Source organism: Streptomyces sp. NPDC026673 (assembly GCF_040638135.1).
Classification (GTDB): Bacteria; Actinomycetota; Actinomycetes; order Streptomycetales; family Streptomycetaceae; genus Actinacidiphila.
In genome coordinates, this window is the sequence record NZ_JBEZXR010000023.1 from 1 (window position 1) to 110,038 (window position 110,038).

Below are 110,038 nucleotides of genomic sequence, written 5' to 3' on the forward strand. Positions count from 1 at the left end.
ATACGTGTGCTATTCCGTTCGGGGGCCGCCGCCCGGCTAACGGGCGGCGGCCGCATGCCCTTTTTGCGGGTGGGTATGACGGATGCGGCATTCGTCACATACGCGCACGGCTGCCACGGCTCCGGACGTGGTCGCGCGGCCCGTCCCGGGAGCACGGAAGCCCGTGGGGGCGGTCCCCTCCTCCGGGCGTCCGCACCGTACCGCGCGGTGGCGGGGCCGCGGTGCCGGCGGGGCCGTTCCGGCGCGCCCGTGCGGCGGCCAAGGGCGGCTCGGCGCAACGGACTTGGGCGGCGGGATGCCCCGCGGCGGGACCGCGGTTGGGCAACGGTTTCGGACGCTCACCGGCCGGCTCCCCGGCGCCGCCGGACCCGCGCCCCGCGGAGCGCCGGGCGCCGGTCGCGAGCCGCTCCGGCGGGCCCGGAGGGCTCCCGCCTGCCGTGCCGGGTGTAGCCGACGTCACATCCCGCCCCGTGCAACCCGTCGCCCACACTGGGCAGTCGGCCCGGCCATCACCCGACAGGACGGACGAACAAATGGGGCACACGCGAATATCCCGGCGCGCCATGGCCGCCGCAGTCGTCGCCGGCTTGGCGGTTCCCGTGGTCGTGGGGGCCGGGGCGGCGGACGCCGTCGCGGCGACGCCGCAGGTGACCTGCACCTCGGCGAAGCCCGGGCTGGGTGCGAAGCTCCAGCGGGACATCACGAAGGCCCTGAAGGGCAGGAGCGCCCTCACCGCGGTGTCCCTGCACGACCGCACGACGCGAACAATCTGCACCCTGCGGGCGGGGCAGCACTTCGACTCCGCCAGCACCGTCAAGGTCACCGTCCTCGCGACGCTCCTCCGCGACGTGCAGCAGCACAACCGCCACCTCACCTCGCGTGAGGCCGGGCTCGCCACCGCGATGATCACCAAGTCGGACAACGACGCGACGACCGCGCTGTGGAAGCAGCTCGGAGTCGCCAAGGTCGGGGACTTCCTGGCCGCCGCCGGCATGACCCATACGGTGCCGGGCAGCGGCGGCTCCTGGGGTCTCACCCAGATCACGGCCGGTGACGAGCAGAAGCTGATGGACCTGATCACGGCCCCGAACAAGGTGCTCGGCGACAAGTCGCGGGCCTACGCGCTCACGCTCATGAACCACGTCATACCGTCGCAGCGCTGGGGGACCCCGGCGGGCGCACCCGGCTCCGAAGTGGTCCACGTCAAGAACGGCTGGCTGCCGCGCGCCACGCACGGCTGGCGGGTGCACAGCCTGGGAGCCTTCACCGGCGGCGGGCACGACTACACGATCACCGTGCTCACCGAGGACAACGCGACGATGGCCTCCGGCGTCTCCACCATCGAGGCGGCGGCCCGCGCGATCCACAAGGACCTGGCCCCGGCGTGACGTCGGCCTGTCCGCCGGCGGACGCGCCGTGACGTCGGCCTGTCCGCCGGCGGACGCGTGACGGCACGGCTTGCCCGGGCCGTCCCCGGCGGGTCGTTCGCGCCATGACTCCGCGCCTCTTCACCGGCCCGCGTTCCGAGGCGTCGCCTCGTCGTGGACGGAGCGCGTGTGCGGCCCCGCCGGTGAAGCGGGGCGCCTGAACCCCGCGGCGTCCGACGCCTCCGTGCCCGCCGGGCCCCGGTCTCGTGGCGTCCGCCGGACCCCGCGCCGAGACGGGTCGCGCGCCGGGCCCCGATCCGTGTCGGGCCGAGGTGAACCGAGTCGCCGGGCGGGCCCGGGCTCGGGGCTGTACTTTTCGTCCAGCCTGGACGTACAGTCCAGCCATGGAGAAGGCGCGCATGGACGAGGACGACCCCCGGGTGCGGCAGTGGGGCCCGGTGTGCCAGGCCGTGGCCCTGCTGCTCAGCCCGTACGCCGAGGTCGTGCTGCACGACGTCGCGGACGACCGCGTGCTGGGCATCTGGAACCCGATGACGCGCCGCGCCGCCGGCGACCCCTCGCTGCTGGGCGAGCTGGACCGGCTGGACCCGGCGGCCCAGGACGTCTACGGCCCCTACGAGAAGCTGCTCGCCGACGGGCGCCGGCTCTCCTCCGTCAGCGCGGTCCTGCGGGACGCCGACGGCGGGCCCTCGGCCGTGCTGTGCGTCAACCTCGACCGGACGCCTCTGGAGCAGGCGGCCTCGGTGCTCGCCGCCTTCGCCGCGCCCACCGCCCCGCGCCCCGAGCCGCTCTTCGAGCAGGACTGGACCGAGCACGTGCAGCGGATCGTCGGCACCCACACCCGCGATCGCGGCTGCCCGGTGGACCGCCTCGGCCGTGAGGACCGCCTCGCCGTCCTCGACGAGCTCGACCGGGCCGGGGTGTTCGCGATGCGCCGCGCCGTGCCGGTGGTCGCCGGGGCACTGCAGACCTCGCGCTCCACCGTCTACGCCCTGCTCGCCGACCTCAAGGCGCAGAGGAGGCACCCGTGAGCCGACTCCCCGACTTCCGGCTGGAAACGTACTTCTCCCGCTGGGAGTTCACCGCCCGGCACCATCTGACCGCCTCCGACGCGCAGACCATGACCCTCTCCGAACTCCTGGAGCTCGCCGACGACCAGGACCGGCACGCCTGGGAGGCGCTGCCCCTCGGCTACACGCGGACCTTCGGCGATCCGGGACTGCTGCAGGCCATCGCCGCGACATACGAGCACGCCGGCGCCGACGACGTGGTCTGCTTCGCCGGCGCGGAGGAAGCGCTCTACCTGGCGATGCACGTGCTCCTCGGCCCGGGCGACCACGCGGTCGTCGTCACCCCCGGCTACCAGGCCGCCGAGACCGTTCCGCTCTCCCTGTGCGAGGTGACGGGGGTGCCGCTGGACCCGGAGCGGGACTGGGCGCTCGACCTGGACCGGGTGGCCGCGGCACTGCGCCCCACCACGCGCGTGGTCTCCGTCAACTTCCCCAACAACCCGACCGGCAAGGTCATCGACGCCGCCGACTTCGCGCGCCTGGCCGCGCTCTGCGACGAACGCGGCATCCATCTCTTCAGCGACGAGGTCTACCGCGGTCTCGAACGCGACCCGGCCCGCACCCTCCCGCAGGCCGCCGACCTGTCGGAACGGGCGCTGTCGCTGAACGTCACGTCCAAGTCGCTGGGACTGCCCGGGCTCCGGATCGGCTGGATCGCCTGCCGGGACCGGGAGGTGCTGTCGCGTCTGGAGCGGGCCAAGCACTACACCACCATCTGCAACGCCGCGCCCAGCGAGGTCCTCGCCCGGATCGCCCTCAAGGCCCGGGACCGGATCCTGGAGCGCAACCGCGCCCTGATCGCCGCCAACCTCCCGCTCTTCGACGCCTTCTTCGCGGAGTTCGACGACCTGTTCGCCTGGCGGGTCCCGGACGGCGGATGCGTCGCCTACCCCCGCTACCTCGGTGCCGACGGTGTGGAGCGTTTCTGCACCGAACTCGTCGAGCAGGCAGGGGTCCTGCTGCTGCCCGCGAGCGTCTACCGATCCGAGCTCACCGCGACGCCCCCGGACCGCTTCCGCGTGGGCATCGGGCGCCGCGACCCCGGCCCGGGGCTGGAGGCGTTCGCCGCATGGCTGCGAGCACGCCGATGACCCTCCCCGTCTTGGGTCCGGAGGAGATCGAGGCCGCGGCACGGCCCGCTGTCGTGTTCGACGCGGTCCGTGCCGCCCTGGTCGCCCACGCCGAGGGCCGCACCACCGTGCCGCCGCCCACGCATCTGAACTTCCCGCACGCCGACGGCGACTGCCATGTGAAGACGGGCTGGATCGACGGGGCGGACGACTTCACCGTCAAGATCGCCTCCGGCTTCTACCGCAATCCGGAACGCGGCGAACCCGTGAACCACGGCCTCGTCTGCGTGGTCAGCGCCCACACCGGCCGGGTCCGCGCCGTCCTCGACGACGGAGGACGCCTCACCGCCTGGCGCACGGCCGCCGCCGGAGCCCTCGCCGGCCACACGCTGGCCCGCCCCGGCGCCCGCAGCGTGGGGGTGTTCGGCACCGGAGAGCAGGCCCGGCTGCAGGTGCGGTGGCTGGCCATGCTGCGCCCCGTCGGCCCGGTCCTCGTCCACGGCCGCGCCGAGGGCCGGGCGGCGGCCCTCTGCGGCCGTCTCGCCGCCCACGGACTGGACGCCCGCCCGGCCGCCGCGGCGGAGGCCGCGGGCGCCGACATCGTCATCACGGCCACGCCGGCCGGTGCTCCGGTCCTGGAGGCCGGCGCGGTCCGCCCCGGAGCCCATGTCACCGCCGTCGGCGCCGACATGCCGCACAAGAACGAACTGCCCGCCGCGCTCTTCGCCCGTGCCCGTGTCATCGCCACCGACGACCGCGAACAGTGCCTGCACCACGGCGACTTCGGCCATGCCGTCCGCGCCGGCGCGGTACCGGGGGACGCCGACGTCCCCCTCGGCGCCCTGCTCGCCACCCCGCCCGAGCGGCCCGACGACGCCGTCACGATCGCCGACCTCACCGGTGTGGGGGCGCTCGACGCCGCTCTCGCCTCGGCGGTGGTCCGGGAGATCCTCGGCTGACGGGGCACGCACGCCCGAGGCGGTCTCCTGGCGGATCGCAGCGGACCCGCGGGCGTCCGGGCGCCCGCGCACGGCGGTCCGGTTCAGCGGCGCGGGGCCACGAACAGGCTCTGCACGCCACGGCCGATGGGGCCCTGTTCGTCGTGGAGGGATGCCTCGGCCATGCCCACGCCGTACGGGTCGACGGCGGTCCGGGCGTCGAGGCAGACCCACTCGCCCACCGGGTGGCGGTGGAGGTGGACCGTCAGGTCGGGGTTGACGAACAGGTGCGCGGAGAAGTCCAGCACGTTGCTCACGCCGTTGCCGGAGTCCGCGGCCGCCAGGACACGGTCCAGGGGCGCCGTCTTCTCGCCCGCCACGAGCGGGACGCGCATGCGCAGCCAGCAGGTGGCCGGACCGCGGTCGAGGAAGGACCCGGACACGAAACGGGCCTCCATGGCCGTGTGGTAGCCGATGTCCCACGGCACGGGGAAGAAGGGTTCGGCCCGGGCCCGCTCGGGGCCGGGGACGGCGGGGTCCGGGGTGACGGCCGGAACGGCGCCGGGCGCGGTGCGGATGCGCAGGGCCCGGGCGCGCATGATCTCCTCGCCGCCGTCGGGTGCCAGGGACGCCTCGACCAGTTCCACGCTGCGGCCCTCGCGCAGCACGCGCGTGCGCACGGTGAGCGGGGCGAGCGGGACCGGGCTGTGGATCTCGAAGGTGATCCGGACCAGGCGCATGTCCTCACGCGCGCCCGGCCGCGTCTGCACCGCCCGGCCGAGCAGGGCGGCGGGGGGACCTGCGTGCTGGCTCCCGGCGTCCCAGGGGCCGCGGGTGTACGCGGTCGGGACAAAGCGCTCGTCCGCCACCCGTTCGAAGAAGGCCTCGACATCACTGTGGTCCGGCATGCTCACCGCTGCTCTCCCGCCCGCTGACGACGGGACCGAGGCTACTGTTCGGTAGCCCCGGTGTCACGGTGCCCGCCGGCGGCGGGGCGAAGGCGGCTCCGTGATCCTCAGGCGACGGCCGGCACGGTCAGCTCGAACCAAGTGGTCTTGCCGATGGCCGTGCGATCGGTTCCCCACGCGTCGCTGAGCAGGTCGAGGATCTCCATGCCGCGACCGTCCTCCGCGTCGGTGGCGGCGACGCGCCGGACCGGGGCGCGGGAGCTGATGTCCTCGACCTCGCACCGCAGGCGCGCGTCCTCGACGCGGAGATTGAGTCGCACGGGTCCGCGCGCGTGGCACAGGGCGTTGGTGACCAGCTCGCTGACGAGGAGTTCCAGGGTGTCGGCCAGCTCGTGGAGGGCCCATGCGCACGCCTGCGCGGTGGCCAGCCCGCGGGCACGGCCCACGGAGGCCGGATCGTACGCCAGCGGCCACGACGCGTCCCGGTCGGTGGCGCGCCCGGCGGGGGCGTGCAGCGGTCGCACGGGTTCCAGAGTGCGCGACCACAGCCGGAACTGCCGGGCGAGCCAGGAGAGGGGTGCGGGGGTCGCGTCGGGGATCTCGTGCGTACCGACGGCCTGGGCGGCCATGGTGATCAATCCCTTCCGTGTCGAGGGGCGTGATGCCCGGGAGGCAGTTCCTGTAGCGGTCGCTACATCTACAAATATACATGTAGCGGGTGCTACGGTAAAGAAAACGGCAAAAGCTGATAATTCCGACATCGAGGGAGATTTTGTGGCGCGACAGGCCGACCCGGCCAAGCGGCGGCAACTCCTGGACCAGGTACGGGAGTACGTGGTCGGCCACGGGCTGGCGGAGCTGTCCCTGCGGCCGATGGCCAAGGCGCTCGGCACCAGCGACCGCATGCTCCTCTACTACTTCGGCACCAAGGAGCGCCTCGTCGCGGAGGCGCTCGCGCTGGACGCGAACCGGCCGATCCTGCGGTTCGGCGAGGTCCTCGCCGCCGTCGGCACACCCCGGGACGCGGCGGGCATGCGGCGCCTGGCCGAGGCGATGTGGCGGGAGCTCCGCAGCCCCGAGCGCCGCGCTCTGATGCCGCTTTACCTCGAGATGATGGCCGCCGTCATGCTGCGGCCCGAGCGCCATGGACCGTACATGCGGGATCTGATCGGCGAGTGGACGGAACTGGTCGCCCCGCTCTTCGAGGGGATCGGGATGTCCGAGGAGAGCGCCCTGACCGAGGCCCGCGTGCTGGTGGACGCGAGTTTCGGGGTGTTGGTGGCCCACCTCGTGGACGGGGACGAGGGGCCGGCCGAGTCCGCTTTCGGCGCCCTCCTCGACCGCCTGGAGCCCGGGTGGCGGAGCGACGACCCGGCACCGGGAGCGGCCGCCGTTCCGTGAGTCCGCGCGGGGTTCACATCACGGTCAGTGCCTCCTCCGCCGCCTTCAGCGCGGCCTCGCGGTCGGCCGGGACGAGTCCGATGCGCGTGCGCCGGTCGAGGAGGTCGCCCGCGTCGAGGGCCCCCTCGTGGCGTACGGCCCAGAGCAACTCCGCGCGGGTGACGGGGTGGCCGGGGACGACCGGCTCCCGCAGCGCGGGGTCGGCGGCCCCGAGGGCGTGCACGGCGGGCGCCTCGGTGCCGTAGCGCTGGACCAGGCGGCGCGGGGCCCGCAGTCCGGTGAGCACCCGCGGCGAGGCGGCGCCCACGAGGGGGACCGCCGTGGTGCGGCACGGTCCCGCGCCGAGCCCGCGCGCCGCGACGGCGGCGTCGACGGCGTCCTGGGCCATCCGGCGGTAGGTGGTGAGCTTGCCGCCGACGACGGTGACGACACCCTCGGCGGAGGTGAGCACCGCGTGCTTGCGCGAGATGTCGGCGGTGCGGCCGGAGCCGTCGGACGAGGTGTCGAGCAGCGGCCGGAGCCCGGCGAAGGCTCCGACGACGTCGTCGCGGTGGACGGGGACGTCGAGCGCGGTGCCGAACACGTCGAGCAGGAAGCCGATGTCCGTCTCGGGGACCTCCGGCACATCCGGGACCTCGCCGTCGACCGGTTCGTCGGTGAGCCCGACGTACACCCGGCCGTCGCCCTGCGGCAGGACGAGCACGAAGCGGTTGGACTCGCCGGGGATCGGGATGTGCAGCCCGGCCGGCAGGCCCCCGAGGCGCTCGGAGCGCAGGACGAGGTGCGTGCCCCGGGACGGTCGCAGCCGTACGCCGTCGACCAGCCCGCCCGCCCACACACCGGAGGCGTTGATCACCGCGCGGGCCCTGATCTCCGTCTGCTCGCCGGTCAGTTCGTCCCGCACCACGGCGCCGGAGCCGCTGAGCGAGAGTGCGCGCACCCGGGTGAGCACACGGGCCCCGTGTGCCGCGGCGGTCCGGGCGATGGCGGTCACCAGGCGGGCGTCGTCGGCGAGTTGGCCGTCCCACGACAGCAGGCCGCCGCGCAGGCCGGCGGTCCGCAGGGCGGGGGCCAGATGACGGGTCTCCACCGCGGACAGCCGGCGCGGCGCCGGCAGCGTGGCCCGCGCCGTACGCGCCGACAGGCGCAGCGCGTCGCCGGCCCGGAAACCGGACCAGGCCAGCGCCGCCTGGCCGCGCGAGACCAGCGGGGTCAGCGGCAGCACGAACGGCTGGGCCCGCACCAGGTGAGGAGCGGTGCGCTCCATGAGCACGCCGCGTTCGACCGCGCTCTCGTACGCGACATCCAGCTGGCCCGAGGCGAGGTAGCGCAGGCCGCCGTGGATCAGCTTGGAGCTCCACCGGGACGTGCCGAACGCCAGGTCGTGGGCGTCGATCGCGGCGACCGACAGTCCGCGGGAGGCGGCGTCGAGGGCCGCGCCCGCGCCCGTGGCGCCGAGGCCCACGACCAGGACGTCCACCTGCCTTCCGCCCGCGGGTCGGGAGGGTTCCGTGAGTTCCGCGAGGTCACGGGCGCGGCGCGCGGCGTTCAGCGAGGACGCGGAGGAGCTGCTCGTGGGGCTCATGGGGCTCATGGGGTGAGGGTCCTCTCCAGGATGGCCCGCAGTTCCAGCAGGAACGCCGCGGAGGTCAGGTCGGGGTCGTCCTCGTCGGTCATGGTGCGCAGCGAGAGGGTGAAGGACTGGACGACGAGCAGCACGGAACGGGCCTGCCGCACCGGGTGGTCCACCCGGACCGAGCCGTCCGCGTGACCCTCCTCCAGCCCGCCGGCGATGAGCTGCAGCAGCGCGTCCTGGCTGGCGCCCCGGCGGTCCAGTACATAGGGGAGGAGCAGTTCGGGGTCGACGTCGAGGATCTTGACGAACAGCGGGTGCGCGCGGAAGGCGCGCACTCCGGACACCAGCCCCTCGACCATGTGGGCCCGCATGGGGGTGCCCTCGCGCCGCTCGGGCATCGCCTCCGTGGCGACGCTGACCCACTCACGGGTCATCAGATCGCCGACCAGAGTGCGCACATCGGGCCATCGCCGGTAGAGCGTCATCCGGGAGACGCCGGCGCGGCGGGCCACGTCGGTCAGGGTCGTACGGCGGACGCCGACGGCCAGGACGCAGTCGCGGACCGCGTCGAGCACCGGATCGCTGTCCGACAGGTTGTGACGAATAGGCGTCATGTGTCACAGTGTAACGCCAGTGCAGGCCGCAGGAGACGGCATCCCAGAAACGACCGTGAGGACGGCCCCATGGACCCCGTGGACATGTTGTGGAGCGGCTGGGGCGACCCGGCCGAAGCGGCCCCGCTGCCCGACACCGTGATCGGCGTGCTGCGCGATCTGCTCGGCGTCAAACCCCGCGGCGCCGAACCCGCCGCCCTGGAGGACATCGCCGTCCCCGAGTCGCCGCTCACCGGTCCCGCGCTGCGGGCCCTCGCCGACTGCGTGGGCGACCCGGCCCACGTGCGGACCGACGCCGAGACCCGGATCCGCCACACCCGCGGCAAGTCCACCCCCGACCTGCTGCGCATCCGCTCCGGCGACGTCGCGGACACCCCGGCGGCCGTCGTGCTGCCCGACGGCCACGACGAGGTCCTGGCCGTCCTCGCCGTCTGCGCCGAACACGGCATCGCCGTCGTCCCCTTCGGCGGCGGCACCTCCGTCGTCGGCGGCCTCGCCCCGCAGCGGAGGCGCCCCTTCATCGCGCTGGACCTGCGCCGTATGAACCGCCTCCTGTCGCTCGACCCCGTGTCCCGGACCGCGATCCTCCAGCCGGGGCTGCGCGCCCCCCAGGCCGAGGCGCTCCTGGCCGAACAGGGCTTCACCCTGGGCCACTTCCCCCAGTCCTACGAGTGGGCCACCATCGGCGGATTCGCCGCCGCCCGCTCCAGCGGGCAGGCGTCGGCGGGCTACGGCCGCTTCGACGAGATGGTGCTCGGCCTGACCGTCGCCACCCCCCAGGGCACCCTCGACGCCGGCCGGGCCCCGCGCTCCGCGGCCGGCCCCGACCTGCGCCAGCTGATCCTCGGCTCCGAGGGCGCGCTCGGCGTCATCACCTCCGTGACCGTGCGGATCCGTCCGCTGCCCCAGGTCAAGGTGTACGAGGGCTGGCGCTTCGCGTCCTTCGCCGAGGGCGCCGCCGCGCTGCGCCGGCTCGCCCAGGACGGGCCCCGCCCGACCGTGCTCCGGCTGTCCGACGAGACCGAGACGCTGATCGGCCTCGCCCAGCCCGACGCCATCGGCTCCGGATCGTCCTCCGCCGGCTGTACGGCCATCGCGGGCTACGAGGGCACCGAGGAGGAGACCGCGCTGCGCCGGGCGCGGGCGGCGGCCGTGCTGCGCGAGTGCGGCGGCGAGTTCCTGGGCGAGGAGCCCGGCGAGCGCTGGGCGCACGGCCGCTTCTCCGCCCCCTACCTGCGGGACTCCCTCCTCGACGCGGGCGCCTTCGCCGAGACCCTGGAGACCGCCACCTTCTGGTCGCGGATCCCCGAGCTCTACGACTCCGTGCGCGAGGCGCTCACCGGGACGCTGGCCGCGGCCGGCACCCCGCCGCTGGTGATGTGCCACATCTCGCACGTCTACGAGAACGGCGCCTCGCTCTACTTCACCGTCGTCTCGGCGCAGGGCGAGGACCCCGTCGCGCACTGGGCCCCCGCCAAGGAGGCCGCCAACGAGGCCATCCTCGCCGCGGGCGGCACCATCACCCACCACCACGGCGTGGGCACCGACCACCGCGACTGGTACGTCAGGGAGGCGGGCCCGCTCGGCATCGAGGCCCTGCGGGCCGTCAAGAACGCGCTCGACCCGGCCGGGCTGCTCAACCCCGGCATCCTGCTCCCCATCCGCTGAGCCCGCCCGCAGCAACGCAGCTCGCCGCCTGCCGTCCCGCCGTTCGCCGTCCCGCAGCCCCGCCGTCCCCCTGCCCGGAGGCACACCCATGCGACCGTTCACCGCCGTCGTCAACCCCACCGCCGGGGGCTCCAGCGGGGCGGCCGCCCTCCTCCCGCTGGCGAAACTGCTGCGGGAGGCCGGCGCGGAGCTGACGACCGAGTACAGCAGCAGCCTGGGGCACGCGCGGGAGCTGGCGCGCCGGGCCGGGGCGCGCGGCGACGTCGTCCTCGCCGTCGGCGGGGACGGCATCGTGGGCGGCATCGGCGGCGCCCTCAGCGGCACCGGCGCCGTCCTGGGCCTGGTCCCCGCCGGCCGCGGCAACGACTTCGCGCGCGCCCTGGGACTGCCCTCCGAACCCGCCGAACTCGCCCGGATCCTGCTGCGGAACGAGCCGCGCGCCGTCGACACCATCGAGGTCGAGTCCGCGGTCCACGACCGCACGGCCGTCCTCGGCAGCGTCTACGCCGGCGTCGACGCGCTCGCCAACCACCACGCCAACACCTCCCGGCTGCTGCGCGGTTCGGCCTCCTACTACGCGGGCGGCCTGCGCGCGGTGGCCGGATGGCGGGCCGCCGCCTACCGCGTCACCATCGACGGCGTCCCGTACGAGCGCCGCGGCTACACGGTCGTCGCGGCCAACTCCGGCTACTACGGCTCCGGCCGGGCGATAGCGCCCGACGCCCGGGTGGACGACGGGCTGCTGGACGTCGTCATGATCCACGACGCACCGCGCCGGCTCTTCTTCGCGCTGATGAACGAACTCAAGACCGGCGCGCACGTCAAGCGCCCGCAGGTCGAGATCGTGCGCGGCAGGGAGATCCGCATCGAGGCCGACCGGGAGGTCCCCTATGGCGCGGACGGCGAGGTCGAGGCCGCCCTCCCGGTCACCGCGCGGATCCGGCCGGGAGCCCTGCGGGTGCTGTGCTGACCCCGGCCGTGGGCAGACTCGCGCGGTGACCGCACATGCCTACCTCGCGGCGGTCCGTGAGTCCTACGACACCGTCGCCGCCCGACTCCGCCGCCGGGGTGAGCACCCCGGACGGACTCGACCCGCTCTCCCGCGCCATGCCGGCCGCCTTCGCTGAGACCGTCCGCACCGCCGGCCGGGGCCCGCCGGCGGACCCGGGATGCGGCCCGGGGTACGTGACGGCGCACCCTGCCGCGCTGGGCGTGCCCGCGTACGGGGCCGACCTGTCGCCGCGGATGGTCGAGCCGGCCCGGCAGTCGTACCCGGAGCTGCGCTTCACCGTCGGCTCCATGACCGCGCTCGACATCGGCGACGGTGAACTCGGCGGCGCCCTCGCGTACTACTCCACCCACCACACGCCGCCCGAGCTGCTGCCCGTCGTCTTCGCCGAGTTCCGCCGCGTCCTGGCACCCGGCGGCCGGCTGATGCTCGCGGGCTGGGCCGGCGACGACGAGCACGTCTACCCGGAGCACGCGTACGGCGGCCACCCGGTCTCGTACGGGCTCCACATGCCGCCGGCCCCGCGGATCGCCGCGCTGGTCGAGGAGGCGGGGCTCGCCGTCACGGCACGGCCGGTGCAGGAGCCCGGCGCGGGAGCGAAGCGCCCCGTCGCAACGTTCCTCGCGCAGAAGCCCCGACACCCCTGGCGGGGGCCCTTCCCGCGTCACCCAGGGGGCGGCCCGATGTCCAGACCGTTCTCGTCCAGTGCGTTGAACACCCTCACCCGGGTGTCGTCGAACACGAAGGTGATGTCCACGGTTCGGGACGGGACGTCCTGGACCTGCCATTCGTCGAGGTCGACCCGTGTGAGACGGCGCCCGAGGAGGGCCCGCAACCCCGGCAGCGGCTCCGCACGCCACCGCAGGTCGAAGTCGAACCAGTCGAGCGGACGGCGCGGATCGACGCTGTTCCACGTCAGCGAGAGCTCGTCCAGCTTGTTGTGGTTGACCTCGACCTGCTCGCCGTCGAAGTCGAACAACACCGGACAGTCACAGAACCACTCGTCCTCCCCGGCGTCCCACACCAGCCAGACGCCCGTCAGCGTGCGGCCGGCCAGCGCGCGCAGCCGGTCCCCGTGCCCGCGCTCGACGGCCTCGCGGCCGCTCACCCACCGCGGTCGATACCCCTCGATGCCGAAGTCGAACACCGCGCCATTCTGCCGCAGCCCTTGCGGCGGGCTTGAACCGGCCGTAACGAGAGGTTCTAGCGTTGCCGGCATGATCGGGAACGACGACGACCGGCGTCTGTGGAGCATCGGCGAGGTGGCCCGCGCCACCGGGACGACCATCCGCACGCTGCGCCACTACGACGAGATCGGCCTCCTCGGCGCGAGCGCGCGCACCGCCTCCGGGCACCGCCGCTACACCGCCGACGACGTGCGCAGGCTCTACCGGGTACGGGCGCTGCGCGCCCTCGGGCTGCCGCTGGACGAGATCGCCCGCGTCCTGGCGGACGCCACGGAGGACCTGGAGTCGATGCGCGCCCTGCTCACCGCCCAGTTGTCCGCCCTGGAGGCGCACGCGGGACGGATCGGGGAGCTCACCGCGCAGATCCGGACGCTCCTGGGCCGGATGGAGGACACGTCGATGCCCGAACCCGAACAGTTCATGACGACCCTGGAGATGATGTCCGTGTTCGAGACCCACTTCACCGCCGAGCAGCGGGAGCAACTGGCCGGACGGCGGGCCGAACTCGGCCCGGAGGGCGTGGAGGCCGCGAAGACCGAGTGGGCCGGCCTCGTCAGGGAGCTGCTGCGGCTGATGGAGGCCGGCACCCCCGCCGGGGACCCCGGGGTGCGGGACCTGGTCGGCCGCTGGGACGGCCTGGCGAACCGGTTCCACGCCGCCGGAGCGGACGGCGAGCGGACCAAGGCCGCCGCACAGCGCATGTGGGACGAGAACAGCGAGCGGATCGGGCAGAACCTGCCCTGGTCCCCGGACCGGATGCGAGCCCTCGTGGCCTACGTGCAGGAGGCCCGGGACGCCGGGTAGGCGCACCCGGGCGACGGAGACGGACGCGGCCGACGCCTCCGGCCGGTCCCGTCGCCCCCGTGCGGGGCCGTGGTCACGGGGCCGTTTCCGGCTCGTCATGCCGGCGCCGTAGCATCCGCTGGAGGGGGAGACGGCGGAAGGGAACCATGAGCATCGACGAGTCCGTGGCCGCGCGTGCCGAGGACGTGGCGCTCACCCGGGCCGCGCAGGCGGGCGACGTGACGGCGCTGGGCGTGCTCCTGGAGTGCCACCGGGCGGGCATGCGTGCCGTGGCCCTGAGCATCCTGGGGCCCGGCCCCGACGTGGACGACGTGCTGCAGGACGCCGCGCTCACCGCGCTGCGCCGTGTGGGCGACGTCCGCGACCCCGCCGCGGTGGGACCGTGGCTGCGGATGATCGTCCGCAACGGCGCCCGCTCCGTGCTGCGCCGCGCCGTCCCCACCCGGCCCGTCGACGACCTCGTGCTGCGCGCGGCGGAGGACGACCCCGAGCGATGGCTGGAGCGCAGCGCGCTGCGGGACTGGATCTGGGAGGCCGTCGAGCAGCTCTCCCCGGCGCTGCGCCTGCCGCTCGTGCTGCGCCACTTCAGTGTCGGCGTCACCGGCTACGAGCAGATCGCCGACGCCTGTGGGCTGCCCGTCGGCACCGTCCGCAGCCGGCTGAGTCAGGCCCGGGCCAAGCTCGCCGCCGCCCTCGCCGCCACGGCGGACAGTGCCCACGACGACACCGCCCGGCGCACCAGGGCCAGCCGGGTCGAGGCCCACGAGACCCTGGCCGCGGCCGAGGGCGGCCACTTCGCCGCCCTTCTCGCCGAACGCTGGTCCCCCGAGGTCGCCCTGCTCAGCGGGAAGGAGCGGGTGGGCGGCAGAGGCCTGCTGATCCGAGGCATGGAGTGCGACCTCGGCGCAGGAGTCCGGCAGCGCCTCGTCCATGCCGTCGCCGGACGCTCGTTGACCGTCTGGGAGATGGACATCCTCAACCCGCCGGACAACCCCGGCCACTGCCCGCCCGCCGTCGCCTGGCTCATGACCCATGACTCCACGGGCCGCGTGCACCGCCTGCGCCTCCACCACCCCCGTCCGCCGGGCACACCCGGCGCCGCGGCCGCCTGAGGGCGGTGCCCCCGAGGTGCCTCGGATGCCTCAGCTGTGGAAGCGGATGTAGCCGTCGCCGTCGGCGTCCGAGCCGCGCTTGGTGTAGGCGTGGACGTCGGAGCGAGGGCCGGAGGGCTTGTAGAGGTAGATCGTGTCGCCGTCGTTGTTCCAGAGGAAGTTGCAGTTGTCGCGGTAGACCACGTTCTTCTTGTCGGAGTCGTCTCCGTGGCCGCCGCGGAGCTTCACGAAGTCCCCGGGCTGGAGGTAGTGGTTCGCGGTGAAGGCGAAGCGGTTGCCCGTGGCGTCCTTGACGACGTAGCCCTTGAGGTTGACGGTCGCCGAGGCCGAGTAGTTCTTGATCGTCAGATACTCCTCGTCGGTGTTGCCCGAGGAGCAGCTGTTGGAGTCCCGTCCGGGCGCGTCGTACTGGGCCCCGCGGACCTTGAGGGCCGAGTGGTACTCGGCGGCGTGCGCCTGGGTCGGTATCAGGACGGCGGTGGCGCAGGCCGCGGCGAACGCGGCCACGCCGATGCGGACGTGCTGGGTCATGGGAATCCCCCCTGTGCGAATGGGCCGCGCGGTTGCGATGCGCGGCGGAGCCAGAGGTTACATCAGGGTGACGACAACACCGCGCGAAGGTGGCCAACGGTGCGGAACGCGGTCATCCCTGCGCGGGTACCGTCCTCTTGCCACCGCCTGTTGACCGGGGCCGTCCGTGTCCGGGGCGTGCCGCCCTGCCAGGATGTGGCCATGGGAGTGAGCGGACCGGAGCGGGACGAACTGCTGGCCGACGCCGTGCGCATGCGCGAGCGGGGGGAGGCGGAGGCGGCGAGAGAGCGGCTGGTCGCCCTGGCGGAACGATGCGCCGACGATGCCGAGGTGGCGTACCAGGCGGCATGGGCACACGATGTGCTCGGCCTCGAGGCGGAGGCGGTGCCCTACTACGAGCGCGCCCTGCGCGGGGCGGGGCTGTCGGCGGAGGACCGGCGCGGCGCGCTGCTGGGCCTGGGCAGTACCTACCGGATCCTGGGCCGGTACGACGAGGCGGTCGCGCTGCTGCGCGCGGCCGTGGTCGACTTCCCCCGCGACGGCGCGCTGCGGACCTTCCTCGCGATGGCGCTCTACAACACCGGCGGGCACCGGGAGGCCATGCGGCTCCTGCTGACGCTGCTGGCGGAGACCAGCGCCGACCCCGGTGTGGAGCGCTACCGCAGAGCCATCGAGTTCTACGCAGGGGATCTCGACGCCACGGTGTGAGCGGGCCGGAGGGCGAAGCGGTCCGTCGTCCGCCCTGCGGAGCGCCCGCGTGCCACGAACCGGCAGAAGTACCGCTTATGGCCGCCTTCGGAGCCCCGTATGGCCGCCCACTTGGGGTTCCCGGCCTCGTGAGGTTGCCTGGTAACCGGGGCCGCCACGGCCCCGGGAGGGGGCTCCGCGAGAGGAGGGCCATGGACACCGGCGACGCCCGCCTGGCGGCGATGCACGTGGTCTCGCGACGACTGGACGCGGTCGTCGGCGGCCTCACCGGCGAGCAGCTGCTCCGCCCCTCCTTCGCCGCCGGCTGGAGCATCGCCCAGGTGCTGGTCCACCTCGGCGCCGGGGCCGAGTTGTGTACCGGGGCGGTGCGCCGTGGCCTCGCCGGGGACACCGCGGGCGTCTCGCGGGAGGAGATCGCCGAGGTCCACGAGCGCTGGATCCCCCTGCGGCCGGCCGCGCAGCGCGATGCCTGGCGCGAGGCCGAAACGGGGCTGCTGCGGCTGCTGGACTCCCTCGACCCCGGGCTGCGGGCGCGTGTGACGGTGCCGTACTTCACCGGCCCGGTCGATTTCACGGCCTTCACCGGCTACTGGCTGTCCGAGCAGTCCGTGCACACCTGGGACGTCGAGGTGGGGCTCGACCCGGCCGCCACCGTGCCGGCCCCCGAGGTGGCCCTGCTCTGGGACCGGATCGACATGGTCGCCTCGCGCAGCCGCGACGCAGACACGCTCGTCCGCCTCCGCCCGCGTCAGATCGGGATGGAGCTGACCGACCCGGTGCGCACCCTGTGCCTGACCCTCGCCGCCGAGTTGCACATCCTCCCCTGCGAGGGGGCGGAGTCCTCGGGGACGGTGTCCGGGCCGGCCGAGGCCGTGCTGCGGCTGGTCTACGGCCGCAACCGTCCGCGGGACGCGGTGACGGCGCGCGGTGCCGTCACCCTGGACGACCTGCGCGCCCTCTTCCCCGGTTTCTGACGGTTCCCGCGGGCGCGTGCGGGCCCACGGTCGCCCGGGGACGGCACGGGCTCGGCCCACCCGCCGTCCCGCGCGCGTGGTCGACGGCGGATGACGGGGAACGACGGCGGATGACGGCGGATTCGGTCACGCCGAGGACGTCGCGGAGCGCGCCCCCGAGGCGGGCAGCCGGACACCCCGCACGCACCCGGAACGGACGGCCTCGCGGGTGGGGGAGGGCGCCGGCCGACCCGCCCGAGCGCCCCGGACCCGGGAGGGCGTCCGGGGCGCTCGCGGGATTCCGGCGGGCGGCTCGGCGGGGCTCAGCGGCGCAGCAGCCGGTGGCTGACCGACGCGCAGATGGCGACGAGGGCGGCGGCGAAGCCGAGCAGCGCCACGCGCTGCGGGACGTACAGCGTGCCGACGCCGAGCCCGAGGACGGGCACCGCCAGGCCGATGTACGCGGCCAGGAACAGGCCGGCGAGGGCCTCGCCCCTGCGCCGCGGCTCCGCGAGGGTCACGACGGTCGACACGGTGCCCTTGAAGAGGACGCCGGCACCGGCGCCGGCGGCCATGCCGCCCGCCACGAACAGGCCGAGGCCCGGGAGCCACACGGCCGCGGTGACCGCGGCCAGCCCGAGCACCATCGCGGTGAGGCCGATCGCCAGTTGGCGCCGCGCCGCCACCCGGAGCAGCACCGCCTGCGCGCCGGCCGCGGAGCCGAAGACGAGGAACGGCACCAGGCCGGCGAGCGCGCGGGAGGGGTGGTGCATGGTTCCGGCGACGAAGACCGGCCCCAGCGAGGTGAACAGGCCCAGCACCGCGAAGGCCGCCAGGGTGGCGCCGCACGCGGCGAAGAACGCGGGCCGGGACGCGGCGGGTACGGTGACGCGCTGCGGCCGGTAGGCGGGACGCTCCCCGGCCGGTTCCACCGTCTCCGGTACGAGCGCCACGCCCGCGGCGGCGAGCAGCAGCAGTCCCAGGAAGACCAGGTAGGGGGTACGCAGCGGCGCGCCCGCATACTGGGCCAGCAGACCGGAGACCAGCGGGCCCACCGCGAAGCCGCCCATGTTGGCGGTCGTGGAGACGAGGTCCGACCGGCCCCGGCCGGCGCGCGGCCGTGCGGCGGCGTGCAGCTCCGACAGGTGCGCGGTCGCCGTGGCGGTGATCATGCCGATGCCCAGGCCCGAGACGACGCGGGCGGCGATCACGACCCCCAGCGAGGTGGACGTCAGGAACATCACCGCCGCGAGCGCCTCCACGATCACGGCGGGCAGCAGGACGCGCCGCCGGCCGAGCCGGTCGGAGAGGTGCCCGGCGAGGAAGAGGCTCACGACGACGCCGACCGCGTAGGCGGCGAAGGCGACCGTGACCATGAAGGTGGAGAAGCCCTCGCGGGCCTGGTAGAGGGCCCAGAGCGGGGCAGGGACGGCGGTGAAGGCCATGGCCACCAGGAAGGCGAAGGCGATGACCCGGAAACCGGAGCCGTGCCCCAGCGGGAGCCTGCGGGTGGAACGGGGGTGAGGACGGGGGTGAGGACGGACGGGGGCGCCGATGGGGGAGGCCGGCCTGGCGGCGTGCCGTGGGGTGGCCGTCTGGGGGGACACATCTTCTCCTGAGCAACCGAAATGATTGAACCCTCAAAGACTGCGTCCGGGTGTACGATCTCGTCCAACGATGATTTGTGCTTACTTCCATCCGTCTGATAGATGGTCAGCTATGGAGTTGCGCCACCTCGAGTACTTCCTCGCCGTCGCCGAGGAGCTGAACTTCACGCGCGCCGCCCGCCGGCTGCATGTGGTGCAGTCCGGCGTGTCGGCCGCCGTCCGCGCGCTGGAACAGGAGCTGGGGGCGCCGCTGTTCGAGCGCACCTCCAAGCACGTCGCCCTCACCGTGGCGGGGGAGGCCCTGCTGCCCGAGGCCCGTGCGACCCTGACCGCCGCCCAGGCGGCCCGGGACGCCGTCGGTCAGGTCGCGGGCGGGCTCCGCGGCACCGTACGGGTCGGCACGATGCCCTCGGTCGCCATCCTGGACCTGCCCGGGCTCTTCGGCCGCTTCCACGCCGACCACCCCCAGGTCGGCATCCGCCTCATGGCGCCGCTCGGCGGCTCCGCGGGCCTGGCCCAGGCTCTGGTCGACGGGGAACTGGACGTCGCGTTCGTGTCGCTGCCGGGCAGGCCGCCGGCGGGACTGACCGTCCGGTCGCTGGCCACGGTGCCGCTGGTCGCGATCCTGCCCGCGGACCATCCACGCGGCGCCGCCTCCTCGGTGACCCTCGCGGACCTGGCGGGGGAGCCCTTCATCGACTCGCCCACGGGCTTCGGGAACCGCCTCGTGGTCGACCGGGGGTTCGCCGCGGCCGGGCTGGAGCGCTTCGTGGTCATCGAGGTCACCGACGTCACCACCACCGCCGACTACGTCCGGCACGGCCTGGGGGTGGCCCTCATGCCGTCCTTCGCGGTGCGCGCGGACGACCCCGGCGTGTGCGTGCGCCCCGTGGCGGGCGCGGTCCTGGAGTGGCCGCTGGGCGTCGCCTACTCCTCGGTGCGCCGGCCCGGAGCGGCGCTCACCGCGCTGCTGGCCCTCATCGGGCGATACGTACGCGTCCCGCCCGAAGGCCCGTGAGCACCGCCGTGGTGACCAGCGCGTAGGCCACGTGCGGGACGATGTCGGAGATCCAGTCCGACCGCGACCAGGTACGCGGATCGGTCACCCGGAGCACCGTCATCGGCCCGTTGGTGCCGATCAGCGCCCCCACGGTCGCCGTGGCCGTCAGCACGACGGTCTGCGGTCGCCAGCCGCAGCCGAGCGCCAGGCCCAGCGTCGCGCCCATGCCGGCGCCGGCGGCGATGCCCGTGAGGGGTCCCAGGGCCGCCACGCGATTGCGCCGGGTGTCCGCGTCGCCGGGGATCGGCACGTGCGTGGCATCGGAGAGCCGTTCGACCGTGGTCTCGGGGGCGGAGCTGGCGGAGCGGCCGCGCAGCAGCATGTCCAGGTACCCCACCGTGTTCAGGACCGTCGTACCCGCCGCCCCGGCGGCCGCCCCGCACAGCACTCCGTGCGCGGGCCCGAAGCCGCCCCGCGCCGTCACGGGACCACCGCGCACCGGCGGGTTCCGCCGGTGCGCCGGGTACGGTGAAGAGTGCCGCGGGTCGTCTCCTGCATACCTCCCAGTAAGGCGCCGGACCGCGGCCCGCGCCACCGGAACGCACCGCTCGCCCCCGGGGGCGGCCGTCATCGGGGGGTGGGGTCCAGCCCGGTGAGCAGACGGGCCACGTCCAGGCCGGCGACGAGGTACTCCACGAAGGCCCGTTGTTCAGTGCCCACGGCGAGCGCCGCTCCCGGACGAGCGCGACGGCAGCGGTCACCTCGTGCCCGCTCTCCGTGAGCGCCTGCGCCACGACCAGCCCGGAACGGTTGTAGCCGGAGTGACAGCGCACCAGGGTGCGGCGCCCGTCCCGCACGGCCCCGGCGACCGTGCGGGCGAGCCGCTGCACCACCTCGATCTGCCCCGGGGAGAGCGGCCCGTCCGGGATCTCGGCCACGATGTGCTCCACGCCGGGCCCGGGGCCGTGTCCGGAGCGCGTGAACAGACTGACGACGAGGTCGAACTCGCCCCCCGCCACCGCCGGTTGCAGTTCGCCCCGGGCGTCGGTCCGGTAGTGCCACGCCCATCCACAGCCCCGGGACGACCTGGTTCCACGCCGCGTCCGGCCCGGGAAGGTCCCGATCCTTCTGACGCGTCCTCATGTCCCACCCCTCAGGCTCTCCAACGGCTCTCGTGCGGGCAGCGGTTCCCTTTTTCGCGGAACGGCTGCATGAAGCGGGCCGGGCCGGGCACCCGAGCAGTACGGCCGCGCCGCGACTACCCACCCCCCCCTGGTCGCCGGCGCGGCCTTCACCCGTCGCCGGTCAGCCGGTCAGCCGGTCAGCCGGCCGCCCGGAAGGCGCGGCCCGCGGGAGTCGTGTGTGTGCCGTCCGTGAACAGGCCGCTGCCGGGCCGGGCCGGGTCGGCGCCGAGGCCGAACCAGGCGTAGCGCTGTACGTAGGGGAGGGCCTCCAGGGCCTTGGTGGAGGCCGTCACGAAGGCGGCCTGCTGATCCGGGGTGGGGAAGCGGGTGCCGTGGGAGAAGTCGATCAGGGCGTACTCGGTGAGCCAGATCGGCTTGTGGTAGCGCTGGTGGACGGCCTCCAGATAGGACGTCAGCTGGGAGACCGCCGCCGCGGTCCGGAAGTCGCCGCCGTACCAGTGCAGCGTGATGAAGTCGACCCGGTAGCCCTTGGCTTCGGCGCCGGACATGAAGCGGTCGAGCCAGCCCCCGGGGGTCGCGCCGTTCGTGGCGACCGCAGGGCTGCCCAGGATCCGTCCGGCGTCCATCAGCCGCGGCCACAGGGTCAGGGCCTGCTCCACCGACATGTTCGACTGCTGGGCCATGTCGGGCTCGTTGAAACCGAGCAGGTACGGGCCCTGCGCCTTGGCCTGGGCCAGGGCGTCCGGCGTGACGGAGGCCGGTCCCCAGATCATGGGGACGAAGCGCCCCGAGGGCGGGGAGGCGACGTCCTGGTGGCCCGCCGACCAGGTGTAGTACCAGCTCGCCCCGGAAGCGGCGAGCGCCTTGCCGACCCCGGGAAAGGTCCACACCCCGACGCCCTTCTTGGCCGACGACGCGACCCGTACCGGAGGGGCCTGACGTGTCGCCTTGGGTGAGGCGGTCTTCTTCGCCGCCTTCTTCGAGGGGCTGGGGGAGGGGGACGGACCGGGCGGGCGGACCGGGGCCGTGGCCGTCGCCGTGGCGGCAGGGGTGGAGGGCGCCGGGGGCGCGGCCGCCTCCGGGGCCGGTGAGGGTCCCGCGGTGAGCCGGGCGGCGACCAGCGCCACGGCCACCACCGCCGCGACGGCCGCCGCGCCGAGGACGGGGGCGCGCAGTCCGCGCGGGGCGGTACGGCCGGCGGCCCGGTGGGCACCGCGCGCACCCGGTCGGGGTGAGGGCGTCGGCGCGGGCGCGGGCGTCGGCGCGGGCGTCGGCGAGGAACCGGTGGCGGCCTGCCGCGTCACCGCCGGGACCACCCGCCCCGGGTCGAGCGCCGGGGGCACCGCGAGCAGCGGCATCCCGCTGAGCAGCCGGTCCATGGGGAGCAGCCCCTCCGCCGCCCCTCCGCACGCACCGCATCCGCGTATGTGCCGCGCGAGGCGCTTGCGCCACAGCGGACTCGGCACGCCGTCCCAGGTGGCGGTCGTCCCCCGCAGATCGGCGCAGCCGGGCGTCGCGCCCAGCGCCCGGACCACGATCCGCGCCGCCTCCGTCTGCTTCTTCATCCGCTGCACCCGCACCGCCGCGTGCCGTTCCGACAGCCCGAGCGCCGAGGCGAGTTCGGCCCGGTCCAGCTCCCCGGTCTCCTCCAGCCACCACAGCGAGAGCAGTTCGCGGTCGTCCTGGTCGAGCCACCGGGTGGCCTCGGCGACCTCCCGGCGCTGTTCCGTGAGGCCGAGGCGCAGGATCGTCAGCCCCGCGAAGTCCAGGGCGGGATCGGGTATCCGGTCGGCGGCCTCCAGCCCCGCGCTGCGGTGCCGCGCCGCGGCACGGTCCCGCTCACGGTCGCGGACCTGCCGGATCGTGATCGCCACCAGCCAGGACCGGAACGCCGCCGGGTCCCGCAGCTCCGACAGCCCCCGCACCATGCGCAACAGCGTCTCCTGTACGACGTCGTCCACGTCGGCGTGGCCGTTCAGCGCCCGCCCGACGATGTTGTAGACCAGCGGCAGGCACTCGCCCACCAGCCGGTCGAGGGCCCGCCGGTCGCCCGAACGCGCCGCCGCCACCACCCCGGCGCCGGGTCCGCTCCGGTGCGTCTCGCGCATGTGGCTCCACTCTTCCCCACTCGGTTTCGCCGTCCACGACCGCGCGGCCGTCCCGCGACCGCGATGCCTCCATGTACAGGAGACGGGCGGCCCGCCCCCGGACAACAGAAATCCGTGGGGTTCGTCGGCGGATTCGTGCGGTCCGCCCGCGGTCCGCGCGGTTCCCGCCGTGCGGGCACGCAGAGGGAGAAGGCGGGAAGGCACAAGGATGGCACGGCTCACCCGGCATGGGGGCGGGCCGGGCGCGGGAGGGGCGGGCGCCCGCGACGACGTCCGCATCGGCGTGATCGGCGGGTCCGAACCGCCCGCCGTCCCGGGCGAGTCCCCCCACGGCCGCCGCCGAGCCGCCGAGCCGCCGAGCCGCCGAGCCGCCGAGCCCGTACGCGTACGCCTTCGCCTTCGCCTTCGCGACCGCGCCGCGACCCGCGGCCGCTTACGCGGCGTCGAGGGCGCGCCGCAGCTCGGCGACGCCGGCCGGGCCGCCCGGGTCCTGCCAGAGCTCGGCGTGGGGGTCCTGGAGGTACGGAACGCCGTACGCGGGCGTGCCCGGCTGGAAGCGGCGGCCCTCGGTGAGCGGGCCGGCGTCCACGGTGTCGTAGCCGAGGGTGTCGAGCAGGGCCGTGACCGCGAGCTTCGCGGCCTCGTCGTCACCGGCGATCGGCAGGGCACTGCGGTCGGGCGCTCCGGTGGGCCGGGCGAGGGCCGCGAGGTGGCGGAAGAAGATGTTGTTGAAGGCCTTCACCACATGAGCGTCCGTCAGGTGCCGCTGCAGCAGTTCGCTCTCGGTCAGCTCCCCGGCGTCGAGCTGCGGGATCCGCCCGTCGCGCTCCGGGTAGTAGTTGCCGGTGTCGATGACGGTCCTGCCGACGAGCGGGGTGTGCGGGACCTGGGGAACGGCCTTGAGCGGAACGGTGACCACGACCCAGTCGCCCGCGCCCGCCGCCTCGGCCGGGGTGGCGGCGCGGGCGCGCGGGCCGAGTTCCGCGACCAGGGCGGAGAGCGTCTTTGGGGCCCTGGAGTTGCTGAGCACGACGTCGAGACCGGCGTCGACCGCCAGCCGGGCGAGGGTGCCGCCGATCTTGCCGCTGCCGATCAGTCCGAGAGTCGCCATGGGGTAACCGTGCCCTCCGGCCGCCGCCCTCGACGATCGCGCCGCGGCGATTCAGCCGTACGGCCGTACGAGCCCCGAAGTGACGGCACCCGGGCGCCGTGGCTGCCGGCGCTCGGAGTGGGTGCTAAAGTCGAAGTCATAACTTCTGTTCTAGCAGTAACTACGGAGTGCAGTGTGAGCGTCGCCCCCAACGAATCCCTCGCCGGTCGCCGTGCCCTGGTCACCGGCGGTACCAAAGGCGTCGGTGCGGCCATCGCCCGCCGGTTGGCCGAGGCCGGTGCCACCGTCCTGGTGACGGCGCGCAGCGCGCCCGAGGACGTCGATCCGAAGACCTTCGTCGCCGCCGATCTCGCCACCCCGGAGGGGGCCGCCGCGGTCGTCGGCGAAGTGATCGACCGGGTGGGCGGGGTGGACGTCCTGGTGAACAACCTCGGCCACTCCGACGCGCCCGCCGGGGGGTTCGCGGTGCTGGGCGAGGACGAGTGGGCGAGGGAGCTGAACACCAACCTCCTCGCCGCCGTCCGCCTGGACCGCGGGCTCCTCCCCGGCATGATCGAGTCCGGCAAGGGTGCGATCGTGCACGTCACCTCCATCCAGCGGCGGATGCCCCTGTGGAACGGCACCCTCGCCTACGCCGCCGCCAAGGCCGCCCTGACGACCTACAGCAAGGGCCTGGCCAACGAGGTCGCCCCGCACGGGGTCCGCGTCAACACCGTCTCGCCCGGCTTCGTCCGGACCACGGCCGCCGACGCGCTCGTCGACCGCATCGCCCGCGAGGCGGGCATCACGGCCGACGCCGCCCTCGGCCGCCTGATGGACTCCCTCGGCGGCATCCCCCTGGGCCGCCCCAACGAACCCGAGGAGGTCGCCGAACTGGTCGCCTTCCTCGTATCCGACCGGGCCTCGGCCATCGTCGGCGCCGAGCACGTCATCGACGGCGGCACCCTTCCCACCGTCTGACCCCGTCCCCACCCCAAGGAGCAGTGATGAGCGCCACCGGCCTTCGCCCCATCCCCACCGCCGACCTTCCCGAGGTCGTCACCCGCTACCTCGCCGCGCACCGGGTCCGCGACACCGCCACGGCGATCACGGCCTTCACCGGCGACGCCGTCGTGACCGACGAGGGCGCGACGCGCCGCGGCACCGCGGCGATCGAGGAGTGGCTCGCCACCGCGGCGAGCGAGTACACCTATACGACGGAACTGACCGGCGCCGAGCGCGCGGACGCGCGCCACTACGTCGCCGTCCAGCACCTCGAAGGCGACTTCCCCGGCGGAACCGTCGACCTGCGCTACCGGTTCACCCTCCGTGACGGCCTGATCGAGCGCCTGGAGATCGGGGTCTGACCGGCGGCTCGCGGGGCCGTGCCGGGCCCGACAGGCGGTGCCGGGGTTGCTGCTAAAATGAAAGCGACAGAGTTCATCGACCCTGGCACCGACTGCGCGGAGGTGGTCGACATGGTGAGCCGCATTCGGCTGGAGGATCGCGAGTGCCCGCTGTCGACGACGGTCGGGCACGTCGGTGAGTGGTGGACGCTGCTCATCCTCCACGACGCCTTCGACGGCTACACCCGCTTCGACCAGTTCCAGGAGAACCTCGGCATCTCGTCGAGCATGCTCACCACCCGCCTGAAGACCCTCGTCGAGGACGGGCTGCTGGAGCGGCGGCCGTACCAGACCCATCCGACCCGCTACGAGTACCTGCTCACCGACCTCGGCCGGTCACTGCGCCCCGTCGTCGTGGCCCTCGCCGCCTGGGGCAACTCCCGCCTCGCGCCCGAGGAGCGGAGCATGATCCTGGTCGACGCGGAGACGGGCCGGGAGGTCGAGCCGGTCGTGGTCGACGCCGTCACGGGCCGGCGGCTCGACGACAGCGAGGCCTTCGTCTACGCCGCGGGGCCCGCCGCGAGCGAGATCATGCGCGCCCGCTACGAGGGCCGCGCCCGTACCTGACCCACCGGAGGAAGAGGTTCCGTGCCCACCGCGGACGAACTGCTCGGCGCTGCCGCAGTGACCGGACTGGCCGACTGCCTCGCGGCGGCCGGCTCGGCGCCGATGGCCGCCGCGGTGCGCGACACCGTGCCGCAGCTGGACGCCCTGGCGCTGCGCGAGCGCAGCGACCTGGTGCGCGACGCCATGCTCGCCGCCGGCCCGCAGGACCCCGCGGCCCTGGAGGCCGTCGTACGGGCCGCCCTTCCCGACCCGCGCTTCACCGGCTGGATGATCTGGCCGGTCACCGAGGCCGTGGCCGCCCTGGCCTCCGGCACGGCCGAGGGCACGGTCTTCGAGGACGGCCTGCACCTGCTGGCGGACCTCACCCCGCGCCTGACGGCGGAGTTCGCCATCCGCCGGATGCTCAACGCCGACCTCGACCGGGCGCTCGCCGTCGTCACGCGGTGGACCGCGCATCCGGACGCGCACGTACGCCGCCTGGCCAGCGAGGGGACACGGCCGCGGCTCCCGTGGGCGGTGCGCGTACCGGAGATCCTCGCCCGGCCCGAGGCGACCCTCCCGATCCTGGGCGCCCTCTACAAGGACCCCTCGGAGTACGTGCGCAGGTCGGTCGCGAACCACGTCAACGACATCAGCCACGCCCGGGTGGACCTGGCCGTCGAGGCGGCCGGGCGGTGGTCGGCGGCCCCCGACGCGCACACGTCCCGGCTCGTCCGCCACGCGCTGCGCACCGCCGTCAAGCGCGGCGACCGAGGAGCCCTCGCCCTGCTGGGGTTCGAGCCCGCGACCGGCCTGGCCGTCGACGGTCCCGCCGTGGCCGAGCCCACCGTCGCGGTGGGCGGGGAACTGCGCTTCGCCTTCACCCTGGAGAACCGCGGCGACAAGCCGCTCCGCCTCGTCGTCGACTACGTCGTCCACTACCGCAAGGCCAACGGCACCACGGCGCCCAAGGTCTACAAGCTGACGACCAGGACCCTCCAGCCGGGTGAGCGGAGCGAGCACACCGGCGCGCGGTCCTTCAAGCCGATCAGCACCCGGGTCTTCCACCCCGGAGCCCACGCCCTCGAGTTGCAGGTCAACGGCGAGCCGCACGGCAAGGTCGGCTTCGAGGTCGTCACCGGGTGAGACGGCCCTCGATACGCTGTACCGCGTGAAGAGGAAGCCGGCGGCCGCCGATCAGCCGACCCTGGACGCCGTCGCGGAGGCGGCGCTCGCCGTCATCGACGAGGACGGGCCCGCGGGGCTCAGTTTCCGCGCGGTCGCCCAGCGGCTCGGCGTCTCGCACGCCACGGTCTTCCGGCGCTGCGGGGACTTCGACGGGCTCCTGAGCGCCTGCGCCGACCACGTCGCCGCGTCGCTCCCCCTGGTCCCGCCGGACGGTGACTGGGCCGCCGCGACGGAGGCCCGCTTCACCGGCCTGTACCGTCTGCTCATCCGGCACCCGGGACTGGTGGCGCTGCGCGCCGGCCGTTCCTGGCTGGGCCCGCAGCTGCTGGGCCGGCTCGTCGAACCGCAGATGGCGCACAGCATCGCCGCCGGCATGGACGCCGACACGGCCATCCGCGTCTACCGCCGGCTCTACCTGCTCACCCTCGGCGCCGTCGCGTTCGGCGACCACCGCGACGAGAAGAAGGCCGTCGCCGCCGCCCGAACGGCCCTGGCCGCGCTCGACCCCGAGGACTTCCCGGCGCTGACCGGCGCGATGAACGCGGTCCTGCCCGTGCTGGTCGACCACGGGGTCTATTACGAGGCGCTGCGCGGTCTCATCCACGCCGCCCGGGCCGAGCACCTTCCCGCCGGTCACCGCTGACGGCGCGCGGCCGCGGCGCGAGATGCCGTTCCACGATCGCGCGCAACCCTTCCATGTCCGGTCCGCCTCCCGCGCCCCGCTTCGGCAGCATGCTCATCGTGTTCATGCCGGTGTCGTGGACCAGCAGGAAGAGCCGCGGCGTTTCGGCGTAGTGGCTGAAGGACGTCCAGGGCATCTTGTGGTCGCTGAAGGCCGAGGCGAAATGGACGCCCTCGTCGGCCACGCGAACGGTGTACTCGCCCTGGGAGCGGGCGTGCGCGGTCACCTTCCGCAGTCCGCGCCACCGGTCGATGGCTCCGCCCGCGAGCCCGGTCACCACCGTCACACCGCCGCTCAACGCGATGACGAACTCGTCGCCCGTCTCCGTGAAGCCGGGCATGAGCACCCGCAATGCGGCGATCAGCGCCACCGTGCCCACGGCGAAGACCAGTGGGAGCCTCCAGAACTCGAGGCGGCGCCGCTGCGCACGCAATACCTCGGCTACGTCGTCCCTGCTCGGCGTCCAGGTGAATTCCACGGCCGGGACGTCGTCGGAGGCCGCCCCCGCGGGGGACCGCGCCGGCTGCTCCACCGCGCCGGGGTCCGGCGCGCGCATGTCGTTCGTCACCGCGGCATTCAACCGCCCGGAAGGCCGTTCCGGCCAGGGGCTCCGGCGCGCGGAGGTCAGGAGGAACCCGTCAGGTCGGACGGATCGGTGTTGGCACCGCAGACGACGACCGCGACGCGTTCGCCGGGGGCGGGCCGGTGGGCGCCGGAGGTGAGCGCGGCCAGGGCGGTGGCGGCGCCGTGCTCGACGGCGAGGCGGCGGTGGTCCCACAGCGTGCGGCGGGCCGCGACGATCGCCTCGTCGGGGACGAGGACCGAGCGCACGCCGTCCTTGAGCGCCCACTCCAGAGCCGTACGGGAGGCCCGGCGCGCGCCCAGGGAGTCCGCCGCGACCGACCGGACGGGCACGTCCACCACCTCGCCGGCCGCGACGGCGGCGTGCAGCGCGCACGAGCCCTCGGGCTCGACCGCCACCACGCGCACCCCGTGCTCCAGCGCGGACGCGGCGACGCCCGCGAAGAGCCCGCCCCCGCCGACCGCCACGACCACGGTGTCCAGCCCGGGCAGCGCCGTCGCGATCTCCTCCATCAGCGTCCCGGCCCCGGCCGCGATCAGCGGATGGTCGTAGGCGTGCGACTCGAGGGCGCCGCTGTCGGCGGCGTACTTCTGCGAGGCCTCCAGGGCCTCGGCGTACTCGCTGCCGACCTGGCGCACGTCCGCGCCGAGTCCGCGCAGCTTCCGCACCTTGACCGCGGGTGCCGTCCGGGGGACGTACACCGTGGCGGGCACGCCGTGCCGGGCCGCGGCCCAGGCGCAGGCCAGGCCCGCGTTGCCGCCGGAGGCGATGACCACACCCGCCTCGGGCATGGCGTCCCGCTCGACGTGGCTCCGGACGAAGTTGAACGCGCCGCGCGCCTTGAACGACCCCGTGTGCTGCATGAACTCCAGCGCCAGCCAGCCCCGGACGGCGGCGCCGAAGGCGCCCTCGTCCACCGCGGAGAGCGTGACGGGGCGGGTGTGCCCGGCGATGCGGGCGGCCGCGGCCCGTACGTCGGCATGGGTGATGGTCACGGTGCGCTCCGGGCTGGTGGGGGAGTCCGGAGAAACAGTGTAACAACCACTGTTCCGGCGAGTCGGGCCGTGCGCGCGACGGTCAGCGGACGACCAGCCGGTGCTCACCGGCCGGCACCAGTTCCCCGATGACGGGAGCGCCGGGCACCTCCCCGGCCACCAGCAGGCCGCCCGAGGTCTGGGCGTCGGCCAGCAGCAGCCGGGTGAGTTCGCCGGTGCCGCCGAAGTCGGTGTACGGGGCGACCCATGCCAGGTTGCGGCGGGTGCCCCCGCTGACGAAGCCCTCCGCCGCGGCCTCCCGGGCCCCGTCGAGGTACGGGACCGCGGACGCGTCGACGACGGCGCTCACGCCGGAGGCCCGGGCGAGCTTGTACAGGTGGCCGAGCAGTCCGAAACCGGTCACGTCGGTCGCGCACACCGCCCCCGCGGCCAGCGCCCGCTCGGACGCGGTGCGGTTGAGGGCGACCATCGCCTCCACGGCCTGCGGGAAGACCTCCCCGGTCGTCTTGTGGCGGTTGTTGAGCACGCCCAGTCCCAGGGGCTTCGTCAACGACAGCGGCACACCGGGCCGGCCAGCGTCGTTGCGCAGCAGCCGGTCGGGGTCGGCGGTGCCGGTGACGGCCATGCCGTACTTGGGCTCCGGGTCGTCCACGCTGTGGCCGCCCCCCACCACGCAGCCCGCCAGGGCCGCGACGTCCAGCCCGCCGCGCAGCACCTCCCGGGCCAGCTCCAGCGGCAGGACGTCCCGCGGCCAGCTCAGCAGGTTGACCGCGACGAGCGGGGTCCCTCCCATGGCGTAGACGTCCGACAGCGCGTTGGCGGCGGCGATCCGGCCCCAGTCGTAGGGGTCGTCGACCACGGGGGTGAAGAAGTCCGCGGTGGTGACCACCGCCCGGGCGCCGGGCCCGCCGGGCAACCGGACGACGGCGGCGTCGTCCCCGGTGTCCAGACCGACGAGGACCTCCGCCCCGGGGACGCCCGCCGCCCCCCGGGGCGTCAACCCGGCCACGATCTCCTCCAGTTCCCCCGGGGGGATCTTGCAGGCGCAGCCGCCGCCGTGGGCGTACCGCGTCAGCCGCACGCCGTCCTGCCGGGTCTCGGTTCCGGTCATGAGGGCTGTGGTCCTTTCGGAGCGGGCCCCGGCACCGCTGTCGCCCGAGGCCGGGTGACGCGGCCGTGTGGCGCGTTGACTCGGGCGGAGGCCGGGGGTTCGATGGGCGTCCGGCGTGGCAGGGAGACGTCAGGGTGCCTGGTGGCCCTCCCGGTCTTCAAAACCGAGGTGTCCGAGCAACTCGGGCAGGCGGGTTCGATTCCCGTCCGTCTCCGCCGCCCGGGCCGCGCGGGTGCCTCACCGCGCATGGGGCGGGTCCTGGGCCTCCGGGGGGTCCGCGGCGCGGCAGCGGCGGAGCGCGTCGGCCACGCGGACGGTGCGGCCCTGCCGGTCGAGGAGCTCCAGCAGGGGGATGACGACGCGGCGGGTGGTGTCCAGCGCCCGGCGCGCCTGGCTCGCGGTGAACGGCTGCTCCAGCCGCGCCAGGACGGCCGCCGCCCGCTGGTCGGCGCCCGGCAGGAGCACGATGCCCTCGCCGATCCTCAGCAGGGCGCCCGCCGATTCGGCGGCCGCGAGCAGCTTCGGGCTCAGGCCGAGCTGCTCCAGCCGTTCGGCCTCGGGCGCCCGGAAGGGGCTGCGCGCCAGTTCGGCCCGGACCGCCTCGACGGCCGCCTGGGCCCCGGTCGGGAGCGTCGGCCGCGCTCGGCCGCCGTGGAGACGTCCGCCCGCCTGCCGCAGGCCCGGTTCGGCCGCCGCGAGCGCCTCGACCAGGGCGCGGTCCGGCAGGCCGAGCGCGTGGCGGGCCGCCTCCAGGGGCATCCCCGGTTCCAGGGGGTGGCGTACGGCGTGGTCCTCCACGGCCTCGCGCAGCCGGCGGCGCAGACCGGACCAGTGCGCGGGGTCCGCCAGCCACTCGCCGGCCACCGGGGGCCCGGGCGGGCGGACGCCCATGGCGAGGAGTTCCGGGCGCCGGACCAGCCCCCGGCGGCGCAGCTCCGCGGCTCCGTCCCCGGCGTCGGGGACCGACTCGAGCTCCTTCGCCCGCGCCGCCGCGGCTCCGCGGCGGGTCAGCCGCGGCGGGCGGACGTCGAGGACGGTGAGGCCCGCCGGGATGCGGTGCCGCCCGGGGTCGCGCAGCAGGGCGGCGTCGGCGACCCGCAGCGGCAGCGGGGTGGCCAGCCGCAGCCGTGCGCTGTCCTCGCCGAGCGGGCGGACCGTGACCGGGACCGCCGCGGATCCGGCGTGCAGCATGAGGGTGCGGGGCAGGTCGCCGGCGTGGTCGCCGCGCAACCGGACGTCGACGACGTCCGTCGTCAGCCAGCGGTCCGGGGTGAGGAGCGCGTCCCCGCGACGCAGGTCCCCGGCCCCCGGTCCGGTCAGATTGACCGCCACCCGGGCGACCGCGCCCACCTCCTGCCGCGGCTCCTTCAGGGACTCCAGGCCCCGCACGCGCAACGGCCGTCCGCCGCGCGCGAGGTGGAGATGGTCGCCGACCCGGACGGTGCCAGCCGCGAGCGTGCCCGTGACGACCGTCCCGCGGCCCCGCACCGTGAAGGCTCGGTCGACCCACAGTCGCACGTCGGCCGCCGGATCGGGGGCGGGCAGTTCACCCGCCAGCCGGACCAGGGCCGTACGCAGCCCGTCGAGCCCGGCGCCGGTCACCGGACTGACGGCGACGCAGTCCACGTCGCCGAGGGAGGACTCCGCGATGCGGGCGCGTGCCTCCTCCCGCGCCGCGTCCGGGTCGGCGAGGTCGCACCGGGAGACGGCGAGGACCGCGTGCCGTACCCCGAGGGCGTCCAGCACGGCGAGGTGCTCCTCGGACTGGGGCTGCCAGCCCTGGTCGGCGGCGACCACGAAGAGCACCGCGGGCACCGGACCGACACCGGCCAGCATGTTGCCCACCAGGCGTTCGTGTCCCGGCACGTCCACGAAGGCGACGTCCCCGGCGCCGGGCAGCCGCGTCCACACGAACCCGAGGTCCAGGGTCATGCCCCGCCGCCGCTCCTCCGCCCAGCGGTCGGGCTCCATTCCGGTCAGCGCCCGCAGCAGCGCGGACTTCCCGTGGTCCACATGGCCCGCGGTGGCGATGACGTGCACGCTCAGCTCTCCGTGCCCGGCTGTGCCGTCTCCGGCGGGGCGCCCGCCCGGCGCACCGCCATCACCAGAACCGCGTCCGCCTCCTCCGGCAGGGCCCGGAGGTCGAGCAGGCACCGGTCGCCCTCGACGCGGCCCACGACCGCGGGATCGGCCCGGCGCAGCAGATCGGCGTAGGCGGTGGGCAGGGACACGGCGGCGCTGGGGAGCGTCACGCCGGGCGCGCCGCCACCGCCGACCACCGCCTCCGTGCGGGCCGCGCGGCTGTCGAAGCCGTGGGCGCGCAGCTCCGCCGCCAGGCGTTCCGCGCGGTCGCGCAGCCGTTCGGGGTCGGCGTGCAGCGCCGTCCGCGTCGGGGTCGCGGGGCCACGCACCGTCGCCTCGAGCGCCGCGAGGGTCAGCTTGTCCACGCGCACCGCGCGGGCCAGCGGGTGGCGGGCCAGCCGGCGCACCACATCGGCGCGGCCGAGCACGAGACCGCACTGCGGGCCGCCGAGCAGCTTGTCGCCGCTGGCGGTGACCAGGGACGCGCCCGCGCGCAACCAGCCGGTGGCGTCGGGCTCGTCCGGCAGCACCGGATCCGGGACGAGCAGCCCGGAGCCGATGTCGGCCACCACGGGCACGCCGAGCCGGGCCAGTTCCGCGACCGGCACGTCCCGGGTGAAGCCGGTGATACGGAAGTTGGAGGGGTGCACCTTGAGGACGAACCCGGTCTCCGGTCCCACGGCGGCCGCGTAGTCCTCAGGCGTGGTCCGGTTGGTCGTACCCACCTCGCGCAACCGGGCGCCGGTGGAGACCAGCAGGTCGGGCAGCCGGAAGCCGTCCCCGATCTCCACCAGTTCCCCTCGGCTGACGACGATCTCCCGGCCTCGCGCCAGCGCCGTGGCGGCCAGCACCAGCGCCGCGGCCCCGTTGTTGACGACATGGGCCGCCTCGGCGGTGGGCACCCGCCGCAGCAGCGCCTCCAGCGCGGACCGCCCCCGGCGCGAGCGCGCGCCGGTGGCGAGGTCGAGTTCCACGTCCGTGGTCCCGGCGGCGGCCAGTACGGCGTCACGGGCCGCCCTCGACAGCGGGGCACGGCCGAGGTTGGTGTGCAGCAGCACCCCGGTGGCGTTGAGCACCGGGCGCAGACCGGCGGCGGTGGCGGGGAGGGCGGCGAGGGCGTGGTCGGTGAGTTCGCCGATCGGTACCTCGCCGGCACGGGCCCGTTCCTGGACTCCGGCCAGCACCTCCTTGACCAGCCCCCGCCCGAGCCGCTCCGCGGCCTCGGCCAGCCGGGGGTCGGCCAGCAGGGCGTCGGTGCGGGGGACCTGGCGGCGGGCGTCGGTGGGTGGGGGTGGGGCGGAGGGTGGGGGTGGGGGTGGGGCCGAGGGTGGGGGTGGGGGTGGGGGCGGAGCGGTGGAGGTCCGGTCGCGGTCCATCAGCAGCACCTTCGCTCATGCGTGCCGGGCTGTCGCCCAGGGTACGGCGCCGCGGCCGCGGGGGGCTTCCGCCACACCGGGGTGCGTTCTGTGAGGCGCGGTTGTCGTGTGCGGCGCCGTTTGTGGTTGCTGTTGGGGTTTCCCCGCCCGCCCGCCCGATTGCCCGGCGCGGTCAGGTACCGCGCCGCTGTGTGTGGGGGTGGGCCGGGGTCGGGGCCTCCGGGGCTGGGCATTCTGGACGCATATTTACGTGCGTGGCGGGCACTTTGCCTGGTCGTCCCGGGTGCCGCACACAAATACGCCCAGTGTCCAGAACGCCCACCCCTACGACCCCGCCCCCTCCGTTTCGCTGCGCGCCTGATCGCCGGAGGGGGTAGGGGGGCGGTTCGGGGTTGCCGCGCATGCTTCCTGAACCCCACCGGGTCCGGGCGCCCCATGGGCACCCCCAGTGGTAGCTCGGGGGAGAGGGGGTAGGGGGGCGGTTCGGGGTTGCCGCGCATGCTTCCTGAACCCCACCGGGTCCGGGCGCCCCCAGCGGTAGCTCGGGGGAGAGGGGTGAGGAGGCGGTTCGGGGTTGCCACGAGTGCCCAACCGAACCCACCGGTCGTCAGACGCCCCATGGGCACCCCCAGCGGTAGCTCGGGGGAGAGGGGTGAGGAGGCGGTTCGGGGTTGCCGCAGGTGCCTTGCTGAACCCTCCTCCGGCCGTCGTGCGCCGACACGACCGGAGGGGGTGTGGCGGGGTGCTCCCCCTGGCCGAAGGCTGGGGGAGATGAGCGGCGGACCCGGTGCCGAATGATGTGGGGGTAAACCGCGAGCGTTGGTGGGGGCACCCCCGGCCGGAGGCTGGGGGAGGGCGGGCGGGGAAACCCCCGCGCTCGCACGCGACGGACAGGCCGCACCATGTCCCGGCAGGGAGCGTCACGCTCCGCGTTCGCGCTGGGGCTTCACCACGTACGCCGGGTCCTTTGTGGAGGCGACGCCCGCCTCGAAGGTGCCGAAGCGCTGCAGGGCGCTCCCCGCCAGCAGGGCGAGCCCGCCGACGGCCGCGGCGGCGCGGCTGCGCCGGGCGAGGGTCAGCGCGGTGAGCGCGCCGCCCAGCGTGAGGTACTCGGAGGCCTGGCGCAGCCGGTGTGGGCGGCCGGTGGTGTAGGCCTCCGTCACGAACCCCGGGCGGCGGTCGATCAGCCGGGAGGCGACGAGTTCGGCCGCCGCGCCGACCACGCCGAGCCGCCGGGCGGGGCCCGCCTCGGCCACGGGGGCCAGGAGCATACCCAGGCCCGCGCCGCTGGCCGCCGCCGAGCCGGTGAAGACGAAGGGCAGTTCGCTGCGGGCGTCGTGCCAGGCCGGCACGGCCGTCTGGGAGAGCAGCACCGCCGTGTACGAGGCGACCCCCGGGGCGAAGAGGGCCGCGGACAGCCCGGCGGGGCGGGCGGCGGCCCGCAGCAGCCGCCCGGGCGGCGTGCCGCGCACCGCGGCGGGCAGCACTTCGGCCGCGGCCGCCAGGGCGCTGCCCGGCCCGTACGCGACGAGGATCCACGTGCCCACCGACATGGGCGAACTCGGCTTGGCCACCCGCAGCATGTGGTGGAAGCGCTCCGGCCGCCCGAGGTCCGCCACCAGCAGGTACATGCTGGCGAGCAGCGCCCCGAAGCCGCCGACCCGGCCCGCCCGGGCCAGTCCGGGACGCCGCGTCAGGTCCGCGCCCGCCGCGAGCAGGGCGGCGCCGGCCGACAGCCCGCCGGTGAACAGGTATGCGGGGATCTTCCACTCCCACACCGGCGGTTTGAGCACCGGACGCCCGTAGTAGGAGCGGAACGTCGCGCGCGGCACCATGCAGCGCTCGCGGCTCCCGTCGTCGTCGCGCCCGTGCCGCACGGACCGGTCGCCGCTCACCGCCGCCGCCCGCCGAGGAACACCGCGGCCGAGGCCGCGAGCAGTGCCGACGCCGCCGCGCCGGCGTGCTTCCACATCGACATCAGGTCCCGGGTCGGCACGACCGGGTCCGGCGGCAGCCCGTACACCTCAGGGTCGTCCAGCAGCAGGAAGAACGCGCCGTCCCCGCCGACCCCGTCGTCGGGGTCGCGGCCGTAGAGCTGCGCATCGGTGACCCCGGCCTCGTGCAGCGTCTCCAGGCGCCGGTCGGCCCGCTCGCGCAGCTCGTCCAGCGGGCCGAACTGGATGGAGTCCGTGGGGCACGCCTTGGCGCACGCGGGTTCCAGGCCGTCGCGCAGCCGGTCGTAGCACATGGTGCACTTCCAGGCCCGGCCGTCGTCGGGCCGCCGGTCGATGACGCCGTACGGGCACCCGGAGACGCAGTAGCCGCAGCCGTTGCAGATGTCGGGCTGTACGACCACCGTGCCGAACTCGGTGCGGAACAGCGCCCCCGTGGGGCACACGTCCAGGCAGCCGGCGTGCGTGCAGTGCTTGCACACGTCGGAGGACATCAGCCAGCGGAACTCGGTGCGGGCCTCCGCGCCCGTCCCCGCGCCGGGCAGGTCGAAGGAGGGGAAGCCCAGGTCCACGGGGGCCGTGCCGAGGTCGCCGCCGCCCCGTCTGGCGACCTCCAGAGCGTCGGCCACCACCTCGGCCGTTCCCTCCGTGCCGGAGGGGCCGACGGGCAGGTCGGCCAGGCCCGCGTCCTGGCGGCCCAGCGGGCGCTCCTGCTCGATGAAGGCGACGTGTCGCCAGGAACTCGCGCCCAGCATCCCGGTGTTGTCGAACGACATGCCCAGCAGGTCGATCCCGTCCTCGGGGATGGCGTTCCACTCCTTGCAGGCGACCTCGCACGCCTTGCAGCCGATGCACACGGAGGTGTCGGTGAAGAAGCCCACCCGGGGCGGGTGGTCGCGGTGGCCGGCGTCCTGCGCGGGGTCCGCGAGGGGTCCGTGGAAGCTGTTGTCGCGTGTCATGACGGCTCCTCCGGCGGGTCCGGTTCGAGGTGTGCCCGCTCGGCGCGGCCGCCGGCCGTCGCTATGCGGGTGCCGGTCTCCGGCGTGATCCCGGCGCGGCGGCGGTAGTCCTCGACGTACGCGAGCAGTTCGGGCCCCCGCGGGCGCCGCCCGGGCCGGACGTCGCAGGTCAGCACCTTGCTCTCCTGGATGAACACGTTCGGGTCGGCGACCACGCCGATGAGGTCGTTGACCACGTCGCCCTTGGTGAGCCCGGTCTGCCCCCAGTGGTAGGGCATCCAGACCTGGTGGACGACCCGTCCGTCGACGCGCAGCGGCGCCATCCGGTCGGTCACCATCACGCGCGCGTCGACCGCGGTCCTGCTGGTGACCACATGGGCCCAGTCCAGGTGGTGCAGCCCGCGCTCGGCCGCCAGCTCCGGCGAGACCTCCACGAACAACTCCGGCTGGAGCTCCGCCAGGTAGGGCAGTTGGCGGCTCATCGCGCCCGCCGTGTGGTGCTCGGTCAGCCGCGCCGCGGTGAACACATACGGGAACACCTCGGCGTGCGCCTCGGGCGGGGCCGGGTTGGACGGGTTGTCGGGCCGCCCGTAGACCTTGCGCACCGGGTTGCCCTGCTGGCCGTAGAGCAGATTGCGCATCGGCGACTCGTGCGGCTCGTAGTGGGTGGGCAGCGGGCCGTCGGCGAGTCCGGCCGGGGCGAAGAGCCAGCCCTTGCCGTCGCGCATCATGATGAACGCGTCGTCGCCGTCCAGCGCCTCCGGGCCCGACGCCCCCGGCGGCGCCTTGTAGCCGGGTGGCTTCTTCCTCTCGAAGTCCGGGGTGTCCCGGCCGGTCCACTCGCCCGCCTCCTCGTCCCACCAGACCAGCTTCTTCCGCTCGCTCCAGGGCCGCCCCCGCGGGTCGGCGGAGGCGCGGTTGTAGAGCACACGGCGGTTGAGGGGCCAGGTCCAGCCCCACTCGGCGTCGTACGGGCCCGACTCGAAGCGGGAGGTGCGGCGCCGGGACTGGTTGGTCTCGTTCGCGTAGACACCGCTGTAGATCCAGCAGCCGCAGGCCGTGCTGCCGTCCGCCTGCAGGTCGAGGTAGCCGTCCACGGTGCGGCCGGTGCGCAGGTCGATGCCGTTGATGTGGCGCAGCACGTCCGACGGGGAGGGCTCGTCGCCCTCCGTCGCGTAGTCCCACGCCAGGTCGAGGAGGGGGCGGTCGCGTTCGTCGGTGGAACCCGCGAGCCGCTCCTTGAGCCGCAGGGCGAGCTGGTGGAAGAACCACAGTTCGGAGCGCTGGTCCCCGGACGGCTCGACGGCCTGGTCGCGCCACTGGAGCATGCGCTGCGTCTGGGTGAAGGTGCCGGCCTTCTCGACGTGCGAGGCGGCGGGGAAGAAGAACACCTCGGTTCGGCAGCGCTCGGCGGCGATCTCCCCGGTCTCGATCTCGGGCGCGTCCTTCCAGAACGTCGCGCTCTCGATCATGGTGAGGTCGCGGACGACCAGCCAGTCGAGGTTCGCCATGCCCAGGCGCTGCAGCCGTCCGTGGGCGGAGCCCACCGCCGGGTTCTGCCCGAGCAGGAAGTAGCCGAAGACCTTCCCGTCGACCATGTCCATCACGGTGCGGTAGGTGCCGTGGTCGCCGTTGATCCGGGGCAGGTAGTCGTAGCAGTAGTCGTTCTCCGCGGTCGCGGCGTCGCCCCAGTACTCCTTGAGCAGCGAGACCGTGTAGGCGTCGGCGTTGCCCCAGAACCCCTTCTGGCCCCGGCCGCGGATCGCGTCCAGGTACGTGGCCAGGTCCCCGTGGGCCGTGGTCGGCATCGGCAGGTAGCCGGGCAGCAGGTTGAACAGGGTGGGCACGTCGGTGGAGCCCTGGATGCTGGCGTGGCCGCGGAGCGCGAAGATGCCGCCGCCGGGGCGGCCGATGTTGCCCATCAGCAGCTGGACGATCGACCCGGCCCGGATGTACTGGGCGCCGACGGAGTGCTGGGTCCATCCCACGCTGTACACCAGTGCGGTGGTGCGCTCCCGGCCGGAGTTCTCCGTCCACGCCCGGCACACCTCCAGGAAGAGCTCCCGCGGCACACCGCAGATGCGCTCCACCATCTCCGGGGTGTAGCGGGCGAAGTGCCGCTTGAGGACCTGGAACACGCAGCGAGGGTGCGCCAGCGTCGGGTCGGCCTCGATTTCCCCCGCGGCGTCCTCGACGAACGGGCCCTTCGCGCCGTGCTGGTACGGCTCGCAGGTCTCCTTGGCGCGGTCGCCGGGCCGTTCCTCGGCCGGGACGCTCGCGTACGACCAGCTCGACGCGTCGTAGGCGGCGGTGTGCGGGTCGTAGCCGCTGAACAGCCCGTCCAGGTCCTCGGTGTCCTGGAAGCCCTCGCCCAGCAGGAACGACGCGTTGGTGTAGGCCCGCACGTACTCCCTGAAGTCGAGGTCGTTGCCGAGGATGTGGTTGATCACGCCGCCGAGGAACGCGATGTCCGTGCCCGCCCGGATGGTGACGTGCTGGTCGGCGTGCGCGCTGGTGCGCGTGAAGCGCGGGTCGATGTGGAAGACCTTGGCGCCGCGTGCCTTGGCCTCGATGACCCACTGGAAACCGACGGGATGGGCCTCGGCCATGTTGGAGCCCATGATGATGATGCAGTCGGAGTTGACCAGGTCCTGCTGGTAGTCGGTGGCTCCACCGCGTCCGAACGAGGCTCCCAGACCGGGAACCGTGGCGGAGTGTCAAATACGGGCCTGGTTCTCGATCTGCAGCGCGCCGAGCGCGGTGAACAACTTCTTGATGAGGTGGTTCTCCTCGTTGTCCAGCGTCGCGCCGCCGAGACTGGCCAGGCCCATGGTGCGGCGCAGGGTCCGCCCGTCGGCGTCGGTGTCCTGCCACCCCTTGCGCCGCGCGTCGAGCACCCGGTCGGCCACCATGTCCATGGCCGTGTCGAGGTCGAGCTCCTGCCAGTCGGCGCCGAAGGGCGGGCGGTAGAGCACCCGCTGCTCCCGCTGCGGCCCGGTGACCAGCTGCTTGCTGGCCGAGCCCTTCGGGCACAGCCGGCCGCGCGAGATCGGGCTGTCCGGGTTGCCCTCGATCTGGACGACCTGCTCGTCCTTGACGTAGACGCGCTGGGCGCAGCCCACCGCGCAGTACGGGCACACCGAGTCCGCCACCCGGTCCGCGCTCTCCGTGCGCGATCCGAGTCCGGCCGACCGTGCCGACTGCGCCGCCTTGCCCCGGCCCAGCGGGTCCGTGCCGGTGAGCTGGCGGTACACGGGCCAGGAACCCAGCCAACGCCTCACGCCCATCCGCGTGCTCCTTCGTGCGGGGGCTCCACCTGCTCCCGACGCTACCGCTCGGGGAGCCTCCCGCAAGTTCGCGGCGGCTCCCGCCCCGGCGGCGCCCCCGACTCAGGTGAGGGCCCCGACGGCCGCGGCGAGCAGCCCGGCAGCCCGGTCGACGTCGGCCGCGGTGGTCCAGCGGCCCACCGACATCCGCACGGCCGCCAGCGTGCGGGTCTCGTCCAGGCCCATCGCCCGCAGTACGGGGGAGCCCGAGCGGCTGCCGCTGTGGCAGGCCGAACCGGTGGAGGCCGCCAGCCGCGGTACGGCGGCGAGCAGCTCGTGGGCGGGGACGCCGGTGATGCTGACGTTCAGCGTGGTGGGCAGGCGGTGGCGGGCCGACCCGTTGAGGTGGACGCGGCCGGGCAGGGCGTTCTCCAGGCCCCGGTGCAGGCGGTCGCGGAGCGCCGCGGCACGCTGTCCGGCGCCGTCGGCGAGTTCCGCGGCGGCCAGCTCGGCGGCGGCCCCCAGGGCCACGGCGAAGGCGGTGTTCTCGGTGCCGGCGCGGAGCCCGCCCTCCTGCCCGCCGCCGTACACCAGGGGCTCCAGCCGGACGCCCCGGCGCACGTACAGGGCGGCGACCCCTTTCGGCGCGTACATCTTGTGGCCCACCACCGTCAGCAGATCCACCCCGAGCCCGGACACGTCCAGCGGGATCTTGCCGGCCGCCTGAGCGGCGTCGCAGTGGAAGAGCGCGCCACGGGCCCTGGCGAGCCGGGCCAGTGCGGCGACGGGCTGCAGTGTGCCGGTCTCGTTGTTGGCGGCCATGACGGAGACCAGGACGGTGCGATCGGTGAGCGCGGCGGCCAGTGCCGCCGGATCGACCAGGCCCGCGCGGTCCACCGGCAGGCACGTCACCCGCACCTGGTGCAGCCGTTCCAGTGCCCGGCACGTCTCGAGCACCGCCGGGTGCTCGGTGACCTGGGTGATCACATGCGGACGGGGGACACCGGCGGCCAGTACCGCCCCGCGCAGCGCGAGGTTGTTCGCCTCGGACCCGGACCCGGTGAACACGATCTCCCCGGCGTCCGCCCCGATGAGGGCCGAGACCCGGCGGCGGGCCCGCGCCAGCGCGGCCTCCGGTTCCGCCGCCCATGCGTGACCGCTGGACGGGTTGCCGAACCCGGTGGTGAGGCAGGGTTTCATCGCCTCCACCACCCTCGGGTCGACGGGTGTGGTGGCGTTGTGGTCCAGGTACACCGCGGTGCTGTCGAGGCCCGGGTGCGGCGGCGGTTCGGTGGTGGTGTCCATGCCGGATCCTCGTCTGCCGCCGCCGCTCGGCTGCCCTGGGCGGCGACCCATCGATGTCACGAGCGTGTGCGCAGGTCGGTGCGTGTGCACGGGGTACGTGCCGACGCCGTCGGGCCGTCGCCTGGGATGAGGCGGGCGGTCAGCCGATCGCCGGCCGCCCGCCGAAGACGTCCAGCACCGCGCCGGTGATGTAGCCGGCGCGGTCCGAGGCCAGGAAGACGATCGCCTCGACGACCTCGTCGACCTCGGCCACCCGGCCCAGGACGGTGTTCCGTGCCACGGTCGCGAGGACGTCCCCTCCGATCTCCGCCGTCCCCGGGGTGTGGACCGGGCCGGCGGCCACGGCGTTCACGCGCACGCCGCGGGCCCCGAACTCGTCGGCCCACACGCGGGTCATGAGCTCCAGCGCGGCCTTGGAGGCCCCGTAGGCGGCGGCGCCCCGCGTCGGGCTGCTCGCCGCCAGGGTGCTCACACCGACGACGGCCCCGCGGCCGCGCGCCGCCATCCCCGGGACGAGGGCGCCGACCAGGAGCAGCGGGGCACGGGCGTTGACGGCCATGTGGACGTCGAACATCTCGGCCGTGGTGTCGGGGGTGCCCGCGAAGCGGTAGATGCCCGCGTTGTTGACGAGTACGTCCACCGCCCCCGCCGCCTCGGCGAGCCGCAGCACGTCGCCCGGATCGGACAGGTCGGCGGAGACGAACCGGGCACGTCCGCCGGCCGCGCCCGCCTCCGCGACGACCCGCGCGCCGCGTTCCGGGTCGCGCCCGTGGACGACGACCTCGGCGCCCAGCGCGGCCAGCCGCAGTGCGACGCCCCGGCCGATGCCGGCGGTGGCACCGGTGACGAGGGCGGTGGATCCGGAGAATTCCAGGGTCACGGGGGCTCCTCGGGGGCGGGGACGCGATCCGCGGACGCACGCCGGCCGGGTCCGCGGTGGTTGTCTATCTCACGCACCGTCAGGTCGGTGGTCGGCTCGCCGTCATGGGGGCCGTCCGGGGGCCCCGCCCCCGGCGTGCGCCGCGGGCGGCTCATGCCCCGGGGCCGTCGGCGAAGTGCCGGAACCCCGTGCGGTCCCGGTGGATCGCCCACAGGGCGCCGGCCAGCGCCGCGGGATCGTGCCCGGGACGGCCCGGGGTGGTGGTCCCGGGGACGATCAGCTGCGCCACGTGGATGTCCTCGCCGGCCAGGGTGTCGTGCAGCATGCGGGCGTAGGCGCTCTGGGCGGCGTAGGCCACGGAGGTGCCCGCGCGTGCGGGCCGGGGCCGCGCCGCACCGCCGCCGCTGACGAAGAGGATGGTCCCGCGACCGAGGAACCGCATGTCGGGCAGCGCGGTGTGGACGGCGGTGACGGCGCCGTGGAGGAGGAGTTCCAAAGGCCCCGCGAAACCGGCCGGCGTGGTCTCCAGCAGGGGCTCCGTGAAGTCCCCCTGCGGTGCCGGGCTGTACTGGAGCACCTCGATCGGTCCGAGGGCGGCCGCGGCGGCGTCGAGCGCGGCGCCGAGGGCGAGCGGGTCGCGGGCGTCGGCCGCGAAACCCCGCGCGGTCACGCCGTCCTTGTCCAGGGCGGCGGCGAGGGTGTCGAGGCGGTCCTGGTCACGGGAGACGAGTGCGACGTCGAAGCCGTCGCAGCCGAACTGGCGTGCCGCGGCGGCCCCCAGGCGCTGCCCGGCTCCGACGATGGCCATGGTCGTCATGTCTGTCCTCGGGCTCTCCTGCGCGGTGTGTTCAGCGTGGTACGAGCTTGAGGGTCGCGGCGCGCGCGGCCCCGGCCACCATGGGGTCGACGTATTCCGGGCTGTAGCGGCTGTACTTGCCGCGGTAGGCGGCGTCGAGACGTTCGTTGACGGCGGGGTCGTCCACCTCGACGAAGGTGACGCCCCGCTCGACCCCGGCGGCGCTGATCCGGCCCTCGTGCCGTGCCGGCGCCGCGCGGAACCACGCCCCGCCGCGCCCGCGGAAGGCGCGTACGAACAGCTCCGCGCCGTCGCGGACCACCCAGATGGTCGTCGGAGGGGCCAGGGTGCCGTCGTCGCGCAGCGGTGCGATGGAGAGCTCGTCGGCGTGCTCGATGCGGTCCAGTTCGTCGTTCGTCCACGGGGTCATCGGCGCGACTCCTCGGCGGTGTCGGGGACCAGGTCCGTACGTACTGCCGCAATGATCGACATTTCCGGCCCCGGCCTGTAGCGACATGCGGCCGGACGGGTCGCGGGGCGGGTGCGCGCGCGCCCTCGCGCATCGACCGGGCGGGCGCGGGGAACCGACGCGGCGCGGTTCACTCCCCGGGAGGGCCTGCGATGGCGGCGGGGCGCACCGCCGGGGAACCTGAAGGGATCGCCGGAGAGATACGGGAGGGTGCGTGGGGAGGGTCGACGACGGGCGTTCCGGCGCCCCGGCCGAGGTGGCCTGGTATGTGCGGCTGCTGCCCTTCGTCGTGCTCGTCGGCGGCCTCGTCGTGGACTTCCTCACCCCGACGCAGTACACCAGCGCTTCCTTCTACTCCGTCGCCCCGGTGCTCGCGGCGCCGTTGCTCTCGCTCAACGGGACCATGCTGGTCGGTCTGGCGGCGATCGCCGCGGACACGGCGGTCCTGTATCACTTCGACCGGCTGCGCGGGCTGAGCGGCATGAGCGAACTGCTGACCATCTCGCTGGTGGCGGTGGTCGCCGTCTTCATCAACCGGGTGCTGGAGGCGCGCAACGCCCGGCTGAGATCCGCCCGCTCGGTCACCGCGGCCGTTCAGCGGGCGGTGCTTCCCGAGCCGCCCGCCCGCGTCGCCGACCTGCGCATCGCCGCCCGCTATGAGGCGGCGGAGGCCGAAGCCGAGATCGGAGGGGATCTGTACGCCGTCCAGGAGACCCCGTACGGGCTGCGCTGCATCGTCGGCGACGTGCGCGGAAAGGGCCTGGACGCCGTCGAGGCGGCGACGCTGGTCCTGGGCAGCTTCCGGATGGCGGCGGACGAGCAGGCGGCGCTGTCGGACGTGGCGGGGCACATGCTGCGGGCCCTGCGGCGGGAGGTGGCCAGACGCGAGGAGGGCGAGCGGCTGGAGTGGTTCGCCACCGCCGTGCTGGCCGAGTTCCCGTACGGCGGGGACGAGGTGCGGTTGGTGAACCTCGGTCACCCGCCGCCGCTGCTCCTGCGGCGGGGCGCGGTGAACGCCGCCGAACCCTCGGAGTACGGGCTGCTCGTGGTGGAGGGCCTGGGCGGCGGAGACACCGTGGTGGACACGTTCCCGTTCCCGGCGGGCTCGACTCTGCTGATGTGCACGGACGGGGTCACCGAGGCCCGCGACGCCAGGGGCCGCTTCTACGATCCGGTGGCCCGTCTCGCAGGGGCCGGGTGCGGCAGGCCGGCCGAACTGCTGGGAGTGCTGCTGGACGACGTGCACCGGCACACGGGCGGGCCGACGGAGGACGACATGGCGCTGCTCGCCGTCATGCGCGAAGGGTGAGGCGGAGGCCGTCCCCCTCCTGACCGGGAGCCCCCGTGGAGGGGCCCGGAAATGCGGTGGAGCGGAACGGAGGGCGCTGCTTAAGGTCGGCGGATGAGCACCCGTACCTTTCGCGTCACCGTCCGCGGCGTCTTCGACGCACTCACCGCCGAGCAGCGTGCCGGGCTTCTCGCCCGCGCGGCGGAACACGACGTCCTGCGCGCCGCCTTCACCCCCGGGGGCCACCTCACCTACGACATCGCGGCACGCCCCGCCTTCACCTTCCGCTTCCTGGACTCCGGCGAGGCGGAGGAGGACATCCTGGACGCGACCGAACGCGCCGAGGAGGCGGCCAGGGCGTGGCTGGGCGAGCGCGGCTACGGCTACAAGAACCTCAGGTCCCAGGCCGAGGACCTCTCCCAGGCGCCGCTGGGCAAGCGGCAGCGCCGCGCCGCGGCGCAGGGGAACGGCTGACGCCCCGGCCTGCGCTCCCGGACATGTGTCAACGTGGGTTGACGCGGTCGCGTCTGTCAACGTAGATTGACAGGCATGACCGAGGCAACCGATCTCGCCGAGCGGGCGGGTGACCGCGACCCGAGGGTCGGGCTGCGGGCCGTCGCCGCGCTGCGGCGGCTGCTGGAGCAGCTGGAGACCGTACAAGTCAGGAGCGCGCGGGCGCAGGGGTGGTCGTGGCAGGAGATCGCCCACGAACTCGGCGTCAGCAGGCAGGCCGTGCACAAGAAGTACGGGAGGCATTGAGGATGTTCGAGAAGTTCACCAAGAGCGCGCGGGGGGTCGTCGAGGGCGCGGTCGGGTACGCCGAACGTGCGGACGACCCGACGGTCACCGAGGACCACCTGCTGCTGTCCCTGCTCGACCGGGAGGGCACCAGGGCCTCCGCGGCCCTGACCGCGCTGGGTGTCGACCGGCGCCGAGCGGCCCTGGAGGAGGCACTGGGGGAGACCCGCCGGCGCGGCGGGGTCTCGCGGGCCGACGCCGAGGCGCTCGCCGGTCTCGGCATCGACGTCGCCGCGATCGTCGCCCGCGTGGAGGACGCCCACGGCACCGGCGCGCTCGCCGCCCGCCGCGGGCCCCGGCGGTGGCGGCCCGCGGGACGGCGGCCGTTCACCCGCGGGGCCAAGGGCGTCCTGGAGCGCTCCCTGCGCTCCGCCGTGGCCCGGGGCGACCGCCACATCGGCGACGAGCACATCCTGCTCGCCCTCACCATCGGCCCCGGCGTGGTCGCCGACGTCCTCGCCGAGCACGGGGCGTCGTGGGCCGACGTCGAGCGTGTGCTCGCGGCGGACGGCGAGGGCCGGGCGCGGGCGAGCTGAAAGCCCCGCCCGCGGCGGGCAATCCGGTTGAGCGGCCGACGGCGGCCGTGCTAACCCTTTCGGGTTCCACGACGACGATCATGACGACCCGAAGGAGGCCGCCGCATGGTGTCCGGACGACTGGTGAAGCTCCGCCCGATGGAGCCCGCGGACGCCGATGCGCTGTGGCGCTGGAACCACGACCCCGAGGTCATGCGCTGGATGGACGACGGCTACGCCCAGCCCCTCGCGCAGGTCAGGAAGCGCATGGAGGAGCGGCCCCGCAACGCCTACGGCGACGTGCTCCACGGGATCGAGGTGCAGGAGGACGGCCGGCTGATCGGCCTGGTGCGGCTGCGCGACGCCGAACCCGAGACCGGCTGCGCCGAACTCGACATCTACCTCGGCGAGAAGGAGTACTGGGGCCGCGGCTACGCCACCGACGCCATGCGCACGATGTGCCGCTACGGCTTCGAGAAGATGCGCCTGCACAAGATCTCGCTCACCGTCGTGACCGAGAACGAGGCGGCGCACCACGTCTACCGGAAGGTCGGCTTCGTCGAGGAGGGCCGGCTGCGGCAGGTCTTCCGGCGCGACGGCCGGTGGTACGACATGTTCACGATGGGCCTCCTGGAGGGCGAACTCCGCGACTGAGGGCCGGCCCCACGGTGGGACGCCCCGGGACGCTGATCGCGCGCGGCGTACGGTTGACGTAGCCTGGGCCGTCCCACCGCAGTGATCCGCAGACGGCACAGGGGGCCCGCGTGGCAACAGCAGCATGTCCCGATCTCGAGCAGGCCCCGGCCGACGTCACGGCCGCGCCCCCGGTCGACGGCTGCGCGGACTGCCTGGCCGCCGGGCACCACGACTGGGTCCATCTGCGCCTGTGCCTCACCTGCGGGCACATCGGATGCTGCGACAGCTCTCCGGGCCGGCACGCCACCGCGCACCACGAGGCCACCGGCCACCCCGTGATCCGCTCGTACCAGCCGGGCGAGAACTGGCGCTGGTGCTTCGTCCACGAGTCCATGGGCTGAGCGGACCGGGTGGGCCACGGCCCACGGCTACTCGCGCTGCAGCGCCGCCTCCTCCAGGTCCAGTTCCCGCATGACGTGGCGCAGCACCTCGTCGTCGATGAGCCGTTCGTCGCGGAAGCGCACGAACTCCTGCCGTTCGGCGTCCAGCATCGCGCGGCGCAGCCGCCGGTAGGCCACGCTCGGCGGCTCGGCGCCCCCGCCGGTCGGGCCGCCCAGTCGTTCCCAGGCGGCGTTGCGGCGGGCCTCCGCGGTCTGCCGCAGGGTCTCGAGCACGGCCTGGTGGGAGCCGGTGTCCCCGGCCAGTTCCTCCAGGCGGGCCAGTGCCGCCCGGGCGGCACTGTGCTGGGCGTTCGCCTCGGCCAGGGCGTCCTCGTACGCCTCCTTGTTGCAGATGCCGAGCCGCCGGATGAGCGGGGGCAGCGTCATCCCGTGCAGCAGCAGCGTGCCGACCGTGACGAAGAAGGTCAGGAACAGGATCTCGTCGCGCCCGGGGAACGGCGCGCCGCTGTCGGTGGTCTCCGGCAGCGCGAAGGCCGCGGCCAGCGAGACCACGCCGCGCATGCCCGCCCACGAGAGCACCACCGGGTACTGCCAGGGGGGATACGGGTCGCGTGCCCGGATCCGCGGGAACATCAGCCGTGGCAGGTAGGTCGCGGGGTAGACCCACACGACGCGTGCCAGGACGGTCACCGCCGTCAGCGCGGCACCGGCCGCCACCAGCCGCCCCACGCCCGTGCCCACCGTGTCGACGATGCCCCGCACCTGCAGGCCGATCAGGGCGAAGACGAGGGCTTCCAGCACCGTGTCGAGGGCGCTCCACACCGCGTACACCTGCAGCCGGGAGGTCGCCTCCGTGTCGGGGGACCGGTGTCCCAGGTACAGGCCGGCCACGACCACGGCCAGCACTCCGGAGGTGTGCGCCTCCTCGCCGACGAGGTAGGCGAGGAACGGTACGAGCAGACCGAGCGCGCTGGCCAGGTCCCCGGGCAGGTACCGGTGCCCGATGCGGGCCAGCCAGCCGATCGCCAGACCGATCAGCGAGCCCCCGACGGCCGCCATCAGGAACACCCCGACGCCTTGCAGCAGGGTGTAGCCGGCGCCGGCCACGGACGCGACGGCCACGCGGTAGGCCGTCAGCGCGGTGGCGTCGTTCACCAGGCTCTCGCCGCCGAGCACGGTCAGCAGCCGGCGCGGCAGCCCCAGCCGGCGTCCGATGGAGGTCGCCGCGACCGCGTCGGGCGGCGACACGATCGCGCCGAGCACCAGCGCCGGGCCCAGCGACAGCCCTGGCACCAGCCAGGACGCGGCGTAGCCGATCACGACGGTGGTGAACAGCACCAGCCCCACGGCCAGCAGCCCGATGGGGCGCAGGTTCTCCCGGAAGCGCAGATAGGAACTCTCCCGCGCCGAGGAGTACAGCAGCGGGGGCAGGACCAGCACCATCACCAGCTCGGGCTCGATGGCGTAGGCGGGGATCCCCGGCACGAAGGACGCGCACAGCCCGACGGCGACCAGCAGCAGCGGGGGAGACACCCCCAGACGTCGGGCGACGGCGGTGACCAGCACCGCACCGACCATGAGCGCGACGAGCGCCAGCCCCTCCACGGACGTCTCCTCCACCCCTGTGGCGGCATGCGCCGCACCTGTGGCTCGACTGTACTGGTGACGCGGCCGGGTCTCGGTCCTCGACGGTGGCGGCGGGTCCCGGCACGGCGTCCTCCGGGAGGGCGTCCGGGCGGCCGATCGACATCGTCCGGCGCGGCGCCTCGACGTGGTGCCGGGCGACCTCGGCCGCGGTCGCGCGGTCACCGTTGCGCAGGGCCCGGACCAGGGCCGGGTGCTCCGCATATGGCTGCCGCGCGGCAGTGTCTGCGAACGGGGGCCGGGAAGCGAGCTGTTCGACACCGTCAGTCGGCGATGTCGACACCGTAACCGCGGGCCAGCGTGGCGAGGCCGTGGTCGTAACCCTGTCCCACGGCGCGCAGACGCCAGAGCGGACCGCGGCGGTAGAGCTCCGCGAGCAGGAGGGTGCGCTCGGTGGTCGCCGCGTCGAGCGTCGCCTGGGCGAGGGGTGCCGCGCTGGTGCCGGGGCCGGAGGTGATCTGGATGGCCCCGACGTCGCCGAAAGTGGGTGTGCCGTCGACGGCGGCCACGACGACGACCTTGCGGGCGCCCGGCGGGAGGGCGGACAGCTCGACGCTGACGGTCTGCTCCGTGGGGCCGTCACCGAGGAGCCGTACCGTGCCCCCGGGGTTCTCCGGGGCGCCGTAGAAGACGAAGTCCGCGTCGGAGGAGACCTGTTCGTCCTCGTCGACCACGAAGGCGACGACGTCGATCTCGCACGCGGTCTGCTGGGCCCAGGACGCGGTGACGGTCCAGCTGTCCGTGAGGGGCCGCTCCGGGGATGCGGGCAGGTCGACGACGCCGCCCCGCGGGAGAAGGTGGGTGGTGCCCGGCAGGCGGCCGGGACGGGACAGCGGAGGCACGACGGGCGCCTCAAGCCAGGTGGCGGCGTGGACCGGGACCGCCAGCGACGTGATCCGAGGCATGCGGCGGTCGCGGTCACCGCCGTCGAGGAGGACGACATCGGTGACGCTCGCCGAGAGGTTGATGGCGGCCGCGGCGCCGAGTTCGACGATGCGGGTGCGCGCGGCCACCGCTTCCGGATGCGTGCCGCCCAGCGCGAGTACGCGCCGCCCGGACAGGGGGCCCTCCGGTCGGGCACCGCGAGGTGCGGGCCGCGCGTCCTGGGCCGGTACCGGGGCCGTGGGTGCGGGTTCGCGCGGGGCCGGAACGGGGGTGGCCGCGGGCGCCGGTCCCTCGTGCGGGACTCCCGGGCGCACGTCCGTCAGCAGCCGCAGGAAGGCGCCTTCCGCGACGACGGGCACACCCTCGGCGAGCGCGCGGCGGGCCTTGGCCGAGCCGGAGGAGGAGTCGTTGGTGACCATGAGGCTCGTGTGCCGGCTCACCGAGCCCATCACGTTCAGCCCGGCTGCGACGGACCGCACCACGAGTTCGGCACGCGAGGTACGGGTCTCACCGGTGAACGCGACCTTCATGCCCTGCACGAGCGGACCGCCGGCGGTGAACCGCCCCGGGTTCCGGAAGGCACAAGAGGTCTTCGGCGGCTGCGGGGTGAACCGCGGATCCTGCCGGGGCGGGCAGGGCACCAGCGGCAGCGGCAGGTCGAGCCTGGCTGCCTCACGCAGTGACGCGCGCAGTACACCGGCGAGGACCCGGGCGTCGTCGAGCGCGTCGTGCGCCCGCACCTGGGGGACGCCGTAGTGCCCGGCGAGCGTCCCGAGCCTGAGGTCGTCGGTGGGCGGATCCACGCGTCGGTTCAGCGCCAGCGTGCACATGCGCCTGGCCACCGGCAGGAGCAGCCCCGCGCGGGCGAACTCGTGCGCGAGGAAGTCGTAGTCGAACTGGGCGTTGTGCGCGACGAACACCCTGTCCCGCAGCATCGCGGCGATGCGCCCGGCCACCTGCTCGAAGGTGGGCGCCCCGCGCAGCCGTTCGGCCGTCAGGCCGTGGACGTGCACGGGTCCCGGGTCGCAGCCGGGGTTCAGCAGCGTCGAGAACTCGTCGGTCTGCTCGCCGTCCGGGCCCAGCGTCACCACGGCCACGGACAGCACCCGGTCGCGGCGGGGCACCAGCCCGGAGGTCTCCACGTCCACCAGTGCCCAGTCGAAGGCGTGGTCCCGCAGGCCGGGCAGGTCGGGCAGGTCGGGGACACCGGTCGCGAAAGGCATGACGGCAAGGATGAGGTGACATTGACCGATGCCGCAACGCAGATACCCATTCATCCTCATTCCTCCCGCAGGTCGCGTGTGTCGCGGGGGCGGGCCCATCGTCGGCCGGCATCCGTGAGGCCCCGGAATGGTGGCGCCAACTCGCGCTTTCACCAGCTAAGTTGTGTGCTGATCGGATCGCGTTTTCGAGCCTCCAGGGGATGGCCATGACCAGCGGCAGCGACGCTCCCAACGACTACGACTCCGCGGAGCAGCTCCGCAAGCGGATCGACACCACCAAGGCCCATCCGGCCCGCGTCTACGACGTCTTCCTCGGCGGCAAGGACAACTACCCCGTCGACCGCGAGGCCGCCGCGGCGGCGCTGGCCGCCAATCCGCGGGGCTACCTCGACGTGCGGCACAACCGGGACTTCCTGCGCCGCGCGGTGAACCACATCGCCGGGGAGACCGGCATCCACCAGTTCCTCGACATCGGCACCGGGCTGCCCACCCAGGAGAACGTGCACCAGATCGCGCAGCGGATCATCCCCGAAGCGCGGGTCGTCTACGTCGACAACGACCCCGTCGTCCTGGCCCACGCGCGCGCCCTCCTGACCAGCGGCCCCGAGGGCCGGACCGACTACATCGACGCGGACCTGCGCGACCCCGCCGCGATCCTGCGCGAGGCGGCCAAGACGCTGGACCTCGACCGGCCCGTGGCACTCGTCCTCGTCGCCGTCCTGCACTTCGTCGAGGACGACGAGGCCTACGGCATCGTCAAGCACCTCGTCGACGCCCTGCCGTCCGGCAGCCACGTGGTGCTCAGCCACCTCACCTCCGACCTCAACGCCGAGCAGATCGCCAAGGTGGCCAAGACCTACCAGGACCGGGGCTTCTCCTTCGTGCTGCGCGAGCACGCCGAGGTGCTCCGCTTCGTCACGGACAACGGCCTCGAGATCGTCGAGCCCGGGCTGGTCCCCGTCCACCACTGGCGCCCGGACCACGTGGACGACGCCCTCGCGTCGAGCGCGGACGCCGCGCCGGAGTTCATCGAGGGCCTCGAGGACATCGACAAGATCCGCTACAACAGCATCACCGACGTCACCGACGCGGACATCAACGTCTACGCCGTGGTGGCGCGCAAGCCCTGATCCGCCCGCACGCGGCCGTCCGCCGTCCGACGCCACGCCCCCGCGCCGCCCCCGAACGGGGGCGGCGCGCCCGTCTCCGCCCCGGGCCGGTGACGCGGTCTCAGTCCCGGCGGAAGATGGTGATCGAGTGCCCCACCTGATCGATCGGCTCACTGCCGGCGATCAGCTCCGCCAGCCGCCCCTCCGCCTTGGCGATCGACGAGTCGGACACCACGAGCAGGCCGTGCACCTCGTCGGCCGGGACCTTGCGGGGATCGGAGGCGTGGATGCCGTAGTGCTCGGGCTTGCCGCTCCCCTTGTAGACGAGCCAGACGTGCTCGCCCGGGTGGCGTTCGCGGAGGCGGTCCGCGAGCCGGCCCAGGTCCTGGCCCCAGTCGACGTTGGAGTCGTGCAGCCGCAGATGGGTGCTGGACGTGCCGCCGAAGGCCTCGTTGGAATACTGCAGGTAGTACGGGAACGTCCGCAGGGAGCTGACGGCGACGAAGACGGCGAGCGCCGCCGCCGCGACGTCCGCCCACCGCCGCCGCAGCGCGGTGACACAGGCCGCGGCGACGGCCCCGAACATCGGCAGGAAGATCACGTAACGGACCCCGAAGTCGCGGGAGCCGGTCATGGCCGCGCCGAACAGGACGGCCGGCGGAACGAGGAGATACGGCGCCACGGGCCGCAGCCGGGGCAGCGCCAGGAGTGCGGCGGCGCCCGCGAGCCACAGGACCAGCATGCCGATCGGGGTCTTCACCAGCACGGCGGCGGGCAGGTAGTACCAGAGTGAGCCGTGGTAGTGGCGGCCGAAGAGGAAGCCCTCGAACGACGCGTCCTCGAAGCCGAACTGAACGGCCATCCCGTCGCGGTACGCCCGGGGGAGCGGGAGCGCGTCGACGACGAGACCGCGCAGGCCGTGCAGGGCCGGCAGCGTGTCGGGCGCCGTCCAGCGCAGGCGCGGGTCGACGGCGAGATAGGCGGCCCACACCACCGCGACCGCGACGAGCCCGACGCCGCCCGCGGCGATCACGCCGCGACGCAGCAGCCGGGCGGTAGGGGGCCGAGGGGTGTCCCGCCCGCGGCCGTGCCACACCGACAGCACGGCGAGGAGCAGCAGCACCGGTACCGCCGGCAGCGCGCTCATCCGCGTGGCGAGGGCCGCGCCCAGTGCCGCACCGGCGAGCGGGAGGTACAGCCGCGGCCGCTCCCGGGCCCGCCACAGCGCCCATGCGGACGTCAGCAGGAAGCCCGCCGCCGGGACGTCGAGCGTCGCGAGCGAGCCGTGCGCGATGAGGTCCGGCGAGAAGGCGTACAGACAGAGCGCGAGCAGGCCCCCGGTGGGCCCGGTGAGATCGCGCGCGAAGGCGAGGACCACCAGACCGAACAGCAGGGTCAGCGCGATCACGGGCAGCCGTGCCGCGAGCATCAGACGCCCGGGATCGTTGCCCGACTCGTAGAGCACGCTCCGGCCGAGCTCCGTCTGGTCCCCCGTGAACGCCGGGTCGAGGCGGGGATGGGTGAACGCCAGCCCACCGGCGATGAGCAGCTTTCCGAGCGGCGGATGCTCGGGGTTGTAGCGCACCTCGTGCTCGCGCAGATACACCGTCGCCGTGCCCACGTAGACCGGCTCGTCGATCGTCGGCGTCTGCTGCACGGCGGTGGTGACCATCGCGAACGCCATCTGCGCGAGCAGCGCCAGTACGGCCAGGGCGTACGGCAGCCGCCGGTGGCGTCCGGGAACCGGGAAGCGGCGCGCCGGCTCCGAAGCGGGCGTGGCCGTCGCCGGTTCGGGGGACACCGTGGGCGCCGACCGCCGTTGCTGCGTCATTCGTGCGTGTACCCCGCTGCGTGTCCGTACGGCGCCGCCTGCCGCGCCGGCCCCGCCTCGCCGGGAGCCGCGGGACACAGTAGCCCGCGGGGTCGCCGCCGCGCGCGGGCTTCGGGCTGTTGCCCGGTGCGTGTGCCGGACGCCGTACCGTGGGCGCATGGCAGTCCCCGAGCTGATCCGCATCGTCTCCCGTTCCTCCCCGATGGCGCTGGCCCAGGTCGAGCGCGTGCGCGCCGAGCTGGCCGCGCTCCACCCCGGCATCCGCACGGAGGTCGTGCCCGTCACCACGTCCGGCGACCGATGGATGGGCGACCTGGCCGCGCTCGGCGGCAAGGGCGCCTTCACCAAGGAAGTCGACGCGGCGCTCCTCGAGGGCCGGGCGGACCTCGCCGTCCACTGTGTGAAGGACGTCCCCGCCGACCGGCCGCTGCCCGCCGGGACGGTCTTCGCCGCCTTCCTGAAGCGTGACGACATCCGTGACGCGCTGGTGCATCCCGGCGGACTCACCCTCGACGAACTTCCGCCGGGCACGCGCCTCGGCACCTCCTCGGTGCGCCGCATCGCCCAGATCACGGCCTCGCACCCGCACCTCGTCTGCGTCCCGCTGCGCGGCAACGCCAACCGGCGTCTGGAGAAGCTCGCGGCCGGCGATGCGGACGCGCTGCTCCTCGCCGTGTCCGGTCTCCACCGCATCGGCAGGAGCGACGTCATCAGCGAGGTGCTGTCCGTCGAGACGATGATCCCGCCCATCGGCGCGGGGGTGCTCGCCCTGCAGTGCCGCGAGGGCGACACCGAGACGATCGACGTGGTGAGCGACCTCGGAGACCCCGCCGCCCACCGGGAGACCATGGCCGAGCGGATGTTCCTCCATGTGCTGCAGGGCCACTGCAACAGCCCGATCGCCGGTTACGCCCACTCCGAGCGCGACGGCCGCCTCTCGCTGCGCGCCCGGGTCTTCTCCCCGGACGGCAAGACCGTCCTGGACGCGCACGAGTGGGCCGGGCCGCTGGACCCCGCCACGCTCGGCACGTCGGTCGCCGTGGCGCTGCTGCGGCAGGGCGCCCGCGAGCTGATCGACGGCATCGGCCACTGAGGCACGGCCTTCCGGCCGATGCCCTACGCTTCCCCGCGGCGGGGGCCGACGGGAGGGCGGGGCGGATGACGCAGGCAGGGGCGGTGACGCGCCGCGTTCTGGTCGTCGGCATCAGCGGTGCCGGGAAGTCCACGTTGGCACGCGAGTTGGGCAGCCGCCTCCGGGTGCCGTACCACGAGATGGACGCGCTGTACTTCGACGGGCCCGGCTGGGCCGTGAGCGGGACCTTCGTGCGGGACGTGGAGGGGATCGCGGCCTCGACGGGATGGGTGATCGACTCGTTCGGGTACCCCGAGGTCCGGGACCTGCTGTGGACGCGGGCGGACACCATCGTCTGGCTGGACTATCCGCGGCGCGTCGTCATGCCCCGCGTCCTGCGCCGCTCACTGCGCCGGACGGTGCGGCGCGAGCGCCTCTTCGGCGGCAACCGGGAGACCTGGGCGGGCTGGCTCCGCCGGGACCATCCGGCCTGGTGGGCCTGGTCCCAGCACGGCGCCCGCCGAGCCGACATCGCACGGCGCACACACAGCGCGGAGTTCGCGCCCCTGCGGGTGCTGCGCTTCACGGCCCCCCGTGATGCCACGGCCTGGCTCCGCCGGGTCCGCGACGGGGACACCGGCGACGTGGCCGGGGCCGCCGGTTGACGTCGGCGCCGTGCCGGGGAGACTGGTGGGCGGTCAGCCGTCCGTCACCGTCGCTCGCCGCCGCCGTCCGTCATCGACAGGGAGAGCCGATTGCCTCGCCGCGCCCCCCGCGTGCTCGTCTACACCCGCACCACCGACTACCGGCACGACTCCATCCCCGACGGCGTCAGGGCCCTCACCGAACTGGGGGCCGGGCACGGCTTCCGGGTGGACGCCACCGAAAACCCCGAGGATTTCGAGGGGGTCCGCCTGCGCCCGTACGACGCCGTGGTCTTCCTCTCCACGAGCGGAGAGGTGCTCAGCGACGCCGGCCGGGCCGCCCTCGCAGCGCACCACGCGGACGGAGCGGGGTTCATGGGCGTGCATGCCGCCGCCTGCACCGAGTACGACTGGCCGTACTACGGGGAGTTGCTGGGCGCGCGCTTCACCGGCCATCCGCCCCTGCAGCCGGGCACGCTCGTCGTCGAGGACGGGGGCCACCCGGCCACCGCGCACCTGGGCGCGGCGTGGGAGGTCAGCGACGAGTGGTACGACTTCGACCGCAGCCCGCGCGCCGGGGTGCGGGTTCTGGCCTCTGCCGACGAATCCTCTTACACGGGTGGTTCGATGGGGGCGGACCATCCGCTGGTGTGGTGCCACGAATACGGCGGGGGGCCGGTCTTCTACACGGCGCTGGGGCACTCCGCGCAGGCCTACCACGACCGGGCCTTCCGGGCCCATCTGCTCGGCGGGCTCCGGTCGGTGATGCCGGACACGACGGACTGACCGGGACGGGCGCCCCCGACCTCACAGGCGCCGCAGCACCGCGACCACCTTGCCCAGGATGACCGCCTCCTCGCCCGGTATCGGGTCGTAGGCGGGATTGTGCGGCATGAGCCAGACCCGGTCGCCGTCGTGCTTGAGGCGCTTGACGGTGGCCTCGCCGTCGATCATCGCGGCCACGATGTCGCCGTGGTCGGCGGCGTCCTGGCTGCGCACCGTGACCCAGTCGCCGTCGCAGATCGCCACGCCCGTCATCGAGTCGCCGACGACCTTGAGGGCGAAGAGCTCGCCCGCGCCGACGATCTGCCGGGGCAGCACGAAGACGTCGTCCACCTGCTCCTCGGCGAGGATCGGGGTGCCGGCGGCGATCCGGCCGATCACGGGCACGCGCGCGGAGGGGGAGGCGCTGACCGGCTCCGTCCCCGCTTCGGTGTCCTGCTGCGAGGGCCAGGAGCAGCGCACGCGGTAGGCACGCGGCCGGTGCGGATCCTGTTCGAGCAGCCCCTTGCGCTGCAGCACCGCCAGCTGGTGGGCGACCGAGGACGTGCTGGCCAGTCCCACGGCCTCGCCGATCTCACGCATCGACGGCGGGAAGCCGCGGTTCTCCACCGAGCTCAGGATCGCCTCGACGATGCGGGACTGACGGTTGGTCAGCCCGTCGGGGCCGGTCGTCTCCGAGCCCTGCGGGCGCCCACGGCGCGCTGTCGTCCTGGTGGGCTCCATGCCCCGTCCCTCCCTGTGCGGATCTTGTCTCGATACGTAACGTTACCCTGCTCCACGGCATTTTTGGAACGCGTGTGCGAAATTCAGTCGAGTGAGTGACGGCCGCGCCCGGAACCGGCCGCGAACCCCGCCGGAATACCGCCGCCGCACCGCGGGCTCCCGTTCCTTTCGGCGTCGTGCGTTTGCCTCCGCGGCCGGTACGGGGAATCGAACCGCAATTCCCCGTCCGTGCCGAAGGACCCCCATTGCGGCCGGCGGGGGAATTCCGCGACCGGGCGGCAATGGGCGGCAATGGGCGGCACGAAGGCCGTGCGGGAGAAGGACGGACGCCTCTGAGCTGCGCGGACCATGCGCGCGCGGAGCCCCCGAGGCGATGGCGAATTGCCGCCTGTGTAGGCTGGCGAGGGCAGCGGGGCGGATGTGACGCTGGAGGAATACGCGACGATGCAGGCAGAGGACGAGCAGCGCACCGGCTCGCTCGACGAAGCCGCGGCGGTCTTCACGGCCCTGCGCCCCCGGCTGTTCGGCATCGCGTACCGGATGCTCGGCAGTGCGGCCGAAGCCGAGGACGTCGTACAGGACGTCTGGCTGCGATGGCAGGCGACGGACCGCGACGCCGTGCAGAATCCCTCGGCATTCCTGACCACCGCGACCACCCGCCTGGCCATCAACGTCACCCAGTCGGCCCGCGTGCGGCGCGAGGCCTACGTCGGGCCGTGGCTCCCCGAACCCGTCGACACCCGCGCCGACCCGTCGGTCGGAGCCGAACGCGGGGAGGCCGTGGAACTCGCGGTCCTGCTCATGCTGGAGCGGCTGACCCCCACCGAGCGCGCGGCGTATGTGCTGCGCGAGGCGTTCGACTATCCCTACCGCGAGATCGCGTCCGTGCTCGACCTCGGTGAGGCCAACGCCCGGCAACTCGTCAGCCGTGCCCGCAAGCGCATCGCCGAAGGGCGGCGGGAGCAGGTGGGCACGACGGAGCACCGGCGGCTCCTCGAGGCCTTCGTGGCCGCGGCCAGGACCGGCGACATGGCCGGTCTGGAGAAGCTGTTCGCCTCCGACGTGGTCAGCTACGCGGACAGCGGGGGCGTGGTGCGCAGGGCCGCCAGGGTCCCGGTGGTCGGCGGCAGCCGCGTCGCGAAGGTGGTGTCGGCGTTCACTCCGCGCTTCTGGCCGGGCACCGAGGTCGCGTGGGTGGAGGCGAACGGGCTGCCGGCCGCGCTCGTCACCCGGGACGGCACGCCGGTCGCCCTGGTGGCCATCGGCGCCTCGGCGGAGGGCATCGACCAGCTCATGTGGGTGATGAACCCGGCCAAGCTGACCCGCTTCGCGGGAGCGTCGAGCGGGCCGCGCGAGTCCTTCGCGTAGGCGCTCGGGCCCGGACGGCGGGCAGGCGGTCCGTGGGCTCGCGGGCCCGCCGGATACGAGGAGGCCCGCCGTGACCGGCCCCGCGGTCCCTTGGCCGGGTCCCGGCCCCCGCGGCCCCCGACGGAGCCGTCCCGAGGCAGCGGCGGCGGACGTGCTTCCCGTCGCCCGCCGGAGGTGCCGCGCCGTCAGATGTCGGCCGCGGCACGGGCGGTGGTGCCGTCGCCCGTCCGCAGCAGGCGGAGGAAGGCCTTGAGCCCGGTGATGATCTCCTCGTTGTCGGTGAGCCGGTTCACCGTCGACTCGAACTCCCGGGCCAGCGCGGTGATCCGGCGGTCGGCGTCGTCCGCCCGCTCGTACACCGCCACGCCCAGCGCGTCGACGGTGCGGCGGAGTTCGGCGAGGGCCCGGTACTGCTCCTCCGCCTTCTCCTCCAGGACCTTGACGCCGCCGTCCGTGTGCTCGACGCGCTCCAGCAACCGCACGACGTCGTCGCGCGGGTAGGCCACGTCCTTCAGCAGGGCGCCCAGCCGCCTCCGCAACTGCGCGAACCAGGCGCCCGCCGGCCGGAACACCGTGCTCAGCAGGAAGAACCCGGCGATCCAGTACCCCGCGCCGCGACCGGTGGCCACCGTGACCGCCGTCACCCCGGCCGCCGTCAGCAGATGCCCCGCCAGGGCGACCCGCAGCATCATGCGGGCGATCCGCGCGGCCTCGTCGTCCCGCGCCCGCGGCACGAGCAGGCCCTTCTCCCGGCTCACCGCGATCTCGGCCAGCACCGTGCGGGCCCGGAAGTACACGTTCCACGGCACCGTCAGGAGCACGAGCAGCCACAGTAGGCAGAGCATGCCGGCGCCCACGCCCAGCACCGCCGGCAGCGGCGCGCCCACCGCGTACACCAGGGCCAGCGCGCCCGCGGTCACCGCCAACGCCAGCACCGCGCCAAGGAATCTTCCCATGCCCGCCCCCAACTCCCTTGTCCTTGGGGCCATCGTCCCGCCGCGCCGGGCGCCGGGCATGAGTACGGCTACTCACTCCGTGCGCGCCGGTGGGAGCCCCGCACCCCGCCGACGCCCTGACCGCCCGGCCGGACGCGCGCTCAGCGGGCGCGGGTGAGCGTCTTGTGCTCGACGTAGCCGGAGAGGCCGAACGTCCCGTCGAACCCCGTCGGGGAGCCGTTGACCGTCACGGTGCGGGTGCGCAGGCGGCGGGCGACCGCCATGGCGCGTTCGGTGTCGGCGGACCACACGCCGCCCGACACCCCGTACTCGGAGTCCTCGGCGATCCGCACCGCGTCGTCCTCGCCGTCGTGCGCGATGATCGTGAACACCGGGCCGGGGATCTCCTCCTGGGCGATGCGCATGCGGTTGTCGACGTCCGCGAAGACCGTGGGGTTCACATAGCACCCCGCCTCCAGTCCCGTGGGGACCCGCGGACCTCCCCGCACGAGACGCGCGCCCTCCTCGATGCCGAGGTCGATGTACGACAGGACCCGCTGCTGCCGTTCGCGGCCGGCCATCGGCCCGACGAAGGTCTCCGGGTCCGCGGGGTCGCCCACCGTCAGGGACCCCACCATGTCGCCGACCGCCGCGACGACCTCCTCGTACCGGCGGCGCGGGGCGAGGATCCGGGCCCGGCCGGCGCACGGGCCGCCGTCGCCGCCGGGCCCGGCGTACTTCAGGTCCCGCATCGTCCGCCCGAGGTCGGCGTCGTCAAGGATGACCGCCGCCGACCTCCCGCCGACGGCCAGGCCGATCCGTTTGAGCTGCCCGGCGGCGATCGCGGCCATGCGGCGCCCGTCCCCGCTGGAGCCGGAGAAGGCGATCTTGTCGACGTCCGGGTGCGCCGCCAGGTACTCGCCGGTCTCCCGGTCCGCCGGCAGCACGCTCAGCACACCCTCGGGCAGCCCCGCCTCGGCGTAGAGCTCGGCGAGCAGCCCCATGCTCAGCGAGTTCTCCGGCGTGACCTTGAGGACGACGGTGTCGCCCGCCAGGAGGGCCGGGGTGAGCTTCGCCGTGGCGGACGTGAACGGGGAGTTCCAGGGGACGATCGCGGCGACCACGCCGATCGGCTCGCGCCGAACGATGGTGTCGAAGCCCGAGCAGGGATCCGCGGGGAGGACCTCCTCCCAGCCGAACTCCTCGGCGGCCTTCAGGGAGGCCTCGACCCGGCGGTTCAGCGAGGTCTGCGCCGGCTCGGTGAACCGGAGGGGCGCGCCGGTGCCCTCGGAGATGCGCGCCGCCACCTCGGCCGCGCGCTCCTCGCGCAGCCGGTTCACCCGGCGGATCACGTCCCGCCGCTCCTTGGGGTGCATGTGCGGCCACGGTCCGTGGTTGAAGGCCGCGCGCGCCGCGGCGACGGCGGCGTCCGCGTCCCCCGGCGCCGCCTGTGCGGCGCGCCCGAGCAGGGACCCGTCGTGGGGGGAGCGGATGTCGAGGAGCCCGGGATGGGCCGGGGCGGTCCATGCGCCGCCGATGTAGAGCCTGTCGTACACGATCATCGAGTTGCCCTTTCGGTGTCCGGGAGACGTCCCGATATACGCTCGTGAACAGCGATTTCTGTGATCGATCGGCGTGGGCGGCCCCGGTGCCGGGGCGGTCGGCCGACCGGAGGACGGAGCCCGGCATGTGCGCAGCGCGTGGACCGGCCGCCGGAGCGGCCGGGCGGACGGACGCGGCTCCGAGGCCGGGGCAGGGGCGCCGGCCCGCCGCTCTGGTCCGGGGCGAGGTGCTCGCGGCGGCGCGCGAACTGCTCCTCACCGACGGCATGGCGGCCTTCACGGTCGAGAGGGTTGCCCGGCGGTCCGGGGCGAGCCGGATGACCATCCACAAGTGGTGGCCGTCGCGGGGCGCGCTGGCCCTGGACGCCTACGTCGCCGTCGTCGACGAGCGGCTGGCCTTCGAGGACACCGGCGACATCGAGGCGGACCTGACGGCCCACATGAGGAAGTTCGTACGGCATCTGTGCGGCACCTCCGCGGGCCGGGTCGTGGCCGAGCTCATCGGCTGCGCCCAGACCGATCCCCACCTGGCCGCGCTGTTCCGCGAGCGGTACTCCGGGCCGCGCCGCGCGCGTATGGCCGCCGTCCTGGAGCGGGCACGGGAGCGCGGGCAGCTCGCGGCGGAGATCGACTCGCAGGCCCTGATCGACCAGTTGTGGGGGGCCTGCTACTTCCGGCTCCTGGTGGCCGACAACCCGCTCACCGAGGGTTTCGCCGAGGTCATCGTGCGGAACCTGCTGCACGGCGCCGGCGGTCATGTCACGGACCCGGCATGAAGACGGCCTTGGTCTCGAGGAAGGCCTGCAGCCCCTCGGGACCTCCCTCACGGCCCAGGCCCGAGGACTTCCGGCCGCCGAAGGGCACGTACGGGGCCAGCTCGAAGCCGTTGACGCTCAGCTGGCCGGCCGTCACCCGGCGCGCGACGTCGTAGGCCCGTTCCGGGTCGGCGCCGTGGACGCTGCCGCTGAGGCCGAAGTCGGTGCCGTTGGCGAGGGCCACCGCCTCGTCGACGCCTTCGTACGCCTGGACGGTGACGACGGGGCCGAAGATCTCCTCGCGGGCGATCGCCATGGCCGGCTCGACGTCGGTGAACACCGTGGGCAGTACGTAGTGGCCGTGTACGTGGCCGGGGCTGCGCCCGCCTCCGGTGACGACCCGCGCGCCCTCGCGGCGGCCGCTGTCGATGTAGCCCAGGACGCGTTCGAGCTGGCGTGCGTTGAGGAGGGGGCCGATCTGCGTCGTCCGGTTCCAGGGGTCGCCGACCTTGAGCCGCCGGACGCGCTCGCCGTAGGCCTCCACGACCTCGGCGATCCGGGTGCGCGGCGCGAGGATGCGGGTCTGGGCGAAGCAGACCTGGCCGGTGAAGGGCATGGTCAGCGGTGTCAGCGTGTCGAGGGCGTCGGGGAGATCGACGTCGTCGAGCAGGATCGCGGCGGACTTGCCGCCCAATTCGAGGGTGAGCCGCGCGAAGCGTTCGAGGGCGGCCCCCGCGATGGTCCGGCCCGTCGGCACGCTGCCGGTGAAACTGATCGCGTCCACATCACGGGAGGCGACGAGCGCCGCCGACTCCTCGCGGTCGGCCGTGATCACGTTGACCACTCCCGGGGGAAGCCCGGCCGCCTCCGCGCACTCGGCGACCACCAGCGCGTCCAGCGGGCTCTCCGCCGGCGACTTCACGACGACGGTGCAGCCTGCCGCGAGGGCCGCGGGGATCTTGTGCGCGAGGATGTTGAACGTGGCGTTCCACGGCGCGAACAGCGCGGCGACGCCGACGGGTTCGCGTGTGACGCGGGCATGCCCCCGCGCGGTGGGGCGCCGGTCGTCGAAGGCGTAGGACCCGGCGAGTTCGGCGAAGTAGTCGAACCGGCTCTCCCCGGCGTGGATCAGGTTCTCGGCGAACGTCACCGGTGCGCCGACCTGGGCCGTCCACAGCCGTGCCAGCAGCGGCAGCCGCCGGGCCACCTCGTCGGCGAGGCGCCGCAGATGGACGGCGCGCTCGGCTGGGACCATGCGCGGCCACGGGCCCTGGTCGAAGGCCGTGCGCGCGGCGGTGACCGCGTGGTCGACGTCCCGGACGTCGGCCAGCGGCACGTGCATCAGCACTTCCTCCGTGGAGGGGGAGATGATCGGTGCCCGGCGGGTTCCGCTGGGGGACTCCCAGCGGCCTCCGATGTAGAAGCCCTGGCGGATCTCCCCTGAGACTGCTGAGGACAGGTCGAACATGGCGCTTTCCCGAGGTCGGCCGAACGGGGGCGGCGATATGAGCAGAGTGTCAATATATCCCCAAAGGGATGTTTCACGGGAAACATCTCATTTCGGGCAATGTGCTGCCGGCTCGGCGCGGGGACGAAGACGTCGGAAGCCGCGCCCGCGTCTGTCCCGCGGGTGCGGCTTCCGTTTCCGTGTGAGGGGCGACCGGTCACGCGGCGTCAGTCGACCGATGCGGCCGGTCGCGAGAGGTGCAGCCGCAGCCGGGGGCCCGCCGGATGCCGGCCCCCGGTGGGGGTGTTACCAGCCGCCACCGCCGCCGTGGCCGCCGCCACCGCCGCCGTAACCGCCACCGCCACCGCCGTGGCCGCCGCCGTAGCCGCCACCGCCGTAGCCACCGCCGCCCCAGCCGCCGTAGCCGCCGCCGCCCCAGCCGCCACCGTAGTCGCCGTAGCCGCGGTCGTAACCGCCGTAGCCACCGCCGCCGTAGCCGCCGTAGCCGCCGCCGTGGCCGCCGTAACCGCCACCGCCTCCGCCGTGACCGCCGCCGCCACCGCCGTGGCCACCGCCACCGCCGCCGCCACCACCGTGTTCGGCGAGGCTGACCGCTGAGGCCGGTGAACTCGTCGGTGCCGCGACGGCCGATGTGGCCGCACCCCCCAGGGCCAGCGCAAGGCCTGCCAGCGCGGCGAGGGGCCACTTGGGAATACGCATGAGAACTCTCCCTAGCCAGGTTGAATCCTGGACGTGGACCAGGGGTGCGACCGCCGAGCCGGACGGCCCGTGCGGCGCCCTGAACCCGCTGCGGATTGTGAGGTCCCGCAGTCAAGTGGTGATGTTCGAAATGTTGCCTTTACCACTATTTGTCCACGTCCCCCACGCTCCGACCGTGAGGTCGTGACGTCAAGCAGCAAGCCTGGTAGTGCCACTACCAGGCTTGTGCAAGTGACGCGGGGGCCGCTGCCGGCCAACGGGACGCGGGGTCCGGCGGCGGCGAGGAGCCCGCCGCAGCGGGACGTCAGGCGCTCGGGGAGTCGTCGTCGAAGGGCTCGTCACTCCACCGGAACCACGCCTGATCGTCCTCGATGTGGAGCAGGAACTCGGGGACGGGGCCGGAGGGCGAGGACAGCGACACCGCCCGCCGGACCTCGTCGTACGCGGCCTCCCACGCGGACCAGGGACCGTCGTCCTCGGCCGGCGCCGTCATCGCGATCTCCATCAGCGCGAGTTCACGCTCGAAGAGCGGCCGGACCCGGGGGAACGCCGGGCCCGGCGTGAACCGCCCCGACAGCCACGGGAAGTCGGCCTCCTCGATGGTGATGTCCCCGACCGGTTCCCCGTCGCTCAGCACGCGCCAGATCCCGCCCTCGAATCCCATGCCGGCGACTACCCTCACCGGCCGCCGGCGTCCGTCGCCGGCGGTTCGTGGAGGGCGGCGTCGGCCGGGCCCCGGGTGAAGCCGGTGAACGCGACGCGCAGGCCGGCGCGCTCCGGCGAGCAGCAGAACGGCCCCGCCCCGGCGACGGCGTCGGGGGCGAGCGGGGCCAGGCGGACCAGCCGCCAGGGGCCCTCGTCGCTGCGGGCGCGGATCGTCACGGCGTCGCCGGAACGGCTGGCGCGCACGGTGACCTCGCTGCCGCCCCACTCGGGGACCGGCGCGAGCGACCAGTCGGACAGACCGCGGGTGACCACCGCGCCGAGGTGCGGCACGCCGTCGGACATCTCGACCCCGGCCTTGACCCAGTTCTCCGCGTCCACGCGGATCATCAGTCCCGCCTGGTCGTACAGCGTGTCGAAGTCCGCGCGGAAGGTCACCTCCATCGACGTGCCGGCGGGGAAGGCGGTCAGCAGGGCGTGCCCGTCGTCGCGGACGAACCCGTAGCTCGTCGTGCGCCAGAAGTCGCTGCGATCACGGGTGGTGACCAGCAGGCCCGATCCGTCCACCGCCGCCTGCTGCGGGGCGTTGAGCCACGTGGCCTCTTCCCAGTCGATCGGGCGCTGCTGGTTCATGAACCGTCCTTCCGGTCGGGCGGGTCCCGGTGGTGTGACCGGCCCCAGGGTAGATCAGTGGTCCGACAGCGGAACGGCCCGGCCGGATCGGCCGGTTCAGCCCGATCGACCGGGCGGGACGGGTCAGTCGGGGCCGAGCGGCGGCACCGTCGCGGACGCGGCGGATCCGGCCCCGCCGGACAGGGCCGACGCATCGTCGACCGCCCGGGACCCGAGCGAGCGGGCGCGGACGACCGGCTCCCTCCGTACGGTGATCAGGGCGGCGTCGTCGCCCAGCCGGCCCCCGCAGTAGGCCAGGAGGTCCTCGCGGAGGTGCCGCACCAGGTCGTCCGGGGACTCGGCGCCCCGCCAGGAGGCGATCCGCTCGGCGAGCGGATAGAAGCGGCCGGACGCGTCGCGGGCCTCGGTGACGCCGTCGGTGTAGAGCAGCAGCATGTCGCCGGGGGCGAAGGGGTAGGTGTCGACGCCGGGGTGCGAGGGCTGCAGCAGCCCCAGGCCGATGGGCGGCGCGGCCTGGGTGGGGTCGAGCGCCGCGAGGCCGTCGGCGGCCAGGCGGAGCGGGGGCGGGTGGCCGCAGTTCAGGATCCGGACCTCGGGCCGGTCGTCGGGGAAGTCCACCAGGATCGCGGTGATGAACGACTCGACCGACGCGTCCTCCTCCAGGCCGTCACAGGTGCCCTGCGCCGCTTTCCAGGAGACCGTCGCCTCCAGGTGGGCGTACATCGCGGGGAGCGGCGGCGCGCGGTAGGCGACGCTGCGGAACGCGCCGAGGACCAGTGAGGCGTCGCCGATCGCCGGCAGGCCCTTGCCGCGCACGTCCCCGATGAGCAGCCGGGTGCCGCCCGGGGTCCGCACGGCCGCGTACAGGTCGCCGCCGATGCGTGCCTGGTCCTCGGCGGCCTGGTAGTCGTAGGCGATGCGCAGGGGGCCGATCCGCTCCGGGAGGGGCTGCAGCACGACCTGCTGCGCGGCCTCCGCCACCGAGCGCACCTGTTTCAGCTCGGCCTGGTGCCGTTCGCGCAGCAGGCAGAACAGCACCGTGAGGGCGGATACCAGGATGAGCGCGATGATCTCGCTCTGCCGGTAGGACGTGGTGATCGTGCCGTCGGCCACCGACACCACGGTGAGCGCCGCCACCGCCAGACCCCCGATGAGGGCGGTGAGCCGGAGCCCGCCGAATGACGCGGTCAGCGCCGGTGCCACCACCAGCAGCGGGCCCAGGTGGCCCTCCGTGGGGATCACCAGGTCGCTGATCACGATCGCCACGATCAGCAGCAGCGGGATCGCGATCAGGGCGGGATTCCGTGTGGCGGACCAGTACGTGTCTGCGCGTGGTGCGAAACGCATACCTCCTGCTTACACCTGTCCCGCCGCCCCCGCCCGGGACGGGCCTTCGGCGGCGACGGGGAGGAGCAGCGCCGTGATGTTGTCGTGTCCGCCGGCGTCCAGGGCGTACCCGACCAGTGATCGGGCGCGGTCCAGAAGTCCGCTGCCGGCACCGGCCGCCTGGGCGGGGGCCGGCAGGTCCCGCAGTGCCCCCGGGCCGGGAAAGCAGCGCCACAGCCCGTCGGTGCACAGCAGGATGCGGCCGGCGACGGACGGACGGCTGCTGCGGACGCGGGGTTCGGGGTCCCCGCTGCCGGCGCCCAGCCAGCCCGTCAGGGCGTCCAGTTCGCCGGTGTCGTCCTCGGTCAGCGCCAGGGCCGGGCCCTCGTCCGGCAGCCAGTACGCGCGGCTGTCGCCGATCCACGCGCACCACAGGCCGCCGGGACCGGTGACGCCCGCGACGAAGGTGCAGGCGGGCGCCTCGTCCGGGGAGACGGCGAGTGCGGCGACCGCGCGGCCGGCGCGCCGCGCGGCATCCTCGAGCGCGAGCTCCGGTGGCGTCCCCGCGGGCAACGCCGCCGCCAGCGCGGCCGCGGCCACCCCGGCGGCGAGCCGGGCCGCCCGCTCGGATCGGGGCGACATCGACACCCCGTCGCAGACCACGCCGATCGTCCACGCGCCGGCCGTGGTCAGGGCCATCGCGTCGGCGTTCGTGTGACGCCGCTTCCCCCGGTCGCTGACGCCCGCGGCGCCGCCCGCCGTGACCTCCACATGCGACCGGAACGCGGGTTGCCCGGCGCCGCAGTCCCAGCAGTGGCCGTCCGGGGCCACCGTTCCACCGCACCGCGCGCATGCCGTCGTATCGTCCCCCTGGTGCCCGTTCATGGCCCCGAACCCTAGCGGCGGGACCCGGTCACCGGCCGCGGGGGCTGCGGACTGCTCAGGAGGGCGCGCTGCGCAGCGGTGCCAGGGCGGCGCTCCAGGCGAGAACCTCGTCCAGGACGACACCCACCTCGCCCGCACGGCGCGGGCCGGGCTCGAACCGGCTCAGGTCGGCGAAGTCGCGGAACAGCGAGAGCGCCACCTGCGCGCGGACGGTGGCGACCCGCAGCTCGGCCATCACCAGGCGAAGGTGCTCCACCGCGCGGGTGCCGCCGACGCTTCCGTAGGAGACGAAGCCGGCCGCCTTGTTGTTCCACTCGGCGAAGAGGTAGTCGATCGCGTTCTTGAGCGCTCCCGGGATGGAGTGGTTGTACTCGGCGGTGACGAAGACATACCCGTCGAACGAGCCGATCTTCTCGGCCCAGGCGAGTGTGTGGGGCCGGCTGTACCGGCCCATGGAGGGCGGGACCGGCTCGTCGAGCAGCGGGAGGCCGTAGTCGGCGACGTCGACCAGTTCGTACTCGGCGTCGCCGCGGCGTACGGCGATGTCGTGGACCCACCGCGCGACGGCCTCGCCGTTGCGCCCGGGGCGGGTGCTGCCGAGGATGACGGCGATCCTGGTCATGGCGTTGCTCCTGGTCCTGATCCGGGTGGCCGGGCCGGGTCGGCCGGGGTACGCGCCGCGGGCCGGTGCGTGAGCCACTTTCCATGCCCGCCCGCGGGCGAACCCGCCCGGGTCGCCGGTTCACCCGATCGCCGTCGCCACGGGGGATCAGCGGGCCGCGGGCTCCAGGGCGACGCGGACCGTGATGCGCTTGCCCACCGGCTGGCGCTGCACGTCGTAGCCCTCGCACAGCGCGAGGATGATCTCCAGCCCGTGCTGCCCGATCCGCCCCGGCTCGGCGGCGCGCGCCAGGGGGAGGGCGCTGCTGGTGTCCCACACGGAGACCAGCAGCGTGGCCGTCTCCACGACCACCTCGAGATCGAGCAGCCCGGGGCCGGGCGCGTACTTGCAGGTGTTGGTGACCAGTTCGCTGACGACGAGCTGCGCCGCCTCGACCGTCTCCACCGGTACCGGGACGCCGTGCTCGCCCTGGACGCGGGCGAGGAAATCGGCGGTGAAGCGCCGTGCGGCCGAGATGGCCTCCGAGTCGCCCTCGTGGGCGAAGCCGGCGTGGATGCACGGCCAGTCGGCCAGGTGGGCGGGGCGGCCGTCCAGCCTCGGTTCCATGGTGGTGCCTTTCGTACTGCTTCCCGGGGCGGCCGCACTCATCCGCGGCCGACCGTCCGTCTACCCCCTTTTCCGCCGCCGACGCATGCGGCGGCCCACGGCGCCGCCCGGGCTCAGTCGCGCGGGAGCCTGGTGACCGTGTCCAGGTAGAAGGCGTCGATGCTGCGGACGGCGCGCTCGAAGTCGTCCAGGTTGACCGGCTTGGTGACATACGCGTTGGCGTGCTGCCGGTAGGCGCCCGTGACATCGTCCGGCGCCGCGGAGGTGGTGAGGACGACGACCGGGATCGCGCACAGGTCCTCGTCGTTCTTGAGGACCGCCAGCAGTTCGTGCCCGTTCATCCGCGGCATGTTGAGGTCGAGGACGATCAGGTCGGGGCGCCGGTTGCCCGGGTCGCGCAGGTACTCCAGGGCGGCTAGGCCGTCCTCGACCTGGGTGAGGTTGCGGGCTCCGCGCTCGGCGAGGGCGTCGCCGATGAGCATGGCGTCGGCGGGGTCGTCCTCGACCAGGAGCACGTCATGGGGGCGGGCGGGGGCGATCATCATCATTGGCTCCGGGTCCGGTCGGTGCGCCGCGGGGGACGGTGGGGGGTGTCGCTCGTCACCAGGCCGGGCCAGCGGCGGCGGGCGCCCTGTCGGCTGATGTTGCAGGCGCGGCCGATCTGGGGGTATCCGGCGCCCGCGGCGGCCGCCTGTTCGGCCGCGAGGTTCTCCAGCCGCTCGACCGCCTGCTGGAGGAGGTTGAGCGTGTGCAGGTATGCCAGGGCCTCCGCCCGCGCCTGGGTATCTTCGTCGGCGGTACCCGGGAGGGCGAGCGGACGGAGGACACGACGGGCCATGCGCCGGGCGAGGTCGTCGACCGCGTCCGTCGCCAGTGCGGCGAGCTCCTCGTCCGGCAGACGCGGAGCGAAGTGGGTGCCAGGCATGGCCCCCACCCTAGGACCTGCGGATTCTCCCGACAACAAGTGTTGTCGTGCGGCGGCTACAGTGGGCTCCCGCCGCGCGGACACCCGACGGCGGCCAAGGAAGCGGAGGGCGCACAGCGTGGCGACTGGCGAGACGATCGTGCAGGTGAACGGGGGGCCGGAGGCGGTCCCCGCGGCCCACCAAGCCCGCGGCGCGCGCCGGTTGTCGGCGTGGACGACCCGCCGGTGGCTGCAGGCGGGTGTGAGCCTGGCCCTCGCGGTGCTCGCCGCGCTCGGCGGGCTCGGCCTGTGGGCGCTGGACCGCAGCTCGACGCTCACCGACCAACTGGTCGACGTCCGCTCCCCGGCCCTGGTCAACTCCGTCCGGCTGGAGGCCGCGCTGGTGAACCAGGAGACCGGTGTCCGGGGCTACGGACTCAGCGGGCAGCGGCAGTTCCTCGACCCCTACACCGAGGGCCTGGCGGACGAGGAGACCGCCCTGGGCCGGTTGCGCCCCCTGGTCCGGGGCGACGAGCGGGCCGCCGCCGACCTCGGTGCCGTCCTGACCGCGGCCGCGGCCTGGCAGGAGCGGATCGCACGGCCGGTCGCCGCGGCCCCCGCCACACCGGGATCGCCGGTGCCGCTCGCCACCGAGCGGGCCGACGAGGGCAGGACCTCCTTCGACCGGGTCCGCGCCGCGCTGACCACCCAGCAGGACCACCTGCGGCAGGCGCGCATCGACGCGGGCACCCAGCTCGACCGCGCCGTACGGCTGCGGAACTGGGTGTTCACCGCCATCGCGGCGGTCATCGTGCTCCTGGCCGTGCTCGTCTTCGAGGGCCTGCGCCGCGGGATCACCGGTCCGCTGGAGCGGTTGGGAACCGAGGTCCGGCACGTGACCCGGGGCCGCTTCGACCACCCCGTCACGGTGACGGGACCGGCCGACCTGCGCCGGCTCGGCGAGGACGTGGAGGCGATGCGCCGCCGCCTCGCGGACGAGCTCTCCTTCGCGGAGAAGGCCCGGCAGCTGCTCGACGAACAGGCCGCGGATCTGAAGCGGTCCAACTCCGAGTTGGAGCAGTTCGCCTATGTCGCCTCCCACGACCTGCAGGAGCCGCTGCGCAAGGTGTCGAGCTTCACCCAGCTCCTGCAGCGCCGGTACGGGGGCCAACTGGACGACCGGGCCGACCAGTACATCGGGTTCGCCGTCGACGGCGCCAACCGCATGCAGACCCTCATCAACGACCTGCTGGCCTTCTCGCGGGTGGGCCGGGTCCACAACCGGCAGAGCACGGTGGACCTCGACCGGATCGCCGACGCGACGGCGGAGGCGCTGAGCGTCGCCATCGAGGAGTCCGGAGCGGAGATCACCCGCGACCCGCTGCCGACGGTCGTGGGCGACGCCACGCAACTGGGCATGCTGTGGCAGAACCTGATCTCCAACGCGGTGAAGTTCCGGCACCCCGAGCGGGCGCCCCGGATCCACGTCGCGGTCCGCCGCGACGGCGCCCTGTGGCGGTTCTCGGTCACCGACAACGGCATCGGCATCGACCCCGAGTTCGCCGAGAAGGTCTTCGTGATCTTCCAGCGCCTGCACACCAAGGACGCCTATCCCGGCAACGGGATCGGGCTGGCCATGTGCAAGAAGATCGTCGAGTTCCACGGCGGCACCATCGCCGTCGAGCCGGACGACGGTCCCGGCACGCGCATCGTCTTCACCCTCCCGGCACAGCCGTCCGAGACCGAGACCGAGACCGAGGCCGAGGACGGCACGGGGGCCGTGGCGGAGTCCGGGACCGTGCCGGGACCCGCCGCGGCGGAGGTCGACGGGGGCGCGGGGGAGGGCCGGCCGTGACCACACCCCCCGCTGTGCCCGCGCCTGCCGCACACCACCGGATCCTGCTCGTCGAGGACGACGCGGGCGACGCGCTGCTCGTGACCGAGCTGCTGGCCGACACGTCGCTGGACTGCACGCTCGTCTGGCACAAGACGCTCGCGGACGCGTGCTTCGAACTGTCCACGAGGTCCGCCGACTGCGTCCTGCTCGACCTGCACCTGCCCGACGCGGCGGGTCCCGCCGCCGTCGGCGAGATCCAGCGCGCCGATCCGAACACCGCCGTCATCGTCCTGACCGGTCTGGCGGAAGGGCAGGCGGGCGCCGAGGCCCTCGCCACCGGCGCCCAGGACTACCTCGTCAAGGGCAAGGTGGAACCGGAGCTCCTGCAGCGCGCCGTGCGCTACGCCGTCCAGCGCAAGCAGGCCGAGCGGGCCGGTGCGGACCTGCAGGCCGGGCGGCTCCGCGCGCAGGAGAACGCCCGCCTCGAGCGAGGACTGCTGCCCCGGCCGCTGCTGACCACCGCCGCGGTCACGGCCACCAGCCGCTACCTCCCCGGGCGGGAGAGCGCCCTGCTGGGAGGCGACTTCCTGGACGTGGTGCAGACCGACGACGGGCGCGTGCACGCCGTGATCGGCGACGTCAGCGGCCACGGCCCCGACGCGGCGGCGCTCGGCGTCTGCCTCCGCATCGCCTGGCGCGCGCTGACCCTGGGCGGCCACCGGGGTCCGGAACTCCTGCGCCTGCTGGAGAGGATGCTGGTCGCCGAACGCTCGCACCCGGACCTGTTCACCACGTGCACCCTGCTGACCCTGGACTTCGCCGCGTCCAGGGCCACCGTGCACCTCGCCGGGCACCACGAGCCCCTGCTCACCGCCGGTGGCGCCACACGGCCGGTCGAGGCCCGCCACGGCGTCGCCCTGGGCATCGCACCGGGCCTGGACCACTGGCCCGCCACGATCCTGGACCTGCCGGAGCGGGGCACCCTGACCCTGTACACCGACGGCCTCATCGAGGGCCACGCGGGCCCCGGCGGCCGGCGGCTCGGCCCGGAAGGACTCCTGGGCCTGCTGGCCCGTACCCCCTCGTCGGGCCCCGACGCGCACCTCGACGCGCTGATCGGGCAGGTCCGCGACCTCAACGACGAACGCCACACGGACGACCTGGCGGTGCTCCGCCTGGACTGGGACACCGGGGCCGGCGGCGGAGCCGTGCCCGGCGACGGCTCAGCCGGGGCCGCGGCGGGCGGCGGAGGGCGCTGACTCCGGGCGCTCCAGGCGCTCCAGGAGCAGCCCCTCCCGCGTGGACCAGGGGGAGATCTCCACGCTGTCGGCCCCGCACATCTCCATCAGGGTCTCGGCCACCAGGGCCCCGGCCAGCGACTGGCCCGCCCGGTGCCGGGAGATGCCCGGAAGTTCGGCACGCCCCGCCGGGCCCATCGCGGCGAGGACGGGAACGATCTCCCGCACCTCGGCGAGCGACAGGCGGTCCGGGCCCTCGGCCGTCGTACCGCGGGCGGCGGCGAGCCGGGCCAATTGGGTGAAGGTCTTCGAGCAGGCCAGGATGCGGCCGTGCCGCGGTGCCTGCGGCAGGTCGTCCCCCAACTCGGCGAGGGACGCGCGCAGCCGTTCGCGTACCTCGTGCAGTCGCCGCTTGGAGGAGACCGCGTCCACCAGGTCCCACCGGCGGTTGACGGCGCGGGCCCCGAGCGGCAGGGAGCGGACCGTGCGCGGCTGCCCCGCCGTGCCGGCCGCGATCTCCACCGTTCCGCCGCCGATGTCCAGCACCAGCAGCGGCACTCCGTCCGAATCCGCCCACCGGCGCGCGGCCACATAGGCCAGCCGGGCCTCCTCCTCACCGGACAGCACGCGCAGCCGTGTGCCGGTCGTCCGCTTCACCTGCGCGATGACCTCGTCGCGGTTCGGCGCGTCCCGGATGACAGAGGTGGCGAAGGCGTACACCGCGGGGAGGGAACCGCCCTCGTCGGCGGCGAGCGTGCGGGCCACCGCCTGCTGGACGCTGCGCACGCCCGACCTGTCCATCCGCCCGTTCGCGTCGAGTGTCTCGTGCAGCCGCAGCCGTACCTTGCGGGCCAGCACCGGGCGCAGCGGGACGTCGTCCCGCCGCTCCACGACGGTGAGCAGCGCGCTGTGGCACCCGACGTCGAGCACTCCCGTTCTGCGTACCTTCCGTTCCGCCTTCAACCCGTACCTCCACCCCGAATCGGCCTCGCACCCCGCTCCCTGCCCGGAAGGTTCGCGGTTTCTTCCGGGGCATGAAGCGCCACGCGATCCTATTCACGGCCGGGGATGGCCCCACGTCAAGATCTTTTGACGGGATCGTGACGGGGAGCACACGGAGGGTCACGCCGTCGGAGCGCCGAGGTGGACCAGGGCGGCCGACGTCAGCGCCGTGACGCCCGCGGGAACGGCGAGCCGGGGGTCGGGACGGAAGCCGGGGGAGTGGTTCGGCGGCAGGGCCGCCATCTTGGCCGCGGCCCCGTCGCCCGCGGCGTCCGCCCACTGGCGCGGTCCGACGCATCCCAGCATCCAGTAGGCCGTGCGCACCTCGGTCGCGCCGTGCAGGGGGGCGCCGGCCGGGCCGTACAGCGGGAAGTCCTCGGTGGCCGTGGACGCGGGCCACGGGGCGACCCGGGCGGCACCGAAGACCTGTTCGTGAGCACGCCGCACCGCGGCCGCGGCGGCGGGGTCCGGCACCGTGGGGTGCGACCGCGCGAGGGTGCGGACGGACGGCTCGCGCGGGCAGCCGGAGGCCGCGCACTCGGCGGTCACGATGCGCCGCACGGCCGCCGTCACGCGGTCCAGCGCCGCGTCGGTGAAGGCGCGCACGGAGACCTCCAGCGTCGCCGACTCCGGCACGATGTTGCCCCGCGAACCCGCGTGCAGGGAGCCGACGGTGAGCACCACCTGCTCCGCCGGACTCGTCTCCCGCGACACGACGGTCTGCAGCCGCAGCACGATCGCCGCGGCCGCCACCACCGGATCCACCGCCAGGTGCGGGCTGGCCGCGTGACCCCCCGATCCGTGCACGACGACCTCGAGCAGCCGGCTGCCCGCCAGTACCGGTCCGTGCGCGTGGGCGACCATCCCGGCCGGCAGGGGGGCGGTGTGCTGAGCCAGGACGACGTCAGGGGCCGGGAAGCGGGTGTACAGGCCGTCCCCCAGCATGTCGCGGGCTCCGCTGAGGGTCTCCTCCGCGGGCTGGCCGACCGTCACCAGGGTGCCCGACCAGTGCCCGGTGGCGCCGGCGAGCAGCGCCGCCGTACCGCCCAGGCACGCCAGGTGCAGATCGTGGCCGCACGCGTGCATGACGGGCACCGGGCGGCCGTCGGCGTCGAGGGCGACGGCCTCGCTCGCGTACGCCAGCCCGGTGGCCTCCGCGACCGGCAGCGCGTCGAGTTCGGCGCGCAGCATCACCACCGGGCCGGGGCCGTTGCGGAGTACGCCGACCACGCCATGGCCGCCGACACCGGTCGTGACGTCGAACCCGGCGCCGCGCAGGCGCTCCGCGTGGCGTGCCGCGGTGCGCTCCTCGGCGCCGGACAGTTCGGGATGCCGGTGCAGGTCGAGGTAGTCCGCCACGGTGGGCCGCAGCACCTCCGGCAGGCCGTCGAGGACCGGGCCGCCGGTACCGGTCGCGGAAGGGCTCACAACTGGCTCCTTGTGGTGGGGCGTCGCGGGTGGTGGGAAGGCCGCCGTGGCGGCTGACAGCGGGGTGACAGCGGGACGCACGCGGATCTGCCAGCGGGCCCCGGTAGAAAAGGACTCGGGTACGGCGCAGGGTGCGGTTCTCCGCAACCGGCGTCCTGGGCCGGGCCTTTGTCGTCGCGTTCACCCATGGGCCGACCGGCCCGTTCCCTCAGGAGGAGACACGATGCCGCAGAACTCGCTGGAGTCGCTCGCCCAGGAGATCCTGGAGCTGGAGTCCGAGACCTTCGAGATCACCGACTACTCGGACGCGAGCGAGGTCATGCTGGGCTCGTCCACCAGCTGCTCGAGCACCAGCACCTGCTCCAGCACCACCAGCACCACCAGCTGCACCGCCTGATCCTCGGGATCCGGGTCGGAGCCCTCTGCGCCGCGGCTCGCGCCGCCGCGCAGAGGGCTTCGCGCTGTTCGCCGAAGGGGTGGACGGCTCAGGGGAACGGGTGCGGCACGCGGCGCAGTTCGTCCTCGCCGAGGTCGGTGTCCCGCAGCCCGGCCCGCCGGAACGCCGTGCGCAGCCGGGGCATGTGCAGGGCACGCTGACGTGTCCAGCCGAAGTCGATCGGCAGCAGCCCGGGGACCAGGGTCGAGACGGTGCGAAGGCCCATCCGCTCCTGCTCCGGCGTCGTCTGGTCGACGACGATCACGTCGAAGCCCGCCCCGGCCAGCACGTCCCGGCAGAGCAGGACGTCGTCCAGGAGGTCGCCCGTGCGCGGGCGGCGCGACTCCCAGTCGCCGTACAGCTCGTCCAGCGGCCGCACGGCGGCCGGCCGCAGATACGATGCGGCGTGTTCCGCCATCTCGGGCAGCCCGAAGAGCGCGGCGTGATCGGGCAGGCGCCGGACGAGCCCGAAGTCCCGTGCCATGGCGGCCAGTTCCCCGGGGCGCTCACGGACCTGGCCCGGCAGGTGGGGGATGTAGGTGAGGATCTCGGATACCGCGGACTCCACGGCCGTCTCGGGGTCGAAGGCGGCCCCGGCGGCGAAGGCCAGGGTGCCAGGCCCGCCGTCGCGGCGCACCGCCAGCCCGGTGGCCACCGGGACCGGCAGGTCCACCCGGTTGTCGAAGACATGGACGTCGTAGCCCTGCAGGGCGGCCCGGTCGACCATGGCGCGGGTCGCGCCGCGGGTGCAGGAGCCGAGGTCGATCTCCGTCAACCGGGCGTTGCCGTACCAGCCGAGCAGGAAGGAGTCCCGCTCGATGAGTTCCAGCAGCCCGAACAGCACCGCCTCCTCCAGACAGCTGCCGATGGCGCAGCCGTTGGAGCACTCGAAGACGAAGTTGTCCGCCGCCACGCCCGCGCTGTAGTGGACGAGCCGGGCCGGTACGAGCACCGGCCGTTCGTCGCGCAGCGACCACCCCCGGACCCACGGGATGGGGCGGTCCGGTGCGAAAGGGCTGAGCATCGGGTCGTCGCGGTACGTCTCCGGCGCGTACAGACCGCAGTCGCGCGGGTCGAGCGCCCGGTCGCCGAGCACGTCGTACGCCTCGGTCAGCAGGGCCCCGCGGTGCCGCCTGTGGGTGCCGGCGTAGCGTTCCAGCCCCTCCAGGAAGGCCAGGTCGCGGCTGGCCCGGAAGGAGTTGGCCTGGCCGCTCCAGGTGACGTCGGTCAGGCCCGCGTAGCCGCGCATGAAGACGCTCCCGGCGACCGGCGCGGTCGTCGGCGACTTCACGTCGGTCCAGGTGGTGGCGCCGAGGACGCCGCAGACCGGGTTGGCCAGCGCGTCGGCCGGCAGCGCGTACGAGCGCGGCGACCGCAGCCGGTACGCCTCCGGGGCCGGCTTGGCCCGCGGGACGAGCGCGGTGACCGGCTCCCCCGACTCCGACTCCGACTCCGCCCCCGCCCCTGCCTCCGTCCCGGCCTCCGGGACGCAGTGCGGGCAGAGCGGCTCGCCCAGCAGGGGGACCGAGGCGACCTGAAGGGTGGCCAGGTCCAGCCGGGTCACGCGGGGCAGCGGCCCGGAGGGGCCGCCGGTCAGGGCGTGCTCGTAGAGCGACGACACGGTGTCGACGACGTAGCCGGGAAGCGCGGGCCACGAACCGGCCGCCCGCGTCGCGGTGCCGGTCTCCCAGGCCTCGCGCTCGGAGCGGGTGCGCAGCCGCTGCCAGCGCATGGCGAGGCACTGGCCGCAGGCCGGTTCCGCGGCGTCGGTGCCGGGCCAGGGGCCGATGAGGACGGCGTCCCAGGTGAGATGGACCGTGGCCGCCGGGCGGTCGGCGCGGTGCGGATCGCGCCCCGGGGCGAGGGTGTCGGCGGCGCCGAGGGGCACCACCAGCGGCGGTGCCGCGGGGTGGCGTTCGGCGAGGGCGTCGCGCAGCGCGCGGACGGCGGTGTCCATGAGCGCCGAGGGCGGCGCGGCCGCGGGCGCGGCGAGATCGGTGGTCATCCGCGGTTGCTCCAACGGAAGGTCTTGGCGGCGATCAGCGCGAACAGCGCCGCGAATCCGATGAGTCCGGCGCACGCGACGGCGTAGTCGGAGGCGCTGGCGTGGTGGGTGTCGGAGAGCACGCCGAGGACGCCGTCGTTGAAGTAGCGCAGCGGCAGGGCGAGCGACAGGTCGCGCACCCACCCCGGCATCAGGTCGGCCGGGAAGAAGGACCCGGACAGGAACGCCATCGGCACCATGATGCAGTTGGCGATCGCCGCCACCGCCTCGGGCGTGTCGGCGAGGCTGCCGACGACCAGCCCGAGCGCCATGAACGCGGTGATGCCGAGCACCAGCACCGGGATCACCAGCGGCCAGCCCGACGCCAGGTGGAGCCCGAACATCGGCAGCAGCGCCACGCCGATGAACAGCGCCGCCTGGGCCAGCCCCACACCGACGGCCACGGCGTAACGGGACGCCAGCACCGACGTCAGAGAGGCGGGGGTGCGCCAGACCAGCCGCAGGATGTCGTCGCGGCGCCAGTGCATCAGGGTGAAGGCCACACCGAACATGGCCGCGTTGCCGACGCCCCAGGAGAGCACGCCGGGGGCGATGTAGTCGATGTACGGGGGGCCGTCGTCCTGGACGGTCTGCCCCTTGAAGATCAGGCCGAAGACGATCAGGAAGAGCAGGGGGAAGGCGAAGGTGAAGAAGACGGTGGTCCGGTCCCGGACGGCGGCCCGGTAGTTGGCCCGGGTCAGTGCGGCGTAGGCGCTCACGTCAGTGCTCCGATCCGGTCAGGGCGAGGTAGGCGTCCTCCAGCGTCGCGGTGCGGGTCTGCACGGCGTCGGGGCCGGCGATCTCGTTCACCGCGATGATCACCCGGCCGGCGACATGGGTCTCCATGACGACCTCGCCGTTCTCCACCTCGGCGCGCTCCACGCCTTCGATGGCCAGGGCGCGTTCGACGGTGATGCGGTCGGCCGGGACCAGGACGCGGGTGGGGGCCTTGAGCGAGCGGACCAGGTTGGCGGGGGTGTCCAGGGCGATGACCCTGCCGTGCGCCATGATCGCGACCCGGTCGCAGAGGGCCTCGGCCTCGTCCAGGTGGTGCGTGGTGTGGACGATGGTGCGGCCCTCGCTCTTCAGGCCCCGCAGCAGGCTCCACAGCGAGCGCCGGGCCTCCGGGTCGAGCGCGGCCGTGGGCTCGTCCAGCATGATCAGCTCGGGCTCGTGGACGAGGGCGGTGGCGATGGCCAGGCGCTGGCGCTGCCCGCCGGACAGGTCGTCGACGCGGGCGGCGCCGTGCTCGGCGAGGCCCACCTCCTTCAGCGCCCGGTCGGCGGCCTCGGGGCCCAGGCCGTAGAGGGTGGCCACGGTCCGCAGGTGCTCCAGCGCGGAGAGCCGGGTGAAGAACGCCGAGGCCTGGGTCTGGACGCCGAGCCGCCGCAGCAGTTCGGTGTTCCGGGGCCACGGGGACGAGCCGAGGACGGAGACGGTGCCGCCGTCGGCCCGCCGCAGCCCCTCGACCATCTCGATGAGCGTGGTCTTCCCGGCGCCGTTCGGCCCGAGGATGCCGAAGAACTCGCCGCGGCGCACGGTGAGCGACACCCCGTCCACGGCCTGTACGTCGCCGTAGCGCTTGCGCACGTCGTCGATCACCACGGCCTCGGCGGCCGGTTGCACTGGCGTCATCAGTTGTTCCCTTGGTTCCCTTGCTGGGTGATGGTCGTCGCCGGCCGGGTCCCGCGGGAGGTCCGCGGTCACGGCCGGCGGTGTCCCGGGCGGGCGCGCGGTGTCCCGCGCGTCCCGGCCCGCGTCCGGTGGGGTGTGCTGGACACGCCTGGCGCGTGCCGCCAGGCCCAGCCGCCACAGCACGACGGCGGTGAGCAGCAGGAGCGCCGGGGCCGGGCCCGCCACGGCGCCGAAGCGGTCGGCCAGTGCCCTGCCGGCCCAGAGCAGGAGCAGCGCGGCCGCCCCCGTCGTCAGGGCCCCGGCGAGCAGTCCGTACGCCGTGTAGACGGCCCGCGCCCGCGGCGGGTAGGCGCCGGTGCCCGGGCCGCGGCCGAACCGGCCCGCGACGGCGGCGCCCAGGTAGGCGCGGCTGCCCGCGGCGAGCCGCTCCACGCCCAGGCCGTAGCCGAGCAGCTTGTAGCCGTCCAGCGGCGGCAGCGGCACGAGGTTGGCGAGCGCGAACACGGCGCCGATCAGCAGCGCGCCGCCGAGCGCGGAGTGCAGCGGTCCGGGAGGCGCCCAGACCCACAACGGCCACAGCGGCAACAGTAGGGCGAGGTTCATGGCCGGCCCGGCGGCCGCGGTGGCGGCCTGGTGGCCGCGCCGGGCGAAGAACGGCACGTCCTGGACGAGGCAGTACATGTACGTCACGGGCAGCCGCCAGCGCAGGCCGATCTCCGTGACGGTGCCGCCGAAGGCACGGCCGACCAGGCCGTGCGCCAGCTCGTGCAGGGCCATGCCGACCCAGAGCCCGACGCCCACGGCCATCAACAGCGTTGGGTTGTGGGCCAGTTGGTTCATGTCGCGGACCAGTGTGCCGAACTCCGCGGTCAGATGGATCATCATCGCGAGGATCAGCAGCAGCACGGGGACGAGGAAGACCGGTGTGCGCGCGAAGGCCGTACGCCGGTGCAGGGCCTCGATGAGCGCCCCGGCGTCCGACACCATGCGGGCGTGCCCGCTCAGCAGCGTCGACCGGCCGGTTCGCCCGCTCCCCGGCTCCGGGCCGGCCGGTCCCTTCGGTACGTCCGTGCCGGTGAGCAGATGGCGCCCGTACAGCAGGCCCAGCAGCTGCCGCCAGTGCACGTCGCCGAGACGGGTGCCGAAGCGCAGCGCGTAGGCGTCGCCGACCTCGGCCAGGGTGCGCTCCCCGTCGAGCCGGTCCAGGACGAAGAACTCCTTGGCCCGCAGCTCGTGACGGCGGCCGCTGACCGGGTCCTTGACCGGATGGACCTCCGCGGCCCCGCGCAGCACCGCGGGACCCACGAGCAGGTCGGGACGCCGCCGCGGACGCAGTTCGAGCATTCCCGGGGCGGTCATCCCGTCCCCTCGCGCGCTCCGGCGGCATCCGTGCCCCCGCGCAGGGTGCGGGCGAGGACGTAGGCGAGGAAGGCCTCGTCGCGGATGGTCACCGAGAGCCGGTTGTTGGTCATGTGCATGTATGGGGACATGAGCATCGCGAGGGCGTGCCGCTCGTCGGTGATCCCGAACTCCTCGCCCCCGCTCCAGCGGCGGAAGACCAGCTCGCCGCCGGCCGCGAGGTCCCTTACGCGTCCCGCCAGTTCGCGGCAGTGCAGCGCCCAGCCGCGCAGGAAGGCGGGCAACTCCTCCTCCGCGCCGCCGCCGATGGCCGCCCTGACCGCAGTGAAGCGCCGGCCGAGTTCCGCGCCCATCTCGCCGTAGGCGCGGTCGTAGCCCTTGCGGGCGGTGAAGTCGGTCTCGGAGAAGGCGCCGTCCCAGAAGGCGTGGTAGCGCTCCAGGAAGTGCGCCAGCTCCTCGTCGTCGTGCAGGAAGGACGCGGACATCACCATCATCAACTGCGCGGCCGTCCCCAGCAGCACCGTGCGGACGTGCAGGTTCATCGAGCGCAGCGCCTCGATCACCAGGTCGCTGGAGCGCCGGAAGTGCCACTCGGCCAGGGCCACGCCCGCCGGGCCGCCGTACTTCCCGTACTCCGGCTCGTACGGTTCGAAACTCACCGAGTTGTTGTCCCGCAGCAGCATCCGGCCGTCCGGGCCGAGCAGCTTCTCGCGCTGCTCCTGCGGATACTCCAGCTCGAACAGCGTGTTGTAGAGGTCCGCGAGGAAACCGGCCTTGACCTCGTACAGCGCCGGCCGGGTGGTGAGGAAGCGCTGCACGGCGGCGAGCGCGCGGTCGCGGACCTCACCGGTCGCCGCGGCCGACGAGGGCTTCAGGCGCAGCCGGACGTGCGGGCCCTGCAGCCAGTAGTTGATGAAGAAGTACCCGGACAGCAGCCCGTCCTCGGTGAGTTCGTCCACGAGGGGTCTGACGCAGTCCAGGAGGAGCGGTCGCGGGCTCGCCGCGTAGAAGACGTGCAGCGCCTGCCATTCGCCGGCCGCGTCGGGGCCGCCGGCGGCGGGGCCGGTCCGGGCGGGAGAGGTCATGCCCGCTCACCATGTCCTTCCTCGTCGGTTACGGGATGTGCCGGGCCGGTGGGGATGATCTCCACCGCGAGTTCGGCGACGTGCCGGCCCCGGTCCGAGGTGACGTGCAGGTCGTCCTCGGCCGGGAGCATCTCCTCCAGGACGACGCGTCCCGTGGGGTCCTTCACCAGCCCCTCCAGGGCCAGCAGCGACAGCGGGCTGTCGAAGTCGACGTAGTGCGGCTTGGAGCCCCCGGCCCAGCCCCCGGAGCCGCCCTCACCGGGCAGCACGGTGGCGAAGGCCCGGGCGGGCACGCCGTGGACGCGGCGCCAGCGCTGCCACCGCAGGAACCAGTCGGCGTCGTCCTCCCCCGCGGGACGGAGCGGCAGGGCGGAGGCGTCCGCGGTCCAGCGGCGGCGGCTGAGCACCAGGGATCCGTGCCGGACCCGCGGCCGTCTCGTCACCCCGTCGAGGGCGGGTGCCTCCGGGACGCCGGTCCACACGTCGAGGGCCGTCTTGGAGGTGGGGGAGAGCAGCAGCAGGGTGCGCGGGATCTCGGGCAGCACCATGGGCACGAGGTAGCCCAGGTAGAGCGGGATGACCTCCTTGCCGAGCCGCCGCGAGCGCACGACCAGCCGGTCCTCGTCCGGGTCGTGCTCCACGAAGAGGTCGTCGAGGTGGATGCGGGCCTCCGGCGGGGCGGAGCCGGTCTCGCCGGGACACAGGATCTGATAGTCCGTCATTCGGCCGTGGAGGTTGAGGTTCGTGGTCGCCGAGCCCGCGGTGATCTCGGCGAAGACCGCACCTTCCGGCTGGGCGGCGCGCAGGGCCGCCAGCAGGCGTTCCGACAGTCCGGGGGTGTCGTCCGGGGTGTCGAAGCAGTGCGTGAAGCGTGTGAAGGGGAAGCACAGACCGCCGTAGGACCCGTTGAGGACGACCAGCGGGTCCCCGGGGCGGTCGGCGAGCTGTACAAAGTGGCTCTGCGGGGCGAAACCCCGCGGCAGCGGGGCGAGTTCGGCGGCGACCGCGTCGACGAGGTCCTCGTCGATCCGCAGCTCCGCCGCGTCCGCGTCGCGGGTCCGCCACCGCTGCCGCATGCCCTCCACGAACGCGGCCCGGGCCCGGTCCAGGGCGGTGATCTGGGGCAGCCCCAGCCAGTTCTCCTCCGCCGGGTGGCCGTCCGCGGCGTCGTGCGGGCCCCGCCGGGAGGTGAAGAGCAGATACTGCTCGAACAGGTCCTCGTGGAAGTCGTGGACCAGCCGCAGCAGGTCGTCGCAGCGGCCGCCGCTGCCGTACCGGGCCAGGAAGAAGCCCTTGAAGGTCAGCCGCTGGGCGAGGGAGACGTCGAAGGCGGGCAGCACGCGGGCGAGGGAGCGGAGCGGGCCCTCGGCGAGTTCCGTCCACCGTTCCGCGTCGGCGGTGACGGTTTCGGCGCTCGCCCGGGCGTCCTCGTAGAGCAGGGTCTGCGGCAGCGTGGTCCCGGAGGCGCCCAGGGACTCCACCACGGCGGGCAGTTCGCGCCGCAGGCCGGTGAGCAGTTCGCGCCGGCGGTCCGGCGGCGCACCGGCGTAGGCGGCGACGTCGGCGGCGGTCGCCTCCAGCCGCTCGGCGAGCCCGGTGGCCCACGGACGGCCCACCTCGCGCAGCGCGTCCTGGAAGGCCCGCAGCGGGTCATGGCTGTGCACGTCCGGGTGGAGGGAGTTGAGCTGCACCATGCCGAGCTGCAGCAGCGCCGACAGATAGCGCTCGGCCTCGTCGGCCGTCGCGCCGCGCTCGCTGCCCAGCCACGCGACGAGATCCCGGTGGCGCAGCCGGGGACGTTCCCGCAGCAGCCCGAGCAGGTCCTCCAGCGCGCCGCTGCGGCGCAGGAAGAACAGCCGGTCCCGGGCCGCGTCGAAGCTGACGGCCGCCGAGTCGTCGCCCGCGGTCACCGAGCGCCGTACGAAGCGGACCCGGTCGTCGTCCAGCTCCCAGCCCGAGGCGAGCGAGACCAGCAGGTCGCCGCGGCGCTCCGGATCCGCGGCGATCGCGTCGGCGAGCCGGCGCAGCACCACGACGTTCAGCCGTGCGTGCCCGGTCCAGCGCTCGGCGACACGGACACCCCCGCCGGACGTCCCGTTCGCGCCGTCCGCGCCGTCAGCCCGGAACTCGCCGACGGCGACGCCGGTGAAGGTGCTGAACGGGCTGGTCTTGCAGGCGGTGCGGTACAGATAGGCGAGCAGCGACCGCTCGATCTTCCGGCCCCGCTTGCCCGACGCGGCCGCGTCGCCCCGGATGTAGGCGTCCAGTTGCCCGTCCAGGGTCGGCGAGGCCAGCAGCAGACCGGTCCGCAGCTGCTCCCCGGCCGCCAGCTCGCGCAGCGCCTCCCGCCCCTGACCGAAGGCGGTCGCCAGCACGGCCTGTCCCTGGGCGCGCCGCTCCTCCCACGTCTGCCGGTCGCGCAGCCAGTGCAGCAACTCGGCGCCGATGGGGCCGTCGATGCGGGCGGCGAGCGCGAGGGCGCCCGGCACGTCCTGCGGAAGGCGGTTGTTGAAGACGGCACGCCGCAGCCGCAGCACCGCGCGGCGCATCGTGTCGTCCTCGTTGTCCGCGACGAGCGCGGCCAGAGGGTCGCTCAGCCGGGCGCCCGCCTCGCCCAGCCGGTGCTCCTCGTCCAGGATGCCGTCGGCCCACCCGCGGGCGTCCGCGCTGCGCAGCCGCTGTGCGGCCGCCACCGGCAGACCGGCCAGCCGCAGCATGAAGCGCGGGGACAGGGCCGCGGCCCGGCGCGCCGCCGGGCGTTCGAGTGAGGTGCTCACCGTGCCTCGCCCTCCTGCCCGGCGTCGTCGCCCCGCACGCCGCGGTCCTCCGCGGTCGGCGCCGACGGTACGAGCTCGTAGCGGAAGTCGGCCGGGCGCGGCCGCTCGTGGCCGACGAGCATCAGCAGCAGCGGCAGTTCCCCGGTCCCGGTGAGTCCGAGCTCCTCCGCGAAGGCGACGCTGTCGAAGCCCAGCGCCACACCGCAGGCGGTCCCGGAGGCCGCGGTGGCCGTGTAGACCGCCTGCGCGGCCGCGCCGATCGCGGCGCTCACGAGCCGGTACCCCCGGTCGCCCGCGGCGTCGAGGACCGCGTGGGTGCGGACGGCCGGGACGATCACGGCGGCCGCCTGCTCCAGGTTGTAGTTGTTGAGGAAGTAGTGGGCCTGCAGGAACGGGCCCGGCGAGCCGTGCTTCAGCAGCCGCAGTTCCGCGGCTTCCGCGTCGTAGGCGTACACGCCCTGCGCCACGCCCTCGACGTGGTTGACGAAGACGTAGAGCGACGCCAGCCGGGGACCGCCGGACGGCGTGACGTCGGTGGCGAGTGCCGCGCCCGCCTCCGCCGCCTTCAGCGCCGCGGCCAGATGCTCCCCGGACAGCGGACGGATGCCCGTGAACCGCCCGAAGCTGCTGCGCCGCGCGCGCAGCGCGCGGCGCACGCTCAGGTCCATCGGCGCCGCGGGCGGCAGCGGTCGCCGTTCCCCGCCGGGTGGTACGGCCGGGGCCGCCGCGTCCTCCAGCGCCTCCGGAGCCGGACGGGCCGCCGCGCCGTCGAGCGTGGCGCGGTGCACCTGCCGCACGGTGTCGAAGGTCAGGACGCGGCGCGACCGTTCCTGCTCGATCCGGCGGACCCCGGAGGTCCCCGTCCCGGCCGGTGCCGCGGGGACGGCGCCCTCCCAGCGCAGCGGCACGACGGCGAACACCCCCTCGTCGTCGGCCTCCGCCCCCAGCAGCCGGCCCAGCCTCGGCTCGTCGAACCACAGCACCGGGTCGATCCGCAGCCCGCGGGCCTGCGCCCACATGCGCCAGGTCTGCAGCAGCGCCCCGGTGTCCATGGTCACCACGTGGTAGGCGAAGCTGTTGTACTTGAAGGAGTTCTGCCAGAACTTCACACCGAGGACGAGGAACTGGTCGGTGTCCCGGTGCAGCCGGTCGTCCCCGACGGCGGCGCGGACCTCCCCCGACACATCGCCGGTCAGCAGCCGGTGGACGGCGTGGTGCGAGGGCGCGTAGTGGTACACGCCCGGTGTCATCGGGCCCGACGCACCGCTGACCCAGTGCACGCCCACCGGGTAGAGGCCGCCTCCGGAGGCCGTGCCGCGCGACCAGTTGGCCTGGGTGTACATCGGCAGCGTGCCCAGGTCGGTGTTGGCCTGCACCGCCAGGCGGCGGCCGACCAGCCCGTACGAGTCGCGCAGCATGCCACCGAGCAGCGGCAGCGTGAAGGCGGCGTCCCCGTGCGGCCCGGCCAGGCCGCGGCCGACCCCGGCGTCGTCGGGGAAGTCACCGTCGGGCAGCGGGAAGCGCTCCGCGCCCGGGTAGTACTTCTCCTTCCTGGGCCGGTCCACCCAGTCGGGTTCAAAGTCGGCGGGCTCCATCGCGACCCTGCCACGCCGCATCACCGCGGTCGCGTACTCATGGGTGTGCCCCATGTCCGGTCCTCTCTGTCTGCGGCTGTTCTGCTGCCGTGCACGGGCGGCGGTTCACGGGAAGGGGTGCGGGGCGAGGTTCAGCTCGTCCGTCCGCAGGTCGTGGTCGGTGAACCCGGCCTCGCGCGGGGCGGTGCGCAGCCGGGGCAGGTGCAGGGCGCGCTGGCGGTGCCAGCCGAAGTCGATGGGGACGAGCCCAGGCACCAGGACGGAGGCCGTGTGCAGCCCCACGTCGCGCTGTTCGGGCATCGTCTGGTCCACGACGACGACGTCGAATCCGTGGGCGGTCACCGCCGCCACGGCCGCCTCCAGGTCCTCGCGCAGGTCGGCGGCCGGGGGGCGGCCGGTCCGCAGGTCGGCCACGGCGAGCGGCGCCGCCCCGGGACCCTCGCGCCCGCCGAGGAGGAAGGCGGCGTGGCGGGCCATCTCCGGCAGCCCGTACATCAGGGGGTGGTCGTGGAGCACATGGACCGTCCCGAAGTCCGCCGCCATCGCGGCCAGCCGGTCGTGGTCCCGCTCGGTGCGGCGCCGCAGTTTGACCGCGTCCGTGGCGATCTCCGACAGGCCGGCGGCGAGCGCGGCCTCCGGATCCCACGCGGCCCCGGCGCCGAAGCAGAGTGTGCCCGTGCCCCCGTCCATGTGTTCCGCGACGGCCGTCACCACGGGGACCGGGAAGGTGATCCGGGTGTCGAAGAACCGGGCGCGGTAGCCGTACATCGCCAGCCGTTCGACCATGTGCCGCGTCGCGGGCCTGGCGCTGGTCGCCGGGTCGATCTCGGGCAGTGGCAGACCGGCGTACCAGGCGATGAGGAAGGCGTCCCGCTCGACGGCCTCCATCAGGCCGAACAGCACGGCCTCCTCCGGACTTCCGCCGGAGGCGCACCCGTTGGAGCTCTCCTGTACGAACCGGTTCTCCAGGCCGCCGGGGGCGTGGTAGTACGCCAGCACCTCGGGCACCAGCAGCGGGCGCCGGTCGCGCAGCGAGTACCCCCACACCCACGGGATCGGCCGGTCGGGCGCGAACGGCCGTACCAGCCGCTGGGCCCGGTAGAAGGCGTCCGAGTAGACCCCGCAGGTCCGCGGGTCGAGGGCCTGGTCGCCGAGTTCGGTCAGCGCGGCCACGACCGTGGTCCGCTTGCCGCGGGCCCGCATCCCGGCCAGCCGCTCCATGCCCTCCAGGACGCCGACCCGCACACTGCGGGCGTAACTGCCGGTGTGGCCGCCCCAGTAGGACTCCCGCAGATAGCTGCCGGAGCGGAGGGTGAAGGCGCCGACCGTGGAGGCGGTCGACGCGGAGGTGAGGTCCGGCGCCACGGACGGCCCGAGCATCCCCGTCACCGGATTGACGAACGCCTCCAGCGGCAGGTCGTACGCCTCGATCGGCCTGCCGCGGAATCCCGAGGGATCCGCCTTGGGCACGCTGCGCGGTGTGACGGTCGCGCCCGCGGCGGTGTCGGGGACGCGGCGGTCGCAGTCCGGGCACTCGGCGTCCGGCACGACCACCGCGCGGTTGACCTCCAGGGTCTCCAGATCGAGCAGGCGGACGACGGGGTGACGGCCGCCCGACTCCGCTCCGGCGCGCCCGCCGGCCGCGGCGACGAGCGCGGCCACGGCGTCCATCGCGAAGGCGGTGGTGAAGGGCCACGGGCCCGTCGCCGCGGTGGCGGAGCCGAGTTCGAGGGCGTCGCGCAGGATGCCGGGGCGTACGGCCTGCCACCGCCGCGCCAGGCAGCGGGTGCACGCCGGCGTACCGCCGGTGCCGGGCACGGGCCCCACGAGGGCGTGGTGCCCGTACAGGTGCACGGGCGTGGCGGGGGAGCCGGGTGCCTCGCCCGCGGGGACCTCCTGCTCGTCCCGGAAGCCGAGCAGGGTCACCCGCGGCGGGGCCACGGCGTCCGGGTGGCGGCCCAGGCCTTCGCCCAGCAGCCCTTCCACGACGCCGGCGGCGCCGGGCGGCCGCGCGTCGACGTCAGAGCGCATCCACGGCCCCGCGGGTGAGCAGGACCCGGGCGACGTGCACACCGGCCGAGCGGAGATCGGCGGAGCCCGTGACGGCGACCAGGGCGTCCAGGCCGCGGTCCCGCACCCGGCGCAGCACCTCGGCCCCGTCGGCGGCCGCCGGCCCGCCGGCGTCGGCCTCCCCGGTGACGGCGACGGTCATGGGGTCGAGATCGCCCAGGAACGGGTCGCCTGTGTCGAGCGGCGCCGTCAGCGCGTCGTCCCTGCCGAGCTGTACCTGCCCGAGGAGGTCGCGCAGCGCGCCGACCGCGGCCCGGCGCGCGGTGGGGGCGGCGTCGATCGCCCACAGCGCGCGCCCGGTGTGCGGGTCCGAGGCGCGGGCGAACATCACGGGGGCGAGTCCCTCGGGGCCGCCCAACTCGAGTAGTTCGGCGTCGAGTCCGAGGGTGGCCGCCGAGCGGCGGAGGAAGACCACCTCCGGGTCGTCGGCGGACCGGTGGGGGGCCGTGGGGGCCACCGCGCAGCGGGACCGCAGCGCCGCGGTCAGCGTGTGGAAGGCCACCGCCGTGTACAGGGCGCGCGCCGCCGCTCGCGACGGTGACGGCCCCGCGGCCGACCCGGCGGAGGTCGGTACGAAGAGCCGTTCGCCGTTGTGGCCGCCGAAGGTCCGCACGGCCGCCGCGGGAACGAGCACGGTACGGCCCTCGGCGAGGGACGCGGCCGGGACCCAGGAGCGCACCGCGTCCGCGGTCGCGCCGGTGCCGGAGGCGATGTCCAGGCGGTCCGGGGCCAGCAGGGGCCACTTCTCACGGGCCACCTCCAGCGCGGCGCCGGCCACGACACCCCGCTGCGGGACGACGTGCTCGGCGTAGACCTCCGCGGCCCGGTACAGCGCCCGCACCCGGGCCCCCGCGACATGGTGCACGTCGAACGCCGTGATCTCCCGCGGCCCGCGGTGCCCCACGGCCAGCCGGACGGTGCCGGCCTTCAACGGGGTCTGCTCCCACGCGTCGTCGGCGAACGCGCCGAACACCCCCGCGCGGGAGTGGGTCAGCGCCGAGCGGGCGTCGAGGGCCGCGAGGGCCGCGTCGGCGTCCCCCTCGGGCGTCACCTTGCCGGACGCGGTCTCGACGAGGTCATGGCCGTCCGTCAGGTCCGCCGCGGTGGTGGCCGGTTCGGCGGCGGGGTCCTCGTTCTCCCCGCAGAAGGGGCAGCGCGGATGCGGCAGCAGGGGTTCGGTGACGACGTCGAGGGAGTCGAGGTCCTGCAGCACCAGGCGCCCCTCGGTCTCCGCGGCGAGCACGCCGGTGACCAGCCGGAACACCTCGTACGCGAGCAGGTTGCCGAGCATCGCCGCCGGTGGCCCGGACACCCGCCCCGGCTCGGCCCGCCCCGGGTCGTCCAGGCGTACCGCGCTCCACAGGTCGGCGGCCGCGCCCGGCTCGCCGTTGGCGCCGAGCCGGAGCGCGGCGCAGGACCAGCAGCCCGCCGTCCCCGCGGTCATGACCGGGCCCACGACCGCCTGGTCGCCGAACGTCCAGGCGGGCAGGAGCCGGACGCCCTCGGGTACGCCGGCCTCGAGGAGCCGGAGCGGAGCCGCCGGCGTCCCCGTCGTCAGGACCACGTCGTAGCCGGCGAGGTCGTCCCAGCCGTCGTCGCCCGTCACGTCCCACCGGACGATCTCCACGGGACAGCCGTCGTCCTCCAGCCCGGCCGTCTCGCGCAGCGCCTCGGCGAAGGGATCGGTCCCGGGCCCGGTGGCGGCGGGGAGCGCGAGCGCGCCGCAGCCGTTGCGGACCAGGCTCAGCGCGCACCACCGCGCCACCGGGTCGTCGCCGAGCACCGCGACGCGGGTGTCGCGGAAGCGGCGGAAGCGGCTCCCCGCCTCCCCGGCGTAGTGGTCGATGTAGTCGATCTGCGCCGCGAAGCGCTCCGCCACCTCGGGGGCCAGCTCGTCGAGGCCGTCGCTCCCGGGGACGACGTCGCGGGCGAAGCCCCTCCCGTACAGCGCCCCCACCAGCTCGCCGACCATGGTCCGCTGCTGCTCGCCCAGGCCCGCGCAGATCTGCTCGACCCGGTTCGTCCCGTTCAGGTGGGGGACGACCAGCGTGGCGAACCGGTAGGCCGATCTGCCGCGCAGATTGAATCCACCGTGGGCGTTATGGAATACAACGCCGTCCGGTGTCTCGGTGAAAAGAACGTCACGGCGGATACGGGGATACGAATGCGCGACTTCCTCGTACGCAGCGGTCATGCCGTTATTACTCCCATTCGGGCGCGATCAGCGGACAACGGATACCGGCGGTAACATTCCCGGAACCGCCGGGAACGGCGATCAGGCACTGGAGGGCATATCGGGACCGGACGCCTCCGTCCGTAATTCCATCGCCCCGCGGGCGAGAATGCGGAGGGAGTCGTGCATTCGGTAGTGGCCGTCCGGCCCCTCTTCCAGGAGGCCCGCCCCGATGAGTGTTTCGAGGACCTGGGCGGCGCCCCTGGACAGAAAAGGCTTGCCGACCGGGGCGCCGGCCGGAGCGATATCGCGGCGGGCCGCGGAATGGTCTCGACCAGTGGCGCCGGAATGCGGCGGGAAAGATCTCGGAGGGCCGGCCGAGAGGTCCTCGCCCCGCAGCACCGCGAGCTCCAGCCGCTGCAGGGCGGGCCCCGGGTCGACGCCGAGCTCGGTGCGCAGATACTGCTTCACCACCCGGTACTCGCCCAGCGCCTCGGCCCGCCGCCCGGTCCGGTGAAGGGCCTCGACGAGCTGCGCCCAGAAGGGTTCGTGCGCCGGGTGGGAGCGGGCCACCGGCCACAGTTCGGCGAGCACCCGGCGACATCGGCCGAGCGCCAGCTCGATGTCGAAGACCCGCTCCATGGCGTGCAGCCGCTCCTCGGTCAGCCGGGGCACGACCTCACGCTGCAGGATGTCGGAGTGGATGTTGGCCAGCAGCGGGCCCTGCCACAGGGCCAGCGCGGTCCGCAGGATGCGCAGCTCCCGCTCCGGGTCGGCCGCCTCGTCGGCGCCGCGCAGCAGTTCGCGGAAGGCGATCAGGTCCAGCGAGCCGGCGTCCGCGCGGATCCGGTACCCGCCGGGGACGGCCTCGATCAGGGTGCCGGCGATGCCGTACTTGGCGAACAGCTGCCGTAATCGCTGCACGCAGGTGTGCAGGGCGGCCCGGGCGCTGACCGGTTGCTCCTCTCCCCAGACCACCCTTTGCAGGAATTCGGCACCCACCGTGGAATTGGGGTGCAGGAGGAGAGCCGCGAGGAGATTGGCGGGCTTCGACGGCTGCAGTGCGATGACGTCGCCGCCGTCCGCTATCCTCACCGGTCCGAGCATGAGGAACTTCGGACTGAATTCATCCGAATCTAATAAGGTGTTCGGTCCGAGGTCACCGGACGCTTCTTGGACACGGTCGACAGATTGCCTTTTATGCATTTCCGCCCACACTCCCCGCTGACGCCGGGAACGTATCACGCGCACGAACTCGTCACAAGGGGTCCGCAAGGCCTTCCCGGGGGGATTGCCGCGGCAGCGTATGCACCATTTAACCTAAAACATCTACGCGTGTCGACCCTGCGTGCGAAAAATTCCCCCGGCCCCTTCCAGTGAACTTCGGGCATTGCTCCACGAATGTGCGGAAGTCGGTGCGGAGCGGCACAGGGGGATTCCCCTCCTTTTGTGCCGCCACCCGCTCGCCCGGCCGCCGGCCGCTCCGCCCCGGGTTGTGCGGCGCGGTCGGCGGCCCGTTGCGGCATGGGGCGTACACGTGCCGGTTGGCGGCGTAAAAGTCCCGCGCACCGGGTAAGGAGGGGTCCGTGGGTGTCCCGGACACACGGGACCACCCCGGGTCACGCAGTCGGCGTGGCCCGTCAGCTGGCACGTGAAGGATGGACGCGGTGGCGACAGGCGTCGTGAAGTGGTTCAACTCGGAAAAGGGCTTCGGCTTCATCGCGCAGGACGGGGGTGGCCCCGACGTGTTCGCGCACTACTCGAACATCGCCGGCAACGGCTACCGCGAACTGGTCGAGGGTGAGGCCGTGACGTTCGACGTCACCCAAGGGCAGAAGGGGCCGCAGGCGGAGAACATCATCCGCAACTGACGGTTCGTGACCGGGGTGGCCGGGTCGCCACCGGGAGCGCACACCGCGCGACCGGGAGTGCCCCGGCCACCCCGTCGCCGTCTCCGTGCACCCGCGAGGACCGGCGCCGCCCGCGGCGCCGCGCCCCCGCGGACCCCTCCCGGGCGACCGCGCCCGGGGCTGCCGCGAAGCCGCGGCCCCGGGCCGTGCCGTCCCGGTGTTCGGGTTCCCGGGCGTGCCGCTCAGGCCAGCCGCAGGGTGACGTACGGGATGGTGTCCCCGGGCAGTACGTAGCGCTCGACCTCGACGAAGCCCCGCGCCTCCGCGAAGCGCAGCCCGTCGGTGTTGGAGGCCAGGACGATCGTCTCGATCGCCCTCGCGCCCAACTCGCGCGCCCGGTCCGTCCCCTGGGCGTAGAGCCGCTTGCCGAACCCCTTGCCGCGGTGGTCGGGCAGCACCCGGGCGATCACCGTGGCGACGGCCTCCTCGCCGGTGGGCGGTCGTACCGTCGTGCAGCCCACCAGGACGTCACCGAGGTACGCGACCTCCAGGTGGTTGCGCCGGGAGCGCTCGCGCACGTCCTCGAGGGACAGCGGGTCGGTGGGGATGATCGTGTTGTGGACGAACCGCCAGTCCTCGAGCATGGCGTCGCCATGGGGCCGTTCGATGCGAAGGGTCGACATCGCAGCAGGAAACCGGTGTGCGGCGAGGAGCGTCAACCGCATTTGCCGCCGCCCCCGGCCCGGTGGGCCGCGTCGCGCGGACCGCCGGGGGACCGGAGCGGTTAGCGTGGGCCGGGATCCTGAGGAGCGCCCTGGTGCAGACCACCCTTGCCGTGCTGTTCGCCCTTCTCGCGGCGATCAGCAACGCCCTGGCCACCGTTCTTCAGCGCTACGCGGCCCGGACGGTCCCGCTGTCGGTGGGGCTGCGCCCGGCGCTCATGGGCGAGTTGCTGCGCAAGCCCGTCTGGCTTGCCGGATTCGGCGCGGTGATCGCGGCGGCGGCCTTCCAGGCCCTGGCCCTGCTGAACGGCGCACTCTCGCTCGTCCAGCCGCTCTTCGTCCTGGAACTGCCGTTCGCCCTGTTCATCGGCGGCCTGGTGCTGCACCGGCGGATGCCGCCGCGCGGCTGGGCCGCCGTCGCCGCCATGGTGGTGGGTCTGGGCCTCGGGCTGTGGGCGGCCTCGCCCAGCGGCGGGGTGCAGCGGCCGGGCACCGGCGTGTGGCTGATGGCGCTGCCCAGTTGCGCCGCCGCCGTCCTGCTGCTCATCGCCGTCGCCGTCCGGCGCCCCGAAGGCCGGGTGCGCGCCGCGTGCTTCGGCCTCTCGGCGGCGATCTGCTACGCGCTGACCGCGGGGCTCCTCAAGGACGCCACGCAGCTGTGGAACACTGACGGCGCCGCCGCCTTCTTCACCGCCTGGCAGACGTACGGATTCGCCCTGGTCGGGGTCGCGGCCGTCTTCCTCCTGGAGAACGCCATGCAGTCGGGACCACTCGTGGCCTCGCAGCCCGCGCTGACCCTGGGGGACGCGACCGTGAGCCTCGCCCTGGGGGTGACGGTCTTCGAGGAGTACCTGCGGGGCGGCTGGTGGCTGCTCCCCATGCTTGCGGGCGCGTTGCTGGTGGTGGCCGGCGCGCTGGTGCTGGTGCGCGTCCCCTTCGTCCGTACCGTGGTCGCGCCGGACGCGCCGCCCCGCTGAGCCGGGCGCCGGAGCGCGCGGCGTCCGCCCGGGGAGCCCCGAGGTGCGGTCGGGGTCCTAGTCGAAACCGAGCTCGCGCAGATTGGTCTTGGCCAGCTCCACGATCTCGTCGGCCCGTCCGGACAGGATCGTGCGGGTGGCGAAGAGCGTGAATCCCTTGAGCTGGCCGTAGGTGATCTTCGGGGGCAGGGAGAGCTCATGGCGCGCGGTGCGCGCGTCGACCAGGGCCGGGCCGTCGTGGTCGAACGCTGCCGCGAGCGCCTCGTCGAGCTCCCCGGGCCGTTCGGCCCTGGCCCCGAACAGTCCCGCCGCTCGGGCGATCGCGGCGAAGTCCGCCTCGCCGAGGTAGGTGCCGTAGTTGACGATGCCCGCGGCCTTCATCTCCAGTTCCACGAAGGACAGCGCGGTGTTGTTGAAGACCACGGCCTTCACCGGCAGGTCCAGCTGACGCAGCGTGAGCAGTTCCCCGAGGAGCATGCTCAGGCCGCCGTCGCCGCACAGGGCCACCACCTGGCGGCCCGGGTGGGAGGCCTGGACGCCGATGGCGTGCGGCAGCGCGTTGGCCATGGTGCCGTGATTGAACGAGCCGACGAGCCGCCTGCGGCCGTTCATCGTCAGATAGCGGGCCGCCCACACCGTGGGAGTGCCGACGTCGGCGGTGAAGACGGCGTCGGCGGCCGCGAGTTTGTCGACGGTGGCGGCGACGTGCTGGGGATGCATGGGGGAGTCCGACGGGCCGGCCGCGGCGAGGTGGTCCAGCCGGCCGCGCACCCGCCGGTAGTGGCCGGTCATCCGGTCGGCGAAGGTCCGGTCGGCCTTGGGGCGGAGCAGCGGCAGCAGAGCGGCGGCGGTGTCCTTGACCGTGCCGACCAGCGGCACCTCGACGTCGGTGCGCCGCCCGATGTTCTCACCGCGTACGTCGACCTGGACGACGGGCACGTCGGGGCCCGGATAGAACTGCCGGTACGGGAAATCGGTGCCGAGCATCAGCAGGGCGTCGCAGTGCTCCATCGCCCGGTAGCCCGAGCTGTAGCCGATCAGGCCGGTCAGCCCCACGTCGTACGGGTTGTCGTGCTCCAGGAACTCCTTGCCGCGCAGCGCGTGCACCATCGGCGCCTTCAGCGCCTCGGCCAGCGCCACCGCCTCGTCGTGGGCCCCCCGGCACCCGGCGCCGCCGAGGATGGTCACCCGTTCCGCCGCGTTGAGGACCTCCGCCGCGCGGGCGAGAGCGGCGTCGTCCGGCCGTACGTGCGAGGCGGTCCCGACCACGGGCCGGGGCGGGGCCGGCAGGTCGCTGTCGGCCAGGAACAGCTCGCCCGGGATCACCAGGACCGCGACGCCGCCGCGCTCCAGTGCCGCGCGCATCGCGATCCGCAGCAGCCGGGGGACCTGCTCCGGGATGCTCGCCATCTCGCGGTAGACGCTGCACTCGCGGAACAGCTCCTGCGGGTGCGTCTCCTGGAAGTACTCCCCGCCGATCTCGGCACGCGGGATGTGCGCCGCGATCGCCAGCACCGGCACCCGGCTGCGCTGGGCGTCGAACAGCCCGTTGATGAGATGGAGGTTGCCCGGGCCGCAACTGCCCGCCGCCACGGCCAGCTCCCCGGTGAGCGCCGCCTCGCCCGCGGCGGCGAAGGCGGCGGTCTCCTCGTGCCGCACGTGGGCCCACGAGACGTCCTTGTTGCGCCGCAGGGCGTCGGTGAAGCCGTTCAGCGAGTCCCCTGGCAGGCCGTAGACGCGCCGTACTCCGGAAGCGGCCAGGGCCGCGACCATCACTTCGGCGACGGTGGTACCCAAGAGGACTCCCTGGCGGCTCGTCGGGGAACGGCTGCGATGCCCGCGGCACCCCGGTCAGTTTGTGCCACATCGGGAGATTCGCGTGAAACGACACGGCGGGGCCGCCGCCGGGACCCGGGACGGTGAAGTCGGCTCGCGCGGTGCCCGGAGCGGCCGGCCTCAGATCCACCCGCGGCGGGTCGCCTCCATGGCGATCTGGAAACGCGTCTGCGCGCCGAAGCGCTGCATGAGGCGGGTGACGTGGCGCTGGACGGTCCGCTCGCTCCAGCCGAGGGCCCGGCCGGCCGACTTGTCCGTGGCGCCCGCGGCGAGCAGCGTGAGCAGCTTGGCCTCCTCCGCGGTGAGCTCGTCCGGCGCCTGGTCGAGCCTGCCCACCGGACCGCCGTTCGCGGGCAGGCGTACCTGCACGCTGCGCTCCCACAGCGCCTCGAAGAGGGCGATGAGCGCGTCGAGCAGGGGTGAGGGGTGGATCAGATAGGACGCGGTCACCACGTTGTCGCCGGGGCGCAGCAGGGGGATGATGGCCAGCCGGTCGTCGGAGACGGCCAGTTTCATCGGCAGGCCGGGCGCGACCCGGGCCTGCTCGCCGTGGCGGATGCCGGCGGTGACGTCCGCCAGCCAGCCGGGCAGCGCGAGCACGGTGCTGTCGTAGATGACGCGGTAGGCGACGCCCCGTTTGAGCAGTTCGAGTTCGATCGGGTTGGGCTCGGTGTGCTCCTCGACCGCGGCGTACGGCGGCCGGTCGAAGCCGCGGACCTGCGTACGGGTGCTCTGCTGCAGCTGCGCCCAGCGGCGGTTGACGTCGTCCCGGCCCGAGACGACCTCGACCAGCTCGCCGGGGTTCACGAAGCGCGTTCCGGCCCGGTACAGGTCCATCAGGCCGGCCACTTGTGAGCGTACGTCGTTCAACGCCCGCTCCCGGTCCCGCAGTACGGCCTCCAGGGCGCTGTCGGGGGAGACCGCGGCATAGGTGACGGGGCGTCCGGTGGAGCGGACGGCGAGGCCGAGGGAGACCAGCGACCGCACGCAGCGGCGCGTCACGGGAGGGGGGAGCCGGCAGTCGTGGGCGAGCTCCGCGACCGTGGCGTGTACGCGGCGTATGAGGGCCTCGTACACCGATTCGTCCTGCCGGCTCAGGCCGATGGATTCGAGCATGGTCCGCGGTCCCGCCTTCGCGCTCTCTTCACGTGTCGTACTCCCGTCACCTGACGGGAAGTCGCCCTCGGATCATCTTGTCAGCCCGGTGAAGCGGATGTCAGCGTTCCCCGCGGTACGTCGTCATTCCGGCCCGAGGACGTGGACACACGTCGCACGAAGGAGCGCCCATGCCGCTGTCCGCTCGCCGCCTGCTACGGCATCGCCGCCACCGGGCGTGGTTGCCGGCCCTCGGGATGTGCGCGCTGCTGCTGACCGCGCTGCCGGCCTCGGCGCAGGAGAACGGCGGCCCGACGGCACCGGCACCGGCGCACACCGGGCGGGAGAAGATCGACCCGACGCTGCTGCGCAGGATGGACGCCGCCCAGGCGCGGGGCGACGGGCGCGTCGAGGCCGCCGTCGTGCTGCGCGACCGTACCGGACTCTCCGGGCAGGGCGCCGCGCCGAGCGCGGTGCGGGCCGAACTGACCAAGAGCGCACGTTCCGTGCAGTCCCCCGTGGTGGACCTCGTCGAGTCGCGCGGCGACCAGGTGCTGAACACCTTCTGGCTGAAGAACATGGTCCTGGTGAAGGCCAGGCCGCAGACCCTCCAGGAGCTGGCCGCCCTCGCGCCGGTGGACCACATCATCCCCAACTTCACCCTCAAGGCGCCCCCCGCCGAGCCCGAGAAGGCCGTCAAGGCGCCCCGTGCGGCCGCCGCGGAGGCGAGCACCTGGGGCCTGACGAAGATCGGCGTCGACAAGGTGCGCGCCGAGCAGGGGCCGACGGGCAAGGGGGTGCGCGTCGCGGTCCTGGACACCGGTGTCGACATCGACCACCCCGACCTGGCCGGGAAGCTCGCCACCGACGACGCGGCCGACCCCGCCCACCCCGGCGGCTGGCTGGAGTTCACCGCCACCGGCGAGGCGGTCGCCTCGCTGCCGCACGACAGCAGCTACCACGGCACGCACGTGGCCGGCACCATCGCCGGCGGCGACGCCTCGGGCACGCGCATCGGCGTGGCGCCGGACGCCGACCTCATGGCCGGTCTGATCATCCCCGGCGGCTCCGGAACGCTCGCCCAGGTCATCGCGGGCATGGAGTGGGCGATCGCCCCGTACGACGCGGACGGCAAGCCCGCCGGTGAACCCGCCGACGTCGTCAGCATGTCCCTCGGGGCCGAGGGCTACGCGGACGAACTGATCGAGCCCACCCGGAACATATACAGCGCCGGGATCTTCCCCTCCTTCGCCATCGGCAACCAGTGCGTCAGCGGCTCCGCCAGCCCCGGCAACGTGTACGAGGCGGTGTCCGTCGGTGCCACCGACGACGCCGACGACGTGGCCGACTTCTCCTGCGGCGAGGTCGTCGACCGCAGCGACTGGATCGACGCGCCCGCGGAATGGCCGCAGTCGTACGTCGTTCCCGATGTCTCCGCTCCGGGCGTGGACGTCCTGTCCACGCTCCCGGGTGGCGAGTACGGCCTGCTCAGCGGCACCTCCATGGCCACGCCGCATGTGTCCGGCACCGTCGCGCTGATGCTCCAGGCCCGCCCGGACCTCACCGTCGACGACGCCCTGGCCATCCTCACCGGCACCTCCTTCTTCGACCAGCGCTACGGCGCGCGCCCCAACCCCCGCTACGGCTGGGGCCGGATCGACGCCTACGCCGCCGTGAAGGAGGCGGGTCTGCGCAGCGGAGTCCGCGGCACGGTCAAGGACGCCAGGACCGGCCGTCCGCTGGCCGGTGTGACCGTGGCGCGCGCCGACAACGGACGCACCGTCACCACCGGTGCCGACGGCCGTTTCGAGGTGCGCCTCGGCGCCGGCACGCACGAGCTGCGGCTGACCCGCTTCGGCTACGTGCCGCAGGAGACGACCGCGCGGGTGCGGACCGACCGGTACACCGACGTGTCCCCGCGGCTCGACCGGACCCGCCGCGGAGTGATCACCGGCCGGGTCACCTTCGGACCGACCGGCTCCACGGTGCCCGGGGCGACGGTCACCGTCCTCGACGTCCCGGACCCCCTGAAGGCGACGACCGACCGCGAGGGCCGCTACACGATCCGCGACGTCCCCGTCGGCGCGTACGAGGTGTCCGCCAACGCGCCGGGGATCTCCCGTTCCAAGCCCGTACGGGTCGTTGTCCGCGGACTGGGCCGGGCGACCCGCGCCGCCCTGGAACTGCCCCGCCCGTCCGCGACCGAGCGCGTGTCGCTGACCTCCGAGGGCAAGCAGGGCAACCACGAGGCGTGGTGGCCCCGGCTGAGCGCCGACGGTTCGGCGGTGGCCTTCGCCAGCCCGGCCTCCAATTTCGCGCCCGGCGACACCAACGGCGAGCTCGACATCTTCGTCACCGATCTGGACACCCGGGAGACCGAGCGCGTGTCGGTCGCCTCGGACGGCACCCAGGCCGACAGCTTCTCCCTGTCACCCACGCTCAGCGCCGACGCCCGCGTGGTCGGCTTCAACAGCGGCGCCGGCAACCTCGTGCCCGGCGACACCAACCAGCAGACCGACAGCTTCGTGCACGACCGAAGGACCGGCACCACGGAACGCGTGTCCGTCGCCTCCGACGGCACGCAGGGCAACGGACTGTCCTCCGCCCCCGCCCTGAGCGCCGACGGACGCTACGCGGTGTTCAACAGCGACTCCGACAACCTGGTGCCCGGCGACACCAACAACACCACCGACGTCTTCGTCCGCGACCGGCAGACCGGCACCACCAGCCGGATCTCCCAGGCCCCCGGCGGCGCCCCCGCCGACGGCGCCTCCAGGGAGCAGTCGGTCAGCGCCGACGGACGCTACGTCGCCTTCCAGAGTGCCGCGGGCAACCTCGTGCCCGGCGACACCGACGGCGAGCTCGACGTGTTCGTCACCGACCGGCAGACCGGCACCACCACCCTGGTGCCCGGCCCGCGATCCGGCGAGAACACCGGTCCGGTCATCAGCGCCGACGGCCGGGTCGTCGTCTTCACCAACAACTGGCAGCTCTTCACCCACGACCTGCGGACCGGCGCCTCCGAGCAGGTCTCCGTGAACTCCGCCGAGGCCCAGGCCGACGACTGGGCCTTCGCACCCGCGCTGAGCGACGACGGCAGCAAGGTCGCCTTCTACAGCTACGCGACCAACCTCGCCGCCGTCGACACCAACCGGCAGCTGGACGTCTTCGTCCGCGACCGCACCGCGGGCACGACCGAGCGGGTCTCCGGCGGACTGGAGGGCGCCGAGAGCGACGCCGCCTCCGACCTCCCCTCCCTCAGCGGGGACGGACGGTACGTCGCCTTCGAGAGCGCCGCGACGAATCTGGTCCCGGACGACACCAACCGCCGGTCCGACGTCTTCGTCCACGACCGGGTCGCGGGTCCGGAGCCGGTCTTCGCGCTCAGCGGGCTCTCCGTCGTGCCGCACGCCGCCAAGCCCGGCCGCACCGTGCACGTCTCCGCCCACGTCAAGAACGTCGGCGAGCGCACCGGGACGTACGAGGCCGTGCTCCTGGTCGGGGACGCGGTTCAGGAACGCCGTGCCGTGCGGGTCCGCGCGGGCCACGACGTACGGGTGGACTTCACGGTGCGCCGCACGGCCGCCGGCACGTACAGCGTGCGACTCGGGCCGCTGGCCGGGGAGTTCACCGTGCGCAAGTGACCCTCGACGGCCCTGTGTGCGGCGGTCCCGCGTCCCGGTCTCCTCCGGGGCGCGGGACCGCCGCGTGCCGGTACCGCCTCAGCAGGGCTGTTCGGCCCAGATGGTCTTGCCGTCGTGGGTGTGGCGGCAGCCCCAGCGCTGGGTGAGCTGGGCGACGATGAACAGTCCGCGGCCGCTCTCGTCGAGGGTACGGGCCCGCCGCAGGTGCGGGGTGGTGCTGCTGCTGTCGGAGACCTCGCAGGTCAGCCCGCCGTCGTGGCGGATGAGGCGCAACCGGACGGGTGGCCGGGCGTGGCGGATGGCGTTGGTGACGAGCTCGCTGACGATGAGTTCGGTGGTCGGCCCGGCCTCGGCCAGGCCCCAGGCGGCGAGCTTCCCCGCCACGTGCCTGCGGGCGTGGGGGACGGCGGCGGGGTCGGCCGGCAGGTCCCAGGTGGCGACGGTGCAGCTGTCGAAGGTGCGGGTGCGGGCGGCGAGCACGGCGGCCCGGGAGCGGTCGGCTTCGGGCAGGGCGCGCAGGACGGTGCGGCACGTGGCCTCGAGGGAGGACGCGGGCCCGGTCAGGGCACGCCGGAGTTCCCGGTCGGCGGGCTCGCCGAGGCCGATGCCCGTGTGCAGCAGGAACAGCGTGCCCGCGGGGAGGTCCACCTCCGTCGTGTCGCCGGACGGCCGTGCCGTGCCCAGGGGACGGGAGGGCGGGAGGTCGACGGCCGTGACCGCGCCGTCGGGCGTGACGACGACGGGCGAGGGGTGCCCGGCGCCGGCGAGCGAGCAGCGGCCGGAGACGGGGTCGTAGACCGCGTACAGGCAGGCCGCGCTGACCCCGGTGGTCCCGGGCCGCAGACGGCCGAGCGCGTCGTCGAGGTGGGTGAGGAGCTCGTCCGGTTGCAGGTCGATGTCGGCCAGTGTGCGCACCGCCGCCCTCAATTCGGCGGCCGCCGTGCCCGCCGCCGTACCGTCCCGTGCGGCCACCGCGCCGGCGACGAGCGCCACCCTGGCGCCGGGAAGCGGTATCGCGTCGAGCCAGTGGGCGCCCGGGCCGCAGTCGTCCCACGGGGGCAGGCAGCGGCCCACGACCTCCACCGCCGCGCTGCGCGGCAGGTCCGCGCCGAGCAGGCCGTCCGGCGCACCCGGCAGGACGTCGCCGCCGTCCGGGAGGCGCGCGTGTTCCGGGGCGGCCGGGGGCGCCGCGACGCACGGCGCACCGACCGCCGCGCACTGCTTCCGCTGCAGCCGGAGCCGGACCCGGCAGAGCACGACGCTGAGGCCGAAGGAGAGCGCGGCCGCGGCGATGACGACGGTCCGGCCGCCGGCCGACACCCCGTGGATCGCGAAGCCGTAGATCGCCACGCTGGCGGCGAGCGTGGCGGCGCCGATGACGAAGGTGCGTCCGACCGGCAGGAGCACGGCGGCCACGAGGGGCGCGAACGCCGAGTACTGCGACCATCGGACCAGGCCGCCCGCCGACTCCTCCAACTGGACCGCGCACATGGCGCCGAGGTAGCCGAGGAGCAGCAGAGGGCCGAGTCGCCGCAGGAGCCGGGAGGTGGCCATGCTCGTCAGCGCCTTTCCGGGATCGGTGCTTCCGGCCGGCGCCGCCTTCCGGCCCGGCCGCCATTCACGGGGCCGTCTCCGCCGGATGCGGCGGCCGGGGCGCGGGCGGAACCGGACCGGCACCCGGCTGAGGCTGCCGCTGCACGGCCACCATCGCGAGGTCGTCGTCCAGTCGCCCGCCGGTGTGGCCGTCCAGGTCGTCGCTGACGTGCCGCAGAAGCTCGTCCGGGCCTCCCGGACCCCAGGTGCCGGCCCGGTCGAGGAGCGGGTAGAAGGCGCGCGCGGCGTCCCGGGCCTCGATGAGCCCGTCGGTGTACAGCAGAAGGGTGTCCTCGGCGCCGAAGGCGAAGGTGTCGAGGTGGAAGTCCTCCGGTGTGTCCCCGGCCAGCCCCAAGGGCGGTGCCGGCCGGCGCGCCTCCAGGGCGGTCACCCGGCCGTGCTGCCCGACCAGCGGCGGCGGGTGCCCGCAGCTCACGATCCGGACGACGCACTCGGCGTCGGGGACCTCGGCGAGGAGGGCGGTCACGAAGCGTTCCCCGGCCTCGGGGTCGGCCTCGGTGAGCTGGTCCACGTGCCGGCGGACGCTGCGTTCGAGGGAGGCCGCCAGCTCGGGCAGCGTGGCGTGGTGGTGGGCGGCCTCGCGGAACGCGCCGAGGAGGGCGGCCGCGTCCTCGACGGCGGGCAGTCCCTTGCCGCGGACGTCGCCGATCAGGAACCGCGTCACGCCGTCGGTGCGTACCGCCGCGAAGAGATCGCCACCCACCAGGGCGTGCTGCGCGGCCGCCCGGTAGAGGGAGGCGACGCGCAAGGGGCCCAGCCGCGGCGGGATCGGCCGCAGCAGTACTCGCTGGGCGGTCTCGGACACCGCCCGTACCTCGTTCAGTTCCCTCAGGTCGCGGTCGTGGAGCGCCCGGGCGGCCACGGCGAAGCACGACACCGCCAGCAGCGCGCCGACGTGGATGGGCAGGACCGACGAGTGCAGCAGCCCGTCGTGCCGGTCGACCACGAGCATCGCCGCGCTGGCGACCAGGGCCACGAACGCGGTGAACCGGGCGCGGGCGAACGCCGCGGTGGAGGTGGGGGCCGCCACCAGCAGCGGGGACAGGTGGATGGCCAGGGGTGCGAAGGACCCGGCCAGGGTGATCGCCGTGATCAGCCCGAACGGCAGGGACACCTGGGCACCGGTGCCCGCCCTCGGGAAGCGGGGGCCGGCCCGGCCGGTGTGCCACAGCCGCATCATCCACCGTCCGCCGGCCACGCCTTCCCCGGGTGGGCGGGCGCCGCGGCCTGCCCGCGCCGCCGACGGGACGGGGGGAGAGAAGAGGTTCATGGGGGGTCCTGCGAGGGGTTCGAAAGCCGTGCGCGGACGCGGTGCGCGCGGTGCCGCGCGCATGCGTCCCGAGCTGCGGCGGGACCGCGTGGGTCCGCCACTGCGACGGGCGGTCCGTCCTTCTGCGCGGTGCCGGGCCAGTCGGCCGGGGCGGTCAGCGGCCGCCCGCGCGCAGGGCCCGGGACGCGACCGCCGACCCGGTGACGGGCGGGGCGGGCACTGAGGAGCGGGTCGAGGGCCGAGCCTGCCAAGGCGGGGGAGGGAGACGCGGCGGAGCTGCGGCGACCGATGACAACGCCACCGGGCGAGAGCCATCGGCACGCGGCGCCGTCCCGCCTGTTCGCGCGGCCTCTAAGACGGGCGGCTGCCGGTACGGGACGAGGCGACGGCCCCTGCCGGGGGCCGCGGGTACGGGGGCGTGGCCCGCACCTGGTGCGTCCGGGCACCGCTGGATGCGCGGACTCGTGTGGATCATGGCTCCACCGTCCTCACTGTGCCGCATCGTGGAAGCCATTGCCGCAATGCGGTGTCCAGGGTGCGACCCGGAGAGGGCATCGTCAAGGCGATCCGGTCGACGCGGTGGCCCCGCGGGAGCCGGACACCGGAGCCGGGCGCGGGGTCAACCGCCGTGGCCCCGCCACATCCGGCCCTCGGAGATGGCCGTGGCGCAGTCGATCGCCTGGGCCGCCAGACTCCGTGCCCGGCCGAGGGTGAGGCGGTGCGACGGCCCGCCGACGCTCACCGCGGCGATCACCGTGCCGTCGGTCGAGCGGACTGGTACGGCGAGGGAGTTCAACCCCGCCTCGAGCTCCTCCTCCGAGAAAGCCCAGCCCTGTTCCCGGACGTCCTCGAGCTGCCCCCGCAGTACCGCGGGGTCCACCACGGTCCGCGGCGTACGGGCCGTCAGGCCCTCGTCGAGGACGAGCGCGAGGACGGCGGGGTCGAACGCCATGAAGATCTTTCCGGCGGCGCTGGGCTGCAGGGGCATCACCTGGCCGACATGCCCGCGGTAGACGATCGAGTGCGGCGACTGCGCCCAGATCACCGTCACGCGCCTGCCGCCCTGCCGGACCTGGAGTCCGCAGCATTCGCCGCACCGGTCCCGCAGGGCCGTCACCAGGGGTCTGGCCGTGGCGATGAGATCCGAGGCGGCGGTGGCCGAGGCCGACCAGGCGATCACCCGCAGACCGATGCTGTAGGTGGTCCCCTCGCGCTGGAGCAGGCTCTCCTGGACGAGCGTGCGCAGGATGCGCGCGACGGTCGAGGCCGGCAGGCCGGTCCTGCGGGCGATCTGCGACGCCTGGAGGCGGGGAGTCGTGGCGGAGAAGCAGTCCAGGATCCGGGCCGACTTCTGCACCACCTGGACGGAGCCGTTCGCCGTCCCGTTGTGGTCGTGATCAGAGGTCATGGCCGCTTCGCCCTCTCTCCTGCCCGCAGGGCGGGAGGCGTTTCCCGCATCGCGGCATTTCCCCACTGTCGGCGCCGTGCGGCGAGGGGTCAAGCGAGGCGGCCCTTGCCCGCGCGCAGGGCCGCCGCACCTCACAGGCGGTCGAAGGCCGGGGGCACCGGCAGAGTGGACCACCGGGGAACGGGCCAGGCGACGACGAAGGCGCGGCCGATCACGTCGTCCACGGGCACGAATCCGCCGCCCTCCTGCCGGACGTGGGCCCGGGAGTCCTGCGAGGCGTCGCGGTGGTCGCCCATCACCCACAGCCGGCCCTCGGGGACCTTGACCGTGCCGACCGGGAGGTCGTCGCACGGGGTGGCGCCGGGGTAGATGTACGGCTCGTCCAGGGGCGTCCCGTTCACCGTGACCGGTTTGCCGCGCTCGCACTCCACCGTGTCGCCGCCGACCGCGATCACGCGCTTGATCAGGTCCTGCTCGTCGGCCGAGGGCATGACGCCGACGAAGGCGAGGGCCTCCGTGATCGCGTGCCGGACGCCACTGGTCTCCTGCGGCGGCTGGTCGCCCAGCCAGCCGCCCGGATCGCGGAAGACGACGACCTCGCCGCGCTGCGGCTGCGCGCCGAACCACGGGGTGAACTTGTCGACCAGGACCCGGTCGCCCACCTGCAGGGTGTTCTGCATCGAGCCCGAGGGGATGGAGAAGGCCTGCACGAAGAACGTCTTGATCCCGAGGGCCATGACCAGCGCCACGATGATCAGGACGGGCAGCTCCTGCCACCAGGGGCGTGGCGCGCGGACGGTACGGGGCCGCTTGCGGCGGCCCGGGGCGTCCGGTGTCTCCGGGGTGCCCTCGTCGGTGCCGAGGGCATCCGGCCGGCCGTTCTCCCCAGCGGTCATGCCTGCTCCTTCGCGCGTTCGGTGCGACGGGCCGTGTCCCGGCCCGTACACCTGAACGATCAGGAGTTCCCGCGATCCCCGGACCCCGTTCCGCCAGGCGGTACGGCCCGCGGCCCGGGGCCCGCGGCCCGACCTCGCGAGCAGGCACCGACCGTGGCCTTCACCCCCGCGGCGGCCGTCCCGGAGGCCGCGTCCTCTCCGGGCGCGGTACCGGACAGGCGGACGCCGCGCAGCCGCCCCGCGCCGCCGAGGGTCACCCGCAGCGACGTCACGGCGGGCAGGTCCGCGTCACGGCGGGGATGGGTCACCGTCCACGCCTCCGCGGATCCGTCCTCGGGCGCCTGCCGTCGAGCCGGGGCGACGGTGAACCGGTGGTGAGCGGGATTCCTCACGTCCGCCTCACGCCGCGGTCGCACATACTGGACGGCCCGGACAGGGAACGACGGACGGAGGCGGGCGGCCGGTGCGCCGAGTGATGATCGAGGACGAGCGGCCGCCGTCGGGAACCACGGCAGGCGGGTGCGGCGGTGGCGGCGGCGGCGCGGGCGGTGCCGGCGTATGAGGATCGTCCCCCGGTGGATCGCCGAACGGCGCGGAAGCCTGCGGCTGCGGCTGACCGCCGTCTTCGGCGCGATGTTCTTCCTCGCGGCGGTGGTGGTGCTCGCCGCCACCGTGCTCCTGGTCCACCGCTACGGCCAGCACCACCCGTCGGCCGCCACGTACTTCAAGTTCGACCCGCCGCTGACGCCGCAGCAGGCCCGGCAGTTGTCCATCGAGAGGGAACAGGCCGCCGCGGGCCAGCAGGCGGACACGCGCGCCGACGTCCTGTGGATGCTGAAGTGGGGCTCGCTCGTCGCCACGGGCGTGGGAGTGACCGCCACCGCCGCCGGCTGGCTGGTGGCCGGCCGGCTGCTGCGGCCGCTCACCTGGATCACCGGCACGGCCGAGCGGGTCGCCGGGCGCACCCTGCACCAGCGGATCGCGCTGAAGGCCCCGCCCGGCGAGGTCAAGAGCCTCGCGGACTCCTTCGACCGGATGCTGGAGCGGCTGGACGAGTCCTTCGCGGGCCAGGGCCGGTTCATCGCGAACGCGGCCCACGAGCTGAAGACCCCGCTGGTCATCAACCGCACCCTCGTCGAAGTGGCCATGAACCGCCGTGACGCTCCGACGCAGGTGCTGAACCTGGGCGCGGACCTGCTCTCGGTCAACGCCCGTCACGAGCGGCTGGTCGACGCCCTGCTGGCCCTCGCCCGCTCCGAGAACGGGACCGTCGACCGGCTTCCCACCGACCTCGCCGAGGTGACCGCCTCGGTCGTCGAGGCCGCCGCGCCGGCTGCCGAACGCGCCGGAGTCACCGTCCACACGTGGCTGTGCCCGGCCCCGCTGGAGGGCGACCCGGTGCTGCTGGAGCAGCTCGCCCGCAACCTCCTCGACAACGCCGTCCGCTACAACGTCTCCGGCGGCACGGTCCATGTGACGACCGAGGCGGTCCCCGAGGGCGTCCGGCTGACCGTGGCCAACACCGGGCCCGTCGTGGCCCCCCACGAGGTGCCCGTGCTCTTCCAGCCCTTCCGCAGGCTGACCGACCGGGTCGGCGCGGCCAAGGGCAGCGGCCTGGGGCTGTCCATCGTGCAGGCCGTCGCGCGCACCCACGGTGGTGACGCGGACGCCGCGGCCCTCCCGGACGGCGGCCTCGCCGTCACCGTCACCCTGCCCGTGCGGGGCGTGAACGCGGGACGGTAGCGGGGCGGCACGTCCGGGCATCCGGCAGGCCGGAGCCGGGCCGTGGTCCACGGCCGAGGCGGTCCCGAAGGTCTCAGGGCGACGGGCATACGTGCTCTCCGCGACCGGGACGGGCCGGGCGCGGGCGGGAACCGGGGCCCGGCTCCATTCCGTTGGAGCGGCCGATAGCGGGCCGACGGCACCCCTCCTCCCGGCGGAGGACGGGTGCCGTCGGCCCGGGCGTGCGTTCAGCCGCAGTGGCCTGCCGGGCGCGTCCGGGTCACCAGGTCGAAGGACGTGGTGGTGGTGTCGAGCCACAGCACGCGGTTCCCGGTGCCGGCGACCGCGTGGGTCTGCCGGCCGCGGCCGCACGAGACGCGGCCGAGGGCGGCTCCCTTCGAGGTGTACTGGTACAGCTTCGTGTCCAGGTACGGCGTGCCCGTCGGGGAGATGGGGTCGACCGTGAGCGTGACCGCCGTGTCCGACGCCGTCAGGGTCCAGGCACCGAGCGTGGCGGCCGAGGTCGCCGGTATGACGTCGGTGCCGCCCGAGCCGTCGAGGCCGCTGCGGCGCAACGCGGTCTGGCCCTGGTCGAAGGGGTCCTCGTCCACGAGGAGGTACACGCCGGAGGACGTGGCCACGGGGCGGCTGGACCACACCGCGCGGCCGGGGGTGCCGAGCCCGGTCCTGCCCGTCCTGGTGTCGTAGACGTCGACGACGGTACGACGGTGGTCGGGGTCGTCGCCCCACCAGCCGCTGACCGTGTACGCGATGCGCCCGTCCTTGACGGAGGGCGACTCGGCCCGGACGTAGGCGTCCCCCGCAGCGGCGTCGGGGCGGTTCAACGGGACGGTGCGCGGGGCGGCATCGGTTCCCTTGAGGTAACGGACGCTGGTGCGGCCCTCGTTGTCGTTCTCGTACCAGGCCACGATGCCGCCGTCGATGCTCAGACCGCCGATCGAGGTGGACGAGGTGCTGTAGAGCCGCTGCGCCGGACCCCCGCCCACGGGTGCGGACATGAGGTCGTAGGTGTCGCCGACGGCCAGCCACACCACGCGCTTGCCGTCGGTGACGGGGCTGAGGTGGTAGCGCCCGTCCTCCGGGGAGACGCGGCGGGGCTTGCCCTTGCCGTCGGTTCGTCCGGTCCACACCGCGTACGGCTCGGCGCTGTCGGCGCTGGACCGGGGGACCGCCCACCAGCCGCCGCCCGTGGCGGGAGCGATGTCCTCGGCGATGCCGGTCTCCAGGGTGCCGAGCCTGCCGAGCAGGACGTCGCTGTCGAGGCCGAGGTTCTTCTCCCAGCCGGGGACGATGCCGTGGGCGTCGAAGGCCTTCTTGACCTTGGCCAGGCGGTCGCCCTTGACGTGCAGGGACTTGGCGGCAGCGAGGACCGCGTCACGGCCCTCGTCGAAGCCGTCGAGGGGCGTGATGTAGGAGGTGAGCGCCTTGTAGACGATGCGGTCGGCGAGTTCGCCGCCCAGGCTCTCGCGCAGGTCCCACAGCGCGCCGCCGAAGATGTGCGAGTTGAGGTGCACGCCGCCCTGGTCGTTGCGCGACCCGAGGGGCATGCTGATGAAGTCCCCGGTGCCCGCGCCGTCGTTGAGGTCGCGGAAGGCGCACTCCCGCGGCGACAGCGTGCGGCAGAGGTCGCCGCCGATGAGGCCGGCGTCGGGGTCGTCCATGGGGGTGCCGCTCGCGGTGATGTCGATGACGTTGCCGAAGTAGTCGGCGATCGCCTCGTTCATGGCGCCGGACTGGCCGGCGTAGACGAGGTCGGCGGTGTGCTCGACGACGCCGTGGGTCATCTCGTGGCCGACGACGTCCAGGTCGGAGGCGAGGGAGCGGTACTCGTCGTCACCCGTGCCGTAGACCATCTTGCCGCCGTCCCAGAAGGCGTTCACCCAGGGATAGCCCAGTTCGGCGGTGACGCCGACGAGGGAGTTGACGGCCATGCCCTTGCCGTCGAGGCTGTCGCGCTTGAAGGTGCCGCGGTAGTACTCGTACACCTTCCCGGCCGCCCAGTGGGCGTCCACGGCCCCGCTCTCGGTCAGTTCCCGGGGCGCCTTCGGGGTGGGCATGGAGAACGGCACGACGCCTTCGGGCCACCCGCCGTCGAGGTCCATCCACCACAGGGTGGAGGCGTCCCAGGTCTGGATGGCGTTGTGGTTCTGGCTGTCGGCCATGTGCGCGGTGTCGCGCAGCAGGTACTGCCCGGTGCCGGCGTCCTTGGTGAGGTTCAGCGGGACGGTGGTGCCGTTGAGCAGGGTTCCGCTGCCGGTGACCCCCGCCGATCCGGTCGCCGGGGTACCGGGCTTGCCCGGGCGAGGGGAGGTGCCGCTTTGCCGCGCGGCCGCGGCGGGCGTCGCGGCAGTGAGGGTCCGCAGACTGCCGGCCTCGAAGCGGAGGACGCCGGTGGCGGCGTCGACGTAGACCTCCTGGACCACGGGCGCGCCGGTGGACGGGTCGGTGCCGCGCACGGTGACGTGCCGGGCCAGCACGCCCTTGCCGGTGGGCAGCACGATCAGCCCGCGGTCCGTTCCGGTGAGACCGGCCGTCGCCGCGGCCCGGGAGGGCGCGGCCCCGGTGACCGGCCGCGGTCCGTCGGCGAGCCGGTTCCCGACCTGGTGGACGGCGCGTTCCACGGCGGTGGTGGTGGGGAGGGTGGGGCGGGTGGTGTCGACGTCGAGTGCGGTGAAGTAGGAGCCGGAGGTGCCGGTGACGGTGCGTGTGCCGTTCTTGTGGGTCATGCGGACGACGTATTGGGCGCCGAGGACGGGGATGCCGTGGTGCTTTTGGCCGAGGCGGACGGTTTCGGTGCCGTCGGTGTCGGTGGTGACGGAGTCGGTGGTCAGGTCGCGTGCGGG

Annotated in this window: 93 protein-coding genes, 1 tRNA gene and 3 pseudogenes; 38 read left to right on the top strand and 59 right to left on the bottom strand. The window is 74.2% G+C overall.

Annotation, left to right across the window (positions count from 1 at the left end):
• Nucleotides 1-533: 533 nt before the first annotated feature.
• From AB0F62_RS17805 to AB0F62_RS17820, 4 genes are all read left to right on the top strand, one after another.
• Nucleotides 534-1,388 carry a serine hydrolase gene (locus AB0F62_RS17805; protein WP_361799135.1) on the top strand — a complete coding sequence of 285 codons (855 nt, stop codon included), beginning with the start codon at nt 534-536 and terminating at the stop codon, nt 1,386-1,388.
• 383 nt (nt 1,389-1,771) lie between these two features.
• Nucleotides 1,772-2,419, top strand: coding sequence for a PAS domain-containing protein (locus tag AB0F62_RS17810; RefSeq protein ID WP_361799138.1), 648 nt, complete (start codon nt 1,772-1,774; stop codon nt 2,417-2,419).
• Nucleotides 2,416-3,549, top strand: coding sequence for an aminotransferase class I/II-fold pyridoxal phosphate-dependent enzyme (locus AB0F62_RS17815; protein WP_361799141.1), 1,134 nt, complete (start codon nt 2,416-2,418; stop codon nt 3,547-3,549). Before AB0F62_RS17810 ends, AB0F62_RS17815 begins: the two co-directional genes overlap by 4 nt.
• On the top strand, nt 3,528-4,487 hold the full coding sequence (locus tag AB0F62_RS17820; RefSeq protein WP_361799144.1) for an ornithine cyclodeaminase family protein: 960 nt from the start codon (nt 3,528-3,530) through the stop codon (nt 4,485-4,487). Before AB0F62_RS17815 ends, AB0F62_RS17820 begins: the two co-directional genes overlap by 22 nt.
• 83 nt (nt 4,488-4,570) lie before the next feature.
• Here AB0F62_RS17820 and AB0F62_RS17825 read toward each other — a convergent pair whose 3' ends face one another.
• Nucleotides 4,571-5,374 (bottom strand): thioesterase family protein, encoded by an 804-nt coding sequence (locus AB0F62_RS17825; protein ID WP_361799370.1) that lies wholly within the window; start codon nt 5,372-5,374, stop codon nt 4,571-4,573.
• A gap of 107 nt (nt 5,375-5,481) precedes the next feature.
• Entirely contained in the window at nt 5,482-6,003 is a 522-nt protein-coding gene (locus AB0F62_RS17830; protein ID WP_361799147.1) for an ATP-binding protein, read from the bottom strand.
• 145 nt (nt 6,004-6,148) lie between these two features.
• On the opposite strand from AB0F62_RS17830, the gene AB0F62_RS17835 reads away from it, so the two are divergent.
• Nucleotides 6,149-6,775 (top strand): TetR/AcrR family transcriptional regulator, encoded by a 627-nt coding sequence (locus AB0F62_RS17835; RefSeq protein ID WP_361799150.1) that lies wholly within the window; start codon nt 6,149-6,151, stop codon nt 6,773-6,775.
• A gap of 13 nt (nt 6,776-6,788) precedes the next feature.
• Here AB0F62_RS17835 and AB0F62_RS17840 read toward each other — a convergent pair whose 3' ends face one another.
• Both AB0F62_RS17840 and AB0F62_RS17845 read right to left on the bottom strand, forming a co-directional pair.
• Nucleotides 6,789-8,360, bottom strand: coding sequence for a glycerol-3-phosphate dehydrogenase/oxidase (locus tag AB0F62_RS17840; RefSeq protein WP_361799373.1), 1,572 nt, complete (start codon nt 8,358-8,360; stop codon nt 6,789-6,791).
• 5 nt (nt 8,361-8,365) lie between these two features.
• Entirely contained in the window at nt 8,366-8,965 is a 600-nt protein-coding gene (locus AB0F62_RS17845; protein WP_361799153.1) for a TetR/AcrR family transcriptional regulator, read from the bottom strand.
• Nucleotides 8,966-9,043: 78 nt separating this feature from the next.
• Between AB0F62_RS17845 and AB0F62_RS17850 the strand changes: the two genes are divergently transcribed.
• The 3 genes and pseudogenes from AB0F62_RS17850 to AB0F62_RS17860 all read left to right on the top strand — a co-directional run.
• Nucleotides 9,044-10,633 carry an FAD-binding oxidoreductase gene (locus AB0F62_RS17850; protein WP_361799376.1) on the top strand — a complete coding sequence of 530 codons (1,590 nt, stop codon included), beginning with the start codon at nt 9,044-9,046 and terminating at the stop codon, nt 10,631-10,633.
• A gap of 88 nt (nt 10,634-10,721) precedes the next feature.
• Complete coding sequence (locus AB0F62_RS17855) at nt 10,722-11,603, top strand: YegS/Rv2252/BmrU family lipid kinase (protein WP_361799156.1); 882 nt, start codon at nt 10,722-10,724, stop codon at nt 11,601-11,603.
• A 25-nt stretch (nt 11,604-11,628) separates the two neighbouring features.
• Nucleotides 11,629-12,277, top strand: a pseudogene (locus AB0F62_RS17860) (class I SAM-dependent methyltransferase); the annotation flags it as partial.
• 29 nt (nt 12,278-12,306) lie between these two features.
• On the opposite strand, the gene AB0F62_RS17865 reads toward AB0F62_RS17860, so the two are convergent.
• Nucleotides 12,307-12,789: a hypothetical protein gene (locus tag AB0F62_RS17865; protein WP_361799379.1), complete on the bottom strand. Its 483-nt coding sequence runs from the start codon at nt 12,787-12,789 to the stop codon at nt 12,307-12,309.
• Between the two features lie 70 nt (nt 12,790-12,859).
• Here AB0F62_RS17865 and AB0F62_RS17870 point away from each other — a divergent pair, with 70 nt between their 5' ends.
• Together AB0F62_RS17870 and AB0F62_RS17875 are read left to right on the top strand one after the other, a co-directional pair.
• On the top strand, nt 12,860-13,633 hold the full coding sequence (locus AB0F62_RS17870) for a MerR family transcriptional regulator (protein WP_361799382.1): 774 nt from the start codon (nt 12,860-12,862) through the stop codon (nt 13,631-13,633).
• Between the two features lie 146 nt (nt 13,634-13,779).
• Complete coding sequence (locus AB0F62_RS17875) at nt 13,780-14,745, top strand: sigma-70 family RNA polymerase sigma factor (protein ID WP_361799159.1); 966 nt, start codon at nt 13,780-13,782, stop codon at nt 14,743-14,745.
• Nucleotides 14,746-14,775: 30 nt separating this feature from the next.
• Here AB0F62_RS17875 and AB0F62_RS17880 read toward each other — a convergent pair whose 3' ends face one another.
• Nucleotides 14,776-15,276: a lamin tail domain-containing protein gene (locus AB0F62_RS17880; protein WP_361799161.1), complete on the bottom strand. Its 501-nt coding sequence runs from the start codon at nt 15,274-15,276 to the stop codon at nt 14,776-14,778.
• 201 nt (nt 15,277-15,477) lie between these two features.
• Between AB0F62_RS17880 and AB0F62_RS17885 the strand changes: the two genes are divergently transcribed.
• Both AB0F62_RS17885 and AB0F62_RS17890 read left to right on the top strand, forming a co-directional pair.
• Complete coding sequence (locus AB0F62_RS17885) at nt 15,478-15,984, top strand: tetratricopeptide repeat protein (RefSeq protein ID WP_361799164.1); 507 nt, start codon at nt 15,478-15,480, stop codon at nt 15,982-15,984.
• Nucleotides 15,985-16,175: 191 nt separating this feature from the next.
• Nucleotides 16,176-16,958, top strand: coding sequence for a maleylpyruvate isomerase family mycothiol-dependent enzyme (locus AB0F62_RS17890; protein ID WP_361799167.1), 783 nt, complete (start codon nt 16,176-16,178; stop codon nt 16,956-16,958).
• Between the two features lie 302 nt (nt 16,959-17,260).
• On the opposite strand, the gene AB0F62_RS17895 is transcribed toward AB0F62_RS17890, so the two are convergent.
• The gene (locus AB0F62_RS17895) at nt 17,261-18,544 is read right to left on the bottom strand and encodes an MFS transporter (protein WP_361799170.1); all 1,284 of its coding nucleotides are present in this window, start codon (nt 18,542-18,544) and stop codon (nt 17,261-17,263) included.
• 112 nt (nt 18,545-18,656) lie between these two features.
• On the opposite strand from AB0F62_RS17895, the gene AB0F62_RS17900 reads away from it, so the two are divergent.
• The gene (locus AB0F62_RS17900; RefSeq protein ID WP_361799173.1) at nt 18,657-19,562 is read left to right on the top strand and encodes a LysR family transcriptional regulator; all 906 of its coding nucleotides are present in this window, start codon (nt 18,657-18,659) and stop codon (nt 19,560-19,562) included.
• Here the strand turns inward: AB0F62_RS17900 and AB0F62_RS17905 are convergent.
• From AB0F62_RS17905 to AB0F62_RS17920, 4 genes and pseudogenes are all read right to left on the bottom strand, one after another.
• Nucleotides 19,522-20,043, bottom strand: coding sequence for a hypothetical protein (locus tag AB0F62_RS17905; protein WP_361799176.1), 522 nt, complete (start codon nt 20,041-20,043; stop codon nt 19,522-19,524). The two genes, AB0F62_RS17900 and AB0F62_RS17905, sit on opposite strands and share 41 nt — an antisense overlap.
• Nucleotides 20,044-20,171: 128 nt before the next feature.
• Nucleotides 20,172-20,687: pseudogene (locus AB0F62_RS17910) on the bottom strand (protein phosphatase).
• Nucleotides 20,688-20,865: 178 nt separating this feature from the next.
• Entirely contained in the window at nt 20,866-22,797 is a 1,932-nt protein-coding gene (locus tag AB0F62_RS17915; protein ID WP_361799179.1) for a sigma-70 family RNA polymerase sigma factor, read from the bottom strand.
• A gap of 433 nt (nt 22,798-23,230) precedes the next feature.
• Nucleotides 23,231-23,908 (bottom strand): NAD(P)-binding domain-containing protein, encoded by a 678-nt coding sequence (locus tag AB0F62_RS17920; RefSeq protein ID WP_361799182.1) that lies wholly within the window; start codon nt 23,906-23,908, stop codon nt 23,231-23,233.
• Between the two features lie 174 nt (nt 23,909-24,082).
• On the opposite strand from AB0F62_RS17920, the gene AB0F62_RS17925 reads away from it, so the two are divergent.
• From AB0F62_RS17925 to AB0F62_RS17945, 5 genes are all read left to right on the top strand, one after another.
• Nucleotides 24,083-24,868 carry an SDR family oxidoreductase gene (locus AB0F62_RS17925; protein ID WP_361799185.1) on the top strand — a complete coding sequence of 262 codons (786 nt, stop codon included), beginning with the start codon at nt 24,083-24,085 and terminating at the stop codon, nt 24,866-24,868.
• Between the two features lie 26 nt (nt 24,869-24,894).
• The gene (locus AB0F62_RS17930) at nt 24,895-25,254 is read left to right on the top strand and encodes a nuclear transport factor 2 family protein (RefSeq protein WP_361799187.1); all 360 of its coding nucleotides are present in this window, start codon (nt 24,895-24,897) and stop codon (nt 25,252-25,254) included.
• Between the two features lie 111 nt (nt 25,255-25,365).
• The gene (locus AB0F62_RS17935; RefSeq protein WP_361799385.1) at nt 25,366-25,860 is read left to right on the top strand and encodes a helix-turn-helix domain-containing protein; all 495 of its coding nucleotides are present in this window, start codon (nt 25,366-25,368) and stop codon (nt 25,858-25,860) included.
• 21 nt (nt 25,861-25,881) lie between these two features.
• Entirely contained in the window at nt 25,882-26,985 is a 1,104-nt protein-coding gene (locus tag AB0F62_RS17940) for a DNA alkylation repair protein (RefSeq protein WP_361799190.1), read from the top strand.
• A gap of 25 nt (nt 26,986-27,010) precedes the next feature.
• Nucleotides 27,011-27,670, top strand: a complete 660-nt coding sequence (locus tag AB0F62_RS17945; protein WP_361799193.1) for a TetR/AcrR family transcriptional regulator — start codon at nt 27,011-27,013, stop codon at nt 27,668-27,670.
• Here AB0F62_RS17945 and AB0F62_RS17950 read toward each other — a convergent pair.
• From AB0F62_RS17950 to selD, 3 genes are all read right to left on the bottom strand, one after another.
• Nucleotides 27,624-28,277 carry a YcxB family protein gene (locus AB0F62_RS17950; protein WP_361799196.1) on the bottom strand — a complete coding sequence of 218 codons (654 nt, stop codon included), beginning with the start codon at nt 28,275-28,277 and terminating at the stop codon, nt 27,624-27,626. The genes AB0F62_RS17945 and AB0F62_RS17950 overlap by 47 nt on opposite strands.
• A gap of 56 nt (nt 28,278-28,333) precedes the next feature.
• Nucleotides 28,334-29,287: a threonine/serine dehydratase gene (locus tag AB0F62_RS17955; RefSeq protein WP_361799199.1), complete on the bottom strand. Its 954-nt coding sequence runs from the start codon at nt 29,285-29,287 to the stop codon at nt 28,334-28,336.
• A gap of 82 nt (nt 29,288-29,369) precedes the next feature.
• Entirely contained in the window at nt 29,370-30,398 is a 1,029-nt protein-coding gene (selD, locus tag AB0F62_RS17960) for a selenide, water dikinase SelD (RefSeq protein ID WP_361799202.1), read from the bottom strand.
• 122 nt (nt 30,399-30,520) lie between these two features.
• Between selD and AB0F62_RS17965 the strand changes: the two genes are divergently transcribed.
• Nucleotides 30,521-30,613: transfer RNA gene (locus tag AB0F62_RS17965), tRNA-Sec, on the top strand.
• Nucleotides 30,614-30,635: 22 nt separating this feature from the next.
• Here AB0F62_RS17965 and AB0F62_RS17970 read toward each other — a convergent pair.
• The 9 genes from AB0F62_RS17970 to AB0F62_RS18010 form a co-directional block, all read right to left on the bottom strand.
• Nucleotides 30,636-32,438 carry a SelB C-terminal domain-containing protein gene (locus AB0F62_RS17970; RefSeq protein WP_361799205.1) on the bottom strand — a complete coding sequence of 601 codons (1,803 nt, stop codon included), beginning with the start codon at nt 32,436-32,438 and terminating at the stop codon, nt 30,636-30,638.
• A 2-nt stretch (nt 32,439-32,440) separates the two neighbouring features.
• Nucleotides 32,441-33,856, bottom strand: coding sequence for an L-seryl-tRNA(Sec) selenium transferase (selA, locus tag AB0F62_RS17975; RefSeq protein ID WP_361799208.1), 1,416 nt, complete (start codon nt 33,854-33,856; stop codon nt 32,441-32,443).
• A 920-nt stretch (nt 33,857-34,776) separates the two neighbouring features.
• Nucleotides 34,777-35,751: an NrfD/PsrC family molybdoenzyme membrane anchor subunit gene (gene nrfD, locus AB0F62_RS17980; RefSeq protein WP_361799211.1), complete on the bottom strand. Its 975-nt coding sequence runs from the start codon at nt 35,749-35,751 to the stop codon at nt 34,777-34,779.
• A complete protein-coding gene (locus tag AB0F62_RS17985; protein ID WP_361799214.1) occupies nt 35,748-36,767 on the bottom strand; it encodes a 4Fe-4S dicluster domain-containing protein in 1,020 nt (339 codons plus the stop codon). Before AB0F62_RS17985 ends, nrfD begins: the two co-directional genes overlap by 4 nt.
• Nucleotides 36,764-40,054: a formate dehydrogenase gene (gene fdh, locus AB0F62_RS17990; RefSeq protein WP_361799217.1), complete on the bottom strand. Its 3,291-nt coding sequence runs from the start codon at nt 40,052-40,054 to the stop codon at nt 36,764-36,766. Before fdh ends, AB0F62_RS17985 begins: the two co-directional genes overlap by 4 nt.
• Nucleotides 40,055-40,156: 102 nt before the next feature.
• Complete coding sequence (locus AB0F62_RS17995; RefSeq protein WP_361799220.1) at nt 40,157-41,338, bottom strand: cysteine desulfurase family protein; 1,182 nt, start codon at nt 41,336-41,338, stop codon at nt 40,157-40,159.
• Nucleotides 41,339-41,477: 139 nt separating this feature from the next.
• A complete protein-coding gene (locus AB0F62_RS18000; RefSeq protein ID WP_361799223.1) occupies nt 41,478-42,218 on the bottom strand; it encodes an SDR family oxidoreductase in 741 nt (246 codons plus the stop codon).
• Nucleotides 42,219-42,369: 151 nt separating this feature from the next.
• A complete protein-coding gene (locus AB0F62_RS18005; RefSeq protein WP_361799226.1) occupies nt 42,370-43,035 on the bottom strand; it encodes an SDR family NAD(P)-dependent oxidoreductase in 666 nt (221 codons plus the stop codon).
• Nucleotides 43,036-43,066: 31 nt separating this feature from the next.
• Nucleotides 43,067-43,444 carry a DUF2255 family protein gene (locus tag AB0F62_RS18010; protein WP_361799229.1) on the bottom strand — a complete coding sequence of 126 codons (378 nt, stop codon included), beginning with the start codon at nt 43,442-43,444 and terminating at the stop codon, nt 43,067-43,069.
• A 253-nt stretch (nt 43,445-43,697) separates the two neighbouring features.
• Between AB0F62_RS18010 and AB0F62_RS18015 the strand changes: the two genes are divergently transcribed.
• From AB0F62_RS18015 to AB0F62_RS18040, 6 genes are all read left to right on the top strand, one after another.
• Nucleotides 43,698-44,792: a PP2C family protein-serine/threonine phosphatase gene (locus AB0F62_RS18015; RefSeq protein WP_361799232.1), complete on the top strand. Its 1,095-nt coding sequence runs from the start codon at nt 43,698-43,700 to the stop codon at nt 44,790-44,792.
• A 93-nt stretch (nt 44,793-44,885) separates the two neighbouring features.
• The gene (locus AB0F62_RS18020; protein ID WP_361799235.1) at nt 44,886-45,245 is read left to right on the top strand and encodes a DUF6204 family protein; all 360 of its coding nucleotides are present in this window, start codon (nt 44,886-44,888) and stop codon (nt 45,243-45,245) included.
• A gap of 75 nt (nt 45,246-45,320) precedes the next feature.
• On the top strand, nt 45,321-45,530 hold the full coding sequence (locus tag AB0F62_RS18025; RefSeq protein ID WP_018557908.1) for an HTH domain-containing protein: 210 nt from the start codon (nt 45,321-45,323) through the stop codon (nt 45,528-45,530).
• Nucleotides 45,531-45,532: 2 nt separating this feature from the next.
• Nucleotides 45,533-46,105 carry a Clp protease N-terminal domain-containing protein gene (locus tag AB0F62_RS18030; RefSeq protein WP_361799239.1) on the top strand — a complete coding sequence of 191 codons (573 nt, stop codon included), beginning with the start codon at nt 45,533-45,535 and terminating at the stop codon, nt 46,103-46,105.
• A gap of 105 nt (nt 46,106-46,210) precedes the next feature.
• A complete protein-coding gene (locus AB0F62_RS18035; protein WP_361799242.1) occupies nt 46,211-46,738 on the top strand; it encodes a GNAT family protein in 528 nt (175 codons plus the stop codon).
• Nucleotides 46,739-46,848: 110 nt separating this feature from the next.
• On the top strand, nt 46,849-47,121 hold the full coding sequence (locus AB0F62_RS18040) for a UBP-type zinc finger domain-containing protein (protein WP_361799245.1): 273 nt from the start codon (nt 46,849-46,851) through the stop codon (nt 47,119-47,121).
• A 27-nt stretch (nt 47,122-47,148) separates the two neighbouring features.
• Here the strand turns inward: AB0F62_RS18040 and AB0F62_RS18045 are convergent, their stop codons facing one another.
• Both AB0F62_RS18045 and AB0F62_RS18050 read right to left on the bottom strand, forming a co-directional pair.
• Nucleotides 47,149-48,726: a Na+/H+ antiporter gene (locus tag AB0F62_RS18045; RefSeq protein WP_361799248.1), complete on the bottom strand. Its 1,578-nt coding sequence runs from the start codon at nt 48,724-48,726 to the stop codon at nt 47,149-47,151.
• 302 nt (nt 48,727-49,028) lie between these two features.
• A complete protein-coding gene (locus tag AB0F62_RS18050; RefSeq protein ID WP_361799251.1) occupies nt 49,029-50,873 on the bottom strand; it encodes a DEDDh family exonuclease in 1,845 nt (614 codons plus the stop codon).
• A 206-nt stretch (nt 50,874-51,079) separates the two neighbouring features.
• Between AB0F62_RS18050 and AB0F62_RS18055 the strand changes: the two genes are divergently transcribed.
• Nucleotides 51,080-52,003: an SAM-dependent methyltransferase gene (locus AB0F62_RS18055; RefSeq protein WP_361799388.1), complete on the top strand. Its 924-nt coding sequence runs from the start codon at nt 51,080-51,082 to the stop codon at nt 52,001-52,003.
• A gap of 100 nt (nt 52,004-52,103) precedes the next feature.
• On the opposite strand, the gene AB0F62_RS18060 is transcribed toward AB0F62_RS18055, so the two are convergent.
• Nucleotides 52,104-53,666, bottom strand: coding sequence for a phospholipid carrier-dependent glycosyltransferase (locus tag AB0F62_RS18060; protein WP_361799391.1), 1,563 nt, complete (start codon nt 53,664-53,666; stop codon nt 52,104-52,106).
• Between the two features lie 304 nt (nt 53,667-53,970).
• Between AB0F62_RS18060 and hemC the strand changes: the two genes are divergently transcribed.
• From hemC to AB0F62_RS18075, 3 genes are all read left to right on the top strand, one after another.
• On the top strand, nt 53,971-54,906 hold the full coding sequence (gene hemC, locus AB0F62_RS18065; protein ID WP_361799254.1) for a hydroxymethylbilane synthase: 936 nt from the start codon (nt 53,971-53,973) through the stop codon (nt 54,904-54,906).
• A 65-nt stretch (nt 54,907-54,971) separates the two neighbouring features.
• Complete coding sequence (locus AB0F62_RS18070; protein ID WP_361799257.1) at nt 54,972-55,550, top strand: adenylate kinase; 579 nt, start codon at nt 54,972-54,974, stop codon at nt 55,548-55,550.
• 90 nt (nt 55,551-55,640) lie between these two features.
• Nucleotides 55,641-56,315 (top strand): ThuA domain-containing protein, encoded by a 675-nt coding sequence (locus AB0F62_RS18075; RefSeq protein WP_361799260.1) that lies wholly within the window; start codon nt 55,641-55,643, stop codon nt 56,313-56,315.
• A gap of 21 nt (nt 56,316-56,336) precedes the next feature.
• On the opposite strand, the gene lexA is transcribed toward AB0F62_RS18075, so the two are convergent.
• Nucleotides 56,337-57,035, bottom strand: a complete 699-nt coding sequence (gene lexA / locus AB0F62_RS18080; protein ID WP_361799263.1) for a transcriptional repressor LexA — start codon at nt 57,033-57,035, stop codon at nt 56,337-56,339.
• 444 nt (nt 57,036-57,479) lie between these two features.
• Here lexA and AB0F62_RS18085 point away from each other — a divergent pair, with 444 nt between their 5' ends.
• The gene (locus tag AB0F62_RS18085; protein WP_361799266.1) at nt 57,480-58,403 is read left to right on the top strand and encodes an RNA polymerase sigma-70 factor; all 924 of its coding nucleotides are present in this window, start codon (nt 57,480-57,482) and stop codon (nt 58,401-58,403) included.
• Nucleotides 58,404-58,588: 185 nt separating this feature from the next.
• Here AB0F62_RS18085 and AB0F62_RS18090 read toward each other — a convergent pair whose 3' ends face one another.
• Both AB0F62_RS18090 and AB0F62_RS18095 read right to left on the bottom strand, forming a co-directional pair.
• The gene (locus AB0F62_RS18090; RefSeq protein ID WP_361799269.1) at nt 58,589-59,359 is read right to left on the bottom strand and encodes a hypothetical protein; all 771 of its coding nucleotides are present in this window, start codon (nt 59,357-59,359) and stop codon (nt 58,589-58,591) included.
• A gap of 140 nt (nt 59,360-59,499) precedes the next feature.
• A complete protein-coding gene (locus tag AB0F62_RS18095; protein ID WP_361799272.1) occupies nt 59,500-60,900 on the bottom strand; it encodes an aldehyde dehydrogenase family protein in 1,401 nt (466 codons plus the stop codon).
• Between the two features lie 125 nt (nt 60,901-61,025).
• On the opposite strand from AB0F62_RS18095, the gene AB0F62_RS18100 reads away from it, so the two are divergent.
• Nucleotides 61,026-61,676 carry a TetR/AcrR family transcriptional regulator C-terminal ligand-binding domain-containing protein gene (locus tag AB0F62_RS18100; protein WP_361799275.1) on the top strand — a complete coding sequence of 217 codons (651 nt, stop codon included), beginning with the start codon at nt 61,026-61,028 and terminating at the stop codon, nt 61,674-61,676.
• On the opposite strand, the gene AB0F62_RS18105 is transcribed toward AB0F62_RS18100, so the two are convergent.
• The 10 genes from AB0F62_RS18105 to AB0F62_RS18150 all read right to left on the bottom strand — a co-directional run bounded on the left by AB0F62_RS18105 (nt 61,660) and on the right by AB0F62_RS18150 (nt 69,482).
• Nucleotides 61,660-63,123 carry an aldehyde dehydrogenase gene (locus tag AB0F62_RS18105; RefSeq protein ID WP_361799278.1) on the bottom strand — a complete coding sequence of 488 codons (1,464 nt, stop codon included), beginning with the start codon at nt 63,121-63,123 and terminating at the stop codon, nt 61,660-61,662. The two genes, AB0F62_RS18100 and AB0F62_RS18105, sit on opposite strands and share 17 nt — an antisense overlap.
• Before the next feature lie 285 nt (nt 63,124-63,408).
• On the bottom strand, nt 63,409-63,822 hold the full coding sequence (locus AB0F62_RS18110) for a hypothetical protein (protein WP_361799281.1): 414 nt from the start codon (nt 63,820-63,822) through the stop codon (nt 63,409-63,411).
• A gap of 304 nt (nt 63,823-64,126) precedes the next feature.
• Nucleotides 64,127-64,486 (bottom strand): hypothetical protein, encoded by a 360-nt coding sequence (locus AB0F62_RS18115; RefSeq protein ID WP_361799283.1) that lies wholly within the window; start codon nt 64,484-64,486, stop codon nt 64,127-64,129.
• A gap of 14 nt (nt 64,487-64,500) precedes the next feature.
• A complete protein-coding gene (locus AB0F62_RS18120; RefSeq protein WP_361799286.1) occupies nt 64,501-65,118 on the bottom strand; it encodes a DUF1349 domain-containing protein in 618 nt (205 codons plus the stop codon).
• Nucleotides 65,119-65,241: 123 nt separating this feature from the next.
• The gene (locus AB0F62_RS18125; RefSeq protein WP_361799289.1) at nt 65,242-66,465 is read right to left on the bottom strand and encodes a PP2C family protein-serine/threonine phosphatase; all 1,224 of its coding nucleotides are present in this window, start codon (nt 66,463-66,465) and stop codon (nt 65,242-65,244) included.
• Between the two features lie 9 nt (nt 66,466-66,474).
• Nucleotides 66,475-67,275 carry a protein phosphatase 2C domain-containing protein gene (locus tag AB0F62_RS18130; RefSeq protein WP_361799292.1) on the bottom strand — a complete coding sequence of 267 codons (801 nt, stop codon included), beginning with the start codon at nt 67,273-67,275 and terminating at the stop codon, nt 66,475-66,477.
• Nucleotides 67,276-67,384: 109 nt separating this feature from the next.
• Nucleotides 67,385-67,951, bottom strand: coding sequence for an NAD(P)H-dependent oxidoreductase (locus AB0F62_RS18135; RefSeq protein ID WP_361799295.1), 567 nt, complete (start codon nt 67,949-67,951; stop codon nt 67,385-67,387).
• 147 nt (nt 67,952-68,098) lie between these two features.
• Complete coding sequence (locus tag AB0F62_RS18140) at nt 68,099-68,557, bottom strand: ATP-binding protein (protein WP_361799298.1); 459 nt, start codon at nt 68,555-68,557, stop codon at nt 68,099-68,101.
• 113 nt (nt 68,558-68,670) lie between these two features.
• Complete coding sequence (locus tag AB0F62_RS18145) at nt 68,671-69,102, bottom strand: response regulator (protein WP_361799301.1); 432 nt, start codon at nt 69,100-69,102, stop codon at nt 68,671-68,673.
• Nucleotides 69,102-69,482, bottom strand: a complete 381-nt coding sequence (locus AB0F62_RS18150) for a hypothetical protein (RefSeq protein WP_361799304.1) — start codon at nt 69,480-69,482, stop codon at nt 69,102-69,104. The genes AB0F62_RS18145 and AB0F62_RS18150 overlap by 1 nt, the downstream gene beginning before the upstream one ends.
• A gap of 202 nt (nt 69,483-69,684) precedes the next feature.
• Between AB0F62_RS18150 and AB0F62_RS18155 the strand changes: the two genes are divergently transcribed.
• A complete protein-coding gene (locus tag AB0F62_RS18155) occupies nt 69,685-71,316 on the top strand; it encodes an ATP-binding protein (protein ID WP_361799394.1) in 1,632 nt (543 codons plus the stop codon).
• Nucleotides 71,313-72,557, top strand: a complete 1,245-nt coding sequence (locus AB0F62_RS18160) for a SpoIIE family protein phosphatase (protein ID WP_361799307.1) — start codon at nt 71,313-71,315, stop codon at nt 72,555-72,557. Before AB0F62_RS18155 ends, AB0F62_RS18160 begins: the two co-directional genes overlap by 4 nt.
• Here the strand turns inward: AB0F62_RS18160 and AB0F62_RS18165 are convergent.
• Nucleotides 72,522-73,466 carry a hypothetical protein gene (locus tag AB0F62_RS18165; protein ID WP_361799310.1) on the bottom strand — a complete coding sequence of 315 codons (945 nt, stop codon included), beginning with the start codon at nt 73,464-73,466 and terminating at the stop codon, nt 72,522-72,524. The genes AB0F62_RS18160 and AB0F62_RS18165 overlap by 36 nt on opposite strands.
• A gap of 192 nt (nt 73,467-73,658) precedes the next feature.
• Nucleotides 73,659-74,966, bottom strand: coding sequence for an amidohydrolase (locus tag AB0F62_RS18170; protein ID WP_361799313.1), 1,308 nt, complete (start codon nt 74,964-74,966; stop codon nt 73,659-73,661).
• Nucleotides 74,967-75,189: 223 nt separating this feature from the next.
• On the opposite strand from AB0F62_RS18170, the gene AB0F62_RS18175 reads away from it, so the two are divergent.
• The gene (locus tag AB0F62_RS18175; protein WP_089228050.1) at nt 75,190-75,363 is read left to right on the top strand and encodes a thiazolylpeptide-type bacteriocin; all 174 of its coding nucleotides are present in this window, start codon (nt 75,190-75,192) and stop codon (nt 75,361-75,363) included.
• 88 nt (nt 75,364-75,451) lie between these two features.
• Here AB0F62_RS18175 and AB0F62_RS18180 read toward each other — a convergent pair whose 3' ends face one another.
• The 9 genes and pseudogenes from AB0F62_RS18180 to AB0F62_RS18220 form a co-directional block, all read right to left on the bottom strand.
• Nucleotides 75,452-77,359, bottom strand: a complete 1,908-nt coding sequence (locus tag AB0F62_RS18180) for a TOMM precursor leader peptide-binding protein (RefSeq protein WP_361799397.1) — start codon at nt 77,357-77,359, stop codon at nt 75,452-75,454.
• Between the two features lie 44 nt (nt 77,360-77,403).
• Nucleotides 77,404-78,165, bottom strand: a complete 762-nt coding sequence (locus AB0F62_RS18185) for an ABC transporter permease (protein WP_361799317.1) — start codon at nt 78,163-78,165, stop codon at nt 77,404-77,406.
• Between the two features lies 1 nt (nt 78,166).
• Nucleotides 78,167-79,081, bottom strand: a complete 915-nt coding sequence (locus AB0F62_RS18190) for an ABC transporter ATP-binding protein (protein ID WP_361799400.1) — start codon at nt 79,079-79,081, stop codon at nt 78,167-78,169.
• 1,355 nt (nt 79,082-80,436) lie between these two features.
• Entirely contained in the window at nt 80,437-81,525 is a 1,089-nt protein-coding gene (locus tag AB0F62_RS18195) for a lantibiotic dehydratase C-terminal domain-containing protein (RefSeq protein ID WP_361799320.1), read from the bottom strand.
• Nucleotides 81,522-84,302, bottom strand: a complete 2,781-nt coding sequence (locus tag AB0F62_RS18200; RefSeq protein ID WP_361799323.1) for a lantibiotic dehydratase — start codon at nt 84,300-84,302, stop codon at nt 81,522-81,524. Before AB0F62_RS18200 ends, AB0F62_RS18195 begins: the two co-directional genes overlap by 4 nt.
• A complete protein-coding gene (locus AB0F62_RS18205) occupies nt 84,299-85,951 on the bottom strand; it encodes a nitroreductase family protein (RefSeq protein WP_361799326.1) in 1,653 nt (550 codons plus the stop codon). Before AB0F62_RS18205 ends, AB0F62_RS18200 begins: the two co-directional genes overlap by 4 nt.
• A 51-nt stretch (nt 85,952-86,002) precedes the next feature.
• A complete protein-coding gene (locus AB0F62_RS18210; protein WP_361799329.1) occupies nt 86,003-87,928 on the bottom strand; it encodes a TOMM precursor leader peptide-binding protein in 1,926 nt (641 codons plus the stop codon).
• Nucleotides 87,918-90,161, bottom strand: coding sequence for a TOMM precursor leader peptide-binding protein (locus AB0F62_RS18215; RefSeq protein ID WP_361799332.1), 2,244 nt, complete (start codon nt 90,159-90,161; stop codon nt 87,918-87,920). Before AB0F62_RS18215 ends, AB0F62_RS18210 begins: the two co-directional genes overlap by 11 nt.
• Nucleotides 90,162-90,509: 348 nt before the next feature.
• Nucleotides 90,510-91,247, bottom strand: a pseudogene (locus AB0F62_RS18220) (AfsR/SARP family transcriptional regulator); the annotation flags it as partial.
• Nucleotides 91,248-91,807: 560 nt separating this feature from the next.
• Between AB0F62_RS18220 and AB0F62_RS18225 the strand changes: the two are divergent.
• Nucleotides 91,808-92,011, top strand: a complete 204-nt coding sequence (locus AB0F62_RS18225) for a cold-shock protein (RefSeq protein ID WP_018557881.1) — start codon at nt 91,808-91,810, stop codon at nt 92,009-92,011.
• Nucleotides 92,012-92,232: 221 nt separating this feature from the next.
• Here AB0F62_RS18225 and AB0F62_RS18230 read toward each other — a convergent pair whose 3' ends face one another.
• Nucleotides 92,233-92,673 (bottom strand): GNAT family N-acetyltransferase, encoded by a 441-nt coding sequence (locus AB0F62_RS18230; protein WP_361799335.1) that lies wholly within the window; start codon nt 92,671-92,673, stop codon nt 92,233-92,235.
• Between the two features lie 134 nt (nt 92,674-92,807).
• Here AB0F62_RS18230 and AB0F62_RS18235 point away from each other — a divergent pair, with 134 nt between their 5' ends.
• Nucleotides 92,808-93,689, top strand: coding sequence for a DMT family transporter (locus AB0F62_RS18235; protein ID WP_361799338.1), 882 nt, complete (start codon nt 92,808-92,810; stop codon nt 93,687-93,689).
• Between the two features lie 57 nt (nt 93,690-93,746).
• On the opposite strand, the gene poxB is transcribed toward AB0F62_RS18235, so the two are convergent.
• Nucleotides 93,747-95,486, bottom strand: a complete 1,740-nt coding sequence (gene poxB, locus AB0F62_RS18240; protein ID WP_361799341.1) for a ubiquinone-dependent pyruvate dehydrogenase — start codon at nt 95,484-95,486, stop codon at nt 93,747-93,749.
• 159 nt (nt 95,487-95,645) lie between these two features.
• Nucleotides 95,646-96,641: a helix-turn-helix domain-containing protein gene (locus AB0F62_RS18245; protein WP_361799344.1), complete on the bottom strand. Its 996-nt coding sequence runs from the start codon at nt 96,639-96,641 to the stop codon at nt 95,646-95,648.
• 170 nt (nt 96,642-96,811) lie between these two features.
• Between AB0F62_RS18245 and AB0F62_RS18250 the strand changes: the two genes are divergently transcribed.
• On the top strand, nt 96,812-100,264 hold the full coding sequence (locus AB0F62_RS18250) for a S8 family serine peptidase (protein ID WP_361799347.1): 3,453 nt from the start codon (nt 96,812-96,814) through the stop codon (nt 100,262-100,264).
• A gap of 78 nt (nt 100,265-100,342) precedes the next feature.
• Here the strand turns inward: AB0F62_RS18250 and AB0F62_RS18255 are convergent, their stop codons facing one another.
• The 5 genes from AB0F62_RS18255 to AB0F62_RS18275 form a co-directional block, all read right to left on the bottom strand.
• Nucleotides 100,343-101,818, bottom strand: a complete 1,476-nt coding sequence (locus AB0F62_RS18255) for an ATP-binding SpoIIE family protein phosphatase (protein WP_361799350.1) — start codon at nt 101,816-101,818, stop codon at nt 100,343-100,345.
• A 64-nt stretch (nt 101,819-101,882) separates the two neighbouring features.
• Complete coding sequence (locus tag AB0F62_RS18260; RefSeq protein ID WP_361799353.1) at nt 101,883-103,148, bottom strand: PP2C family protein-serine/threonine phosphatase; 1,266 nt, start codon at nt 103,146-103,148, stop codon at nt 101,883-101,885.
• Between the two features lie 619 nt (nt 103,149-103,767).
• The gene (locus AB0F62_RS18265; RefSeq protein ID WP_361799356.1) at nt 103,768-104,556 is read right to left on the bottom strand and encodes an IclR family transcriptional regulator; all 789 of its coding nucleotides are present in this window, start codon (nt 104,554-104,556) and stop codon (nt 103,768-103,770) included.
• Nucleotides 104,557-104,687: 131 nt separating this feature from the next.
• Nucleotides 104,688-105,452, bottom strand: coding sequence for a signal peptidase I (gene lepB, locus AB0F62_RS18270; protein WP_361799359.1), 765 nt, complete (start codon nt 105,450-105,452; stop codon nt 104,688-104,690).
• A 59-nt stretch (nt 105,453-105,511) separates the two neighbouring features.
• Nucleotides 105,512-105,844, bottom strand: a complete 333-nt coding sequence (locus AB0F62_RS18275; RefSeq protein WP_361799362.1) for a hypothetical protein — start codon at nt 105,842-105,844, stop codon at nt 105,512-105,514.
• 166 nt (nt 105,845-106,010) lie between these two features.
• On the opposite strand from AB0F62_RS18275, the gene AB0F62_RS18280 reads away from it, so the two are divergent.
• Entirely contained in the window at nt 106,011-107,195 is a 1,185-nt protein-coding gene (locus AB0F62_RS18280) for a HAMP domain-containing sensor histidine kinase (protein WP_361799364.1), read from the top strand.
• A 227-nt stretch (nt 107,196-107,422) separates the two neighbouring features.
• Here the strand turns inward: AB0F62_RS18280 and AB0F62_RS18285 are convergent.
• On the bottom strand, nt 107,423-110,038 hold a 2,616-nt coding region (locus AB0F62_RS18285; RefSeq protein ID WP_361799367.1), incomplete at its 5' end, for a M4 family metallopeptidase.

Coding starts and splice junctions, on each gene's coding strand:
- AB0F62_RS17805 (WP_361799135.1), top strand. CDS start 534: ATGGGGCACACGCGAATATCCCGGCGCGCCATGGCCGCCGCAGTCGTC.
- AB0F62_RS17810 (WP_361799138.1), top strand. CDS start 1,772: ATGGAGAAGGCGCGCATGGACGAGGACGACCCCCGGGTGCGGCAGTGG.
- AB0F62_RS17820 (WP_361799144.1), top strand. CDS start 3,528: ATGGCTGCGAGCACGCCGATGACCCTCCCCGTCTTGGGTCCGGAGGAG.
- AB0F62_RS17825 (WP_361799370.1), bottom strand. CDS start 5,374: ATGCCGGACCACAGTGATGTCGAGGCCTTCTTCGAACGGGTGGCGGAC.
- AB0F62_RS17830 (WP_361799147.1), bottom strand. CDS start 6,003: ATGGCCGCCCAGGCCGTCGGTACGCACGAGATCCCCGACGCGACCCCC.
- AB0F62_RS17840 (WP_361799373.1), bottom strand. CDS start 8,360: ATGAGCCCCACGAGCAGCTCCTCCGCGTCCTCGCTGAACGCCGCGCGC.
- AB0F62_RS17845 (WP_361799153.1), bottom strand. CDS start 8,965: ATGACGCCTATTCGTCACAACCTGTCGGACAGCGATCCGGTGCTCGAC.
- AB0F62_RS17855 (WP_361799156.1), top strand. CDS start 10,722: ATGCGACCGTTCACCGCCGTCGTCAACCCCACCGCCGGGGGCTCCAGC.
- AB0F62_RS17870 (WP_361799382.1), top strand. CDS start 12,860: ATGATCGGGAACGACGACGACCGGCGTCTGTGGAGCATCGGCGAGGTG.
- AB0F62_RS17875 (WP_361799159.1), top strand. CDS start 13,780: ATGAGCATCGACGAGTCCGTGGCCGCGCGTGCCGAGGACGTGGCGCTC.
- AB0F62_RS17880 (WP_361799161.1), bottom strand. CDS start 15,276: ATGACCCAGCACGTCCGCATCGGCGTGGCCGCGTTCGCCGCGGCCTGC.
- AB0F62_RS17885 (WP_361799164.1), top strand. CDS start 15,478: ATGGGAGTGAGCGGACCGGAGCGGGACGAACTGCTGGCCGACGCCGTG.
- AB0F62_RS17890 (WP_361799167.1), top strand. CDS start 16,176: ATGGACACCGGCGACGCCCGCCTGGCGGCGATGCACGTGGTCTCGCGA.
- AB0F62_RS17900 (WP_361799173.1), top strand. CDS start 18,657: ATGGAGTTGCGCCACCTCGAGTACTTCCTCGCCGTCGCCGAGGAGCTG.
- AB0F62_RS17915 (WP_361799179.1), bottom strand. CDS start 22,797: ATGCGCGAGACGCACCGGAGCGGACCCGGCGCCGGGGTGGTGGCGGCG.
- AB0F62_RS17920 (WP_361799182.1), bottom strand. CDS start 23,908: ATGGCGACTCTCGGACTGATCGGCAGCGGCAAGATCGGCGGCACCCTC.
- AB0F62_RS17930 (WP_361799187.1), top strand. CDS start 24,895: ATGAGCGCCACCGGCCTTCGCCCCATCCCCACCGCCGACCTTCCCGAG.
- AB0F62_RS17935 (WP_361799385.1), top strand. CDS start 25,366: ATGGTGAGCCGCATTCGGCTGGAGGATCGCGAGTGCCCGCTGTCGACG.
- selD (WP_361799202.1), bottom strand. CDS start 30,398: ATGACCGGAACCGAGACCCGGCAGGACGGCGTGCGGCTGACGCGGTAC.
- selA (WP_361799208.1), bottom strand. CDS start 33,856: ATGGACCGCGACCGGACCTCCACCGCTCCGCCCCCACCCCCACCCCCA.
- AB0F62_RS17985 (WP_361799214.1), bottom strand. CDS start 36,767: ATGACACGCGACAACAGCTTCCACGGACCCCTCGCGGACCCCGCGCAG.
- AB0F62_RS17995 (WP_361799220.1), bottom strand. CDS start 41,338: ATGGACACCACCACCGAACCGCCGCCGCACCCGGGCCTCGACAGCACC.
- AB0F62_RS18005 (WP_361799226.1), bottom strand. CDS start 43,035: ATGACGACCATGGCCATCGTCGGAGCCGGGCAGCGCCTGGGGGCCGCC.
- AB0F62_RS18010 (WP_361799229.1), bottom strand. CDS start 43,444: ATGACCCCGTGGACGAACGACGAACTGGACCGCATCGAGCACGCCGAC.
- AB0F62_RS18020 (WP_361799235.1), top strand. CDS start 44,886: ATGAGCACCCGTACCTTTCGCGTCACCGTCCGCGGCGTCTTCGACGCA.
- AB0F62_RS18025 (WP_018557908.1), top strand. CDS start 45,321: ATGACCGAGGCAACCGATCTCGCCGAGCGGGCGGGTGACCGCGACCCG.
- AB0F62_RS18030 (WP_361799239.1), top strand. CDS start 45,533: ATGTTCGAGAAGTTCACCAAGAGCGCGCGGGGGGTCGTCGAGGGCGCG.
- AB0F62_RS18035 (WP_361799242.1), top strand. CDS start 46,211: ATGGTGTCCGGACGACTGGTGAAGCTCCGCCCGATGGAGCCCGCGGAC.
- AB0F62_RS18050 (WP_361799251.1), bottom strand. CDS start 50,873: ATGCCTTTCGCGACCGGTGTCCCCGACCTGCCCGACCTGCCCGGCCTG.
- AB0F62_RS18055 (WP_361799388.1), top strand. CDS start 51,080: ATGACCAGCGGCAGCGACGCTCCCAACGACTACGACTCCGCGGAGCAG.
- AB0F62_RS18060 (WP_361799391.1), bottom strand. CDS start 53,666: ATGGCGTTCGCGATGGTCACCACCGCCGTGCAGCAGACGCCGACGATC.
- hemC (WP_361799254.1), top strand. CDS start 53,971: ATGGCAGTCCCCGAGCTGATCCGCATCGTCTCCCGTTCCTCCCCGATG.
- AB0F62_RS18070 (WP_361799257.1), top strand. CDS start 54,972: ATGACGCAGGCAGGGGCGGTGACGCGCCGCGTTCTGGTCGTCGGCATC.
- lexA (WP_361799263.1), bottom strand. CDS start 57,035: ATGGAGCCCACCAGGACGACAGCGCGCCGTGGGCGCCCGCAGGGCTCG.
- AB0F62_RS18085 (WP_361799266.1), top strand. CDS start 57,480: ATGCAGGCAGAGGACGAGCAGCGCACCGGCTCGCTCGACGAAGCCGCG.
- AB0F62_RS18090 (WP_361799269.1), bottom strand. CDS start 59,359: ATGGGAAGATTCCTTGGCGCGGTGCTGGCGTTGGCGGTGACCGCGGGC.
- AB0F62_RS18095 (WP_361799272.1), bottom strand. CDS start 60,900: ATGATCGTGTACGACAGGCTCTACATCGGCGGCGCATGGACCGCCCCG.
- AB0F62_RS18100 (WP_361799275.1), top strand. CDS start 61,026: ATGTGCGCAGCGCGTGGACCGGCCGCCGGAGCGGCCGGGCGGACGGAC.
- AB0F62_RS18105 (WP_361799278.1), bottom strand. CDS start 63,123: ATGTTCGACCTGTCCTCAGCAGTCTCAGGGGAGATCCGCCAGGGCTTC.
- AB0F62_RS18110 (WP_361799281.1), bottom strand. CDS start 63,822: ATGCGTATTCCCAAGTGGCCCCTCGCCGCGCTGGCAGGCCTTGCGCTG.
- AB0F62_RS18115 (WP_361799283.1), bottom strand. CDS start 64,486: ATGGGATTCGAGGGCGGGATCTGGCGCGTGCTGAGCGACGGGGAACCG.
- AB0F62_RS18120 (WP_361799286.1), bottom strand. CDS start 65,118: ATGAACCAGCAGCGCCCGATCGACTGGGAAGAGGCCACGTGGCTCAAC.
- AB0F62_RS18125 (WP_361799289.1), bottom strand. CDS start 66,465: ATGCGTTTCGCACCACGCGCAGACACGTACTGGTCCGCCACACGGAAT.
- AB0F62_RS18135 (WP_361799295.1), bottom strand. CDS start 67,951: ATGACCAGGATCGCCGTCATCCTCGGCAGCACCCGCCCCGGGCGCAAC.
- AB0F62_RS18140 (WP_361799298.1), bottom strand. CDS start 68,557: ATGGAACCGAGGCTGGACGGCCGCCCCGCCCACCTGGCCGACTGGCCG.
- AB0F62_RS18145 (WP_361799301.1), bottom strand. CDS start 69,102: ATGATGATCGCCCCCGCCCGCCCCCATGACGTGCTCCTGGTCGAGGAC.
- AB0F62_RS18150 (WP_361799304.1), bottom strand. CDS start 69,482: ATGCCTGGCACCCACTTCGCTCCGCGTCTGCCGGACGAGGAGCTCGCC.
- AB0F62_RS18175 (WP_089228050.1), top strand. CDS start 75,190: ATGCCGCAGAACTCGCTGGAGTCGCTCGCCCAGGAGATCCTGGAGCTG.
- AB0F62_RS18180 (WP_361799397.1), bottom strand. CDS start 77,359: ATGGACACCGCCGTCCGCGCGCTGCGCGACGCCCTCGCCGAACGCCAC.
- AB0F62_RS18190 (WP_361799400.1), bottom strand. CDS start 79,081: ATGACGCCAGTGCAACCGGCCGCCGAGGCCGTGGTGATCGACGACGTG.
- AB0F62_RS18195 (WP_361799320.1), bottom strand. CDS start 81,525: ATGACCTCTCCCGCCCGGACCGGCCCCGCCGCCGGCGGCCCCGACGCG.
- AB0F62_RS18205 (WP_361799326.1), bottom strand. CDS start 85,951: ATGGGGCACACCCATGAGTACGCGACCGCGGTGATGCGGCGTGGCAGG.
- AB0F62_RS18210 (WP_361799329.1), bottom strand. CDS start 87,928: ATGCGCTCTGACGTCGACGCGCGGCCGCCCGGCGCCGCCGGCGTCGTG.
- AB0F62_RS18215 (WP_361799332.1), bottom strand. CDS start 90,161: ATGACCGCTGCGTACGAGGAAGTCGCGCATTCGTATCCCCGTATCCGC.
- AB0F62_RS18230 (WP_361799335.1), bottom strand. CDS start 92,673: ATGTCGACCCTTCGCATCGAACGGCCCCATGGCGACGCCATGCTCGAG.
- AB0F62_RS18245 (WP_361799344.1), bottom strand. CDS start 96,641: ATGCTCGAATCCATCGGCCTGAGCCGGCAGGACGAATCGGTGTACGAG.
- AB0F62_RS18250 (WP_361799347.1), top strand. CDS start 96,812: ATGCCGCTGTCCGCTCGCCGCCTGCTACGGCATCGCCGCCACCGGGCG.
- AB0F62_RS18255 (WP_361799350.1), bottom strand. CDS start 101,818: ATGGCCACCTCCCGGCTCCTGCGGCGACTCGGCCCTCTGCTGCTCCTC.
- AB0F62_RS18260 (WP_361799353.1), bottom strand. CDS start 103,148: ATGAACCTCTTCTCTCCCCCCGTCCCGTCGGCGGCGCGGGCAGGCCGC.
- AB0F62_RS18265 (WP_361799356.1), bottom strand. CDS start 104,556: ATGACCTCTGATCACGACCACAACGGGACGGCGAACGGCTCCGTCCAG.
- lepB (WP_361799359.1), bottom strand. CDS start 105,452: ATGACCGCTGGGGAGAACGGCCGGCCGGATGCCCTCGGCACCGACGAG.
- AB0F62_RS18280 (WP_361799364.1), top strand. CDS start 106,011: ATGAGGATCGTCCCCCGGTGGATCGCCGAACGGCGCGGAAGCCTGCGG.